This window comes from Streptomyces spirodelae, assembly GCF_017676385.1.
GTDB lineage: Bacteria > Actinomycetota > Actinomycetes > Streptomycetales > Streptomycetaceae > Streptomyces > Streptomyces spirodelae.
In genome coordinates this window covers 56,109-170,325 of sequence record NZ_JAFFZN010000013.1, presented here as the reverse complement: position 1 = coordinate 170,325, position 114,217 = coordinate 56,109, and the positions used below count along the sequence as shown (strand labels likewise).

The following is a 114,217-nucleotide window of genomic DNA, read 5'->3' as shown; positions in this document are numbered from 1 at the left end:
GTCGAGTCCGCCGAGGGCCAAGGCGCGGTGCGGGTCACCTTTGACGGCGGCCAGACCGCGACCGGCGAGGTGATCGGCAGTGACAGCGGCTACGACCTGGCCGTGATCAAGGTCTCGCACGTCTCGGGCCTGACCCCGCTGCCGCTGGGCAACTCCGACTCCGTCCGCGTCGGCGACCCGGTCATCGCGTTCGGTGCTCCCTTCGACCTGGACGGCACGGTCACCACCGGCATCGTCAGCGCCAGGGAACGGCCCATCACGGCGGGCGGCGAGGAGCCGGGCAGCGAGCTGAGCTATGTGGACGCGCTCCAGACGGACGCTCCGATAAACCCGGGCAACTCCGGCGGTCCGCTGGTGGACAGCCGGGGCCGGGTCATCGGGGTGAACAGCGCGATCAAGGGCGGGGGCAGCGATTCGGTACTGCCCGACGGCGAGGGCGGTGGCGGCGGCAGCGTCGGTCTGGGCTTCGCCATCCCCGTCAACCAGGCCCGCCGGGTGGCCGAGGAGCTGATCAACGAGGGCCGGGCCACCCACCCGGTGATCGGGATCTCGCTCGACATGGAGTACGAGGGCGAGGGTGCGCGGATCGGCGGTGCCGGCGGCAACGGCGGCAACGGCGAGGCGGTCGTACGGGGCGGACCGGCCGACAAGGCGGGGCTGAAGGAGGGCGACGTGATCACCAAGGTCGGGGACAAGCTGGTGTCCGGCGGCGAGGAGCTGATCGTCCGTATCCGCAGCCACCGTCCCGGCGACAAGCTGAAGCTGACCGTACGCCGGGGCGGCTCCGGGGGCGCGGAGCGGACCGTGCGGGTGACGCTCGGCTCGGCCACCGGCTGACGGCGGGGGAGGGCAGCCGGTGACGGGGCGGGCTCCCGCTCGCGGGCCGCGGGCGGGTACCGTGACATCTGGCTGCAAGAGCCGTGGACGGAGTGAGGGAGCTGCACGGTGTTCTTCGATATAGGACCACTGGAGCTGGTCGCGCTCATCGTGCTCGCAGTGCTGGTGTTCGGCCCCGACAAGCTCCCCAAGGTGATCCAGGACGTCGCCGCGTTCATCCGCAAGGTGCGGCAGTTCTCCGACAGTGCGAAAGAGGACATCAGGAGTGAGCTGGGGCCGGAGTTCAAGGACTTCGAGTTCGAGGACCTGAATCCGAAGACGTTCGCGCGCAAGCATCTGCTCGACAACGACGACCTGGGCATCAAGGAGATCACCAACAGCTTCGACCTGCGCAAGGATCTGGCCGAAGTCACCGACGCGGTCAACGGGACCGACCGCGGGAGCAACGGCACCGGGCACGGGGGCGGCTCCGAAGGGAACGGCGCCGCGGCAGGCAAGAGCATCCAGCCGGCCGGGAAGCAGGGCCCTGACCTGACCAAGCACACCGCCGACGGGGTGAACGGCCGTCCGGTCCAAGGGGATGTGCTGCGCAAGAGTGACCCGCCGCCGTTCGACGCGGACGCCACCTGAGTCCTGGCTGACGGCTCATCAGGCAACGATCGCGTCACCTCGGGCTTCGCCCCACTGGGACATCTACGGCTTTTGCCGTCCATCTCGCCACCCGCACCGCGTCCTGATCCACCGGGCATGACCGACACGGCGGACCGGTGTGGCTATCCTCCCAGTGTCGGGGGTCGCCGTCCGAGGAGCTCGGCTGCCCAGGCAACAGGGCAATGAGGAGGCGTCGCACAGATGGAGACGACGAGTCGGCCAGCCGGTGAAACCGAGCCCGCCGCACAGGGAGTACCCGGCGCGCGGCGGGCGGTGGACGACTATCTGATGGCAGCCTTTCCGTGGTACGGCCTGGACGCGGCCTTCACCGGGCCACGCTGGCTGATGCAGGTGGGCACGGCGGCCGACGGCACGGTCGAGCACGGTTCGACCGGTCACGGCGAGGAGCCCTCCCTCCGTGCCGAGACCTCCTCCGACAACCAGAGTTTCGCCGTCGTCGTCACACTCGCCAGCCGCCCGGTGCGGCGCAGCGCGGACGGCACCGGCACGCTGGAGGCCACCTCCGTCTCCACCGCCGCCTGGCTGGCGGGCTCGGGGCTGCTCTCGTGCAGCTTCCCGATGGAGATGGACCGCAGCCTGCGCCAGGACTGGCTCGACCAGCAGACCAGCGTCGCCTGGGAGCTCGCCGACGACCTGGAAGGCTCCGGCTGGAGCACCCTCTCGCTGCCGGTGGACGGCATCCCCACCGACTTCCACTACCGGGAGTCCGAGTACGGCTGGGTGCTCGCGGGATCGGCCCAGGAGGGCGTCCACCTGGGCGCCTACGGGCGCGGGATGAGCGCCTACGGCCTCGGCTTCGCCGTGGTCAAGGACATCACCGAGTACGAGCAGGGCTGAGCGCCCCGCTGGACGCACACGCGGCCCGCCGCACACGCACGGACCCCCGTACGGAGACGTTCCGTACGGGGGTCCGTGCGCTGTGCTGGGTGCGGCTCAGAACTTGTTGCTCGGGGTGAGCCCCAGCGACATGCCCGAGAGGCCGCGCTGGCGCGAGGAGAGCTTGTCGGCGACTGTGCGCAGCGCCTTGCCCGCGGGGGAGTCCGGGTCGCTGAGGACGACCGGCTTGCCTTCGTCGCCGCCCTCGCGCAGCCGGATGTCGATCGGGATACCGCCCAGCACCGGTACCTCGGCGCCGGTGGTGCGGGTGAGGCCCTCGGCGACCTGCTTGCCGCCGCCGGTGCCGAAGACGTCGACCATCTCGTCGCAGTGCGGGCAGGGCATGCCGGACATGTTCTCGATCACGCCGACGATCTTCTGGTGGGTCTGCACCGCGATGGAGCCCGCACGCTCGGCGACCTCGGCTGCCGCCTGCTGCGGGGTCGTCACGACCAGGATCTCCGCGTTGGGGACCAGCTGGGCGACCGAGATGGCGATGTCACCGGTGCCGGGCGGCAGGTCCAGCAGCAGCACGTCCAGGTCGCCCCAGTAGACGTCGGCGAGGAACTGCTGGAGCGCCCGGTGCAGCATGGGGCCGCGCCAGACGACCGGGGCGTTGCCCGGGGTGAACATCCCGATCGAGATGACCTTCACGCCGTGTGCGGACGGCGGCATGATCATGTCCTCGACCTGGGTCGGGCGCCCGTCCGTGCCCAGCATGCGCGGCACGGAGTGGCCGTAGATGTCGGCGTCCACCACGCCGACCTTCATTCCATCGGCGGCCAGCGCCGCTGCCAGGTTCACGGTCACCGACGACTTGCCGACGCCGCCCTTGCCGGACGCCACGCAGTAGACGCGGGTGAGCGAGCCGGGCTGGGCGAAGGGGATCTCGCGCTCGGCCTTGCCGCCGCGCAGGGACGCGGCCAGCTCACGGCGCTGCTCGTCGCTCATCACGTCCAGCTCGACGCTGACGGAGGTGACCCCGGGCACACGCTGTACGGCCTCGGTCACGTTCGCGGTGATGGTCTCGCGCAGCGGACAGCCGGAGACCGTCAGATAGACCCCGACGTCGACCGCGCCGCCGGGCGCGATGCCGATGGATTTGACCATCCCCAGGTCGGTGATCGGCCGGTGGATCTCCGGGTCGTTCACCGTGGCGAGCGCCGCACGCACCGCGTCTTCGGTGGGGGTGGTTTCCTGGGTCTCGGTAGCCATGAATGCATGGTACGGCCGAGTAGGTGGGCTCTCCTAAGCGGCCGGTCAGCGGTTTTGGTCACTCTCCCGGGACTGGCCCGGCTCCCGGGCCCCCGCGGCCTCGCGGTCGTTCTGCTCCAGCTCTCTGACCAGCTCGGCCAGCTCCGAGCGGATCCAGTCGCGGGTGGCGACCTCGCCCAGGCCCATTCGCAACGCCGCGATCTCCCGGGTGAGGAACTCGGTGTCGGCGATGCTGCGATCGTTGCGCTTGCGGTCCTGTTCCAGATTGACCCGGTCCCGGTCGTCCTGGCGGTTCTGCGCGAGCAGGATGAGCGGCGCCGCGTAGGACGCCTGGAGGGAGAGGGCCAGGGTCAGAAAGATGAACGGGTACTCGTCGAACTTCCAGCCCACCGGCGCGACGATGTTCCAGGCGATCCACACGATGATCACGACCGTCATCCACAGCAGGAAGCGGCCGGTGCCGATGAAGCGGGCGATCCGCTCCGAGAACTGCCCGAACACCTCCGGGTCGTAGGTCGGCAGCAGCGTACGCCGGGGCGTACGCGGTACATCCAGCCGCGGTCCCTCCCGCTCAGCCATCGCCGCTCCCTTGCGCCCTGTGCTCCCCGGGCTCCTCGCCCGCTCCCGGCGGGAAGCCGGGCAGCCCGCTGACGGCCGCCGCCTCGCGCCAGTCCTCCGGCAGCAGGTCGTCCAGTACGTCGTCGACCGTCACGGCGCCCAGCAGATGGCCGCCCTCGTCCACCACGGGCGCCGAGACGATGTTGTAGGCCGCCAGATAGCTCGTCAGCGCCGGCACCGAGGCCGTGGGCGGCAGCGGGCGCAGATCGGTGTCCACGAGGGCGCCCACGAGCGCGAACGGCGGCTCCCGCAGCAGCCGTTGGAAGTGCACGATGCCCAGGTACTTTCCGGTCGGTGTCTCGTCCGGCGGGCGGCACACGTAGACCTGCGCGGCCAGCGGCGCGGACAGATCCTCGTTGCGCACCCGGGCCAGCGCCTCGGCGACGCTCGCGTCCGGACGCAGCACGATCGGTTCGGTCGTCATCAGGCTGCCGGCCGTGCCCTCCTCGTAGCTGAGCAGCCGCCGCACCGGTGCCGCCTCCTGGGGCTGCATCAGATCCAGCAGGCGCTCCTTGTCGGCCTCGGGGAGCTCGCCGAGGAGGTCGGCCGCGTCGTCGGGGTCCATGGCCTCCAGGACGAGCGCGGCGCGCTCGTCGGCGAGCTTGTTGATGATCTCCACCTGGTCGTCGTCCGGCAGCTCCTCCAGTACATCGGCGAGCCGGTCGTCGTGGAGCGCCGCGGCCACCTCGGCCCGGCGCTTCTCCGAGAGGTGGTGCAGCACATTGGCCAGGTCGGCGGGGCGCAGTTGTTCGAAGGTGGCCAGCAGGTTGGCGGTGCCCTGCTCGGGCTCCTCCAGCGAGAAGCCGGTCACCGCCTCCCAGTCGACGGTGAGCGTCTCACCGCGTCTGCCGCGCAGGCCGCCGCCCTTGCGCCCCTTGCGGACGAACAGCCGGTCGATCTCCCAGTCGCGGCGTGCGGGCAGCCGCTGCAGGCCCACGTCGAGCACGGTCACCTCTTCGCCGGTCTCCTTGAGGGTGACCTGGCGGTCCAGCAGTTCGCCGAGGACCAGGCGCTCGTTGGGGCGCTGCTCGAAGCGCCGGATGTTGAGCACCCCGGTGGTGATGACCTGGCCGGACTCCACCCCCGTCACCCGCGTCATCGGAAGGAAGACCCGGCGTCTGCTGACGACCTCCACCACCAGCCCGAGGACGCTGGGCACCCGCCGTCGGCCGCCCAGCAGGGCGACCACGTCGCGGACCCTGCCGAGCTGGTCACCGTTGGGGTCGAAGACGGCGACACCGGCCAGGTGGGAGACGAAGACCCGGGGAGCGCTCGCTGCCATGAGCTGCCTGCCCTCCTCGGCCGTACCGACCGTTCGCCACCACGTCGAGACCCTTTGCGGCCTTACATCACTCTTGCACGTATATGCCGTTTTCAGGCTAGCGTGACCGGCGCCACAGCTGTCGCAGCCGGGTGCTCCGGACGGCTGCCTTCCGGAGGCCCTTCCCGGTCCGGGTAGGGTGCCCTCTGCCGCCGCCGAGCACAGGAGGAACGCCCGTGACTGGACGCGTCCGCGCACCCCGGAGTGCAGCGCTGCTGACTCTCTTCTGCGTCGGAGCGAGCACGGCACTGAGCGGGTGCGGAGGCGGGGGCGGCGACGATCCCGACGCGGGCACCAACGGGGTGGGCAAACTGTCGGCTGCCAAGATCGAGCGGAAGGCGAAGACGGCGGCAGGGCGGGCCAAGGCCGTACGGGTCTCCGGCAACGTCGTCAGCAAGGGCCAGACCTACCGCCTCAAGATGCGGCTGAAGGACAGCGGCGGCATCGGCGAGGTCTCGGCCGAGGGCGGCTCCACCTTCCAGCTCCTGCGCACCGGCCGCGACCTCTACCTCAAGGCCGGCACCGACTTCTGGGCCCGGCAGGAGGGCGGCAAGAAGCCCGGCAAGAGCGACATCGCCGCGGCGGCCAAGCTCAAGGGCAAGTACGTCAAGGTCCCCGAACAGGACCCGGCCTACAAGCAGTTGAGCGTCTTCACCGACATGGACACCCTCCTGGACGGACTGCTGGCCATGCAGGGCAAGCGCGAGACGGGGGAGCGCACCACGGTGGCCGGCACCCGGACGATCCGCATCACGGCGGGCAAGGGCCGCGGCGGCACCATGGACGTCTCCCTGGAGGACACCCCCTTCCCGATCCGGATGCGCCGCGCGGGCGGCGCGGGGACGGTGCGGCTCAGCGACTGGAACGACAGCTTCACCCTGCACGCCCCGAAGAAGGAGGAGACCGTCGACTACGGCAAAAAGATCTCCCCCGACCAACAGAGCGGCTGACCGACACGCGCCCCGCCGGGGGCGCGGGGGCTGTGCCGATATGCGGCTCCGCCGCGTGGGCGCGTTAAGCCACAACAAACCCGCAGCCTGCAAACAATAGCCAGGGGCAGCCCCTGCCCAGCAGCAACGCCCTCAACCGCGACGGCGCCGCCGAAACAGCAGCCGCGGCAACCCCGCGGGCTGGGCCCGCCTCGTCGTGGCGGAAGTCACCACCGGCGGCGCGGCCTGCGAGCCGTGCGGCATCGCGCCGGGCCGCTCCACGGACGCCCCCACCGGCTCCAGCCGCAGCACCCGGCTCTCGCGGGCCCAGCGCTCGGTCATGGTGTCGGCGTCCGGCGCGTTGAGCCGCTTGCCCTTCAGCTCGCCGACGGCCGCCTCCCACTGCGCACCGTGCGGCGGCAGCTCCCGTACCCGCGCCGGCCAGACGACGAGCCGGGCGCCCTTGTCCTTGCCGCGCACGGTGACGGTGGCGCTGCCGCCGTCCGTCAGGTCCAGCCCGGCGAGCGGCTGTTCGAGCGAGCCGTCGCCGACCAGGCACACCGCGCCCTCGTGCCATACGTGCCACAGGGCGCGCGCCGGTCCCTGCGGGCCGCGCACCCACACGAGTCCGGACTTCTTGGCCGTCTCCTCGATCAGCGCGCGGTCCAGATGGCTGTCGGGTGCCGAACGGTTGTCGGGCTGCTGCGGCGTCACGCTCATGGCCGCAGGCTACAGCCAGCCGTTCCGCTTGAAGCCCCGGTGGATGCCGTAGCAGATGGCGACGATCAGCAGCAGTACCGCCGGGTAGCCGTACTTCCAGTCCGTCTCGGGCATGTAGTCGAAGTTCATGCCGTAGATCCCGGCGATCATCGTCGGCACCGCGAAGATGGCGGCCCAGGCAGTGATCTTCCGCATGTCCTCGTTCTGCGCGACCGTCGCCTGGGCGAGGTTCGCCTGCAGGATCGAGTTGAGCAGATCGTCGAAGCCCAGCACCTGCTCGTTGACGCGGGTGAGGTGGTCGGCCACGTCGCGGAAGTACTTCTGGATGTCCGGGTCGATCAGCCGCACCGGCCGCTCGCTGAGCGTCTGCATCGGCCGCATCAGCGGCGAGACGGCACGCTTGAACTCCAGCACCTCGCGCTTGAGCTGGTAGATCCGGCCCGCGTCACCGCCGCGCTTGCCGCTGCCCGAACGGTCGGAGAAGACGTCGATCTCGACCTCGTCGATGTCGTCCTGCACGGCGTCGGCCACCGCCAGATAGCCGTCCACGGTCTGGTCGGCGATGGCGTGCAGCACGGCGGAGGGCCCCTTGCTCAGCAGCTCGGGGTCGTCCTCCAGCCGGTGCCGCAGCGCGCGCAGCGAGCCCTGGCCGCCGTGCCGGACGGTGATGATGTAGTCCCGGCCGGTGAAGCACATCACCTCGCCGGTCTCCACCACCTCGCTGCTGGCGGTCAGTTCGGCGTGCTCCACGTAGTGCACCGTCTTGAAGACGGTGAACAGGCTCTCGTCGTACCGCTCCAGCTTGGGGCGCTGGTGGGCGTGGACCGCGTCCTCGACGGCCAGCGGGTGCAGGCCGTACTCCTGTGCGATCCCGGAGAACTCCTCCTCGGTGGGCTCGTGCAGACCGATCCACACGAACCCGTTCCTGCTCTGCCCTTCGGGCGAGCGCACCTTACGCAGCGCCTCGGCCGGGGTGAGCTGGACGGGGTCCCGGCGGCCGTCCAGGTAGGCGCCGCAGTCCACGACCGCACTGCTGGTACCGGCCGCGCTGACGCGCTCGTAACCGCCGCCGTATCCCGGGCGGTTGTCCCTGCGCAGTGCCGGGCGCACAGCGGCGCGCAGCTCTCGGATCATCGACATGGGGCCCTCCACGGTGCCGTGCCATGCCGCCGCGACAGACCGGGGCGTCGTGCTGCCCGGAACGGGGGCCTACGGGCCACCACCCGGAGGTCCGCAAAGCGGGCACCACACGCAAGCCGTGACGACGGCGAATGCTGACAGACGGAACAATGCGAAACTGCGAAACGCGGACGCTCTTCCGCTGTGCGCACCCCGGGAGAACCGGTGCTCGGTCCTCGGAACAAGTGCGCCCCATGGCCGCGAGGAGATCAGGTCCGAAAGAAGCTCAGGGCTTCAGTGGCGTGGTCGCTGCCGGCAGGAAGAGCGGCTGGTACTGCACGGTCGACTCGGATCCATGTCAGTCCCACCTCCTCCGGCCGGGCCCCTGTGGGGGACGATGTGTACACGCCTTGACCGGCAGCCAACGGTAGCACTGCAACAACGGTCCCCGTGCCCATCGCGCCCGTTCGCGACGGGCCTTTGCCGCCTTCTTACATACCGGTGCCCCGCCGGGACGTGCTCGTACCGCGCTCTATGCTCGCCGGATGAACGACGTCCTGACTCTGGTCGACTCCCGACTGCGCAGGGCGTTCGGCGAACCCGACGCCCGTGCCTCGGTCACCTTTCTGGGTACCGAGCGCATCGAGGTGCTGCGGTTCCTGGACGCCGATGCGGGCACTGTGCGTTACGCCACCCTGGGTATGTCGGCCGCACCGATGACCGATCCGGCGCAGGCGCTCGCCGACCCCGAGGTGGGACCGCGCGCCGAGCTGCTGCTGACCGTACGCGCCGGGACGGCCGACACGGACAAGGTCCTGCGGCCGCTGGCCGTGCTGGCGGCCTCGCCACAGGTGGAGGGCGTCGTGGTCGCCCCGGGCGCCTCTTTGGACACCGGGGAGCCGCTGTGGCCCGGAGCGCCCTTCACCTCCGTGCTGGTGGCCGAACCCGGCGGTCTGGTCGAGGACTTGCCCCTGGAGGCGCCCCGTGACCCGGTCCGCTTCCTGCCGCTGCTGCCCATGACGCCGACGGAGGCCGCGTGGAAGCGCGTCCATGGCGCGGAAGCGCTCCGCCAGCGGTGGCTCAGCCACGAGACGGACCTCCGCGATCCACTGCGCGGGGCGGTTCCGCTGGGGGAATGAGCCATTGGCCGCCCCGTCGGCCGCAGCGCGTGAGCGGGTCAGACCTTCGCGGGCTGCGGTTCCACGGGTGAGGGCAGCAATTCCTCGGCCTGCATCGTCAGGGCTCCGCGCCGCGCTGCGACGACACCGGCGCCCACCAGCGCGGCGAGCGCTGCGACCAGGAACGGCACATGGACGTCCGTCCACTCCTCGATCTTCGGTGCCAGGAACGGCGCGGCGGCGGCCGCGAACCAGCGGACGAAGTTGTAGCCCGCGCTGGCGACCGGGCGGGGCGCGTCCGAGACGCCGAGCGCGAGCTCGGTGTAGACGGTGTTGTTGAGCCCGATGAACGCACCGGAGGCGACGGTGCAGGCGATGGCCGCTGTGTGGTTGCCGTATCCCAGCACCACCAGGTCGACGGCCATCAGGACCAGCGAGGCGCCCAGTACCCGGAGCGACCCGAAGCGCTCCTGGAGCCGCGGCGCGATCAGTACCGAGAAGACCGCCAGCAGTACGCCCCAGGCGAAGAACACCGCACCGGAGCGGTACGGCGACATGTCGAGTACGAACGGGGTGAACGCCAGCACCGTGAAGAAGGCGTAGTTGTAGAAGAACGCCGAGATGGCAGCCGAGGCCAGTCCGCCGTGGCCGAGCGCCTTGACGGGGTCGAGCAGTGAGGTCTTCCGCGCGGGCCTGGGCTGTTCCTTGAGGAACGCCGTGATGGCGAGGAATCCGAGGGCCATCAGCACGGCCGTGCCGAAGAACGGGAAGCGCCAGCTGGCGTCGCCCAGGACGGCTCCCAGCAGTGGCCCGCAGGCCATGCCAAGGCCCAGCGCCGACTCGTACAGCAGGATCGCCGCGGCGCTGCCCCCTGCTGCCGCGCCGACGATCACCGCGAGCGCGGTGGAGACGAACAGGGCGTTGCCCAGGCCCCAGCCGGCACGGAAGCCGACCAGTTCGCCGACGGAGTGCGAAGAGCCGGAGAGCCCGGCGAAGACCACCACCAGCGCAAGTCCCAGCAGCAGCGTCTTGCGGCCGCCGATCCGGCTGGAGACGAAGCCGGTGACCAGCATCGCCACGGCGGTGATCAGGAAGTAGGAGGTGAACAGAAGGGAGACCTGGCTCGGGGTCGCAGCCAGGCCCTTCGCGATGGAGGGGAGGATCGGGTCGACCAGGCCGATGCCCATGAAGGCGACGACGGACGCGCCCGCCGTCGCCCATACGGCCTTCGGCTGGCGAAGGATACTGCCGCCGCCCTCGTCGAACGGATCACCACTCATGCCTGCCGCTCCTTACCGGTTCTCGTCGGGGAGAAATGGTTGGTGTGTGCACACGATAAGTTAGACAGGCTAATTAATGCAAATGACACCTATAGGATCAGCAGGTCATCGCCTCTTTTTCCGAGGCCCTCACGCACTGTGCGGCTCAGGCCCCAGGTCCAGGTGGGTGATCGTCCTTGACGGGAAGGCGACCCGGTAGGACCGTTAGGCCCCATGAGGGGCGAACCCAGTTGCCCGAAGTGCGGTGGCCGGGTCAGGGCGCCCGGACTCTTCGCCGACACCTGGCAGTGCGGCGTGCATGGCGCCGTGCACCCGCTCCAGCCGGTCCTCCCGCCCAGCGTCGAAGCGCTCGCCGTCGTGGTGGGCCGGACGCAGGTGCCTGTATGGATGCCGTGGCCGCTCCCCGTCGGGTGGCTGTTCACCGGCGTCGCCTGCGCGGGGGACGACAGAAGCGGCGGCCGGGCGACCGCTGTGGCCTGCTCGGGGCCCGCACCGCTCGGCGGCCCCGGTGAGCTGCTGCTGATCGCCGAGGAACTGGGGGTCGGACTCGGTGCCCGGTACGCCGGAATCGAGGGCCCTGACCCCGGCCCCGCCATCTGCGCGGGCAAACCACCGCAGGCCAAGCTCCACGCCGCCGGGCACCCCACCCCGCTCTGGCACGTCAGCGGAGCACCCGAGGACCGCGCCGTCTTCGCGGGCGAGGCGTACGGGCTGTGGCTGTGGGCCGTCGTCTGGCCCCAGGAGTCGGGACTGCTGCTCTACGACGAGCTGGTGCTGACCGATCTGCGGGACGCGGGCGCCGAAGTGGAGCTGGTGCCCTGCGGCGCGCTCTCGCCCCGGCTGATCTCCCCCTGACCCGGAAGGGGCGCGGGAAGGGACGCCGGAAGAGGCGCGGGAACACCGGAAGGGATGCCGGACGGTACGGCTATCCTGGTGAGCGCTCGCCATGAGCCCGTCATGTCCCGCCGTCCACCTTTCGGAGTCCGACGAAGTGCGCATCGACCTGCACACCCACTCCACCGCCTCGGACGGCACCGACACCCCCGCCGAGCTGGTGCGCAACGCGGCGGCCGCCGGACTGGACGTGGTGGCGCTCACCGACCACGACACCGTGGCCGGGCACGCCGAGGCCGCCGCCGCGCTGCCCGCCGGACTCACCCTGGTGACCGGCGCCGAGCTCTCCTGCCGGCTGGGAGACATCAGTCTCCATATGCTCGCCTACCTCTTCGACCCGGCCGAGCCCGAGCTGGCGCGCGAACGCGAGCTGGTGCGCGACGACCGGATACCGCGCGCCCGCGCCATGGTCGGCAAGCTGCGCGAGCTGGGGGTGCCCGTCACCTGGGAGCAGGTCCAGCGCATCGCGGGCGACGGCTCGGTCGGCCGTCCGCACATCGCGGCGGCCATGGTCGAGGAAGGCGTCGTCGAGACCGTCTCCGACGCCTTCACGCCGGAGTGGATCGCAGGTGACGGACGGGCCTACGTCAGCAAGCACGAACTGGACCCGTTCGAGGCCGTGCGGCTGATCAAGGGTGCCGGCGGGGTCGCCGTCTTCGCCCATCCGCTGGCCGTCAAGCGCGGCCGGTGTGTCCCGGAGAGCGCCATAGCGGAACTCGCCGCGGCCGGACTCGACGGCATCGAGGCCGACCACGCCGACCACACGCCCGAGACCCGCGAGCGGCTGCACGGGCTCGCCGCCGACCTCGGTCTGCTGGCCACCGGCTCCAGCGACTACCACGGCAGCCGCAAAACCCTCGCACTCGGCGAGTTCACCACCGCGCCCGACGTATACGCCGAGATCGCGGCGCGCGGCTCAGGCGCGACGCCCGTCACCGGCTGAACGGCCGCCCTCCGGCACCCTTCCCGGTGCGCGCCCCCTCGCTGAGGCCGCGCGCCGCTTTCGCGGGCACCGCGCGCGCAGTTGCGCGAGCGCTGTGCGCAGCGCCGAGTCCGCGCCGCCGTGCGCCCGCGCGCCTCAGCCCACTCCTCTTCGGGGGCCGTCCCGGCCCCGCCCTCCGGGGCCGTCCTGGCCCTCCCGTTCCGTTCCGTTCCGTCTCAGCAAGGCACAGGCAACACCGTGTTCGATTTCGCCCTGTTCGGGTCCGTCTTCCTCACCCTCTTCGTCATCATGGACCCGCCCGGTATCACGCCGATCTTCCTCGGGCTCACCTCCGGGCGGCCGGTCAAGGTCCGGCGCAGGATGGCGTGGCAGGCGGCAGCCGTCGCCTTCGGGGTGATCACCCTGTTCGGGATCTGCGGCAAGCAGATCCTCGACTATGTGCACGTCTCCATCCCGGCGCTGATGGTGGCGGGCGGGCTGCTGCTCCTGCTCGTCGCGCTCGACCTGCTGACCGGCAAGTCCGACGAGCCCACCCAGACCAAGGACGTCAACGTGGCGCTCGTACCGCTGGGGATGCCGCTGCTGGCGGGGCCCGGCGCGATCGTCTCCGTCATCCTGGCCGTGCAGCGCGCGGACGGCTGGGGCGGTCAGCTCTCGGTCTGGACGGCGATCGTGGCCATGCACCTGGTGCTTTGGCTGGTGATGCGGTACTCACTGCTGATCATCCGCGTCATCAAGGACGGTGGCGTGGTGCTTGTCACGCGGCTGTCGGGCATGCTGCTGTCGGCCATCGCCGTCCAGCAGATCGCCGGCGGCATCACCCAGTTCATCCAGGGCAAGGGCTGAACGTCAGCCCGGGGAGAGGCCGAGCCAGAAATCCGTGAGGGCGCGCGCGGTCTCCGCCGGCCGCTCGGCGTTGGGGGAGTGGCCCGTGCCGGTGACGACCGTACGGCGGGCGCCGAGTCGCTCGGCCATCCCGTCCAGCAGCGGCACCGGCCAGGCGTCGTCCTCCGCACCGGAGACGACGTGGCACGGCAGCCCCCGTGCGGCCAGTTCGGCCACCCGGTCCCGCTCGGCGAGCAGCTGCTGTCCCGTTGCGGCGAGCTGTTCGGGCACGTTGGCGAGCCATCGGCGGCGCAGGAAGTCCTCCACCGCAGCGGACGCCTCCTCGACCTCACGTCGCGAGTAGGGAGCCTCGCCCGCCGAGCCCACCGACTGGTCGAGCTGCTGCATGACCTCCCAGATCGCCGCCATGCTCATGGTCCGCATCGCGTCCAGCAGCATTCTGACGCGTTGCTGCTGGGAGGGTGAGACTGCGGCAGGTCCGCTGCTCATCAGGGTCAGCGAGGCGAACGGCGCGGCGTCCGTGAGCACAGCGGCACGCGCGACCAGGCCGCCCAGCGAGTGGCCCAGCAGATGCACCGTGCCGGGCCGCTCGGGCTCCAGTACGGTCGCGATCGCGTGCACGTCCCGCGCCAGTTCCCGCTGCGTGTAGGCGGACTCCTCCGGCGGCCCGCCCGTCTCGAACTGCCCCCGTCCGTCCACGGCCACGGCTCGGAACCCGGCCCGCGCCAGCGGCACCAGCAGCCCGATGAAGTCCTCCTTGCTGCCGGTGAACCCGGGCAACAGCAGGGCCGTACGACCGGCCCGGCCGCTGCCGCCCGTGTCGTGCACGGCGAACTCCCCACGCGCGGTGGCCATCCGGTACGCGCGCACACCCGGGGGCAGCGCGAGAAAGGGGGGCTTGCTCATGCCAGGACGCTACCCGCCGCGCGCTCCCGACCACCAACGACCCACAAGCGCCCGACGACACCCTGCCCGCACCGGCTGCCAGCCCCTGCGGACCGCAGCCCAGACCACCGGACACTCGGCGGCTGACGGCTGACGGCTGACGGCTGACGGCTGACGGCCCGTGGGGCCTGCGGGGCACGCGGTGGTCGGGCTCGGACAGCGCGTGGCCCGGCGCCCTACGTGGGGTGCCGGGCCACGCGCTGTCGCGTATGGGGTCAGCCCTCCGAGGGCCGCTGTGCTGTGCCGGTGGAACGGCTGCTCGCGGCGCCTGAGCGGGTCCTGCGGCGGCGGGGCTTGCGCGGTGCCTCGTCGGTGGCGACGGCCGCCTGACCCCGCTCGCCGCCCTCCTGGGAGGTGGGGGCCTGCGCCCCGGCCTCGGCCGACGCGGCGCCCGCGCGGGTGCGCCGACGGCGGCGCGGCTTGCGCGCGGTGCCGCCTTCGCCGGCCTCGGCGCCCGGGGCGCCCTCGGCCGTGGCAGCGGCCTGCTCCGCGGCGCTGCCGGCCGGAGCGGCGGACGTGGGATCGGCCCCGGCGGTCTCACCGGCGCGCAGCGCCCCCCGCGTGCGCCGCCGCTGGCGCGGCTTGCGCGCCGGGCGCGTGCGCTCGGCGGACGATGCGGCGGGCTTGCCGTGCGAACGGCCACCGGGCTCGCCGAGGTCCTCGATCTCCTCGGCCGCGAGCCCGGCGCGGGTGCGCTCGGTACGCGGCAGGATGCCCTTGGCCTCCTTGGGGATGCCAAGCACCTCGTACAGGTGCGGCGAGGTGGAGTAGGTCTCCTCCGGGTCGTTGAAGTCCAGCTCCAGCGCCTTGTTGATCAGCTGCCAGCGCGGGATGTCGTCCCAGTCGACCAGCGTGACCGCGATACCCGAGTTGCCCGCGCGGCCGGTGCGGCCGATGCGGTGCAGATAGGTCTTCTCGTCCTCGGGCGTCTGGTAGTTGATCACGTGTGTGACGTTGTCGACATCGATACCGCGCGCGGCGACGTCCGTGCACACCAGCACGTCGACCTTGCCGTTGCGGAACGCGCGCAGCGCCTGCTCGCGGGCGCCCTGGCCCAGGTCGCCGTGGACCGCGCCGGCCGCGAAGCCGCGCCGCGAGAGCTGCTCGGCGACATCGGCCGCCGTGCGCTTCGTACGGCAGAAGACCATCGCCAGGCCCCTGCCCTCGGCCTGGAGGATGCGGGAGACCATCTCCGGCTTGTCCATCGAGTGGGCGCGGAAGACGTGCTGCGTCGTGTTCGCCACAGTCTGGCCCTCGTCGTCCGGTGCCGTGGCGCGGATGTGCGTGGGCTGACTCATGTAGCGACGGGCGAGCGAGATGACCTGGCCGGGCATCGTCGCGGAGAAGAGCATCGTCTGGCGCCGCGTGGGCAGCATCTCGATGATCTTCTCGACGTCGGGCAGGAAGCCCAGGTCGAGCATTTCGTCGGCCTCGTCCAGGACCAGCGTCCTGATCTGCGAGAGCCGCAGCTTCTTCTGGCCGGCCAGGTCCAGCAGCCGCCCGGGCGTGCCGACGACCACGTCGACGCCCTTCTTCAGCGCCTCGACCTGCGGCTCGTAGGCGCGGCCGCCGTAGATCGACAGAACCCGGACATTGCGCACCTTGCCCGCGGTGAGCAGGTCGTTGGTCACCTGCTGGCACAGCTCACGGGTGGGAACGACGACGAGCGCCTGCGGCGCCTCGGTCAGCTCCTCGGGCTTGGCGCGGCCCAGCTCGACGTCTGCGGGGACGGTGACCGACTCCAGCAGCGGCAGCCCGAACCCCAGCGTCTTGCCGGTGCCGGTCTTCGCCTGGCCGATGACGTCGGTGCCGGCGAGGGCGACCGGGAGCGTCATCTCCTGGATCGGAAAGGGGGACGTGATGCCGACGGCTTCGAGTGCCTCGGCGGTCTCGGGGAGAATCCCGAGATCTCTGAACGTAGTGGACAGGATGCTTGCCTCTTCTGTGTGACGCGCGAATGCGGCTACGGCGTCCGGCCGACCCAGCTTCTGGGTGGGCCGACGGAGCGAGGAGAGGATCTACCGCGACCAGGCGGCCGTCGTTGCGGCCCGCCTAGCGGTGCGGGACCACTGTCTCCCGCTCAAGCGCCTCACTCGCGCGAGCGGTCCCTCTCAGCGCGGTCCGCGCGGGGAGCACGGTCCGGCGGAAGGCTGTCGGGTCGGAGCCGATCGGGCCACCGACCGGGCATCCGCATTTCATGCATGCAGCGAGTCCACGCCATCCGGTGGACTCAATATCACTGTACCCCGGATCCGCGCATCTGTACCGGGGCAATTGTTGTGTACGAGCTCACCTGCGGCCTGGTGGGACGACTGAGGCCGGGAGGGGTCCTGTCCGACCTGCGGTTGCGGGCTATCGTGCGAGGTATGGAGACGCCTGACAAGACCGCCGCCGAAGCCCAGTCTTCCGACGACAGCGGGGCCGCCGAGTCCGCCCCTGCCACCTCGATCGCCACCCAGAGCTGGGAGCGCGCTTCGGCGGACCCGACCTACCGTGCCGCGGTCGTCGACCTGCTGGGCGCGCTGGCCTACGGAGAGCTGGCGGCCTTCGAGAGGCTGGCCGAGGACGCCAAGCTGGCGCCCTCCCTCGCGGACAAGGCCGAGCTGGCCTCGATGGCGTCCGCCGAGTTCCACCACTTCGAGAAGCTGCGCGAGCGGCTGGCGCGTATCGACGAGGACCCCACGGCGGCCATGGAGCCGTTCGCCGAGGCGCTGGACGAGTTCCACCGTCTCACCGCGCCGTCCGACTGGCTGGAGGGGCTGATCAAGGCGTACGTAGGTGACTCCATCGCCTCCGACTTCTACCGCGAGGTGGCCGCCAGGCTCGACGCCGACACGCGTGCACTGGTGCTGAGCGTGCTGGACGACACCGGGCACTCCAGTTTCGCGGTGGAGAAGGTGCGCGCCGCCATCGAGGCCGACCCGCGGGTGGGCGGGCGGCTCGCGCTGTGGGCGCGGCGGCTGATGGGAGAGGCGCTCTCCCAGGCCCAGCGGGTGGTGGCCGACCGCGACGCGCTCTCCACGATGCTGGTCGGCGGGGTCGCCGACGGCTTCGACCTCGCGGAGGTCGGCAAGATGTTCTCCAGGATCACCGAGGCCCATACGAAGCGGATGGCCGCCCTCGGTCTCGCTGCCTGAAGGCGACGCCGGCGCCCGCCGGGCCCTGCGCGGCGGGCAGGGCATCCTGGCGCCACTGCCGGCGCCCCGGTGACTCGTCCCGCAGCAGCAGCGAGAGCAGGGCCGTGCTGAAGCCCAGCGCCACGCACCAGGTCGCCACCAGGTGGCCGGGACCGAGCACGGTGTGACAGATCAGTCCGCCGACGAGAGCGGCGACGGGGCCCGTCGCGAGCACCAGCCGCCGGTCGGGAAGCCGCTCGGTCAGGCGCCGGGTCGCGGCGAGCGCGAGGGCGAATCCGAGGGCTGCGGAGCCGAGAGCCTCCCAGATCATGAGGACCTCCTCGGTTGGGGCCGGATGCGGGACCGCGCTCCGGCGGTCCGGGGTCGTCCCCGTCCTCCCCTCGGGTGCGGAAGCTGAAACGGCGGCCGCGGGAGGAATCCCCGCAGCCGCCGTCAGTCGCGTGCACCGGTGCCGCTACCCGCGTACACCTGTGCGTTTCTCGTACGTGTGTGCGTCGTGTTCTCTCGTGCGTGCGCCCGGGTGGCGCCGCCCGGTCAGATCGCGCCGAAGCCCACCCTGCGGCCCGATGCCTCACCGATCTCCACGTAGGCGATGCGGTCCGAGGGGACCAGGATCTTCCGGCCGTGCTCGTCCATGAGGCTGAGCAGCCCGGAGCCCTTCTCCAGTGCCGCCGCGACCGTGCTCTCGACCTCGTCAGGAGTCTGCTTGCTCTCCATGACGATCTCGCGAGGCGCGTGCTGCACGCCGATCTTGACCTCCACGGCTATGTCCCTCCGACGGTCCTGGTATCCCATGGCGGTGCCCGGGATGCGATGCGCGGCCAGCCGCGCCGTACGGAGCAACCCTAGCTCTCAGCAGGGACGCCGAGGGTGCGCGGTCGCACGCCAGCAGCGAACAACCGCGCCCTGCGGGCTGCCGCACCGGTTCGTCACTGCGTCTTCGTCACTGCATCGGGAACCCGGCGATACCGCGCCAGGAGAGCGAGGAGATCAGCTTCGCCGCGGCGTCCCGCGGAATCTGCTGTCCCGCGCCCAGCCAGTAGCGCGCGGTGATCTGGGCCATTCCGCACAGCCCCACGGCCAGCAGCATCGACTGCTCCGACGGCAGCTTTGTGTCCTCCGAGATGACCTCGCTGACGGCCTCTGCGCAGTCCAGGCTCACCTTGTCCACGCGCTCGCGCACTGCGGGCTCGTTGGTCAGGTCGGACTCGAAGACCAGCCGAAAGGCGCCGCCCTCGTTCTCCACGAAGGCGAAATACGCGTCCATGGTCGCCGCCACCCGCTGCTTGTTGTCCGTGGTGGACTCCAAGGCCGTGCGCACGGCCTGCAGCAGCGCCTCGCAGTGCTGGTCCAAAAGCGCGAGGTACAGCTCAAGCTTTCCCGGAAAGTGCTGGTAGAGCACCGGCTTGCTGACTCCGGCGCGGTCGGCGATGTCGTCCATCGCCGCCGCGTGGTAGCCCTGCGCGACGAAGACCTCCTGAGCTGCGCCCAGCAGTTGGTTACGTCGCGCCCGGCGGGGCAGACGCGTGCCACGCGGGCGCGCCTCGGTCTGCTCGATGGCTGTCACGCCGCCTCCCTGAATGATCCTGAGCGCGAGCTGCGCTGCGCCGCCATCGTACTTTTCGGTAACGGAGGTGGTAGCTTCCCGGCCCACCAAATTTCGCTCCGGTGTCCGGTTCCGCTCTCCGTGGAGCCCCGGTCCGATGGCGTTTTGGCGGCACTCGTCCTGATTCCGTACGCGTTATCAGTGCGCTGTCAGCGCGCTCCGCCAACCAGTACTCGATCGGCTCGCTCTAGCGGTAGTCGTCCTCGTTCAGCTCCACCACGCGCGCCTGCTCCGCCGCGTCGGCCGGGTCCACCTCGTAGCTGCGCCCGGTCAGCGGGTCGTCACGCTGCACCAGCAGGTCGGCCTGCTGCTCCGCCGCGTCCGCCTCGGGGGCCTCGGGAGCCCCGTTTCCTTCCGGTTCCTCCTCGTAGGCGTCATAGGCGTCGTAGGCGTCATAGGGGTCGAAGGTCTCCGGATCGGTCGGATTGACAGACATGCCGACTCCCCTTTCCAGGCGGGGCCCGAGAGCAGGGCCCTACTTACGAGACTAGGAGCGGGTGACCCGGGGCGCACGCCCTGATGCCTCCCGCTCCGCACTGCATACTCCACCGCGTACTTCCCGGGGCATCCCGCGGGGTCGCACGGGCACAAGGCCGTGACGACCCCGGCCGCGAGCCCGCGCTCTCCCTGTACACCAGTGTGCTTCTTCTTGTGACGGTGAACACGTGAGGGCGCGCGTGATCGTCTCGTAACATTGCTCCATGTCCTCAACCGAGCAGCCGGGAGCCCCCGCCTCCGCGGCCCGTACCGCTGCCCCGTCCGCCTCTCTCACGCGGTCCCGCGTCGGGCGGCGGGAGACGTTGCGGACGGTCTCTTTGCCGGGACTGACACTCGCCTTGCGAGGCAGGCGCGAGGACTCCGTGGACCCCGCGCAGGACACCCGTCCGCGCGCGCTGTATGTGCACGGGCTGGGCGGCTCCTCCCTCAACTGGTCGGCGCTGATGCACCAGCTGGCCCCTGACGTGCGTGGCGAGGCGATCGACCTGCCCGGCTTCGGTGACTCCCCGCCGCCCGACAGCGGCGACTACTCGGTCTCGGCGCACGCCCGCGCCGTCATCCGCTATCTGGACTCCTGCGGCCACGCACCCGTGCACCTGCTGGGCAACTCCCTGGGCGGCGCCGTGGCCACCCGGGTGGCCGCCGTACGGCCCGACCTCGTACGGACGCTGACGCTCGTCTCGCCCGCGCTGCCCGAGATACCCCCGCAGCGCACCGCCTGGCCGACCGCGATGCTGGCGGTCCCCGGGATCGCCGCGCTGTTCTGCAGGCTGACCAAGGACTGGCCGCCCGAGCGGCGCACGGGCGGCGTGCTCGGGCTCTGCTACGGCGACCCCGCGCGGGTGACGCCCGAGGACTTCGCGGTGGCCGTCGAGGAGTACGCACGCAGGGAGAAGCTGCCGTACTTCTGGGACGCCATGGTCCGCTCGACACGGGGCATCGTCGACGCCTACACACTGGGCGGGCAGCACGCGCTGTGGCGGCAGGCGGAACGGGTGCTGGCGCCCACCCTTCTGGTCTACGGTGGGCGCGACCAGCTGGTCGCCTTCCGTATGGCGCGGCGAGCCTCGGCCGCCTTCCGCGACTCCCGGCTGCTGGCGCTGCCGGACGCGGGCCACGTCGCCATGATGGAGTACCCCGAGATCGTCGCGGGCGCGGTCCGTGAGCTGATCGACGACGCGGAACCGGCGACACGGCGGCTGAACGACTCCTCGGCCGGAGACCGCACGCACGCGGGCCCCGGCAACCCCGAAAGGTGACAAGTGGGACGCCATAGCCGCAAGGGCAAGGCCGGACTCGGGCGCAGAGAGGAACGCGCCCGGATATCGGAGGACCCCGGTCCCGCCACCGCTGCCCGCACCCGCCCCAGGAACGCTCCGCAGGAGCGGGGCGGTACCGGCGTACAGGGATACGGTGTGCCCGCGCAGAGCGGTCCCGGCGGCTCCGCCGGGCCGTCGCCCGCCGCGCCCCCCGGGTACGGCCGTCGTCCGGCGGACCCCGGGCCCCAGCCCACCCCGGCGCACGGCGTTCCCGCGTTCACCGGTGAGCAGCCGACGCGCGGTGACCACCCCCAGCAGCCGGACGCCGTCCCCCGTCCCCGCCAGGCCGGACTCCGCGGCCCCGCAGCAGGTCCCGCGGGCGGTCCCGCGGCCGGACCCGTCGTCGGCCGGCAGCGCCCCGGTGGTCCGCGCCAGGAGTATCTGGACGCTTTCGAAGACGACGTCTTCGCCGCGGGTGCCCCCGGCGCCGTACCGCCCGGCGCCGTACCGCCCGGCAGCGCCCCGGACGGCGCCGCGCGAGCGGCCGGCACCCAACCCCCCGCCGGTGCCCGGCAGGAGCCTGGAGAAGCCCTGGACGGCGGCGCCGTCGGCGGCCCTCCGGACAGTGCCGCGCCCGCCTCCGAGCAGCCTGACCCGGACTCACGCGGGAAGCAGGGCAGCCGGGCCCGCACCGCCACCGGGATCGCCGCCGCCGCCATCACGACCGTGCTGGCGATCGTCGCCGCAGCGCAGGTCGCCGGCGGCGAGCACAGCTCCGGGGACGCGGGCCGGGGGCTGAAGACCGGGAAGCGGACACCGGGTGACGCGGACGACGCCTCCGGCCCCGAGCGCGCCGACCGCGGCAGCCGCCCCGCCCCTGGCGGTGAACACGCGTCCTACGAGACGAAGATGGCCAGCCAGTACCCGCTGGCCGACGACCTGAAGGGCTCGGGCAAGTTCACCCCCGTGCCGGGCCACGAGAAGGGCCCGGGCAAGGGCGAGGTGGTGCGCTACCGGGTGGACATCGAGAGTGGACTGCCGCTGGACGGCGAACTGTTCGCGCAGGCTGTCCACAAGACGCTCAACGACGAGCGCAGTTGGGCGCACGGCGGCAAGCGCAGCTTCGAGCGCGTCTCCTCCGGCAAGGTCAAGTTCGTCATCACCCTGGCCACCCCGGGCACCACCGATGTGTGGTGCGCCAAGTCCGGCCTGGACACCAGTGAGCAGAAGGTGTCCTGCGACTCGGCAGCGACCGAGAGGGTCATGATCAACGCCTGGCGGTGGGCGCGCGGCGCCTCGACCTACGGGCCGGACGAGATGCTCGCCTACCGGCAGATGCTCGTCAACCACGAGGTCGGTCACCGACTCGGGCGCGGGCATGTGGGCTGCCCGGCCGACGGCAAGCCGGCGCCGGTGATGATGCAGCAGACCAAGTACCTGACCACGAACGGCAAGACGTGCCGTATCAACCCCTGGCCGTACCCGCGCGACTAGGGCACGCGTCCCCGGCCGCCGCCCGGCCGGAGGGCAACAACGCGCGACTCGCGCGAAAGTCACGGGTCTTCACCCCTTCCGGTGGCGTGACGGACAACCGTCCAGCACGCGGTGGGGGCGCACACATAGCGTCTGGTGCGTCTTCAACGTTCCGCCGCTGCGCCACGCGATGAGCCGCGTCAGGCGCCCGGCACGCCACGAGAGTGATCGGGGGTGCGCACGTGCGCATCGCACTGCTTACGGAGGGTGGTTACCCCTATGTGAGGGGTGAGTCCGCGCTGTGGTGCGACCGTCTGCTGCGCGGCCTGGACGGCCACGAGTTCGCGGTGTTCGCCCTCAGCCGCAGCGCCCGCCAGGAGGAGACCGGCTGGTGCGAACTGCCCCCCGGCGTGACTCTGGTGCGCACCGCGCCACTGTGGGGGCCCGGGCCCGGAACGCAGGGCGCGCGCGGCCTCGCGGGCGGCGCCTACGGACGACGCGAGAAGCGTCGTTTCCGCGAGCACTTCGCGGCGCTCGCCGAAGCCGTCTGCGCCAACCACGCCGACGCCGACCCCCGCACGGGCCCCCTGGAGCGCACAGGCAGCCCGGGAACTCCCGGCCCCGACGCCGGTGACAGGTCCGACAGGCCCCGCAGGTCCGACCGGACCGACAGGCCCGCCGGTGGTCTCTCGGCACCGGCGGTGGGCGGGGCCCAAGGGGCCCACGGGCCACTCGGGGCGCATGGCGAGGGCCGCGCGCCCGCCGACGGGCAGGCGGACCGTTTCGCCGCGGGCCTGTACGGACTCGCAGAACTGGCCGCCGAGCGCGGCGGACTGGCCACCGCGCTGCGCTCCGAGAGCGCTGTACGCATCCTGGAGTCCGCCTGCCGTGCGCCGGGCGCACTCCCCGCGGCGCACGCCGCGCAGGTACCCGATCTGCTCGCCGTCACCGAGCGCCTGGAACGCGCCCTGCGCCCCCTCTCGCTGGACTGGTACGGGCAGCGCGGCGAGGAGCCGGGGCTGTCGGCGGCCGACCTGTGTCACGCGGTCGGGGCCGGTCCCGCCGCGCTGCCCGGGCTGCTGGCCAAGCGGGCCTTCGGGGTGCCGCTGCTGATCACCGAGTACGGCGTACGGCTGCGCGAGCACTACCTGACGAGCGCCGTCGGCGCCGTCGCGCGCGGAGTCGCGGGCGCCCCCGTACGCGCACTGCTCGCCTCCTTCCAGCGGCGGCTCGCCCGTGAGGCGTACGAACAGGCGGAGCTGATCACCCCGGGGAACTCCCACGCGCGGCGCTGGCAGGTCAGGTGCGGCGCGGACAGCGCACGGCTGCGCACCGTCTACCCGGGCATGGACGCCGCTCCCTTCGACGCCGTGGGCGAGCAGGTCACCGACCTGCCCCCGGCCGACGGCGCACGGCCTGCCGGAGCACCCACGCTGGTATGGGTGGGGACCAGCAGCCCGGCCAAGGATCTGGGCACACTGCTGCATGCCTTCGCCCGGGTGCGCGAAGCGGTGCCCACCGCGCGGCTGCGGATCGTCGAGACAGCGGGCCCCGGCGGGCCGGACGGTACCTACCTGGCGCACTGCCGGGCACTGGCCGAGCGGCTCTTCCCGCCGGGGGCCCGGAAGGCGGAGCGCCCCGTCACCTTCGAGGAGGTCGGCACCCCGGCCGTGCCCACGCCGGCCGACGCCTACGCGCTGGGCGGGGTCGTGGTGCTCTCCAGTGTGGTCGAGGGGTTCCCGGTGTCGCTGGTGGAGGCGATGTTCTGCGGCCGGGCCACGGTCTCCACCGACGTCGGTGCCGCACTCGAAGTCGTCGGAGGCACCGGCCTCCTCGTCCCGCCGCGCGACCCCCGTGCGCTGGCGGAAGCCTGTGCGGACCTGCTGCGTGACCCGGCGCGCGCGGCACGTCTGGGCGCCGCCGCGCGGGCGCGGGCGCTGGAGCTGTTCACGGTGCGGCAGAACGTCGAGTCCTTCCGCGGCATCTACCTGGAACTGATCTCCCGCCACCGGGTCGGCCGGGAGGACACCGTGTGCGAGGACCCCGCAGGAGAGGACGCGGGGCGCCCTTTCGCCCGCCCCGCTGAGGCTCATCTGCCGGGCCGCTGGGCGAGCGGCACGGGGAACGGCTCGACGGGCAGTACCACGAGCAGCGCGGCGAGCAGTGTTGTGTGCGGCGTGACGGCCCATGCGGTGAGCGGTGCGGAGGGCCTTCGTACCGGCAGCCGTTCCGGTGGCCGACCGGGCGGGACGAAGGTGGCGGGAGGCAGCCTGGCGCACGTCCCGAGCTGGGCCAGTGCGGAGCGCGCGGCGCCGGAGGAGACGGCCGCTCGGCGGCTCCCCGCTGAACGGCCCGTCGGGCAGCGGGCGGCCACGGACGAGCGGCCGGTCGCGGAGTGGGCGGCCGTCGGGGCCGAGCCCGGGGAGGCGACGGCGCCGTGACGACACGTCCCGCAGCAGGCGATCCGGTACGCGTACTGCTGCGCAGCCACCGCGCGCTGTGCGAGCGCGCCGTCGACCCGCTGGAGATCGCCGCCGGACTGGAGGCCAGCGGAGTCACGGACCGGACCGCCGCCCGGTGCCGTCACCGGGATGTCTTCTCCCTTGCCGAAGAGATGTACGCGCGCGCCCCGCACCCGGAGGCGCACGCCGGGCCGTTCACGGAAACGTACGCCGGGCCGGTCCCGCACGCGCCCGCCGGACCGCCCGCCGGACCGCCCGCCGGATCGCCTGCCGGTCCGCGCGCCCCGGGGGACACCCGCCGGTCGACGGGTGCCATGGGGGCGGAATGGTCGTCCTACCGGGGCGCGCCGCTCGTCCTCCCTCTGCTGCCCGCCCTCTTGTGCGCGGGAACGCTTGCCTGGCTCGTCCTGTTCGGCGGCAGCCACGCGGCGGTCTGGGCCACCCTGTGCGCGGTGGGTGCGGCGGTCGTGCTGGGCAGCGTCATTGTGGCCGTCCGGCTCGTACCCCGCGTTCCACCCGCTGTCGGCACCGCCGGGTTTCCCACGGGGCTCTTCCTGTGCGCCTGCTGGCTGACCGGATACGCCCTGTACGGGGACCGGCTGCTGGAGGGGCAACTGGGCGGCGGACCCGAGTCCCTCGGCGGCCCCGGCTTTCCGTCGCCCGGTATCCCCTCACCCGGTGTCGCGTTCGGGCTCTCGCTCGCTGTCGCGCCCGCCGTCTGGTGCGCGCGCGGGTTCGCCCTGGCGGCGCGGCGCAGGCTGGCGGGCAGCCGGAGCCTGGAGGAGTTCGCCTCCGGAGTGCGGCCGCTGCTGGCGCTCGCCGTGTGCGCCGTCGCGGTGAGTCTTCCGGCGCTCCAGTGGGCTGCCCACGCCCTCGTCGGCGGTCCGCTCGGCCTGTTCGGCGCCGACGGCGCTCCCGCGGGCGGGGCGGACCCGCTGGCCGGCTGGCAGTCCGCCGCCGCGGGTGCGGCCGCCTGCGGCATGCTGCTGTTCGCCGCGCTCCTGCTGACCGCGCACGGCTTCCGGCACGCCGCCTTCGCCGGGCTCGCCTCCGCCTGCGCGCTGGAGGCCCTGGCGCTGCTCTCGGTACCGGCTGCACGCCTGCCCGGACTCGCGGTGCTGGGCCGCCCCGTCGAGCTCCTGGTCGCACACCACTCAGCCACGGCCCTGCCCGTCGCCGCCTGCGGCTGCGCGGCGCTCGTTCTGCTGGCGTACGCGGCCACTGTGCTGGCCGGCGCCTCGGCACACCACCGGGAGGCGGTGCCCGCATGAGCGCAGCACCGCTCCCGACCCCACGTTCCGGCACGGGCTTACGTACCCGCCCGTGCGACACCGACAAGGAGCAAGCCCTCATGATCCACGCGCTGTTGGCACACCGTGGCACCACCGTGCGACGACCGCACGCCGGCGTGCGAGACCGCCGTATCCCCCTCTCCTGCGGGGAGGCCGCTCGATGAGAGTGCTGCTGCTGGGAGCCAGCGGATACCTGGGCCGTTTTGTCGCCGACCGGCTGCTGGCCGACCCCGCCGTACAGCTCACCGCGCTGGGCCGGAGCGACGAGGCGGACGTCCGTTTCGACCTGTCGACCGGGAGCCCGGGCGCCCTGACCCGTTTTCTGGACGCGGTGCACCCCGGTGTGGTCGTCAACTGCGCCGGGACCACCCGGGGCAACGGGCGCGAGCTGATCCGGCACAACGTGGTCGCCACCGCGGCCGTCTGCGAGTCGCTGCGCCGCAGCGGCTGTGGTGCCCGACTGGTGCACGTGGGGTGCGCCGCCGAGTACGGCCCTTCCCAGGCCGGCTCCTCCACCGGCGAGGACGCGATTCCGCGTCCCGGAGGGCCGTACGGCGTGAGCAAGCTGGCGGGCACCGAGCTGGTTCTCGCCTCCGGGCTGGACGCCGTCGTGCTGCGGGTGTTCTCGCCCATCGGCCCCGGTACCCCGGCGGGCACCCCGCTGGGGCGGGTCGCGGAGGCGATGCGGCGCGCGATGCAGCAGGGCGACAGCGAGCTGAAGCTGGGCGGACTGGGCGTGCAGCGCGACTTCGTGGATGTCCGTGACGTCGCGCGGGCCGTGCACGCCGCATCGCTGTCGGCGGCGCAGGGCATCGTCAACATCGGCACCGGGAGGGCGGTACGGCTGCGCGACGCGGCCTCACTGCTGGCCCGCGTCGCCGGGTACGCGGGGGCGGTCCACGAGCAGGGCGGCGGCCCCGGCGGGCAGGGAACGGCGGACAGCCACCCGGCCGGTCTCATGGGCGGTCCGGGCGGCCCGGGCGGTCCGTCCGGGCCGGGAGGGCATGCCGCTTCCGGTGGCCCTGGCGGTCACGGCGGACTGGCGGGCGGGCTGGGGGCCCATGGCCCTGTGATCCCCGCGCAGACGCACGGCTCGCAGCACGTCGCGGCCCACCACTCCCCGCAGCCGCCGCAGCCTGCCTCGTATCCGTACCCCGACGGCTGCGGGGCCTGGCAGCAGGCGGACGTCCGCACGGCACGCGACCGGCTCGGCTGGCGTCCCAGGATCGGCCTGGAGGAGTCGCTGGCCGACATCTGGATGGAGGCGGCATGCCGTATCTGACGACACCTCCGGGGCGCGCCCGTCCGGCCGGCGACAGCAGCGGGACGGTCAGGCAGCGGCTGGGGATCGGTGTGCCGGGCTGTGCGCACCCGATACTGGCCCCCATGGAGTGGGCGGAGCTCTCCCGCCCCGGCCTCGGTGCCCGTCGTCCCGGAATCGACGGCCGTCCCGACGGCCGCCCCCGGTCCGGTGGCCGCCCGGGGGCCGGTGGTCCGCAACGGTCCAGTGGCCGGCCCGGGGCGGTTCCCGACGCCGGTCCGCTCCATTGGGTCGTACTGGACATCGCGGACGGGCCGGGCGCGCGACCCGACCCGTTCTGCGCTCCTGCGGCGGCCGCGCTGCGGGCCGGGGGCGTTGCCGTACTCGGCCGTCTCGACATGCGAGACGGTGTGCGGACCTTCGGCGAGCTGGTCTCCGAGGCACACCGGTTCCTGGACTGGTACCGGGTCGACGGCTTCTATCTGGCGCACTGCCCCGGCGACCCCTCCCGGCTGCGGCACACCCAGCGCCTCACCGCGACCCTGCGCGCCCTGTGCGGCGGTGCCGACGGCGGGACGAGTGGCCATCTGGTGCTGGCGCACGGCTGCCACCCGCACCCCGACTACGTGCTGTGTGCCGACCAGCTAGTCACCTATGCCGGGAGCTGGGCGGATTACCGCTGGTCGCAGGCCGAGGAGTGGACTGCGGCACATCCGGCCGAGCGCTTCTGCCACCTGGTGCACTCGCTGCCCCGTACGCATCTGGAGGAGGCGCTGCGCATCGCCCGCTGGCAGGGCGCGGGCACCGTCTGCTTCACCGACCGCACGCGGGAGAGGGGGCAGGATCCGTGGGCGGCGTTGCCCGGCTACTGGGACGAGATCGTCTCGTGCCTTGGACCAGGTGTCTCGGAATGAGATAGCGCGTGGCAGTGTTACGGGAGGAACAACCCGCCCCCGGGCGGGTGACTTCCCGCACGTCCCACCGACCATCGGAGTCTCCGTGTCACTGCCACCCCTGGTCGAGCCAGCCGACGAGCTCACCGTCGACGAGGTCCGCAGGTACTCACGTCACCTGATCATCCCGGATGTCGGGATGGAAGGTCAGAAGCGGCTCAAGAACGCGAAGGTCCTCTGTGTGGGCGCGGGCGGCCTCGGTTCGCCCGCCCTGATGTATCTCGCGGCCGCCGGTGTCGGGACGCTCGGCATCATCGAGTTCGACGAGGTCGACGAGTCCAACCTGCAGCGGCAGATCATCCACAGCCAGGCGGACATCGGCAGGTCGAAGGCCGAGTCGGCCAGGGACACGGTGCTGGGGATCAACCCCTACACCCAGGTCAATCTGCACCAGGAGCGGCTCGACTCCTCCAATGTGATGGAGCTGTTCGCGCAGTACGACCTGATCGTGGACGGTACGGACAACTTCGCCACCCGCTACCTGGTCAACGACGCCTGCGTGCTGCTGAACAAGCCGTACGTGTGGGGTTCCATCTACCGCTTCGACGGCCAGGCCAGCGTCTTCTGGAGCGAGCACGGTCCCTGCTACCGCTGCCTGTACCCCGAGCCCCCGCCGCCCGGCATGGTGCCGAGCTGCGCCGAGGGCGGTGTGCTGGGCGTGCTGTGCGCCTCCGTCGGCTCGATCCAGGTGAACGAGGCGATCAAGCTGCTGGCGGGCATCGGTGACCCGCTGGTCGGCCGTCTGATGATCTACGACGCGCTGGAGATGAGCTACCGCCAGGTCAAGGTCCGCAAGGACCCCGACTGCGCGGTCTGCGGCCCGAACGCCACCGTCACCGAGCTCATCGACTACGAGGCGTTCTGCGGTGTCGTCTCCGACGAGGCGCAGGCGGCGGCCGCCGACTCCACCATCACTCCCAAGCAGCTCAAGGAGTGGCTGGACGACGGCGAGAGCGTCGACATCATCGACGTGCGGGAGCCCAACGAGTACGAGATCGTCTCGATCCCCGGCGCCCGGCTGATCCCCAAGAACGAGTTCCTGATGGGCAACGCCCTCCAGGACCTGCCGCAGGACAAGAAGATCGTCTTGCACTGCAAGACGGGTGTCCGCTCCGCGGAAGTTCTGGCCGTGCTGAAGAACGCCGGCTTCTCCGACGCCGTGCACGTCGGCGGCGGCGTCATCGGCTGGGTCAACCAGATCGAACCGGACAAGCCGGTCTACTGACCGGGACACCGTAGGTGGCACGGCCGGCGCAGGGCCGTGCCACCCCGGTCATCTTTCAGCGGCAGCTCTTCCCGTCGCGCGGGACCAGGCCGCGCAGCAGATAGCCGTCGACCACCTTGCGGACGCAGACGTTGCTGCTGTCGTAGGCGCCGTGCCCTTCGCCCTGGTAGGTCACCTCGACCCCCACGCCCTTGCCCAGCTCCTCCTTCATCGCCCGGGTCCCGCCGTACGGGGTGGCCGGGTCCCCGGTGGTGCCGACCAGCAGGATCGGCTCTGAGCCCGTGGCGCGTACCGGAGGCGAGGTCCACCGGCCCCTGGCAGGCCAGTCGTGGCACGACGTCAGCCCCCAGGCGGACGTCGGCCCGAAGACCGGGGACGCCTCGGTGAAGTCGGGCAGCTTGTTCTTGACCTCGCGGGCGCTGTAGCGCTCCTTGTTGTCGGCGCAGCTGATGGCGGCCAGGGACGACTGGAGCGTGCTGTAGGTGCCGTCCTGGCTGCGCCCGTTGAGCGCGTCGGCGAGCAGCAGCAGCGTCGAGCCGTCGCTGTCCACCAGCGCCTCTTCGAGCCCCTGGGTGAGCAGGTCCCAGGTCTCCTTCGAGTAAAGCGCCTGGGCGATCCCTCCCTCGGCCAGCGCCTCGGTCAGTTTGCGCCCGCTGTCGGTCGGCATCGGCTCGGCGTCCAGATCGGCCAGCAGACCGGTGATGCGCTCCTTGCCCTCCTTGGGGTCCTCGCCCAGCGGGCACTGCTCGCCGCTTTCCGCGCAGTGCTCCAGGTAGTTGTCGAGTGCGAGCTGGAAGCCGCGGGTCTGGCTGAGCGAGCCGCGGGCCGGGGTCGAACCGGGGTCGACCACCGCGTCGAAGACGGCACGTCCCACGTGCCGTGGGTACAGATGCGCGTAGACGCCGCCCAGTTCGGTGCCGTAGGAGATGCCGAAGTAGTGCAGTTTCCGGTCGCCGAGCACCTGCCGCATCAGATCCATGTCGCGCGCCGTGTTCTCCGTCGTCAGATGCGGCAGCAGCTTCCCGGCCCGTTTCTGGCAGCCCTTGGCGAAGGATGCCTGACGGCGGAAGAGACGGCGCTCCTCCGCGTCGGTGTCCGGTGTCCAGTCCGCGGCGAAGTAGGCGTCCAGCCGCTCGTCACTCAGACATCTGACTCCCTCGCTGCGGCCCACCCCGCGCGGGTCGAAGCTGACCAGGTCGTAGCGTCCGCGCAGCTTCTCGTACTCCCGGGCGAAGGAGGGGAGGGTGGCCACCCCGGAGCCGCCCGGGCCGCCGAAGTTGAACACCAGGGAGCCGATGCGCTTGCCGCCGCCCTTGCGCTCGGCCGCCCGGATCATCTCGATGCCGATGGTGCGGCCCTCGGGCTTGCTGTAGTCCAGCGGCACCTTCAGCTTCGCGCACTCCCAGCGCGCCCCTCGGGGCAGCGGGCTGGGGGAGCCCGCGTCGGTGCCCTGTGCCGCGTTGGGCACCGGGCAGCGCGACCATTGCGGCTTCTGGCGGGTGAGGGCATCCGGGAGAGCGGGGGAGCTGTCCTGGGACGCGCTGTCGGAGGAGGAACTGGTGGACGGTGACGAGCGGGCGTGGGAGCCGCTGTCCGAGGCGGACGGACTGGTCTCGCTCGTCGGCCGGGTCTCGCTCTTTCCGGTGCTGTCCGAGTCGCCGCTGCCGCAACCGCTCGTCACGGCAGCGGTCACTATCAGCACAGCGGCGAACGCGGCGCCCGGCCGCGGGGAGCGGGAATGGCGCATGGGACGTCCTCCCGACAGACGGTGTGACGTTCATCGTGCGGACGCCGACCGCCCGGGGCGCGCTGTGTGGTGCGTCCGGGTGGTTTCCCGGCGGCGGGGCTCCGCTACAGCGCGCCCTTGCGGGTGAGGTGGGTGAACGACAGCCAGCCGGGGAGCACCGGCATCCACAGCGTCAGCAGCCGGAAGAGCAGCACCGCCGGGGTCGCCACCTCCTTCGGCACCCCGAAGGCGATCAGCGCGGCGATCAGCGCCGCCTCGACTGCGCCGAGCCCGCCCGGGGTCGGCGCGGCGGAGCCGAGCGCGTTCGCCGTCAGGAAGACCACGGCGAGGTTCGCGTAGCTCGTCTCATGGCCGAAGGCCCGTACGCACGCGTCCAGGCACATCACGAACGCCAGCGTCAGCAGCAGCATCCCCAGCAGACCGGTGAGCAGTTTCTGCGGGCGCTGCACCACATCCAGCATCCGCGGCACCACACCCGCGAACAGCGAGCGCACCCGGTTGGAGACGAACCGCCGCAGCGCGGGCACCGCTGTGACGATCAGCACCAGCACGGCCGCGGTCAGCAGTCCGGCGATGACCGCGCGGGAGGGCGAGAGGGTGGGCGTGTGCTCGGTTCCGGTGATGTAGCCGAACAGCATCAGCAGGGTGATGTGGCTGCCGAGTCCGAACAGCTGGGAGGCGCCGACGCTGGCCACCGCGTGCCCGGGGCGCACCCCCGCGCGCTGGAGGAACCGGGCGTTCAGCGCCACACCGCCGACCGCCGCAGGGGCGACGAGTTTCACGAAGGAGCCGGCCACCTGCGCCTGCACCGTCCGCCACCAGGAGACCTTCTCCGGTACGAAGCCCAGCAGCGCCATCGCCGCGAACACATATGTCAGAGCGGAGAAGAGCACCGCGCCGCCGACCCAGGCCCAGTTCGCGCCGAGCACCTTGTCGAGCGGCACCTGGGAGAGCTGGGTGAGCAGGAAGTAGGCGGCCAGAGTGCCCGCGATGAAGCTGACCAGGGTGCGCGGCTTGATGCGCTCCAGCCGTGCGGGCTCTATGGGCGCCTGCGGCCTTATACGCAGCACCTGTTGCCGGATCTGGGCCAGCAGGTCCTCCTCGCGGGCCTCCTCCAGCGCCTCGTCCATCGCCTTCTTCTCGGCGTTCTTCTCCGCGCGCAGCGACTTGCGGTGCGCCCGCCCGCCGGCCGCCGCCTGCTGGGCGGCCTCCTCCTCGCGGGTACGGGTCACCCTGCTCGCACGGGACGCCTCGATGACCGCCTCGCGCTCGCGCTGGGTGCGCTCCTTGGCGAGCCGCCGCAGGGTCGTACGGGTGCTGCGGCTGAGCGCGATGGGCTGGAGCAGTGGCAGGCTGTCCGCGATGGCGTCGGGGCCCAGCACGTCCACGGCCGTCGCCACGGCGCGCTCGGCGCCCACCCGCAGCCCCAGCGTCGTCAGCAGCTGCGCGACGTCCATCCGCAGGATCAGGTCGCCGGCCGCGATCTCGCCGCCCCGCAGATCCGTCAGGTAGACGGCGCCGGAACGGTCCGCCACCAGCGCGTCCCCCACCAGTCTGCGGTGTGCGATACGGCGCGACTGCAGCGCCTTGACCTGCCGCCAGGCCGTGCGCATCAGTTCGTCGGTGATCTCCTCGTCCGGCAGCGCGTCCAGGCTGCGGCCTCCGATGTGCTCGTAGACGAGCATCACGGCGTCCGGGCCGAGCTCCGAGGTGGCGATCAGCCGGGGCGCGTTGGCGCCTGCGGAGATGGCCGCGTAGGCGAGCAGCGCCTCCTGCTCCAGCGCCTGCCGGAGCGACTGGAGGCTGCGGCGCTGGGTGATGCCGCGCAGTGCCAGCCTGCGCCAGACCCGGTAGAAGAAGCCCTGCGCCTGCTGTTCGCGATCGACGACGGTCACATCGAGCGGCGGACCGTCCTCCAGGGTGACGTGGTAGCGGCGCCCCCGGTCGTTGTGGTCCCGCTTGTCGGCCTCGCCGGGGTCCTCCACGCGCAGCGCGCTGACGGGCCTGAAGCCGACCCTGCGCAGCCCCGCCAGCAACGTCTGGCCGGTCGGCCTGACGTTGGGGGTGCCGACCGCGTACAGGGTGCCGTAGGCGACGGTCCAGCCGATCAGGATGGTGACGACGATGGAGAACGCCGTGGTGTACCCCGGCACCAGCACGGCCGTCGCGTTCAGCAGCAGTACGCCCCACAGCACTACGCGCCAGCGCGGGCGGCGTGCCATGCCGACGGCTGTCATATAGGCGATGACCGGCGCCAGATAGCTGTGGACCGGAGTGGTGGCGTCCTGCGGGGTGATGGCCTTGGTCAGCGCGTCCCGGATCGAGTCGGGCGCCGCCTGGGCGACCCACAGGTCGACGGCGAGGGAGGCGCCGTGTGCCAGGACGGCGGCCAGCACGCCGTCGGCGATCCGCAGTCCGTCCCGTTTGATCAGGCGTTCGATCGCGAAGGCGACGGGGACGAGCAGTACGGCGATGCTGGAGGCCAGCCCGGTCAGGCTGATCAGCAGATCGGGGGCTTCCGCCGTCCCCTTGTCGATGTCCTGTTCGAGTCCGGCGGTGGTGCCGTGCGCGAAGTTGGCGATGGTGAGCACCAGCGCGATGCCCAGCAGCCCGAGCGCCAGCCGCAACAGGTCGGAGGGGCGGTGCACACGTGCAGAGAGCAGCGGTTCGTCGCTCTCGATCTCGATTCGTTCCCCCTCGGCGACGGCCTCCGGCTGCTCGTCGGAGGCTTCCTCGTCCGGGCGCCCGGCGGAGGGTTCCTCCCCGCCCGGGTTCCCCCGATCAGGGTTCCCCTCACCGGGTTCTCCCTCACCCCTGTCCCCGTCGGAGGAGCGGGCAGCACCGCCGGCGGCGGGTGCGCCCCCCTGGTGGGGCTCGTCACCGTGCCGCTGTCCCGCCGCTGCTGTCTCGTCCTGGTCCCGTATCACTCGTCACCGCCCGGAAGATGGTGGCACGAGGGGAGGGCGGCCCGGAGCACGAGGGTGCATTCCGGGGGGCGTGGGGACGAATCGGCAGCCGATCGGTACCGCATGCGGACGGCCGTTCGATGCCGTCCGGGGGCCGTGTGGCACCGCTGTCGGTGGCGTACGGCAGCATGGCCCGCATGCCTGGAAACGTGCCGACTCCCCCAGCCATCGGCCGGGGGGACCCCCTGCCCGAATACGCCGAGCGCGTGCTGGAGGTCGCGGAGCTGATTCCGGCCGGCCGGGTGATGACCTACGGGGACATCGCCGAATGGCTGGAGGAGGGCGGCCCCCGCCAGGTGGGCAGGGTCATGGCGCTGTACGGGGGCGCTGTCCCCTGGTGGCGCGTGGTGCGGGCCGACGGCGTACCGCTGCCGGGGCAGGAGCGCGAGGCCCTGGCGCACTACCACGCCGAGGGCACCCCGTTGCGCGAGCCCACCGCTGCCTCCCGCCACCAGGGGCACACTCCGCGTATCGACATACGCCGGGCCCGCTGGGACGGGAAGGACGGGTGATCCCGCGCTGCGGCTCGTCACAGTTCCCAGCTTCCGCCATGCCCACAGGCCCCATGCGCTGGAGAGTCCGTACGGAGTACAGCAGCCGTACGGGGTACAGGAGCGATGCGCTGCGACACATGTGTCCGCTGGCGTAGCGTCTGTACAGCTCCGCACAGACCTCCCCCTAGGCGATCCACGTGAGTCCCTCCCTTACTGCCGACGCGCATCAGCGGTCCCGTCTGCCCGGTACGTACCGGCTGGTGCGCACCGTGGCGGAGCCGGTCGATCTCCCTGCCTCTGACGCGGAGCAGCGCGCTGTGGTTGACCACCGCGGCGGCCCGCTTCTCGTCCTGGCGGGTCCGGGCGCGGGGAAGACGACCACCCTGGTCGAGGCCGCCGCGGCCAGGGTGCGGGAGGGCGTGGACCCCGAGCGCATCCTGGTGCTGACCTTCAGCCGAAAGGCGGCCGTCGACCTGCGCGACCGGATGACGGACCGGCTCGCCCAGGAGGTGCCCTCCGCCCGGCTGCCCCGGCAGGCGGCCCGCTCGGGCGCCGTCGGCGCTCCACGCGCCCCGCAGGCGACGACGTTCCACTCCTACTGCTATGCACTGGTGCGCGCGCACCAGGACGCCGACCTGTTCGCCGAACCGCTGCGCCTGCTGACCGGCCCCGAACAGGACCTGCACATCCGCGAACTGCTCGAAGGACAGCTCGCCCTGGAGCGCCGGGGGCGCGCGACGGTGCGCTGGCCCGACGAACTGCGCGCCTGCCTGACGACGCGGGGCTTCGCCGACGAGGTCAGGGCCGTGCTCGCGCGCAGCCGGGAGCTGGGTCTGGGGCCCGCCGCGCTCGACGCCTTCGCCCGCCGTGCCGGCCGCCCCGACTGGAGCGCCGCCGCCGGGTTCTTCGCCGAGTACCTGGACGTCCTGGACATGCAGGGCGTCCTCGACTACGCCGAGCTGGTGCACCGTGCCGTCCTGCTCACCGAGCGCGAGGAGGTCGCAGCCCGGCTGCACGGGGCCTACGACGCGGTCTACGTCGACGAGTTCCAGGACACCGACCCTTCCCAGGTGCGGCTGCTGCGCGCGCTGGCGGGCGGAGGGGCACGCACCCTGGTGGCGTTCGGCGATCCCGACCAGTCGATCTACGCGTTCCGGGGCGCCGACCTGAACGGCATCCTCGACTTCCCCCACACCTTCCGGCAGCGCTCCGGCGATCCTGCCTCCGTCCGGGTGCTGCGCACCGCCCGGAGGTCCGGCCCCGGGCTGCTGGCCGCCACCCGCGAACTGGCGGCCCGGATGCCGCTCACCCGGCTCCCCGCCGAGGCCGTCCGCGCCCACCGCGCACCCCGCCCCGCCGGTCCGGTATCGGCACCCGCACCCGCACCGGCGCCGGACCGGCAGGGCGGCAGCGGCCCGGAAGGCGGCCGCGTCGAGGTGTTCACCTACCCGACAGCCGGTGCCGAACTGGACAACATCGCCGACCTGCTGCGCCGGGCCCACCTCGAAGACGGCCTGCCCTGGGGCGAGATGGCAGTGCTGGTGCGGGCGGGCGGCCGCTCCCTGCCCGTCGTACGCCGCGCCCTCATCTCGGCAGGCGTGCCCGTCGACGTGGACGGCGACGACGTGCCGCTGCGCCAGGAGGCCGCGGTCGCCCCGCTGCTGACGGCGCTGCGGGTGGCGGCGACGGGTGCGCTGGAGGAGCAGGAGCACGTGGTGCTCGGCACCGAGACCGCGCTGACGCTGCTGACCTCGCCGCTCGGCGGAATGGACGCTGCCGATCTGCGCCGCCTGGGCCGTGCGCTGCGCGAGGAGGAGCGGGCCGCGGGGGCCAAGGTGCCGCGCCCTTCCGACGTACTGCTGGCCGAAGCCCTCGCCGAGCCCGAGCGGCTGGTCGCGCACACACCGCACTCGGACGCCACCGCCGCACCGCCCGCGGGGCGGGCGGTCGAGGGCGCCCACAGCCTCGGACTGCTGTTGCGCAAGACCCGCGAGCTGCTCGCCGGGGGCGGAACCGCCGAAGAGGCCCTGTGGGAGCTGTGGAGCGGCACCAGCTGGCCCGACCGGCTGGAACGGGCCGCGCGCCGGGGCGGCCCCGGCGGCCGCAACGCCGACCGCGACCTGGACGCCGTATGCACCCTGTTCGCCGTCGCGGCGCGTGCGGAGGAGCGCGGCGGCGGCCGGGGAGCGCTCAACTTCCTGGAAGAGCTGGAAGCCCAGGACATCGCAGCCGACACCCTCGTCCAACGCGCGGTGCGCCCGGACGCCGTACGGCTGATGACAGCGCACCGCGCCAAGGGGCGGGAGTGGCGGCTGGTCGTGGTCGCGGGAGTGCAGGAGGGCCTGTGGCCCGATCTGCGGCGGCGCGGCTCGCTCCTGGAGGCGGACCGCATCGGCCGGGACGGCATCGCCGAGCCGCTGCCGCCGGGGGCGCTGCTGGCCGAGGAACGCAGGCTGTTCTACGTCGCGGTGACCCGCGCCAAGGAGCGCCTGGTGGTGACGGCGGTGCGCGCCCAGGCCGAGGACGGCGACCAACCCTCGCGGTTCCTGGCCGAGCTCGGCGTCGAGCCGCAGCCGGTCGGCAGCCGCCCCCGCCGCCCCCTGTCGGTGCCCGCGCTGGTCGCCGAACTGCGGGCCACCACCGTCGACCCCGCGGCCTCTCCGTCGCTGCGGGACGCGGCCGCGCGGCGGCTGGCCAGGCTCGCGGCCGAGCGCGACGAGGAGGGCCATCCCCTCGTTCCCGCCGCGCACCCGCAGCGCTGGTGGGGGCTGGCCGAACAGACCCGCTCCAGCGTGCCGCTGCGCGAACGGGAGGCACCCGTCGCGCTGTCCGGCAGCGCGCTGGAGCAGTTGGCGCGCACCTGCTCCCTGCAGTGGTTCCTGGCCCGCGAGGTCAAGGCCGACGAGCCCGCCACGGCGGCGCAGGGCTTCGGCAACGCGCTGCACGTACTGGCCGACGAGGTGGCCTCCGGCAGCAGTCCGGGGGACCTCTCGGTGCTCATGGAGCGGCTGGACGCGGTCTGGGACGGGCTCGCCTTCGACGCGCCGTGGAAGTCCCGGCAGGAGAAGGAGAGCGCGCGTGCCGCGCTGGAGCGCTTCTTGCGCTGGCACGTCATGGAGCGCGGGGAGGGCCGCGAGCTGGCCGGCAGCGAGCACGGTTTCGACGTCACGCTGCGGGCCGGTGAGCACGCCGTCCGCATCCGGGGCAGCATGGACCGGGTCGAGCGTGATGCCCACGGGCGCGCCTACGTGGTCGACTTCAAGACAGGCCGCACCCGCCCCACGGGACCCGAGGTCGAGCGCCACCCCCAGCTCGCCGTCTACCAGCTCGCCGTACGGGAGGGCGCGGCCGACGCGCTGTTCGACGGGGCCCGCCCGGAGCCGGGCGGGGCCGAACTGGTGCACCTGCGGCTCGGCGCCGCGAAACGGGACGGCGGAGACACGCTGCCAGTCGTCCAGCGGCAGGAGGCGGCAGCGGAGTCCGTGGACGTCACAGGCGTCACAGGCGTCACGGACGGCTCGGGCAGCGACTGGGTGGGCGAACTGCTGGCCACAGCGGCGGCACGGGTCCTGGACGAACGCTTCACCCCGTCGCCGGGCCAGCACTGCACGCACTGTGCTTTCCGCGCGGCCTGCTCGGCGCGCCCGGAGGGCCGGCAGATCGTCGAGTGAGCCCCGGAGGGCCACCCGGAGGGGAAGCGCGGGGCCGGCCGGCCAGGTGGCCGCTATCCCCGGCCGCGCGGTGATCTGTCAGCCGCGAACGCTAGCGTCTTACGAGTGCCCGCACCGCTCACCCACCCCGGACAGCTCGCCGAGCTGCTGGGTATCCCGTTCACCCCGGAGCAGACGGCCTGCATCACAGCGCCGCCCGCTCCCCAGGTGATCGTGGCCGGGGCGGGCTCGGGGAAGACCACCGTCATGGCTGCCCGCGTGGTGTGGCTGGTGGGCACCGGACAGGTCGCACCCGACCGCGTCCTGGGGCTGACGTTCACCAACAAGGCGGCCGGCGAGCTGTCCGAAAGGGTGCGCAAGGCGCTGCACAGCGCCGGGGTGACCGACCCGGACCCGATGGTGCCCGAGAGCGTGCCCGGCCTCCCCGGTGTCCCCGACGGGGGTGAGCCGGGAGAGCCGCAGATCTCCACATACCATGCCTTCGCCGGGCGGCTGCTGACCGAGCACGGGCTGCGCCTCGGCATCGAGCCGACCGTACGGCTGCTGGCGGACGCCACCCGCTTCCAGCTCGCCGCCGGGGTGCTGCGCGCGGCCCAGGGCCCGTACCAGGCACTCACCAAGTCGGTGCCGGCGCTCGTGGAGGACCTGCTGGCGCTCGACGCCGAGCTGTCCGAACACCTCGTCGCCCCCGAACAGCTCCGCGAGTACAACGCCGAACTCCTCGCGAGTCTGGAGGGCGCCCGGCTGACCAACGACAAGCTCCGCAAAGTACCCCAGACCACCCTGGCTCGGGCGGAACTACTCGGCCTGGTCGAGGAGTACCGGGCCCGCAAACAGGCGCAGGAGCGGATCGATTTCGGCGACCAGATCGCACTGGCCGCGCGGCTCGCCGAGATGCCGGAGGTGGGCCGGGCGCTGCGGGAGCAGTTCTCCGTCGTCCTGCTGGACGAGTACCAGGACACCTCCGTGGCACAGCGCGTGCTGCTGGCCGGACTGTTCGGACAGGGCACCGGCCACCCCGTCACCGCGGTCGGCGATCCCTGCCAGGCCATCTACGGCTGGCGCGGCGCCTCCGTCGCCAACCTCGACGACTTTCCGCACCACTTCCCGAACGCCGACGGCACCCCGGCCCGCCGCCAGTCACTGAGCGAGAACCGGCGCAGCGGCGGCCGCCTGCTGCACCTCGCCAACGGCCTGGCCGCACCACTGCGGGAGCGCCACGAGGGCGTCGAGGCGCTGCGTGCCGCACCCGGCGCCGAACGGGAGGGACGGGTGCGGGCAGCGCTCCTGGAGACCCAGTCCCAGGAAATCGCCTGGCTGGCCGGCTCCCTCGCACACCTGGTGCGCACCGGCACCCCGCCCGGCGAGATCGCCGTACTGTGCCGCAGTGCCACCGACTTCGCCGAGATCCAGGGCGCACTGGTGGAGCGCGACCTGCCCGTCGAGGTCGTCGGCCTGTCGGGACTGCTGCACCTGCCGGAGATCGCCGACCTGGTCGCCGTCTGCGAAGTGCTCCAGGACCCCACAGCCAACGCCGCACTCGTCCGGCTGCTGACCGGGCCGCGCTGGCGGATCGGGCCGCGCGACCTGGCGCTGCTGGGACGTCGCGCCGCGCTGCTGGTCGCACACCAGCGGGGCCGTGCGGAAGACGATCCGGACGAGCGGCTGGCCGCGGCTGTCGAGGGCGCGGACCCGACCGAAGTGCGCTCCCTCGCCGACGCACTGGACACCTTCCTCGAGGCCGACGGCTACGACGACGACCTGCCCTTCTCCGCCGAGGCCCGGGTGCGCTTCGCACGGCTCGCCGCCGAACTGCGCGACCTGCGGCGCTCGCTGGCCGATCCGCTGATGGACGTGCTGCACCGGGTGCTGACCGCCACCGGGCTGGAGGTGGAGCTCGCAGCCTCCCCGCACGCGGTGGCCGCCCGGCGGCGCGAGACGCTCGGCCAGTTCCTCGACATCGCCGCGGGTTTCGCCTCGCTGGACGGTGAGGCCACCCTGCTGGCCTTCCTGGCGTTCTTGCGCACCGCCATGCAGTACGAGAAGGGGCTGGACAGCTCGCTGCCGGGCGGCGAGAACACCATCAAGGTGCTCACCGCGCACAAGTCCAAGGGCCTGGAGTGGGACGTGGTGGCGGTGCCCGGCCTGGTCGCCAGACAGTTCCCCAGCGAGCAGGCACGCGAGACCTGGCTCACCCAGCCCAAGGTGCTGCCGTACGCGCTGCGCGGCGACGCCGAGACGCTTCCGCCCCGCCCCGAGTGGAACGCGAAGGGCCTCAAGGAGCACGAGAACGCGCTCCGTGCGCATCAGGCGACGGAGGAGCTGAGACTCGGCTACGTCACCTTCACCCGGCCCCGCAGCCTGCTGCTGGGCTCTGGCCACTGGTGGGGCCCTTCGCAGAAGCGCCCGCGTGGCCCTTCCGCCTTCCTTGAAGCCCTGCGCGACCACTGCGAGGCCGACCCGGCACACGGCGAGATCGAGCACTGGGCGGAGCCGCCGGAGGAGGGCGCGGCCAACCCCGCCCTCGAGGAGCCCGCCGAGGAGCGAGTCTGGCCGCTGCCCCTGGACGAGGACGCGCTGGCGCGCCGCCGTGCGGCGGCGCGGCGGGTGCTCTCGTACCTGGAGGCGGCCGGGGACGGTACGGCGGCAGCGGATGTGGAAACGGATGCGGAAACGGACTCGGGTACGGAAACGTACGCGGACGCGGAAACGCACCCGGCCCCGGAAACGCACTCGGACGCGGTGGCCGAAGAACTCACTCCGGAGGAGGCCCGGCTGGTAGCCGCCTGGGACCGCGACCTCGAGGCGCTCACCGGCGAACTGCGCCGCTCCCGTGCCGCCGTACGGGACGTGCCGCTGCCACGCACGCTGAGCGCCTCCCAGGTGCTGCGTCTGGCCGCCGACCCGGAGGGCTTCGCCCGCGAGCTGGCCCGTCCCATGCCGCGCCCCCCGCAGCCCGCGGCAGCGCGCAGGGGCACCCGGTTCCACGCCTGGGTCGAGTCCCGTTTCGAGGAGCTGCCCCTGCCCCTGCTCGGCCCCGACGAGCTGCCCGGCGCGGACGGCGAGGGGCCCTACGGCAGCGAGCCGCCGCACATCGCCGACGAGAGGGATCTGGCGGCCCTCAAGGAGGCATTCGAGCGCACCCCGTACGCACAGCGCACGCCCTACCGCGTCGAGGCGCCCTTCCAGCTCGTCCTCGCAGGACGAGTCGTACGCGGCCGGATCGACGCCGTCTACCGCGACCGTGCGGCGGACGGGAGTGTGACGTTCGACATCCTCGACTGGAAGACCGGCCGTGGCCGGAACGCCGACCCGCTGCAACTCGCCGTCTACCGGCTCGCCTGGGCCGAGCAGGAGGGCGTTCCGCTGTCCTCGGTCGGCGCCGCGTTCCTGTATGTACGCAGTGGCGAGCTGGTGCGGCCCGAGGAACTGCCGGACCGCGCCGGACTGGAGCGACTGCTGCGGGGAGAGCCACCGCAGGACGATCCCGGCCCGTGGGATCGAGGAAGCCCTCCGGCCGAGGGGTGAGCCCCCGTGGCCCGTTAGGCTCGATGGCATGAGCACCACCCCCGCTCCCCCGGACAGCGCTGTCCGGACCTTCATCCAGGACCAGCGTTCCGCCTTCCTCGCCGAGCTGACCGCCTGGCTGCGCATCCCCTCCGTCTCGGTCGATCCCGGGCGCGCGGACGATGTCCGGCGCAGCGCCGACTGGCTCGCGGCAGCCCTGCGCCGTACGGGCTTCCCCGTCGTGGAGGTCTGGGAGACGGAGGGCGCACCCGCCGTCTTCGCCGAGTGGCCCTCCGACGACCCCTCGGCACCGACCGTCCTGGTCTACGGCCACCACGACGTCCAGCCCGCCGTGCGCGCCGACGGCTGGCACAGCGAGCCCTTCGAGCCCGAGGAACGGAACGGCCGTCTCTACGCCCGTGGCGCCGCCGACGACAAGGGACAGGTGCTCTTCCACACCCTGGGGCTGCGCGCGCATCTGGCGGCCACCGGGCGTACCGCACCGGCTGTCGGCGTCAAACTGCTGATCGAGGGCGAGGAGGAGGCCGGCTCCCCGAACTTCCCCGCGCTGCTGCGCACCCACGCCCGGCGCCTCGCCTGCGACGCTGTCGTCGTCTCCGACACCGGCATGTGGGATGAGAACACCCCGACCGTCTGCACCGGTATGCGGGGGCTCACCGACTGCCAGATCGACCTGTACGGGCCCGGTCAGGACATCCACTCCGGCTCCTTCGGCGGCGGCGTGCCCAATCCGGCCACCGAGGCCGCCCGGCTCGCGGCGGCACTGCACGACGAGGACCGCCGGGTGGCCCTGCCCGGCTTCTACGACGGGGTCGTGGAGCTCACGGAGGAGGAACGCACCCTCTTCGCCGAACTTCCGTTCGATGAGGAGTCCTGGCTGCGCACGGCCCACTCGCGGGCCACCCTCGGCGAGCGCGGCTACACCACGCTGGAGCGCGTATGGGCCCGCCCCACAGCCGAGGTGAACGGCATCAGCGGTGGCTACCAGGGCCCCGGCGGCAAGACCATCGTGCCCTCGCACGCCGAGCTCAAGCTCTCCTTCCGCACCGTCGCCGGACAGGACGAGGGGAAGATCCAGCAGTCCCTCCGCGAGTGGGTGGCGGCCAGGCTCCCCGCGGGCATCCAGCACGAGATCACCTTCTGGGGCGCCACCCGCCCCTGCCTCACCCCGCTCGACCACCCCGCACTGCGCTCCCTCACCCGCGCCATGGGGCGGGCCTTCGGCAGGCCCGTCCGCTTCACCCGGGAGGGCGGCTCGGGTCCCGCCGCCGACCTGCGGGACGCCCTCGAAGTGCCCGTGCTCTTCCTCGGAATCTCGGTCCCTTCCGACGGCTGGCACGCGCCCGACGAGAAGATCGAACTCCATCTGCTGTTCAAGGGCGCCGAGACGGCCGCGTACCTGTGGGACGACCTCGCGGCACACTGGAGCGGCTGACCCGTGCGGCGCACCGGTCCGCCGTCCGCCCGCTCCGAGTCGGCCGTCCGCCCTTCCACCGATCCCGGAACGTCCACCGATTCACGAACGCTCGCCAACCGCCCTCCGACCCGGCCACCGGGCGGGGAGCCCCGACACAGGGGGAGTAGGAAGCAGAAGTGACCATCCCGACCTCGACCGACCGATCCACCGGAGAGCCCGCAGGGGACAGCGGCGCACCCGAGGCCGCGACCGGCGGCGCGTACACCGGCGCCACCGCGGCGTCCGCGGCCGACGCGCAGCCCATCACCCTCACCTCGACCGGGGGCATCGACCGCGCATCGCACCACCGGCTGGACGAGGCGTGGCTGGCGGCCGCCTGGAGCCACCCGTCCACACGCGTCTTTGTCGTCTCCGGAGGACAGGCCCTGATCGAGGACAAGGAGGACGGCACGACCGAGCTCGTGACGATGCCCTCCTTCGACGCGCCCTTCACCGAGGCGCACCGCTACTTCCTGGGCATCGACGGGGATGGCGTGCGCTACTTCGCGCTCCAGAAGGACTCGCTGCCCGGCAGGATGGACGACGCCGCCCGCCCCGCCGGACTGCGCGAGGCGGGACCCCTGCTCGGCGACCGGGACAGTGAACTGATGGTGCATGCCATCGGCCTGGAGAACTGGCAGCGCACCCACCGCTTCTGCTCCCGCTGCGGCGAGCGGACCGTCATCGCGGCGGCCGGGCACATCCGCCGCTGCCCGGCCTGCGGCGCCGAGCACTACCCGCGTACCGATCCCGCGGTCATCATGCTCGTCACCGACGACCAGGACCGCGCGCTGCTCGGCCGCCAGGTGCACTGGCCCCGGGGCAGGTTCTCCACACTCGCCGGCTTCGTCGAGCCCGGCGAGTCCATCGAGGCCGCCGTGCGCCGCGAGGTCGCCGAGGAGGCGGGGGTGGCCGTGGGCCCCGTCAGCTACGTCGCGAGCCAGCCCTGGCCCTTCCCCTCCAGCCTGATGCTGGGTTTCATGGCCCGGGCGACCTCTCCCGAGATCAAGGTCGACGGGGACGAGATCGAGGAGGCCCGCTGGTTCTCCCGCGACGACCTGCGGGCCGCGATCGAATCCGGCGAGGTGCTGGCACCCGCCGGAATCTCGATCGCGGCCCGCTTGGTCGAACGCTGGTACGGAAAGCCGCTGCCCCAGCCGCGCCGCCACGACTGACGCGGCCGGACCGGCGAGGGGCCGGCCGCGGGGCCGGAGGCGTCAGGCGCCGACCTTCTCCTTGACCTGTGCCAGGGAGGGGTTGGTCAGCGTCGAGCGGGGAACAGGACGGTGTGCACTGTCTGTAGACTTCCCTCTTACCTTGTGGCGGCCGGGGAGGGCCGCCCATGTCTTGGGGAAGGGCAGGGTGAACGACAAGCCCAGGGCTCTTGGTGTGGTCCGTCTGTCTGTAGGCAACGAGAACCAGACCGGCGAGGAAACGCAGCGGACCCGCATCAGCAAGCGGGCCGACGCCGAGGAAATGGAGCTGGTCGACTTTGCCGTCGACATCGACGTGTCGGCGTCCATCTCGCCGTGGGTGCGCCCGTCCCTGGGGGACTGGCTCAACAACAAGATGGACCAGTTTGACCACATCATCATCCTGAAGATCGACCGCATCGCGCGGTCGGTCCGTCACCTCTCGGACATCATCGAGTGGTGCGAGGCGAACGGTAAGGGCCTCATCTCCTGCGAGGAGGGATTCGACCTCTCGAAGCCGTGGGGCAAGACCATCGCCAAGATCCTGGCCGTGGTCGCAGAGGCGGAATTGGACGCCATCAAGGCCCGTAGCAAGGCTTCCCGAGAGGCCATGCGGAAGACCGGCCGCTGGCCGGGGGGCCTTGTCCCGTTCGGACGCAGAGCGGTGAAGGGCGACGCAGGCTTCACCCTGGAACTCGACCCCGAGTACGGCCCGACGCTGATCGAGATGATCCGGCGCTTCATCGAGACGCCGAGCTTCTCGGCCGTCGCCGCCTGGCTGAACGAGCACGGCGTGCCCACGGCTCAGGACATCGCTCGCACCCGCGCGGCGGCAGGCGAGAGCACGACTCGGTTGGCGGACCCGAAGCCTCGGGGCGCCAGTTGGACGCCGACCACAGTGCAAGCCGTACTGGCCAGCCGCTCCCTGCTCGGGGAGTACGTACGCGCCAATGGCGCCGCGGTCCGCAACGACGACGGCACACCTGTCATGCGGTCTGATCCGGTACTGAACGAAGAGGAGTGGGCGAAGCTGTCGGACGCCGTAGCCTCGGTCAAGTACAAGAAGCAGAAGGGCTCTACGTCGCCGACGGTGGGCGTGACGTTCTGCATGCTGTGCGGCAGCTCCCTCTACTTCGTGAAGGGCGACCCCGCCAAGGGCAAGCGAGAGCGGTACCGCTGTCATGGCAACAAGAGCAAGGGCATCCCGGCGTGCCCGAAGCAGAGGTTCTGGGCAGAGGACTTGTACCCCTGGATGGAGTCGGCCCTGTTGGGGGAGATTGGCCACCTGGAACGGATGGAGTCGAAGACGACCATCGACGACAGTCGTGCGGCGAAGCTCGCCGTCATCGACGGCAAGATGAACCAGCTCCTGAAGGAACTCCAACAGGACGAAATCAGTGCCGTTGCATACGCCTCACAAGTCGCCAGCCTCGCCCAGGACCGAGAGAAGGTCACCAACCAGGACGGACCGAAGCCGGTGACCGTGTGGACGGGCACGGGAGAGAGCTACGCGGAGTGGTGGGAGCGGTCGAGTGTCGACGAGCGCCGGGAGTTCCTGAAGAAAAACCAGGTGAGGGTGCACTTCCGGCCCGATGTCCTTGCCATCGATCCGGGCGACCTCATCGAGAACATTCGGCAGCAGGGTGTCTCATGGTGGGAGACCCCCTCCAAGGCTTCTCAGGTGCTCGCACCGACCACACCGGTCTCGCTGTCCGGAAAACGGTACGAGAAGCCCGTGACGCTTACGGGCGCTGAGTGGGAGATCGTCAGCCGCTGGGAGGACTACGAAGCGGAACGTGCGGCCAGCCGAGTTCCGGCGCCCCCCGCCCGGGGCGAGATCGTGATGTCGAGGAACTTCTATCGATGCTTCGGGAGCCCACGGCGGCGACAGCCTGACGATCACTCTCCGCTGAGCCGGCCGTCCACCGACCGTCGTCGGCCCACCGTTCACGACCCCGTCAGCCCGTCGAGGCTGGTGGGGTCTTCATCTCAGGGGAGCAGGCGGCGCCCCCTCCAACGCGGCCTCGAAGTGTTCATCCCTGAGCGCGTCCTCACCGTGCTCGGCGGTGAACGCGCGCACTCGGTCGAGGGGTGAGACAGGCGGGGGCGGGCTCCTGGCTGATCCTGAAGCCGAGGATCTGCGCACAGAACGCTCCGCCGACGTGTTGCGGGTTGCCCATCGATCGCCCTGAACAACGAACGTTCCCCGCTCCGTGCGGTACACGTTAGGGCAGTCGTCTTCACTGCACTCGCCGTTCCCGTTGCCGTTAAGCCGAGTCAGCTCTTCGCGTGCCATGCGAACCCCCCCTGCCCGTGGCCCCCGTTGGGGCCGTCAGACACGACCGTACGAGCGTCATGCTCGGCCGTTCATGCACGCTTGTGGGTATGCACGTTGTTGCATGAAGTGCTCCGGCGAGAGCGCGTTGTAAGGTTGTGCGGCGGCCGGTGTTGACGGCGCGTGACCGGCGTGCGACGGCTCGCCGCCGGCTTCCCCTACATACAGAGCGGCCCCCTCCGGTGACCATGACCAGAGGGGGCCGCAGCGCTGGGGAGAGTCAGGCCGCGAGAGCCTGCTTCACCTGGGCGAGGCTCGGGTTCGTCATCACGACCTCGTCACCACCCATGGAGGGAACTACCCGAACAGTGGGCACCGTCTGGTTGCCGCCGTTGGCCTTCTCGACGAAGGCTGCCGACTCGGGGTCCTGCTCGATGTTGATCTCGGTGTACATGATGCCCTCGCGGTCCATCTGGCCCTTGAGCCGACGGCAGTAGCCGCACCAGGTGGTGCTGTACATCGTCACAGTGCCCGCCATCTTCTTCACTGCTCCTTCGTCTCGTTCGGTGCCTCAAGTGAACGCGCGGGACCCCGGAGGCATTCCCCCTGGGGGTAGGGGGCGCGGCAGGGAGAGTTGTACGACCAATGGGGCCGGGCTGTGGACAGCCGTGCCGCGGCTCCCGGCGGGGCTGGCAGCATGGCGGGGTGACAGCAGCAACGGACTCCACTCTCTTCCCGCAGGTTCCCGGCTCTCCCGACGTGGTGCTCGAAGGGCTCGACCCGGAGCAGCGCGAGGTGGCAACGGCCCTGCACGGTCCGGTGTGCGTGCTTGCCGGAGCGGGCACCGGCAAGACGAGAGCCATCACCCACCGCATCGCCTACGGCGTCCGTGCCGGCATCCTGCCGCCCGCAGCGGTGCTGGCCGTCACCTTCACCCAGCGCGCCGCCGGGGAGATGCGTGGCAGGCTGCGCCAGCTCGGCGCCCAGGGCGTCCAGGCCCGCACCTTCCACTCCGCCGCGCTGCGCCAGCTCCAGTTCTTCTGGCCCCGCGCCATCGGGGGTGAGGTGCCGCCCCTGGTCGAGCGCAAGGCCGCGCTCGTGGGCGAGGCTGCCGCCCGCTGCCGGATCCGGCTCGACCGCACCGAGCTGCGGGACGTCACCAGCGAGATCGAGTGGTCCAAGGTCACCCAGACCGCGGCCGAGGACTATCCGGCCGCCGCCGCGAAGGCAGGCCGCGCAGCGCCCCGCGATCCGGCCGAGCTCGGCCGGATCTATGACCTCTACGAACAGCTCAAAAGCGAGCGCTCCCTGATCGACTTCGAGGATGTGCTGCTGCTGACCGTCGGCATCCTCCAGGACCGCCCGGACATCGCCGAGACGGTACGCGGCCGGTACCAGCACTTCGTGGTCGACGAGTACCAGGACGTCAGCCCTCTCCAGCAGCGGCTGCTCGAACTGTGGGTGGGGGAGCGGGAGAACCTGTGCGTCGTAGGGGACGCCAGCCAGACCATCTACTCCTTCACCGGCGCCACCGCCGACCACCTCCTCGACTTCCGCACCCGCCACCCGGGCGCCACGGTCGTGAAGCTGGTCCGCGACTACCGCTCCACCCCCCAGGTGGTCCACTTCGCCAACGCGCTGCTCGCCCACGCCCGTGGCCGCGCCGCCGAACACCGCTTGGAACTCGTCTCCCAGCGCGAGCCCGGCCCCGAGCCGGTCTGTGCCGAGTTCGCCGACGAACCGGGCGAGGCCGAGGGAGTGGCCCGGCGGGTGCGGGACCTGATCGCCTCCGGCGTGCCCGCAGACGAGATCGCCGTTCTCTACCGGATCAACGCCCAGTCCGAGGTCTATGAACAAGCCCTCGCAGATCTGGGAATCCCCTGCCAGCTCCGCGGGGCCGAGCGGTTCTTCGAACGGCCAGAGGTGCGCGAGGCGTTCGTGGTGCTGCGCGGAGCGGCGCGCGCGGGCGGCAACGACGCTCTGCTGGACGACGCGGCGGACCTGCCGTCCCAGGTGCGCGCCGTCCTCGGCACCAAGGGCTGGACCCCGCAGGCCCCCGCCGGATCGGGAGCCGTGCGAGACCGCTGGGAGTCACTGGCGGCACTGGTGCGGCTGTCCGTGGACTTCGCCGCCGCCCACCCCGAAGCGACCCTCTCCGATCTGGTCGCCGAGCTCGACGAACGGGCCAGAGCCCAGCACGCCCCCAGCGTCGAAGGGGTCACCCTCGCCTCGCTGCACTCGGCCAAGGGTCTGGAGTGGGACGCGGTCTTCGTGGTGGGCCTCACCGACGGCATGCTGCCGATCGCCTACGCCAAGACCGATGAGCAGATAGAAGAGGAGCGCCGGCTGCTGTACGTGGGCATCACCCGCGCCCGTCGCATCCTGACCCTCTCCTGGTCCCTCGCCCGCTCCCCGGGCGGCCGCCCCAGCAGACAGCCCAGCCGTTTCCTCAAGGGCCTGCGCCCCGGAACGGGCGGCGGCGTTCCCCGCTATGGCCCCGCGGTGGCCGGCGGCAGCGTCATCCAGGGCGATGTCGAGCGCGGTCGGTCCGCGGGGCGCGGGCGCGTACGCAGGGCCCTGGCGCGCTGCCGGGTGTGCGGCCGCTCGCTGACCGACCCCGGCGAGGTGAAGCTGTTGCGCTGCGAGGACTGCCCCTCCGAGCTCGATGAGGTGCTGTACGAGCGGCTGCACCAGTGGCGCGCGCGGCAGGCCGCCCTGCTGGGACAGCCTGACTACTGCGTCTTCACCGACAAGACCCTCCTCGCCATCGCCGAGGCCGTCCCCGGCGACGAGGCTGCGCTCTCCCGGATCTCCGGAGTGCGCAGCCGGAAGCTCCAGCAGTTCGGAGCCGATGTGCTCGCCCTGTGCGCGGGGGAGGAGCTCCACGCCGACCCCGAGCAGGACGCCCGGGAGGAGGGAACCGGGCGCTGAGACCCCAACCGCCGGGCGGGGCTGTGACCTGGGGCCGAGGCGGCCTCGTCCTCTGTCACAGAAGCTGTGACAGAAAGCCGCGAAAAATAGTTTGCGCGCGCCGTACAGAGCCTCATAGCCTTCCGGACATGGAGAGGGCGGGCCTTTTCGCTCCCCCTCTTCCATGCTGTACTTAGTCCTGAAGATTTCCGGACCGGCCTGACGGCGGGTCCCCGAGACGCCGAGAGGAGGCGAGACCAGTGGCCACGATCATTACGCAGCTGAAAATGACCGATCACTCGGTCATTCGCGCCTGCCTGCTCGGCTCCCGTCTCCACGGCACCGGTCTGTCCGGTGTCGCCCGGGGCGGCAATGAGCGACCGACCAAGGCACCCGAGGTAGCAGCACAGGCACAGGCAGTGGCCTTTGCCAGCAGCTCCGCGGCCAACGGTGCCGGCGAAGGACGCCAGAAGACGCAGCGCTACACCATGTGGGCCTTCCGTGGCCTCCGACCCTGGAGAGATCCAGCCTGATCGGCGAATCAGGTCGGCACCTTCCAGGGCCGCGGAACCCACATCGGGATCCGCGGCCCTTCTGTTTGCCCCGACCGGCCACCAGCCGGCCCGACATGACAACAGACACACAACAGACAGGAAGAACCGAAGTGCACACCGAGACGCACCCCGACACGTTGCGCCCCGCGCCTTCTCTGCCGCCTGATCTCACCACGGAGGACTCCTTGACTGCCCCGCAGATCACCCTCACCGAGCTCGACGACGCCATCGAGCGGCTCGGCGTCGATGTTCCCTGCCGCTCCTACGACCCGGAGGTCTTCTTCGCCGAGTCCCCCGCGGACGTCGAGTACGCGAAGTCCCTCTGCCAGACCTGCCCGCTGCGTGAGGCATGCCTCGCCGGTGCCAAGGACCGCCGCGAGCCCTGGGGCGTCTGGGGCGGCGAGCTGTTCGTGCAGGGCGTCGTCGTTCCGCGGAAGCGTCCGCGTGGCCGTCCGCGCAAGAACCCGGTGACGGCATGAGCTCCCGTCGCCATGGATCGCCCGCCCGCCGCAAGGCGGTTGCCGGAACGATCGACAGCCCGTCGGCGCGCGACCCGCGCACGCGCCACCTCACGAAGCAGGACCCGACGATGACACCCGTCCACGAGACCACCGCACGCACCCACTCCGACGCGACAGTCGTCCGTCAGAACAGGACCCGAGACATGCAACTCATGCCAGAAAGTCTGGCTCGAGCACAGATACAGGACAGGCTGCAAGAGGCCGAGTCGGAACGGAGGGCGCTGCGGCTGATGACCGCGCGCCGGCTCCAGCGGCGGGCCGAACGCGCCACCCTCCGCGCGCGTCGTGCCCTCGCGATGGCCGTGATGCAGTGACTGTGCAGTGACCTGAAGGCGACAGAGCCGGGGCAACCGCCCCGGCTCTGCTGCGTTCCGACGCCTACCCCGCCGAGAGGCGCTGCCATTGCTCTGCCGAGAGCCAGGGCTGCTGAACCACCGCGTGCGGATGTGCGGACGGTGCGGCTTGTGCGCGCGTCACAGCGCGAGCTCTGTCGGCTCGTCCTGTTCCGGTTCCTGCTTGGCAGCGGCAGCGGCGAATCCGGGAACCCAGGTCTCCATGTCCTCGCGCATCCGCACCGTCGCCCCGAGCTGGCACAGCACGCCGATGGTGCTCAGCGTCACCCGGTGGATCAGCAGATACGACGGAGGCAGATTGAGCTGCCGCCCCAACTGGTGCCCGGGGGAGCGGGGGTCGGCCACCCGCGCTGCCTGCCCGCGCATCCACTCCCTGCTGAAGGTGAACTTCTCGACACAGGCGGGCTCCACGATCGGCAGCAGGTACTCCCGCACCGCCTCGGGCTCCAGCTCTATGCGGTCCTTGACGAAGCCCTCGTCGCGCAGCAGCTCGTAGGCGGTCTCCGCGTCCCCGTCCAACGTCAGCCGCAGCACCTCGCCGATGACCGGTGGCAGCCCCCCGGGAAGCCGGTCCACCGTGCCGAAGTCCAGCACGCCCAGGCGCCACTCGGCCGGATCGGTGCTCTCCCCGGTCACCAGCCGGAAGTTGCCGGGGTGCGGGTCCGCGTGCAGCAGCCCGGTGCGCACCGTTCCGGAGAACAGGAAGCGGCTGAGCAGCTGTCCCGCACGGTCCCGCTCCTCCTGGCTGCCGTCGGCTATCACCTGCGAGAGGGGTATGCCCTCCAGCCACTCGGTCACCAGGACCCGGTCCGTCTGGTGCACCACATGGGGCACCACCACGTCCCCGTCTTCCGTGAACTCCTCCGCGTAGGTCTGCTGGGCTTCCGCCTCCAGGCTGTAGTCCAGCTCCTCGGTGATCCGGTCGTGCAGTTCGGTGATGAGCGGTTTGATGTCCATCCCCGGTATCAGCGGCCCCAGCAGCCGGGCGAATCTGCCCAGTTGAGTGAGGTCGGAGACCAGGGCCTCGCCCGCTCCGGGGTACTGCACCTTCACCGCGACCTCCCGCCCGTCGTGCCAGACGGCGCGGTGGACCTGGCCTATGGAGGCCGCAGCGGCGGGCTTGTCGTCGAAGTGGGAGAAGCACTCCTGCCACTCCTCGCCCAGCTCCTCTTCCAGCACCCCGTGGACGGTGCCGGCGGGCATCGGGGGAGCGGCTTCCTGAAGCCGGGTCAGAGTGGCGCGGTAGGGGCCGGCCAGCTCGTCGGGAAGGGCGGACTCGAAGACCGAGAGCGCCTGCCCGAACTTCATCGCACCCCCCTTCAACTCGCCCAGCACCTTGAACAGCTGCTCGGCGGTGCGCTGTTGCAGCTCCTGGCCGACAAGATCCGCGGAGATGCCCCCGATGCGCTTGCCCAGCCCCCAGGCGGAGCGGCCCGCGAAGCCCAGCGGCAGGGCGGCCAGTTTGGCCGTGCGCGTCACCGCCTTGCGGGGAAGATCAGACATGCGTCCCTCCAACTCCCTGACAGCTCAACCGAGACAGCACCGAGGACGTCGGCCACCTGGTCATTGTCGCCTGCTTTCGGTCGCGTGTGAGTCCGCGGGTGCACCGGTCACCGAAGCGGCACCGCACGGACACTCCGGGTGTGTGGCGAACTGTTCGGTGTCGGGCAGCAGGTGGGGCAGCGCGAACCGCAGCCGGTAACCCACCGCGCAGGCGCCGTCCCCGTCCAGGTAGCTCAGCGCGTAGGAGGCCACGGCGCCCGCCACCACCGTGGCCAGCGCGGTGTCACAGGCGGGAACCCCCGTACGCCGCCTGCTCGCCGTGCGCCACTGCCCCACCAGCATCGGCCAGCTCGGCTCCCGTGCGGCCCGGGTGCGCGCCAGGCACTGGGCGCACGGTGAGGTGCCGGGCAGCACCAGCGGCCCCACCACCCCGGTGGCCTCCACCACGCCGCCGTACAGATGCGGGGTGCCGACGCTCATGAACCGTTCGGCGGCCTCCGGGTCCGGCGCGTAGGCGTCCAGCCCGTCGCGCGGCGTGACGACCACCAGGGCGACCTCGGACCGTGCGCGGCTCCGCCAGGGGCGGGACCTGCGCACCACGCCGCGCGCCGCCACATCGCGGCGGGTGCCCACCTGCTCGGGCGGCACCCCGCCCGGCGCGGTGTCCCACTCCTCGACCACGCCGCCGTCCACCACGTCCACCTGACCCACCCCGGCGGCGGTCAGCGTCGCTGCCACGGTGGTGCCCACCCGGCCGAGCCCGCGGACCTGGACCCGCGCGGCCCGCCGGGCCGCCAGTCTGCGCACTCCGCCGCCCGGTTCCCGGTGCACCACCGACAGCGACGCCAGATCGGGCCGCAGCCGGTCCGTGACGGCGGCTGCGGCTTCGCGGTCGGCCGTCGCGTCGTCCAGCACCCCGGCCGCGGTGAGCCGCTCGGTCAGCTCGGCCGGGGTCCGGGGCGCCAGCCCCAGCCGGTCGGCCTCCTGTTGCAGCCGCTCCATGCTGCGGGTGCCGTCCATCAGCTCGATGAAGGCCGCTGTGGCGTCGCTCACGGGCCCGAGCAGCACCGCGTGTGCGGGCGCCATGCCGCACTGCACCGTCTGCCTGTCCCGCCAGCCCCTGCGCAGCGCGGGCTTGATCATCGGGTGCATGTCCCCCCTGACATGCCGGGGTCGGCCCGGCTCGGCTCGGCTGTCGATCACTGCCGACAGCATGCCGTCATCGGCCGATTTCGCGGAGTGAGTTATCCACAGGCACCGGCATTAGTCATACAAGCGAGAGGCGCTCGTCTCGGGTGTGCCACGGCTGTTGTCGCGTTTCCCCCTCGAACAACTCTGGAGGCGGGACTTCCGCCGTCGGCAGCGGGTAACGTCTTGGCGTGTCCGCCGAGCCGCTGAAGAGTGCCAGTCAGAGCGCGGTCGAGGTGCGCCGCAGTACGCGCCGACGCCGCACGGTCTCCGCCTACCGGGAGGGTGACCGCACCGTCGTATTGCTTCCGGCGCGGATGTCGGCGGACGAGGAGGCCCGCTGGGTCGGTGTGATGCTCGACAAGCTCGCCGCCCAGGAGAGTCGGCGCATGCTCGACGACAGCGATCTGGCCCAGCGTGCGGCGCGGCTGTCCGAGCAGTATCTCGACGGGCACGCGCGGCCCGCCTCGGTCCGCTGGGTGACCAACCAGAACACCCGCTGGGGCTCCTGCACCCCCGCCGAGGGCAGCATCCGGCTCTCCCACCGGCTGCAGGGGATGCCCGAGTACGTCATCGACTACGTACTGCTGCACGAGCTGTCGCATCTGCTCGTACCCGGCCACGGGCCGCGGTTCTGGCGGCTGCTGCAGGCGTATCCGCGCACGGAACGGGCCCGGGGCTATCTGGAAGGCGTCGCGGCAGCCGAGCGGCTGCCGCACCAGCCCGTCAGGGGAGAGGGTCGGGACGAGAGCTGACAGCGACGGCCGCGGCCGCCAGCCGGGCCAGCCGCACCACGGACTCGTCCGCCACCCCGGCCACCTCCTCGAAGCCGAACCAGCGCAGATCCAGCGACTCATCGCTGATCGTCTCGACGGCTCCCTCAGGAGCGAGAGCCGCGTACTGGACGTCCAGATGCCAGGCGCAGGGCGTGCGGTGCCTGTCGAGTCGCAGGGGGCCGCCGGGCAGCAGCGTCAGCCCACAGATCCCCGACTCCTCCGTTGCCTCCCGCAGCGCCGCACCGGCCAGAGTGATGTCCTCCGGCTCGCAGTGGCCGCCCATCTGGAGCCACATGCCCAGCTTGCGGTGGAGCGTCAGCAGCACGCGGTCCCCGCGCGGGTCGACCACCAGCGCACTGGCAGTGATGTGCCCCGCGGCGCACGCCTTCCACATCCCGTCCGGCTGCTCGGCGACATGCCGCAGATACTCCTGCCGCAGCCGCTCCTGTGCCGGGTCGCCGTCCTGGCTGCGCCACTGCTCCAGTACGGCCTCCGCGTCGGCGCGGAGGCCGCCCGGTGCAGCGCTCACCGCTCGCCTTCGCCGTTGCCGCCGTCGGCGTCGTCCTTGCCGCCCTCGGCCTTCTCCTCGCTGCTGTCGGACCGCCCTTCGGCGCGTCCCTCGTCGGAGGGCTCGCCCTCGGAACGGTCACCCTTGGCGCGGTCACCGGCCGAACCCGCCGCCGCGTCGCCCAGCATCCGGTCGAGCTCGGAGAAGTCCGGGTGCTCGTGGTGGACGAAGGCGTCCGGGTCGTCCAGGTCGGCCGCGGTGGGCAGCATGTCGGGGTGCTCCCACAGGGCGTCCCTGCCCTCGGCGCCGCGAGCGTCGGCCAGCGACGCCCACAGCCGGGACGCGTCGCGCAGCCGCCGGGGGCGCAGCTCGAGGCCGATCAGTGTGGAGAAGGTCTGCTCGGCGGGGCCGCCGGAGGCCCGCCGCCTGCGCAGCGTCTCGCGCAGCGCGGAGGCGGACGGCAGGTGCGGCTCGGCCGCGGCGTGCACCACCGCGTCGACCCAGCCCTCGACCAGTGCCAGCGCGGTCTCCAGCCGGGCCAGTGCCGCCTTCTGCTCCGGGGTGTCCTCCGGCTGGAACATGCCCTGCTGAAGGGCTTCCTGCAGCTCCTCGGGACGCTGCGGGTCGATCTGGCCGACCACGTCCTCGAGTTTCGCGGTGTCCACCTTGATGCCCCGCGCATACCCCTCGACGGCGCCGAAGAGGTGCGAGCGCAGCCACGGGACGTGTGCGAACAGCCGCTGGTGCGCGGCCTCCCGCAGCGCCAGGTAGAGGCGGACCTCCTCCTGGGGAATGCCCAGACCGTTGCCCAGTGCCTCGATGTTGACCGGCAGCAGCGCCGCCTTGTTGGCCGGTCCCAGCGGGAGCCCGATGTCCGTCGAGCCGACGACCTCGCCGGCCAGGACACCGAGGGCCTGCCCGATCTGGGTGCCGAACATGGCGCCACCCATGGAGCGCATCATGCCGAGCAGCGGGCCGGCCATGGCCTGCATCTCCTCGGGCAGCACATCGCCCATGGCCGCGCCGACCCGCTCGGCGACCGGGTCGACCAGGTCCTTCCACACCGGCAGTGTGGCCTCGACCCACTCGGCGCGGCTCCAGGCCACGGCCGAGCCGGAGCCGGAGGGCAGTGACGTCACGCCGTCCAGCCACAGGTCGGCCAGGCGTACGGCCTCCTCGACGGCCGCGCGGTCGTGCGGTCCCACGGACGTGTCCTTGGAGCCGTCCTGGGCGCCGGCTGCCACGGTCTGCCGTGCGATGTCCTTGGCCATGTCCCAGTTCACCGGGCCGCCCTCGTAGGAGAGCATCTGGCCGAGCTTCTGGAAGGCGGCGCCCAGGTCACTGGGGTCGAGCTGGCCCTGCCCGCCGCCCAGCGAGCCGAACATCGCGGCCAGCGGGTTGTCGGCGCCGCCGGAGCCCGGGCCGCCGCCGAAACCGAAGGGGTTCGGCTGGCCGCCGCCCGGCTTCTTCTTGCCGTCGTCCCCGTCCTCGGGCTCCTCAGGAGGTACGCCGAATCCGAATGGGGTGTCACTCACGGGTTTCCTCGGCTCTGTCTCGTCGGACGGTCTGGTGGTTTCCCGGACGGTCTGCGTGTCCTGGGTGCGGTCTGGGTCTGCGTCGGTATGTCCTGGGTGGGATCTGCGAGCTCTGCCCCCAGCCTAGACACCAGTCAGGCAGGATGGAGCCTGCGCATCTCGTACCAGAAACAACCACTGGAGACGCCCGGTGAGTTCCTCCGAGTCCCACGTTCGCGCAGCGCGAACCCCGACCGTCGCTGTCACCGGCGCCGCCACGGGGGTCGGCGCGCTGCTCACCGAGCGGCTCGCGGCCTCCGAGGAGATCAAGCAGGTCATCGCCCTGGACGAGCGCCGCGGTGAGGTGTCCGAGGCCCAGTGGCACACCCTGGACGTGCGCGACCCGGCCATCGCCGACCGGCTGCGCGGCGACGGCGACCCGGTCGACGTGGTGGTCCACCTCGCGCTCGACCTCGATCTGGAGACGGAGGCGGCGGCCCGCACCGCCTACAACGTGCGCGGCACCCAGACCGTGCTGACGGCTGCCGCCGCGGCCGGTGTGCGCAGGGTGGTGCTGTGCACCTCGGCGATGGTCTACGGAGCGCTCCAGGACAACGACGTACCGCTGTCGGAGGACGCCGAGCTGCGCGCCACAGCGGACGCGACCGGCGTTGGCGACCTGCTGGAGATCGAGCGCCTGGCCCGCCGCGCTCCCCGCGCACACCCCGGTCTCAACGTCACCGTCGTGCGCCCCACCGTGCTGGTCGGCGCGGGTACGGACACGACGCTCACCCGGCACTTCGAGTCGCCACGGCTCCTGGTGGTCGCCGGATCGCGCCCCTGCTGGCAGTTCTGCCACGTCGAGGACCTGGTGACCGCGCTGGAGTACGCCGCGCTGGAGCGGGTCGAGGGCGAGATGGTGGTCGGCTGCGACGGCTGGCTCGAGCAGGAGGAGGTCGAGCAGCTCACCGGCATGCGGCGGATGGAGCTGCCCTCCAGCGTCGCGCTGGGTGCGGCCTCGCGGCTGCACCGCCTGGGGCTGACCCCGTCCCCCGCCGCCGACCTCGCCTACACCATGTACCCCTGGGTCGTCAGCGGCAGCAGGCTGCACGACGCGGGGTGGCGGCCCCGCTGGACGAACGAGGAGGTCCTCGCCGCGCTCCTGGAGGAGGTCTCCGGCCGGCATACGGTCGCCGGGCGGCGACTGGGCCGCACCGAGGCGGCGACAGCAGCCGGAGCCGCGGGCGCCACCGTCGCCCTGCTGGGCACCGCCGCACTGGTGCGCAGGGCACGCAAGCGGCGCGGACTGTGAGCGCCGTCCCCGGCGCACCCCGCGAGCCGCGCCGGACGCCCCTGGGCCCGCGCCCGGGGACCGTCCCCGGCGCAGCGGACAGGTGTTCCGGATTCGGGGCAGGTAGGGCAGCATGACCGGCATGGCACAGACGTACGACGCTGCCGATGGCGCGGGCCGCCAGGGCAACCACTCCGACCACCCGGGCGAGCAGGGGGCCGAGGACCCCGTCCGCCTGCTGGAGATCCGTGAGGCGCCGCTGTCCGTGGACGAGGTCTTCGCCGCGGTCGGCGACCGGGCGGCGGGTGGTACGGCCCTGTTCGTCGGCACTGTCCGCAACCACGACGGCGGCACCGATGTCGCCCGTCTGGGCTATTCCTCGCACCCCAGTGCCGAGGCCGAGCTGCGCCGCGTAGCCGAGAAAGTCGTCGCAGAACACCCGGTGCGCGCCCTGGCCGCCGTACACCGGATCGGCGATCTGGAGGTGGGGGACCTGGCCGTGGTGGTCGCCGTCTCCTGTCCGCACCGCGCCGAGGCGTTCGACGCCTGCCGCAAGCTCATCGACGACCTCAAGCACGAGGTCCCGATCTGGAAGCACCAGACGTTCTCGGACGGCACCGAGGAGTGGGTGGGCGTCTAGCCCGCACCGGCCCTTCGGACCCCAGCGGAACCCTCGACCACCCGGAGCCGTTCGACTGACGGCGGCCGCGCAGCCGGGTGCGGCTCGCTCCGGTTGCGTAACCGGTGCGCGGACCGGACCGTTGAGACACCGACGGTTAATCTGCTCATCGGCCGGTCTGCCGGTCGCCGGGCCGTGTGCCCGGGAGGCACCTACGAGGGGTCGGGAGGTTCCAGATGGCGGCTCTCGCCTGGTTGCTGATTCCGTTGGTCGCCGCTGTTGCCGCGAGCCTGTGGGGGAGCTGGGTCGGACGGCGCCGTGCCAAGACACCCGACGCCGTGGGCGTCGCCGGATACGAGCGGTTCCGTGCCGCCATGGAACGCTCCAGCGCCGAGGACGACGGCGCGGACGGGGCCCGAGCCCGCCGGGGCGCCCGGTGGCGCAGCGGCCGGCGGCGGGAAGCCGAGCTCGCCTCCGTAGGCGCTTCGGCCCCCGCCTCCCCGGACGGACCGGCCCGGGAAGCAGGCTGACAGACCCTTCCCGTACTGTCGTGCCATGCCTCGCCGCACCGCGACCCTGCTTACCTCTGCGCTGCTGCTCATAACGATGTTCTGCGTCGGAGCACTGCTCAATGTGCCCTACGCCGAGATGTCGCCGGGCCCGACGGTGAACACCCTGGGTTCGCACGACGGCGATCCCGTGCTCAGCGTCGAACAGAAACCTGGTCGCAAGGGCCGGCCGAAGGAGTACGACACCTCCGGGCATCTGAACATGACGACCGTCCGCGTCACCGGCTCCGAGTACCGGATGACGCTCTTCGGGGCGCTGTCCGGCTGGGTGCGGCACGACAGCCTGGTCGTCCCGCACGAGACGCTCTACCCGGACGACAAGTCGGCCAAGGAGGTCGACCAGGAGAACGCCGAGGAGTTCTCCGCCTCACAGGAGAGCGCCAAGGCCGCCGCGCTCCGGGAGCTCCACATCCCCTTCTCCACCCATGTCATCGTCGGCTCCGTCGAGAAGGGCGCGCCCGCCCACCACCGGCTGCACGCCGGAGACGTCATCACGGCGGTCGACGGCATCCCGGTCAGCAAGGCGGAGGGCGTCGGCAAGGTGGTGACGCAGCACAAGCCGGGCGAGAAGGTCACCTTCACGGTGATCCCGGCGGCCAAGGCGAAGGCCGCCCAGAAGCAGGGCAAGAAGCCGCCCGCCGACGACGCGAAGAAGGTCACCGTCGGCACCAGGAAGGCCCCCGACGACGGTCGCGCGGTCGTGGGCATCCAGCCGGCGGTCGGGCACACCTTCCCGTTCGACATCGACATCAAGCTCGCCGACATCGGCGGTCCCAGCGCCGGGCTGATGTTCGCGCTGGGCATCGTCGACAAGCTCACTCGCACCGACCTGACCGGCGGGAAGTTCGTCGCCGGCACCGGCACCATCGACGACCAGGGAAGGGTCGGCGAGATCGGCGGCATCCAGATGAAGACCGTGGGAGCGCGCAACAAGGGTGCCCGGTACTTCCTCACCCCCGCGGGCAACTGTGCCGCGGCCGCCGCGGACAAGCCCGACGGTCTGACCCTGGTGAAGACCTCCTCCATCAAGGACGCGCTCGGCTCCCTGAAGAAGATCCGCACCGGCAGGACGGACGAGCTCACCCAGTGCAAGGCGCACTGAGCGGCTCTCCCCGCCCGCCAGGGGCGACGTATCTACTCCTCGAACGTGGCGGCCAGTGCCTCCGCCAGGCCGGGCACCAGGTCGGCGCCGGTGAGCACCTCGGTGGGGGAGTCCTTCTCCCGCAGCCGTAGCGCCGACTCCCGCTCACCGTCCCGCAGGACGGCCACCGTCATCCGTACCTCGCTGCGCTCCGGGTGCTCGGCGACCCAGCGGGCCAGCTGCTCCTCGTCCAGGTCGTCCGGCACGGTGGCCTCGGCCGACGGCGGCAGCATCAGCCGCTCCACGGTGACCGCGCAGCCGTCGACGGCCTCGGGCCAGGCGATGGTGCCCAGGAATTCGTCCAGCGGCGTGCTTGAGGGGATCTCGTCCTGCTCGACGGGGGTGAAGGAGGTTCCCCCCTCCCCGGGCGCCTGCTGGTCGAGGCCGAGCTGACCCGCCAGGCCCGGCTCCTGCGTCCGCAGCCGTTCGGTGTTCACCAGGGCGAAGAGCCGCGCGGGCTGGTCCCAGCCGAGCCCGGAGGCGTACTCGTCGATCTCCAGTACCGCGCGGGTCAGCGGGCCGGAGGCGAGGGGTGTGCCCTCGGAAGAGAGGTTGTCCATGCCCATATCGTGCCGTCTCCGCTCCGGAAATCCTGACTCGGACCCCGGAAACGGGAACTGGGTAAAGCTTGAGTAAGTTGCCTAGATGGGCCTTACGATGCGGGCCCAGCTTCATCGCTTCATAAACTGCGAATCTTTGAGGTGCGCACCTTGGCTTTCCAGATGCCGGACCGGGGCTCAGGGGGCCCCTCCGGGCCACGGATCAGAGTGGGCCGGCCCTCCCGGCGTGCCCGGACGCTGTTGATGACAGCGGGCGTGCTGGTCGTTCTGGCGATGCTCTTCGTCATGTTCTCCGGGTTCTGGACGGACTGGCTGTGGTATCGCTCCGTCGACTACAGCTCGGTCTTCACCAAGACTCTCTGGACGAAGACCGGCTTGTTCGCGGTCTTCGGTCTGCTGATGGCTGTGGCCGTCGGCTTCAACATCTGGCTGGCCCACCGGCTGCGTCCGCCGCTGAGCGCCATGTCACTGGAGCAGCAGAGCCTCGACCGCTACCGCATGGCGCTGGCCCCCTACAAGAAGTGGGTGCTGCTGGGGATCACCGCCCTGGTCGGGCTGATCTCCGGTGCCTCCGCCGCGGGCCAGTGGCGCACCTGGCTGATGTGGGTGAACGGTGTCCCGTTCGGCTCCAAGGATCCGCAGTTCCACAAGGACATCTCGTTCTACGCCTTCGACCTGCCCTTCTACCGCTTCCTGCTGAGCTTCGGCTTCGCGGCGGCGATCCTCTCGCTGCTGGCCGCCGCGCTGGTGCACTACCTCTACGGCGGGCTGCGGGTGACGACCCCGGGCGCACGGGCGACGGCGCAGGCGACCGGCCACCTGTCGGTGCTGCTGGGCCTCTTCGTGGCGCTGAAGGCGGTGGCCTACTGGCTGGACAGGTACGGGCTGGCGGTCAAGTCGGGTGACTTCAAGTCGACCGACAGCTGGACGGGCCTCAAGTACGTCGACGCCAATGCCTACCTGCCGGCGAAGACGATCCTGTTCATCATCGCCATCATCTGTGCGCTGCTGTTCTTCGCCACCATCTGGCGGCGCACCTGGCAGCTCCCGGTGATCGGCTTCGGTCTGATGGTGCTCTCGGCCATCCTCATCGGCGGGCTCTACCCGGCGCTGGTGCAGAAGTTCCAGGTCGCGCCGAACGAGCAGGCCAAGGAGACGCCGTACATCAAGAAGAACATCGAGGCGACGCGCAAGGCGTACGACATCGACGACTCCGAGGTGCGCGACTACTCGGGCACCAGCAAGGCGGACAACGAAAAGCTCAGGGACGCGGCCGACACCACCGCGAGCATGCGCCTGCTGGACCCGAACGTCGTCTCCCCGACCTTCCAGCAGAAGCAGCAGGTGCGCGGGTACTACCAGTTCCCGGCGACGCTGGATGTGGACCGCTACAAGCAGGACGGCAAGGAGCAGGACACCGTCGTCGGCCTCCGGGAGATCAACACCAGCGGTATCCCGGAGAAGAACTGGATCAACGAGCACTTCAAGTACACGCACGGCTTCGGGATGGTCGCCGCCAAGGGCACCTCCGTGGACAAGGACGGCTCCCCGGCCTTCACCGAGAAGGACCTGCCGCCCGAGGGCAACCTGGGCAAGTACCAGGGCCGGATCTACTACGGCGAGAAGACGACGCAGTACTCCATCGTCGGCGGGCCGCAGAAGGAGCTCGACTACGCCGACGACAACGGGGAGAAGACCTACACCTACAAGGCCGACAGCGGCGTCAACCTCTCCAACCCGGTCAACCGGGCCGCCTACGCGGTCAACTTCAACGAGCCGCAGATCCTCTACTCGGGGGCGATCGGCGAGGGTTCGCGGATTCTGTACAACCGCACCCCCAAGGAGCGTGTCGAGGCGGTCGCACCCTGGCTGACCATCGACGGTGACCCGTACCCTGCGGTCGTCGACGGCCGCATCAAGTGGATCGTCGACGCCTACACCACCTCCAACGGCTACCCCTACTCGTCGCGTACGACCCTGGGTGACACCACGCAGGACTCGCTGACGGACGGGCAGCGTTCGGTGGTCGCGCAGCAGAACCGCGTCAACTACATCCGCAACTCGGTCAAGGCGACGGTGGACGCCTACACCGGCAAGGTCGACATGTACCAGTGGGACAAGAAGGACCCGGTGCTGAAGACGTGGATGAAGGCGTTCCCCGACACGGTGAAGCCCAAGAGCGCCATCAGCGGCGATCTGATGGATCACCTGCGCTACCCGCAGGACCTGTTCAAGGTGCAGCGGGATCTGCTCCAGACCTACCACGTGACCTCGCCGTCGCAGTTCTACAGCGGCAGTGAGCGCTGGCAGGTACCGGACGACCCGACGCACAAGGGCAACGCGGTGCCGCCGTACTACCTGAGCATGAAGATGCCGGACCAGAAGTCCCAGCAGTTCCAGCTCACGACGACGTTCAACCCGAACAAGCGCGAGACGCTGGGTGCCTTCATGGCCGTGGACGCGGAAGCGCGCAGTGGCGACTACGGGAAGATCAGAATCCTGAGACTGCCGCCCAACACGACGGTGGCCGGCCCCTCGCAGGTGCAGAGCAAGTTCAACTCCGATCCGGTGATCGCGGACAAGATCAACATCCTCAAAAGGGGTGACTCCGAGGTCGAGTACGGCAATCTGCTGACCGTGCCACTGGAGGGCGGACTGCTCTACGTGGAACCGGTCTACGTCCGCGGTGCCGGTACCAACTACCCACGGATGCGCAAGGTGCTCGTCGCCTACAACGAGCGCATCGCCTTCGAGGACAGTCTCGACCAGGCGCTCAACAAGGTCTTCGACACCGAGGGCCGGGACGAGGGCGGTGAGCGGACCGGGCCGGGGGACCAGGATCAGGACAAGGAGAAGACGCCGTCCGACTCCTCGGTCAAGGAGGCCCTGCAGGACGCCCAGTCCGCGTGGGACAAGAGCGAGAAGGCCCGCGAGAAGGGCGACTGGGAGGAGTACGGCAAGCAGCAGGACGCGCTGGAGGAGGCGCTGCGCAAGGCTGCCGAGGCCGAGCAGAAGGCCGGAGCGGGCAGCGGGTCGGGCGGCAAGAACGGCTCCTCGGACAAGAACGAGTCCGGCGGCGACGGGTAGCGGGTCAGACCACCCCGCGACGTGGTGTAGAGTTGTACACACAACGGCGCGGGGTGGAGCAGCTCGGTAGCTCGCTGGGCTCATAACCCAGAGGTCGCAGGTTCAAATCCTGTCCCCGCTACTAAAGGGAAGAGGCTCGGAGTCAACAGACTCCGGGCCTCTTCGCTTGTGCGGGGGACAACCGGGCCCAGGGGTTTGGAGTATCTCTACGTCGGGAAGTCGACAAACCTCTGAAGTGACCTCACTGGCTGCGGTATACGAGGTGTACGCGGGTTGCAGGTGGTGCGACGATGGAGCCTATGGGGGAGAAAGCAAGGCTGACGGACCCGGTACGTCCCGGTCCGGGCCTGAGTACGGAGGAGCACACCGAGCAGAGCGCAGCGCAGCTCACAGCGCAGACCGCAGCAGCCACGAAGACCGCAGCAGTCGAAAGGATGCCGGCAGTCGGACGGACAACGGCGGACATGAGCACGAAGGCGACGGCGGACAAGGCCGCTGCCGACAGCGTGCTGGGCGCCCAACTGCTGCGCCGGGGGGATCTGGACGGTGCCGAGCCGCATCTGCGTGCCGCCACCGCCGCGGGGGACCGGGCGGCCGCCAACAACCTCGGGGTGCTGCTGCATCAGCGGGGATACCCGGAAGAGGCCGCAGGATGGTGGCGTACCGCCGCCGTCGCCGGCTCGGCGGCCGCTGCCCACGCGTTGGGCCGCTACCACCGGGAGCGCGGCGACGAACCGGCCGCCCACTACTGGCTGCGCCAGTCCGCCGAGTCCGGCCACGCGCTGGGCGCCTACGCGCTCGCCGACCTGCTGGAGCACCACGGCGAGGACGGAGCCGAGGAGTGGTTCCGGGCCGCGGCCGAGCGCGGACACCGAGAAGCCGCGTACCGCGTCGCGCAGTTGGTGAGCGCGCGCGGCCAGGAGCCGGACGGCAAAGGGGAGTCCGGCACCGCCGCCCGACGCGAGGCCGAGGAGGAGGCCGAGCGTTGGTACCGCCAGGCGGCAGCCCGCGGTCACCGCAGGGCGGCGCTGCGCCTCGGCGCCATCCTGGAGCGCCGCGGCGAACTCAAGGAGGCCGGACGGTGGTACCTGACCTCCGCCAAGGACGGTGAGGCGCGGGCCGCCTGCGCGCTGGGCTTCCTGCTGCGGGACGCGGGCGACGAGGAGAGCGCCGCCGTGTGGTGGCGCCGCGCCGCCGAGAACGGTGACGGCAACGCGGCCAACGCGCTGGGGGCGCTGCACGCCGACCGCGGCGAGCGGCAGGCCGCCGAGCGGTGGTACCGCGTCGCGCTGGAGGCGGGCTGCGACAACGGTGCCTTCAACCTGGGGCTGCTGTGCGCCGCTCAGGGCCGCACGGCCCAGGCCGAGCAGTGGTACCGCCGTGCCGCCTACGCGGGGCACCGGGAGGCCGCCAACGCGCTTGCCGTGCTGCTGCTGCAGCGCGGGGACACCCAGGGCGCCGAGCCGTGGTTCTCCAAGGCTGCCGAGGCGGGCAGCGTGGACGCCGCCTTCAACCTCGGCATCCTGCACGCGGGGCGAGGCAACGAGCGCACGGCGCGCGCGTGGTACGAGCGCGCGGCAGCGTCCGGCCACGCGGAGGCCGCGCTGCAGGTCGGCATCGCGCTGCTGCGTGAGGGCGAACTGCACACCGCGGAGCGGCACCTGCGCTGCGCCGCGGGCGGCGGCAGCGTCGAGGGCGCTTTCCGGCTGGGCGCGCTCCTGGAGCGGGTCACCCGGCGCGGCACCGGCGAGCTGGGCTCGGAGCACGGGCTCGGCCGCCCGGACGGCGCCAGACCCGAGTACGAGGAGTGGTACGAGCGCGCGGCAGAGCACGGCCACCGCCGCGCACAGGTGCGGCTGGGGATGTGCGCGGCGGCGCGTGGAGAGGTCGTCGACGCCGCACGCTGGTACCGCGCCGCAGCCGAGGCGGGCAGCCCGAACGGTGCGTTCAACCTGGGGCTGCTGCTGGCCCGCGAGGGCAGCGAGCCGGAGGCGGCCCTGTGGTGGACCCGTGCCGCCGAGGCGGGGCACGGCAGGGCGGCGCTTCGGCTGGCCCTGATCAGCGCCCGCCGCGGCGAACTGGACGAGGGACAGTTCTGGTGCGCCCGCGCCGTGGAGCTGGGGCCGGTCGAGGTGGCCGAGCGTGCCGCCAAGCTCCGCGACGCGCTCCGCTCGGAACTGACGGCGTAGGTCTCGACCGCTGCCCCACCCGCCCCTGCGACCTCGATTTGCGCTGGTCGTCGACGCGCGTTAAAGTTGTGCACACAACGGCGCGGGGTGGAGCAGCTCGGTAGCTCGCTGGGCTCATAACCCAGAGGTCGCAGGTTCAAATCCTGTCCCCGCTACTGAATGACGAAGGCTCGGATTTTCGAATCCGGGCCTTCGTCGTGTCTCGGCAGGAGAGTTGCCGATCGGCAGGACCGCAGCCGAGCGGCAGCGAAAGAGTCCGCAGCACGGCGAAAGGGCCGACAGCGCTGCGAAGGTAGTACGGCGAAAGGCCCACACCCGGTGCAGGGGGTGCGGGCCTTTCCGGTTCCGCCGGAGGCCGGCGGCGGCTCAGGAGCCGCTGCAGTTCGGGCAGACGCCCCGGTAGGTGACGGTGGCCTCGGCGATGGCGAAGCCGTAGCGCTCGTTCTCCGGCAGGGCCGCCAGCGGGTCGCCCGTCGGGTGGACGTCCCGGATCGTCCCGCAGCGGGAGCAGACCAGATGCTGGTGGGTGTGGCGCGCGTTCGGGTCGTAGCGCTTGGCGCGGCCGTCGGTGCTGACTTCCAGCACTTCGCCGAGGGCGACCAGCTCGCTCAGCGTGTTGTAGACCGTCGCACGGGCGATCTCCGGCAGGCGGTCCGCCGCGCGGGCGTGGACCTCGTCGGCCGTGTAGTGCACATGGTCACCGTCGAGTACCTCGGCGACGACTCGCCGCTGTGCGGTGAGCCGCCAACCGCGATCGCGGAGCCGTTCCAGCAGGTCACTCATGGGTCCAGCTTAGCAGTGGTGTGTCCATGCACAGAACCCGTACGAGTACGGAACCCGTATGGGTTTCGGCCTCTTCTTGACTTAGACAAAGTCCAATGTAGTGTTGCGGGTGGTTGGCGTACAGGACAGATGTGATGCACAGGAGGCGCACGTGACCGTGCAGGACGAGACGACCGGACCCATGACAACGGAAGCCGGCGCTCCGGTCGCGGACAACCAGAACAGCCAGACCGCCGGCGCGGGTGGCCCCGTGCTCGTTCAGGACCAGCACCTGCTGGAGAAGCTGGCCCACTTCAACCGCGAGCGCATCCCGGAGCGCATCGTGCACGCCCGGGGCGCGGGCGCGTACGGAAAGTTCACCGTCACCGCGGATGTGACCGGTTGCACCCGGGCGAAGTTCCTCTCCGAGATCGGCAAGGAGACCGAGGTCTTCCTGCGCTTCTCCACGGTGGCCGGCAACCTCGGGGCCGCCGACGCGGTGCGCGATCCCCGCGGCTTCGCGCTGAAGTTCTACACCGAAGAGGGCAACTACGACCTCGTCGGCAACAACACCCCGGTGTTCTTCATCAAGGACGCCCTCAAGTTCCCCGACTTCATCCACACCCAGAAGCGCGACCCGTACACCGGCTCCCAGGAGCCGGACAACGTCTGGGACTTCTGGGGCCTGTCACCCGAGTCGACCCACCAGGTGACCTGGCTCTTCGGAGACCGGGGCATCCCCGCCTCCTACCGTCACATGGACGGCTTCGGCTCCCACACCTTCCAGTGGACCAACGAGGCCGGCGAGGTCTTCTGGGTCAAGTACCACTTCAAGACCGACCAGGGCATCAAGAACCTCACGGCCGCCGAGGCCGGGGAGCTGGCCGGCAAGGAACCCGACAGCCACCAGCGTGACCTGCGCGAGGCCATCGAGCGGGGCGAGTACCCGACCTGGACCGTGGGCGTGCAGATCATGCCCGCTGCCGAGGCGGCGAACTACCGGTTCAACCCGTTCGACCTGACCAAGGTGTGGCCGCACGCCGACTACCCGGTCCAGTGGTTCGGCAAGCTGGAGCTCAACCGCAACCCGCGGAACATCTTCGCCGAGGTCGAGCAGTCGATCTTCTCCCCGCACCACTTCGTGCCGGGCATCGGGCCCTCGCCCGACAAGATGCTCCAGGGCCGCCTCTTCGCCTACGGTGACGCGCACCGCTACCGCGTCGGCATCAACGCCGACCTGCTGCCGGTGAACGAGCCGAAGGCAACGCAGGCTCGCAGCTACGGCCGGGACGGCGTGATGTACGACGGCCGGCACGGCGGGGCGAAGAACTACGAGCCGAACAGCTTCGGCGCGCCGGCCCAGACCGGCCGTCCGCTGTGGCAGCCGCTGCCGGTCAGCGGCACCACCGAGGACCACCCGGCACCCTCGCACGCCGAGGACGACGACTTCGTCCAGGCCGGGAACCTCTACCGGCTGATGACGGAGGACGAGAAGGCGCGGCTGATCGACAACCTGGCGAACGCCATGGCGGGTGTCTCCCGGGACGACATCCTTCAGCGCGCGATCGCGAACTTCCGCAAGGCGGACCCCGACTACGGCAAGCGGCTGGAGGCCGCGGTCCAGGCCCTGCGCGGCTGACCGACCGCTCGCCGTACGAGACCGGAGGGACCGGACGCCATGGGGCTCCGGTCCCTCCGGTGCGCGTGTGCGGCTTCGCCGCGCCCCTTCGGGGCCCGGGTTTCGGCGTCTCAGAGGGTGGCCGGGACCTGGGCGTTGGACCAGTTGCGGACGATGTCGCGTACGGACAGGACGCCCACCGGCTCCGGTCCGTCGAGCACGATCAGATGGCGGAAGCCGCCGCGCGTCATGGCCTGGGCCGCCGCGTCCAGCGTCCAGTCCGGCGTGGCGAAGACGACGTCGGTGGTGGTGTGGTCGTGTGCCCGCTCCCGATCCGGGTCCTGGCCCGCGCCGAGGGAGTCGAGGATGTCGCGCTCGGTCAGGATGCCGAGCCCGCTGGTGTCGGGGTCGAGGACGACTGCGGCGCCGACCCGGCGGGCCGACATCAGTTGTGCTGCCTGACGGAGGGTGTGCGCTGGGCCGATGGTGAGGACCACGGTGCTCATGGCGTGGTGGACGTGTTCGGGCATGAGGGTGCTACCTCCTTGGCGGAACGGCTTCCCGGGCGCGGAACGCAGCTCGAGAAGTGGTTCACAAGGACACAAGCGAGCGGATTCTCATGTTCACATGTGTCGGAGGTCACAACAAGGACCGTTGTACGGAGCACCTGGACGAGTGGCCGCAGCCGATCGGATCAGGCCGTCAAATAGCTCAGCAGCGTCTCGTGCAACAGCCCGTTCGAGGCCGCCGCGTTGCCGCTGTGCGGCCCGGGATTCCCGTCGAGCCCGGTGAAGGTACCGCCCGCCTCCTCGACGATGACCGCGCTGGCGGCCATGTCCCACAGCGACAGCTCCGGCTCCGCGCACATGTCCACCGAGCCCTCGGCGACCATCATGTAAGGCCAGAAATCGCCGTAGCCGCGGGTCCGCCAGCAGTCCCGGGTCAGATCCATGAAGCCACCCAGCATGCCGCGCTCCTCCCAGCCGTGCAGCGAGGAGTAGGCGAACGAGGCATCCCGCACCTCGGCCACCTTGGACACCTCCAGCCGGGTGGCCTTCGACAGGCTGCGGCCGCTGTAGGCACCCGAGCCCTTCGCCGCCCACCAGCGGCGGTTGAGCGCGGGCGCCGAGACGACACCGACCACCGGCCGGTCACCGCCCTCGCCCATCTCCATCAGGGCGATGAGCGTCGCCCACACGGGGACTCCGCGCACATAGTTCTTCGTACCGTCGATCGGATCGATCACCCAGCGGCGCGGCCCGTGACCCTCGGTGCCGAACTCCTCGCCCAGCACCGCGTCACGCGGACGGGTGCGCTGGAGCGAGGTGCGGATCAGCTCCTCGGCCGCCTTGTCGGCCTCGCTCACCGGCGTCATGTCCGGCTTGGTCTCGACCTTCAGATCGAGAGCCTTGAACCGCTCCATGGTCGCGGCGTCGGCGGCGTCGGCCAGTACATGGGCGAGACGCAGATCATCGTGATAGTCCAGCATGGCCGAACAGTATCGAGCGACGAAACCCCCGGCCACACGGCCATGCGCGTGCGCCGTGTATTGACACCTCTTGGCGGTGCGTCAATTCTGTGCCGCACACCGGGCTGCCGGTCTGGGGAGGCGACGATGCCTACTGCACGCGAGACCCTGCTGGACGCCGCCCATGTGGCGGTGCGGTCACAGCCCTGGACGGTCGTACGGATGGTCGATGTCGCGGCGGCCGCCGGGGTGTCGCGCCAGACGCTCTACAACGAGTTCGGCAGCAAGGAAGGGCTGGGCGCCGCGCTCGTCGAGCGGGTACTGGAGGACTTCCTGGACGGCGCGGGGCGCACCGCGGCGGAGGCCCGCCGCAGTGGGAGCGATGCCGCCGGGTGCTGTGCGGCCGCCGCTCGGTGGGTCCTGCGGACTGCCCGGGCGGAACCCATTGTGCGGGCGGCGCTCACCGGGTGCTTCGGAGCGCTGGTGCCCTCGCCCCCGGGAGAGCCCGGGAGGCTCGCCGCCGCGCTGCGGAGCCGGGTGGTGGACGGGTTGGACCGCGCCCACCGGGTGCCTGTGGGCGGGCCGCCGAGCGCCTTTGAACGGCGGGATGTGGAGAGGGCGTACGAGGTGGGGTTACGGGTCGCTCTCTCGTACGTCGTCGCCCCCGCGCAGGGTTCCGACGACCAGGAGCCCTGCGGCCGCGTGGACGAGGTCGTCCGCGCGTTGCTCTCTCGTTAGGCGCACCCGGCACGGGGGCTGCGGACGTGCCCCGTCAGTGCGCGCTGCCCGACAGTTGGAGGCCCATCACTCCGACGATCACCAGGGTGATGGAGATCAGCTTCAGCGCGGAGACCACGTCGCCCATGAAGACCATGCCGTAGATCGCCGTACCCGCGGCACCGATGCCCGTCCACACCGCGTACGCGGGACCGACGTCCAGCCGCTTCAGCGAGAGTGTCAGCAGGCCGAAGCTGCCCAGTGCGAAGGCGCAGAACGCGATCGTGGGCCAGAGTCTGGTGAAGCCGTGGGAGAGCTTCAGACACACGGCGAAGCCGGTCTCCAGCAACCCGGCGACTATCACCAGCAGCCACGCCATGTGCTCTTCCTCTCGTCGCTCCCGTCGGGGCCCTCTGGGACAAGGTCAAGCGCAGGCGAACCAGTATGCAGCGGTGGCCGGGCGGAAGCGATCAGTCCCCTTCCCGCCTCTCCCGCGTCGCCAGCAGGCGGCGCAGCGAGTGCAGTCGGGCAGGGTCGGCGTGCCCGTCGGCGACCCACTGGTCCAGCGCGCAGTCCGGCTCGTTGTGGCTGCACGCGCGCGGGCAGTGCTCCGCGCCCGCCTCCAGGTCGGGGAACGCGTGGATGACGCGCGAGAGCTGAATGTGGTTGAGGCCGAAGGAGCGCACCCCGGGGGTGTCGATGACCCAGCCGTCCTCCCCGACGGTGGAGGGCGGCAGGGGGAGCGCCAGCGCCGAGGTCGTGGTGTGCCGGCCGCGCCCGGTGACCGCGTTCACCACACCTGTGGCCCGCCGACGCTCCGGCACCAGCGCGTTGACCAGCGTCGTCTTGCCGACGCCGCTGTGCCCCACGCATACGGTGAGCTGACCGCGCATCAGCTCGCGGACCGCCTCGACGCCCTCGCCGTCGGCGAAGTCGTCCCGGCTGGTGACGACATAGCGCACCCCCAGCGGCGCGTAGGTCTCCAGCAGCGGTTCGGCCGAGGCCAGGTCCGACTTGGTGAGCACCAGCAGCGGCTCGAGGCCCGCGTCGAACGCGGCGACCAGGCAGCGGTCGATCAGCCGTGGGCGGGGCTCTGGGTCGGCCAGCGCCGTGACGACGGCGAGCTGGTCGGCGTTGGCCACGATGACGCGCTCGTAGGGGTCGTTGTCGTCCGCCGTCCTGCGCAGCACCGAAGTGCGCTCCTCCACCCGCACGATGCGCGCGAGGGTGTCCTTGGCACCCGACAGGTCGCCGACGACAGCCACCCGGTCACCCACCACCACGGCCTTGCGGCCGAGTTCGCGCGCCTTCATCGCGGTGACCGTGCGGCCCTCGACCAGACACGTCAGCCGGCCACGGTCGACGGTCAGTACGAAGCCCTCTGCCGCGTCCTCGTGCTTGGGGCGGGTGTGCGTACGCGGGCGGGTGCCCCGGCGGGAGGGACGGACCCGGATGTCGTCCTCGTCGGTGTGCTTGCCGTAGCGGCGCATCCCGGGCGCCCTCTCAGGCTCTCTCTCCGGCCCCGGCACCGGTCCCGGAACCGGCCCCGGCTCCTGCCGGGACGCCGAGCATGTCGCCCCACATCCGGGTGAAGTCGGGCAGCGTCTTGTACGTCGTCGCGACGTTCTCCACCTCGACGCCCTCGACAGCCAGGCCGAGCACCGCGCCCGCGGTGGCCAGCCGGTGGTCGTCGTAGGTGTGGAAGACACCGCCGTGCAGCCTACGGGGCCGGATGCGCAGACCGTCCTCGGTCTCGGTGACGTCGCCGCCCAGGCCGTTGATCTCCTTCACCAGCGCGGCCAGCCGGTCCGTCTCGTGCAGCCGCAGATGGGCGACGCCGCGCAGCACGCTCTCGCCCTCCGCGAGCGCGGCCACAGCGGCGATGCCCGGCGTCAGTTCGCCGACCTCGCCCAGGTCGATGTCGATGCCGTGGATACGGCCGCTGCCGGTGAAGGTGAGGCCCCGCTCGTCCAGCACGCAGGAGCCGCCCATGGCCGTGAAGATCTCCCGCAGCGCGTCACCGGGCTGCGTGGTGTGCTCGGGCCAGTCCGGGACGGTGACCCGGCCGCCGGTCACCAGCGCGGCGGCGAGGAAGGGCTGCGCGTTGGACAGGTCCGGCTCGATCGTCAGATCGCGGCCGAGCAGCGCGCCCGGCGTCACCCGCCACACGTTCGCCGCTCCGCCGTCCTCGGGCGCGTCCACCTGGGCGCCCGCGGCACGCAGCATGTCCACCGTCATCCGGATGTGCGGCATGGACGGCAGGGTGCGGCCGGTGTGGCGGACCTCGACACCCTGGTTGAAGCCAGGACCCGACAGCAGCAGCGCGCTGACGAACTGGCTGGAGGAGGAGGCGTCGATCTCCACCGTGCCGCCCGCCAGCGAGCCGTTGCCGTGCACGGTCATCGGCAGCGCTCCGCGGCCCTCGTCCTCCACGCGCGCGCCCAGGGCGCGCAGCGCGTCGATGACGCCGTGCAGCGGGCGCTCGTAGGAGCGCGGATCGCCGTCGAACCGGATCGGGCCCTGGGCCAGCGCCGCCAGCGGGGGCAGGAAGCGCATCACCGTGCCCGCGTTGCCGACGTCCACTGTGGCCGGGCCGCGCAGCGCGGTCGGGATCACCCGCCACGCCTCGCCGCCGGGCCGCCCACCGGCGGGGCGCTCGCCCTCGGCCGGGATGGCAGCGGAGGCGGAGGAGACCGTCTCCTCGATCTGTACGCCCATGGTGCGCAGCGCGCCGGCCATCAGCAGGGTGTCGCGGGAGCGCAGCGGGCGGCGCAGCCAGCCGGGCTCGGAGGAGAGCGCGGCCAGCACCAGCGCCCGGTTGGTGACCGACTTGGACCCGGGCACGGTGACGGTCGCCTCGATGCGGCCCGGCGCCGTGGGAGCGGGCCAGAGTGCGGAGTCTGCGGTGCTGGTGTGCTGGTCGGTCATGGGGCCACTGTAATGGCTGGGGCTCGGCCGCCCGGCGGCCTCAGGCACCGTTCCGTGCCGCGAGCGCCCTGCTCACAGTCCGAGCAGCCAGCGTCCGCCACCGAGGAGGGAGCACAGCGCCACCGCGTGGAAGAGGAACAGCCACGCGGCGGCGGGGAGGTGGGTGAGCCGGGCGAGCTGGTCGGCGTCCGAGTCCGGCATGCCGGGCCGCATCGCGCCACCGGACCGGAACGCTCCACCGCGTACGCCCTGGCGCCGCCGCTTGCCCTGGAGTTCGAAGACCGGCCGCACCCCGCCCAGCAGCAGGAACCACACCACCACATAGGCGAACGCCGCCTGCACCTCGGGGTCCGTCAGCCACGAGACGAGCAGGAACGCACCGCCGGCCAGGACGACGGTCAGCACCCCGTAGGCGTTGCGGATCATCACCAGCATGGCGACCAGCAGCGCCGTGGCGCCCCACAGCAGCGCGGTGATGTGGTTGGCCGCCAGCAGCCACGCGCCGCCCAGGCCCAGCAGCGGGGGAGCGGTGTACCCCGCGGCGGCGGTCAGCACCATGCCCAGCCCGTGCGGCTTGCCGCGCGAGACCGTCAGGCCCGAGGTGTCCGAGTGCAGCCGGATGCCGTCCAGCCGCCGCCCGGTGACCAGGGCTATGAGCCCGTGCCCGCCCTCGTGCGCGATGGTGACCGCGTTCCGCGATATCCGCCACACCCCGTGCGGGGCCACCGCGAGCAGTGCGACGAGACCGGTGACCAGCACCAGCCACTGCTCGGGGTCCGGCTGACTGCCCACGACCCGGTCCCAGACGTCCGTGATGCTCGCGTTGTCCATGTTCGGGGTGTTCTCCTCAGGTGCTCCGGGGCCGCGTTCCCTCCGTGTCCCGTCAACGCACGGCGACGGCCCGGCGTGCCGTGGCAGTCTTGCAGGCATGTGCGGACGGTATGCAGCGAGCCGGGGGGCCGAGGATCTGGTCCGGCTGTTCGAGGTGGAGGCGTGGGAGCCAGCGGAGGCGCTGGCGCCGGACTGGAACGTCGCACCCACCAAACAGGTGCACGCGGTGCTCGACCGCCCTCTCAAGGGCAGCGACGACCCGCGGCCCGTACGGCAGCTGCGGACGCTCAAATGGGGTCTGGTGCCGGGGTGGGCCAAGTCACCCGACATGGGCGTCAAGATGATCAACGCCCGGGCAGAGACGGTGCACGAGAAGCCCGCCTACCGCCGGCCCTTCGTCGTGCGGCGCTGTCTGCTGCCCGCCGACGGCTACTACGAGTGGGTCACCGCACAAGGTGAGCTGAAGCTCGAACAGGAGGGCAAGCGCAAGCGGCCCCGTAAGCAGCCGTACTTCATCGCGCCGACAGCGCCGGGCGGCTCCGACGGGGAACAGCCGGTGATGGCGATGGCCGGGCTGTACGAGTTCTGGCGGGACAAGACACTGCCCGACGACCACCCCCAGGCGTGGTGGGCCACCTGCACGGTGATCACCACGGAGGCGGAGACGACGCCGCTGGCCAACGCCGACCAGCTCGCCGAGGGCGGCCCCCGCTCGCTGGCCGACATCCACCCCCGGATGCCGCTGATGCTCACCCCCGACCGCTGGGACGCCTGGCTGGACCCCTCACGGACGGACACGGAGTCGCTCCGCGAGCTGCTCACGCCACCGCCTACCGGCCTCATGCGGGCCCACCCCGTCTCCACGGACGTCAGCAACGTCCGCAACAACGGCCCCCACCTGCTGAAGGAGCTGTCGGCTCCGGAAGAAGAAACCCTCTTCTGAACACACGCGCCCGGAGGGGCGCGGGGAACTGCGCGAGCGGCCACGACGAGCCCGCAGTCCGCGTCGGGCAGACAGGGGCAGCCCCTCCCGGCACGGCAGGACAAGGTGCGGCGAAAGCGCGCGCAGCGCCTGGCACCATGCGGCCATGACTGCGCGCAAGAGCAAACAGGAAGTACAGGCCGAGCGGGTCGCCACCCCCGTGGGTGAGGCCCGCATCACCTGGCACCGTGCGCCGAAGGCGCACACCGTGCTGGCCCTCGGCCACGGCGCGGGCGGCGGGATCGAGGCCCGGGACCTGCGGGCGCTGGCCGCCGCGCTGCCCGCCGAGGGCGTCAGCGTGGCGCTGGTCGAGCAGCCCTGGCGGGTGGCAGGGAAGAAGGTCGCCCCGGCCCCGCGGACGCTGGACACCGCATGGCGCGCCCTGTGGCCGGCGCTCACCCGCGCCGGGCTGCCGGTGATCGCGGGGGGCCGCAGTGCGGGCGCCCGCGTCGCATGCCGTACGGCGGGAGAGCTGGGCGCGCGGGCGGTGCTCGCGCTGTCGTTCCCGCTGCACCCGCCGGGCAAGCCGGAGAAGTCGCGCGCCGAGGAGCTGACCGGCGCGCGGCCGCCGGTGCTGGTGGTGCAGGGCGAACGTGACCCGTTCGGGCGACCCGAGGAGTTCCCGGACGGAACGGAGCTGGTGGAGGTGGCGTACGCCGATCACGGCTTCGCGCTGCCGAAGTCGGCCGAGCTGACCGAGGAGGAGGCCATGGGGGTGGTCACCGGCGCCGTCATCCGCTGGATCGCCGCCGGGGCCGGTGGCTGAGGGGCCAGGACCGAGTGCTGCGGGACAGCGGACCGCGGGGCGCAGAAAACGACCTGCCGGGCCGGGAATGATCGGCGGGCGCCGGTGGTTGCACGGGGTATCCGGCTGCGGAAGCGGAGACGATCCCCCACGGGTGATCCGCTACCGGAGCCGGACGTGAGAAAACAGCCACACCTCTCCATGCGAAGGAAAGGGAGCCGCCCAGATGGGTTCTGTCGCTTGCCCCCAGCGTCCGCGGGCCGCTGACCTGGACTGGGCCACGATGGCGCTGGCCTCAGGCGCGAAGATTCAAGCGGCGGGCGGCGGCGATCGTCGTCTATTCTCCGATTCGAGCGGGTCTTCGTTCGGGCTCGCCGCGACGTTGGAGGAGGTGGGTCCGGTCACCGGGACCGAAGGCGGCTCAAGCGCACCGCAGGAGTCACAGGCGTCGGAAACCGTGGAACAGCGCAGTGCGCGCTTCGAGCGGGACGCGCTGGCGTTCCTCGACCAGATGTATTCCGCCGCGCTGCGCATGACGCGGAACCCGGCCGACGCGGAGGACCTGGTGCAGGAGACCTACGCGAAGGCGTACGCGTCCTTCCACCAGTTCCGGGAGGGCACCAACCTCAAGGCGTGGCTGTACCGCATCCTGACGAACACCTTCATCAACTCCTACCGCAAGAAGCAGCGTGAGCCCCAGCGCAGCGCCGCGGAGGAGATCGAGGACTGGCAGCTCGCGCGCGCCGAGTCGCACATGTCGACCGGGCTGCGCTCGGCCGAGGCGCAGGCGCTCGACCACCTGCCGGACTCCGATGTGAAGGAAGCGCTCCAGGCCATCCCCGAGGAGTTCCGCATCGCGGTCTACCTCGCCGATGTGGAGGGTTTTGCGTACAAGGAGATCGCCGACATCATGGGGACACCCATCGGTACGGTGATGTCCCGTCTGCACCGTGGGCGGCGCCAGCTTCGGGAGATGCTGGAAGGCTACGCGCAAGAGCGCGGCCTGGTCCCGGCCGGTGCCCCGGCGGACGGGTCGCAAGACCGGAAAGGCTCGGGCTCATGAGTTGCGGAGAGCCGCACGAGACGGACTGCTCCGAGGTCCTCGACCACCTCTACGAGTACCTCGACCAGGAGATGCCCGACGGCGACTGCGCCAAGTTCAAGGAGCACTTCGACGAGTGCTCGCCCTGCTTCGAGAAGTACGGGCTCGAGCGCGAGGTGAAGAAGCTCGTCAAGCGCTGCTGCGGGCACGACGACGTCCCGTCCGACCTGAGGGCCAAGGTCATGGGCCGGATCGAGGTGATCCGCCAGGGCCAGGGCCAGGGCCCCGGGGAAGGGGACACCGCCCAGGGCGAGGAGCTCCGTTCTGCCTCCGGGGAGGACACCCGTCCCGCCGCCGGGAAGGAGACCGTCGACGCCGTCGGCTCCGAGGACGACAAGAACCCCGCCTGACCCACCTGTTCACACCTGCACGGCAGCGCCAGCGGTTCCGCTCTTTCTCCCTCCTTCGGGTGAGCACCTGCCGTCCCGAACGGGGGAACGCGCCCCAAGGCCGCCGACCGGCAGCCGTCCCGCTCCTAGTCTCCCCGCCATGTGAGAGGTGGGGAGGAGACTCGCGATGCGGCTCACGAGGCGCACAGCGGAACCGGGCGATCCCGCGGGCCCGGTCACCGCACGGACAGCAGGACCGGTGGGACAGCCGGAGGACAGCCGGGTCGCGTTCGCCCTGGCGTGCGTACTGACGGTGCCGGTGGCGGTGGTCCTGTGGCGCAGCGCGTACGGGCCGCTCGCCGCGCTGCCCGCGCTCGGGCCCCTGTGGCTCGGCTGGTGGGGCCTGCGGCAGTACCGCCCCGAACACGCGGCCCGGCAGGCGGCCGTACAGGCGCTGTCCCAGGCCGTGCAGCTCAAGGACCGCTACACCCGCGGCCACGGCGAGAGGGTCGGCTACGCGGCGGCGCTGATCGCCCGCGAGCTGGGCCTGGACGAGGAGCGGACCGAGACGCTGCGCTGCGCGGGCGTCCTGCACGACATCGGCAAACTCGGCGTCCCCGCACGGCTGTTGCGCAAGGCGGGGCCCCTCACGCCGGCCGAGCGCCGCGTGATGGAACGGCACCCCGAGCACGGGGCCGAGATCGTGCGCGGGCTCGACTTCCTCGGCGAGGCCCGCGCGGCCGTCCTCCACCACCATGAGCGGGTGGACGGCACCGGCTACCCCCGGGGGCTGGCCGGCGAGCAGATCCCGGAGGCGGCACGGATCGTGGCCGTCGCCGACGCGTTCGACGCCATGACCTCCACCCGCTGCTACCGCCCCGGCAGGCCCGTCGCCGCGGCGCTGGAGGAGCTGGAGAGGTGCTCGGGCACGCAGTTCGACCCCCGGATGGTCGCGGCCCTCACCCGTGCGCTGCGCCGCCACGGCTGGCCGTTCGCCGACGTCCCCGACCCGGCCGGGCACCGGCAGCCCGGGGTCCCGGTGGTGCCTCACACGGCCCACGCGGCGGCTGAGGGGGCCGGGGCGCGGACCGGCAGCGGCGTCGCGGTATGAGGCGGCGGACGGCCACCCGGCTCGTCGCCGCCGCCTACGGTGCGGCCGCGCTGGTGTCGGGCGGCGCCCTGTGTATCACCCTGTGGCAGGGAGTGACCCAGCCCGGCATCGCGCTGGCCTTCGGACTCGTCGTCGCCGTAGGGGAGTTGGCCCGGGTGCGGCTGCCCGAGGCGCGCGTGGGCGGCCCGCGCACCACCGGGCTGCTGTCCGGCGCCGGCGCGCTCGGTTACGCGCTGTGCGGCCAGGTGGGCGACACCCCGACCGTGCACGGACCGGCACAGGCCGTCACGGTGGCGCTCGTCGGCTCCCTCGTCGGACTGACCCCGCATGTGGCACTGGGCCAGGCGCCACCGCCCCAGGCCCCGGCGCGGCTGGCGCTCGGCGTCGGCTTCGCCGCCCTGTGCGGTCAACCGCTGTACGGGGACGGCTGGTTGGGCTGCGCCGTCGAACCGGGCGCGCTGTTCACCTGCTGTCTGCTGGCTCTGGCGCTGCTCGTCGGCTGCCTCGACGCGCTGCTCGCCGCCGCCACCGACGCACACGGGCGGGCGCTGCGGGCCGAGTTGACGGCCCGGCTCGTCACCGTACCCGCGCTGGCCGCCACCGCCGTGCTCCTCGCGCTGGCGGTCGCCGTAGCCGGGCTGTGGGCGCTGCTGCTGTGCTGTGCGCCGCTGCTCGTCATCCAGTTCGCGCTCCGCCGCCGCGCCTCCGTACGGGCGACCCACCGGCCCACCCTCGACTCCCTCGCACGGGCCCCCGAAGTGGCCGGCTGTACCCCGTACGGGCATGCGCGCCGAGTAGCCGAGCTCAGCCGCGCGGTGGGGCGCGAGCTGGGCCTGACAGGAGGGGAACTCACCGCGCTGGAGTACGCGGCGCTCACCCATGACGTGGGGCAGCTCTCGCTGGCCGACCCGGTACCCGGCGGTGCCACCACCGCGCTGGAGCCCGGCAGACAGCGCCGTATCGCCCTGCTCGGCGGCGCGGTCCTCCGGCAGGCGGGCGTCCGCTGGCGGGTGGCGTCCGCCGTGGAAGCACAGGCCGATCCGTACCGCGAACAGTCGGTGACCGCGCGTGTGGTCCGTACCGTAGGCGCGTACGACGACCTCCTCGCGGGCAGTCACAGCACGGGCAGCGCGGCGCGCCAGGAGGCCCTGCACACGCTGCGCACAACGACCGCGCGTGACCACGAACCACGTGTGGTGGAGGCCCTGTCACGGGTAGTGGCACGGGCTGCGGACGTCTGACGCACGGGTAATGAGCGGGCACCCGAGCGGGCATGGTTGGATGCGAAGGGGGGAACCGCGACAGGCGAGGACCGGCGCGTGGCGGCCGGTCCGCAAAACCCCATCGGCAGACAGCAGGCCGGGCGGCGAGCCGGGCCTCAGGACAGGCGGAACGGCGGGATCGGCGGGAGCAAAGTGAGGATCTTCGGCAAGGTGCGGCACCGTCCCTCCGCCTCGTGGCGGCAGGCGACGGACCGTGCGTTCACGCTCATCGGCGACGGGCGCTACGAGGACGCGGGCGCTCTGCTCACCCGTGCCGCCGATCTGGAGCCGTGGCTCTCGGAGTCCTGGTTCAACCTCGCGCTGCTGCACAAGTTCCGGCACGACTGGGAGCAGGCGCGTACAGCGGGCCTGCGCGCCGTGGCGCTGCTGGACCGCGAGACCGGGGCGCCCGACTGGTGGAACGTCGGCATCGCGGCCACCGCGCTCCAGGACTGGCCGCTGGCGCGCCGGGCCTGGCAGGCATACGGGCTGCACGTGCCCGGTCACTCGCACGGCGCGGCGGCGGCCGAGGAACCCTCCGGCATGCAGCTGGGCAGCGCCGCCGTACGGCTCTCCCCGGAGGGCGAGGCCGAGGTCGTCTGGGGCCGCCGCATCGACCCGGCCCGGATGGAGATCCAGAGCATCCCGCTGCCGTCCTCGGGGCGCCGCTGGGGCGAGGTCGTCCTGCACGACGGCGTACCGCACGGTGAGCGCACCACGGCGGCCGGGCCCTCCTACCCCGTCTTCGACGAGATCGAGCTGTGGGCGCCCTCGCCCGTGCCCACCTGGGTGGTGCTGCTGGAAGCCGCCACCGAGAGCGACCGGGACGCGCTGGAGCGGCTCGCGGCCGACGCCGGGTTCGCCGCCGAGGACTGGTCCTCCTCCGTGCGGCTGCTGTGCCGTGCCTGCTCCGAGAGCGCCATGCCCGCCGACGAGGGCGACGGGACGGTGCATCTGGACCCGCACGACCACAGTTCACCCGGCCACCCCGGGCCGCTGGGCCATATGACACAGGGCGGCCCCGGCGAGCTGTGGGTGCCCGAGCGGGAGTGCGGCCTGGCGGCGCCCGCCGCACTGGTGCGCGGGCTGCTGGACGGCTGGGTCGCCGACAGCCCCGACACCCGTGAGTGGCGGGATCTGGAGGAGGTCTGCTGAGCGGCGCCCGGCGTGCCCGTACCCTGTAGGGCGAGTCCTTACGGTACGCGGCCGTACGGTGCTCGGCCGGTTCACCGGCGGATCTTTGCTCTCACGGTCTTATGGGTCGCAGGAAGGCGTACGACGGCATGGCGCAGCAGCAGGAAACGACGGCCGAGTCGGCCGCTACGGCCGAGGGCGGGTTCGTCGACGACGTGACGGACGCGGCAGCCCGCGAGGAGGCCCACACCGCGCGGGGCACGGCACGGCCCGTCACCGTCGTCGGCAACCCGGTGCTGCACCGGGAGTGCAAGGACGTGACCGAGTTCGACGACGAGCTGGCCAAGCTGATCGACGACATGTTCGCCAGCCAGCGCGCCGCCGAGGGTGTCGGCATCGCAGCCAACCAGATCGGCGTCGACCTGAAGGTCTTCGTCTACGACTGCTACGACGACGAGGGCGTACGGCACGTGGGTGTCGTGTGCAACCCGGTGCTCGAACAGCTCCCCGCCGAACAGCGCGTGCTGGACGACGGCAGCGAGGGCTGCCTGTCCGTGCCCGGCGCCTACCACCAGCTGGCGCGGCCCGACTACGCGGTGGTGCGCGGTCAGGACGCGCAGGGCAAGCCGATCGCGGTGCGGGGCACGGGCTACTTCGCCCGGTGCCTCCAGCACGAGACCGACCACCTGCACGGGTACCTGTACATCGACCGGCTCTCCAAGCGCGAGCGCAAGGACGTGCTCCGGCAGATGGCCGAGAGCACGCCCCGCTACGAAACGGTGCCGAACGAGTAGTCCGGGTCAGAAGTCGTCGTCGAGGGAGACCGAGCCCTCCACGGCGACCTGGTACGCCGAGGCGCGCCGTTCGAAGAAGTTGGTGAGCTCCTGGACGTTCTGGAGCTCCATGAACGAGAAGGGGTTGCTGGAGCCGTACCGCTCCGGGAAGCCCAGGCGGCGGAGCCGCTCGTCGGCGACGGCCTGGAGGTACTCGCGCATGGACTCGGTGTTCATGCCGGGCAGCCCCTCCCCGCACAAGTCGCGCGCGAACTGGAGCTCCGCCTCGACGGCCTCCTCCAGCATCGCCGTGACCTGCTCGGCCAACTCCGTGTCGAAGAGTTCCGGCTCCTCCTCCCGCACGGTGTCGACCACGTCGAAGGCGAACGACATGTGCATCGACTCGTCGCGGAAGACCCAGTTGGTGCCGGTGGCCAGCCCGTGCAGCAGGCCGCGTGAGCGGAACCAGTAGACGTAGGCGAACGCGCCGTAGAAGAACAGGCCCTCGATGCAGGCCGCGAAGCAGATCAGATTGAGCAGGAAACGGCGCCGCTCGGCCCTGGAGTCCAGCTTGTCGACGGTCTCGACAGCGTCCATCCAGCGGAAGCAGAACTGGGCCTTCTCCCGGATGGAGGGAATGTTCTCCACGGCCGCGAACGCGGCGGCCCGCTCCTCGTGGTCGGGCAGATAGGTGTCCAGCAGGGTCAGATAGAACTGGACGTGCACGGCCTCCTCGAACAGCTGCCGGGAGAGATACAGCCGCGCCTCGGGCGAGTTGATGTGCTTGTAGAGCGTCAGCACCAGGTTGTTGGCGACGATCGAGTCGCCGGTGGCGAAGAAGGCCACCAGCCGGCTGATCATGTGCTGCTCGCCCGCGGTGAGCTTGGCCAGATCCGCGACGTCGGAGTGGAGGTCGACCTCCTCCACGGTCCAGGTGTTCTTGATGGCGTCCCGGTAGCGCTCGTAGAAGTGCGGGTAGCGCATCGGGCGCAGGGTCAGCTCGAAGCCGGGGTCGAGCAGGTTCTTCGGGCGAGAGGTACCGGCGCGAAGCGCCGACGGTGAGGGGTGGTGGTCGGGGGTCACTGACAGACCTCGCAGGACTCGGGGTTTTCCAGGGAGCAGGCGATCGCCTCGTCGGGCTTCGGCTGCTGGGGGACGGAGTTGGCCGCCTGGGCGATGCGGGTCGCGGGGCGCGACCGCAGGTAGTACGTGGTCTTGATGCCGCGCTTCCAGGCGTACGCGTACATCGAGCTGAGCTTCCCGATGGTGGGGGAGGACTGGAACAGGTTCAGCGACTGGCTCTGGTCCAGGTACGGGGTGCGGGCCGCGGCCATGTCGATCAGGGCGCGCTGCGGGAGCTCCCACGCGGTGCGGTACAGCTCCCGTACGTGCGCGGGCACCCACTCCAGCTCCTGTACGGAGCCGTTGGCCCGGCGCAGCGCCTCGCGGGCCCGCGCGTCCCACAGTCCCAGCCGCTTCAGCTCCGCGACCAGGTAGTGGTTCACCTGGAGGAACTCGCCGCTGAGCGTCTCGCGTTTGAAGAGGTTGGAGACCTGCGGCTCGATGCACTCGTACACGCCCGCGATGGCGGCGATGGTCGCCGTGGGGGCGATCGCCAGCAGCAGGGAGTTCCGCATCCCGGTGCGTGCGATACGGGCGCGCAGCGCCTCCCAGCGGTCCGCCCAGTACGGCTCGGCGTTCGGGTAGTGGTCGGGGTGGAGTACACCGCGTGCGGTGCGGGTGGACTCCCAGGCGGGCAGCGGGCTGTGCCTCTCGGCCAGCTCCGCTGAGGTCTCGTAAGCGGCGAGCATGATCCGCTCGGCGATCCGGGTGGACAGCTCGCGTGCCTCTTCGGAGCCGAACGGCAGCCCGAGCCGGAAGAAGACGTCCTGGAGTCCCATCACGCCCAGACCCACCGGGCGCCAGCGGGAGTTGGAGGCGGCCGCCTGCTCGGTCGGGTAGAAGTTGATGTCCACCACCCGGTCCAGGAAGGTCACCGCCGTACGCACCGTGGCGTCCAGCCGCTCCCAGTCAGGCTGTCCGTCGGCGCCCAGGTGTGCGGCCAGGTTGACCGAGCCGAGGTTGCAGACGGCGGTCTCGCCGTCGTCGGTGACCTCCAGGATCTCGGTGCACAGGTTCGAGGAGTGCACGATGCGACCGGGCTGTGCGGTCTGGTTGGCGGTCCGGTTCGAGGTGTCCTTGAACGCCATCCAGCCGTTGCCGGTCTGTGCGAGAGTACGCATCATCGCGCCGTACAGCTGCCGGGCCGGCAGCTGTTTGACGGCGCGGCCCTCGGCCTCGGCGCGGCGGTAGGCGGTGTCGAACTCCTCGCCCCACAGATCGACCAGCTCCGGCACCTCGGACGGGGAGAAGAGCGACCACTGCCCGTCCGCCTCGACGCGGCGCATGAACTCGTCCGGTACCCAGTGCGCGAGGTTGAGGTTGTGGGTACGGCGCGCGTCCTCGCCCGTGTTGTCGCGCAGTTCGAGGAACTCCTCGATGTCCGCGTGCCAGGTCTCCAGGTAGACGCAGGCCGCTCCCTTGCGCCGGCCGCCCTGGTTGACGGCCGCGACCGAGGCGTCCAGCGTCCGCAGGAACGGGACGATCCCGTTCGAGTGGCCGTTGGTGCCCCGGATCAGCGCGCCGCGGGAGCGGACGCGGGAGTAGGACAGACCGATGCCCCCGGCGTGCTTGGAGAGCCGGGCGATCTGCTGGTAGCGCTCGTAGATCGAGTCCAGCTCGTCCTCGGGCGAGTCCAGCAGATAGCAGGACGACATCTGCGGGTGGCGCGTACCGGAGTTGAACAGGGTGGGCGAGGAGGGCAGGTAGGCGAGGGAGCTGGTGAGCCGGTAGAACGCGGCCACCTCCGCCAGCGCTTCCGGTGACTCGTCCGCCGCCAGGCCGCAGGCGACTCGGAGCAGGAAGTGCTGCGGTGTCTCGATCGGGCGGCGGGTGGCCGGGTGCCGCAGCAGGTAGCGGGAGTGGACGGTACGCAGCCCGAAGTACTCGAACCGGTCGTCCGCGCCGCCGTCCACGGCCTCTGCCACCAGCGCGTCGAGCCGTTGTGCGTGCTTCTGCACGAGGGCGTGGGTGCGGTCCGCGATCAGCCCCTGCGCGTGGCCCAGTGCCACCGAGGCGGAGAACGAGGTCACGCCCTCAGCCGCCGCCTCTTCGCGGATCACATGGGTGAGCAGCCGCGCCGCCAGCCGGGAGTAGGAGGGCTCCTCGCTGACGAGACCCGCCGCCGATTCGATGGCGAGGGCACGCAGGTCGGCCTCGGTGGCGCCGGGTTGCCGTCCGCGCAGGGCCGCTGCCAGCACCGGTGCCGGGTCCACGTCGGGGAGATCGGCGGTGAGCGCTGCGAGGGCCCGGCGGAGCGCTTCGGCCGGCGGGTCCTCGCGGGCACCGGGCTCTCGGGCGCCGGGTTCCTGGGCGCCGGGTTCCTGGGCGCCGGGCTCTTGGGAGCCGGGGTCGCCGGATGCGGGAGGTTTCCCGGGGGCGGCGGGTCCGGCGCCGCTCGGTGCGGGAACAGTGGGGGCGGTGGTGAGGGTCACGCGGTGCTCTCCCTGGCTGCTGAGGGCCCGTGGCAGGGCAGCACGGCAGGAGAGAGCACACGCCGGACCCGTTGCGGGCATGGCGCGCTCCGCCCCGACGGCCCAACCCACGAGACCCGGACGTTCGGTACTGCCGCCGCCTGCAGGCATTCGGACTCGCGGGCACGCTCGCGCGTGCCGCTCACCGTTGCGGGACAGTTCCGGACTCGCACCGGATTCCCCTGCGTCGGGGGCGACGGCCGTGAGACACCATACATGTTGTGGCACCTCTGTGAGAGGGGCCCATATGTTGTGTCGTCGACTACAGGGTGAGCGTGTAGGCCAGCAGGGTGGCGCCCTCGATCGGCTCCCAGTCGCGCTCGGGGGCGCGCAGGAAACCCAGCCGGGCATAGAGGCGGTGTGCCGCGTGCATCGTCGGCAGAGTGGACAGGACGAGCCCGCTCAGCCCGAGGTCGCGGGCCCTCCCGATACAGGCCCGCACCAGTGCTTCACCGACCCCCCGGCCCCGCGCCGACTGCCGTACGCCGAGCATCCGGAACTCGCCCTCACCGGCCCGGGCGCGCTCCGCGTAGCGCCCTCCCTCGCCGACGAAGGTGACGGTGCCCAGCAGCGCGCCCTGCGGGTCCTCGGCGACCAGCAGGTCGGCGTGGGCAGCGCGGCCGGCCGCGTCGCGGAGCGAGTTCAGATAGGGGTCGGAATCCCCATAGGTCAGCAGTCCGCCGTCGAGGAAGGCGCGCGCCACCAGCTCCCCGGCCTGTGCGTACTCCTCGGGCCGTGCGGTTCTTACAGTGATGTCCATGGCCGCCATCATCCAGCACGGCACCGACAACGCCGGGGCGTCAGCCGTGCCGGGCGGACGTCGGCCGGGCCGGTGGGCCTCAGCAGCAGCGGAACCCCGCGCGCGGATCGCCCTCCCGGGCGTCCGTGCGGCGGCGTTCGAACTCCTTCCGTGAGGGGAGCGGGGCGTGGGGCCCCTGGTGCTGCCGCACGTGTGCCACGTACCGTTCGTACGCGCTCTCGTCCGTGAGCTCGCGCACGTACCAGCGCAGCCAGCGCCCGGCCCGCAGCAGGGGATTGACCGCCGCCTGCTTCGCTCCGTTCACCTGCTTCGTGCCATTCACCGGGAGTCCTCTCCAGCCCCGCCGCCGGGTGTTCCGGCCGCGGCCAGCGCTGCCTCGTGCTCGGCCTTCTCCGCCTTCTCCTCCTTGGTGGCGATCAGCCCTGCGGGTTCGACCAGCTTGGACTTCTCGTAGGGTGCCTCGTGCATCCGGGTGCTCTCCGGGTGGCGCACCGCGCGTACACAGGTGCGCGCCGCGTCGGCGAGGACCACGATGACCAGGATCGCGAAGAGGGCGGACAGGACGCCGTCCACCGTGGAGTTGGTGACGACGGTGTGCATGTCGTCCATGTTCTTGGCGGGTGCGATGACCTTGCCCTGGTCGATGGCCTCCTGGTAGTTGGCGCGCTGCTGGAAGAAGCCGACCTTCGGGTCGGTGGAGAAGACTTTCTGCCAGCTCGCCGTGAGAGTGACGACGGCGTCCCACACCAGGGGAACGGCCGTGACCCAGGCCCACTTCAGCCGCCCGGACTTGACCAGCAGCGTCGTACAGACCGCCAGCGCTACCGCGGCCAGCAGCTGGTTGGCGATGCCGAACAGCGGGAAGAGCTGGTTGATCCCGCCCAGCGGCTCGTGGACGCCGACCCACAGGAAGTAGCCCCACAGCGCGACGATGGCGGCGCTGGAGAAGAGCAGCCCCGGCCACCAGCTCACCCGGCGGAAGGGCTTGTAGACGTTGCCGAGCATGTCCTGCAGCATGAAGCGGCCCACGCGGGTGCCGGCGTCCAGAGCCGTCAGGATGAACAGCGCCTCGAACATGATGGCGAAGTGGTACCAGAACGCCTTCATTCCGGCGCCGCCGACGATCTCCGAGAAGATGTTGGAGACGCCGATGGCCAGGGTGGGCGCGCCGCCCGTACGGGAGAGCAGCGACTGTTCCTCGACGGCCTTGGCCGCGGCCGCCAGTTGGTCCGGGGTGATGGTGTACCCCAGGTGCCGTACCGCCTCCGAGGCCGCCTGCACGTTGTCCCCGATGACGCCTGCGGGCGCGTTCATCGCGAAGTAGAGCCCGGGGTCGATGATGCTGGCGGCGACCATCGCCATGATGGCGACGAACGACTCCATCAGCATGGAGCCGTAGCCGACCATCCGGATCTGGGTCTCCTTCTGGATCATCTTCGGCGTGGTGCCGGAGGAGATCAGCGCGTGGAAACCGGACAGGGCGCCGCAGGCGATGGTGATGAAGACGAACGGGAAGAGAGAGCCGGCGAAGACCGGCCCGTCACCCACGCCTGCGAAGTCGGTGATGCCCTCCATCTTCAGCGTCGGCATCGTCACCACGACGCCGACGGCCAGCAGCCCGATGGTGCCGATCTTCATGAACGTCGACAGGTAGTCGCGCGGCGCGAGCAGCATCCACACCGGGAGGATGGAGGCGACGAAGCTGTAGACCAGAATCCAGATGACCAGCGTGCCGGGTTCGAGCGTGAAGGTGTCCGCCCAGGACGACTCGGCGACCCACCGCCCGGAGACCAGCGCGAGCAGCAGCAGCGCGATGCCGATGAGGGAGACCTCGGTGACCCGCCCGGGGCGCAGCACCCGCAGGTAGAAGCCCATGAACAGGGCGATCGGGATGGTCATGCCGATGGAGAAGGTGCCCCAGGGCGACTCGGCCAGTGCGTTGACGACGACGAGCGCCAGCACGGCGAGCAGAATGATCATGATCGCGAGGACGGCGAGCAGCGCTGCGGCGCCGCCGATCGGCCCGATCTCCTCGCGCGCCATCTGGCCCAGCGACTTGCCGTCCCGGCGCAGGGAGAAGAAGAGCGTGACCATGTCCTGCACGGCGCCGGCCAGGATCACGCCGACGACGATCCAGATGGTGCCCGGCAGATATCCCATCTGGGCCGCCAGCACCGGGCCGACCAGCGGTCCGGCGCCCGCGATGGCGGCGAAGTGGTGGCCGAGCAGCACCCGCCGGTCGGTGGGGTGGAAGTCGATGCCGTTGTCGAGCCGTTCGGCGGGCGTGGCCCGGGTCTTGTCGACGCGGAGTACCCGGGTGGCGATGAAACGCGCGTAGAAGCGGTAGCCGATGGCGTACGAGCCCAGCGCGGCGGCCACCATCCAGGCGGCGGAGATCTCCTCGCCGCGGGCGAGCGCCAGCATGCTCCACCCCGCCGCGCCGATCAGTGCGACGGTGGTCCAGATGGCTATGGACCGCGGACTGAGCTTGCTCGCTGGCTGTGAGGTGCTGCGCACGCGTTCCTCCTCGACCTCACCCGCGCCCCATGCGAGGTGGCGGGCACACCACGACGGCAGGCCGACCGTAGAACAACCGCCTGATCAGCGCCATACCCCCGAACGGGTCAACCACGATCCGGGAGCGCGGCGGGTTCCGTCCCGGGCAGAGGCGCGTGCCGGCCGGCGGGGCCGTCAGGACGTGGGGCGCTGGAGGGTGGCCACGAACTTGTAGCGGTCACCGCGGTAGACCGAGCGGACCCACTCCACGGGTTCTCCCGCGGTGTCGCGGGAGTGCCGGGAGAGCATCAGCATCGGCAGCCCGACGTCGGTGCCCAGCAGCCCGGCCTCGCGCGGGGTGGCCAGCGAGGTCTCGATCGTCTCCTCGGCCTCGGCCAGGTGGATGTCGTACACCTCGGCGAGCGCGGTGTAGAGGGAGGCGTACTTGACCAGGCTGCGCCGAAGCGCGGGGAACCGCTTCTGGGACAGGTGTGTGGTCTCGATCGCCATGGGCTCGCCGCTGGCCAGCCGCAGCCGCTCGATGCGCAGGACGCGTCCGCCCGCGGGGATGTCCAGCAGCGAGGCGAGCCGGTCGTCGGCGGTGACGTAGCCGATGTCCAGCAGTTGGGATGTGGGTTCGAGGCCCTGGGCCCGCATGTCCTCCGTGTAGGAGGTCAGTTGCAGCGCCTGCGAGACCTTGGGCTTGGCGACGAAGGTGCCCTTGCCCTGAATGCGCTCCAGACGCCCCTCCACGACGAGTTCCTGGAGCGCCTGCCGGACCGTGGTGCGCGAGGTGTCGAACTCGCTGGCGAGCGTCCGCTCGGGCGGTACGGGGGTGCCGGGCGGCAGGGTCTCGGTCATCTCCAGCAAGTGCCGCTTCAGCCGGTAGTACTTGGGCACGCGCGCGGTGCGGGCCGCCGATCCGTTGCCGCCGGCGGTCTCGCTGTCCGCCGCGGCCGGCGCGACCGCGCCGCCCCCGTCCGTGCTCATGGCCCGCCTTCCCGACTCATGTCGTGCTGCCGTCACCGGCTTCCTCCGTGTACGTAGCGGCTCACATCGTGGCACGGCCCCGGTGTGGGCGGGCGCCCCAGCTCAGATGTCGTTCCGATAACGGAACCGACAGCGAGCTTTATACACCGTTGACACCCCTAAAGGTCTAGGCCAAGCTCTGCATGGATCTCATTGGTCTAAACCAACTCCGGGAAACTACGGGGGAACCTACTCCGGGTTTGCTGTGCGGAGCGTTCCAGTGTGCAGGGGAGAATGCTGTGGTACGCAGACAACGCCGACAAAATCGCCAAAAGGGGCTCATAGCCGCGGCCGGTGTCGCGATGCTGGTGGTGAACGTCGCGGCCTGCGGGTCCGACGACGACAAGAAGGACGGGCCCGAGAGCTTCAAGGGCCAGACCCTCACCCTCTGGGCGATGGACGGCTCCACGCCCGAGCAGTGGACCAAGGACGTCAAGGCCGCCTTCGAGAAGAAGACCGGGGCCAAGCTCAAGCTCGAGGTCCAGCAGTGGAACGGCATCCAGCAGAAGATCACCACCGCGCTCTCCGAGTCCGATCCGCCGGACGTGATCGAGGTCGGCAACACCCAGACCCCCGCATACGCCGCCACCGGCGGACTGGCCGACCTCAGTGACCTGAAGAAGGGGCTCGGCAAGGACTGGACGCCCTCCCTCAACAAGTCCGCGGTCTACGACGGAAAGCAGTACGCGGCTCCCTGGTTCGCCGTCAACCGCACGGTGATCTACAACAAGAAGATCTGGGCCGAGGCGGGCATCAAGGGCATCCCCAAGACGCGCCAGGAATTCTTCGACGCGCTGGAGAAGATCGAGAAGAAGACCGACGCCGAGCCGATCTACATGCCGGGCCAGAACTGGTACTTCCTGGACGGCCTGATCATCGGCCAGGACGCCGACCTGGTGAAGAAGAAGGGCGGCAAGTGGGTCTCCAACCTCGCCGACCCCAAGGTCGGCAAGGCCATGGAGATCTACAAGAAGTACGCCTCCTACTCCAAGGCCCCCAAGAACAAGGACGAGGCCACCCCGCAGCAGGCCGAGGTCTTCGCCAAGGGCAGGACGGGAGCCTTCATCGGGCTGAGCTGGGAGGCGGCCACCGCGATCGAGGCCAACAAGAAGCTCGAGAAGGACATCGGCTACTTCACCATTCCGGGTGAGACCGCGGACAAGCCCGAGGGCGTCTTCCTCGGCGGCTCCAACCTCGCTGTCGCCGCGGGCAGCGAAAAGCAGGAACTCGCCAAGGAATTCCTGAAGATCGCCCTGTCCGACAAGTTCGAGGGCGCCATGGCGAAGGAGAGCGGGGTCATCCCCAACAAGACCGCGCTCCAGAGCAATCTCAAGGGCAACCCCGCGGCGGAAGCCGCCGCGCCGGCCGTCGAGAACGGGGGACTGACACCCCTGATCCCCGAGTGGGGCGCGGTGGAGAACCCGCCCAACCCGATCAAGACTTATATGACGTCGGTGCTGAACGGGAAATCGCACGACACCGCGGCCAAGGCTGTCGAGGACGAGATGAACAAGAGGCTCGCTCAGAAGCAGTGAGAGCGCCGTCTGCTGGTGCGGGGTTCGGGGATCGGGCAGGTGCGGCTGCGGCTGTGCCCCCCTCCCCCGGACTCCGCCCGGGGGTGCCCCCACGCCCGTCGGGCGGAACGAGCGCCCCACGACCTTGGAGCATTGATGTCTGTGCAAACCCGCGAGGCGCCGCCTCGGAAGAGAAGGCCCGCTGCGGCACCAAGGGCCGCGGGGCCGCAGCCGGGGGAGGGGCGCCGTGCCGATAAGGCCACGCTGCCGTACCTCCTGCTGCTGCCCGCCCTCGCGCTGACTGCCGTCTTCCTCGGGTACCCGCTGGTCACCAACGGCATGTTGTCGTTCCAGAACCTCAACATGACGCAGCTGATCCAGCACGTCACCGAATGGAACGGATTCGCCAACTACACCGACACGCTCAGCAACGAGGAGTTCTGGCGGGTCACGCTGCGGTCGGTGATCTTCACGGCGGTCAACGTCGTCGTGATCATTGTCGTCGGCACCCTCATCGGGCTGCTGCTGGCCCGCCTCGGGCCCAGGATGCGGCTGCTGCTCTCGGTTGCGCTGGTGCTCGCCTGGGCGATGCCGATCATCGCCGCCACCACTGTCTACCAGTGGCTGTTCGCGCAGCGGTTCGGCGTCGTCAACTGGGTGCTGGCCGAACTCGGCTTCGAGTCGATGGCGGACTACAACTGGACGGGGACCCAGCTGTCCACGTTCTTCGTCATCTCGCTGCTGCTCGTGTGGACCTCCGTCCCCTTCGTGGCGATCAACCTCTACGCGGCGACGACGACCATCGCCAAGGAACTGTACGAGGCCGCGGCGCTGGACGGCGCGGGTGCGTGGCAGAGCTTCAAGTGCGTCACCCTCCCGTTCCTCAAGCCGTTCTTGCTGGTGGCGACGTTCCTCGAAATCATCTGGATCTTCAAGGCGTTCCCGCACGTCTTCGCCATCAACGAGGGCGGCCCGAACCGGCTGACCGAGACACTGCCCGTCTACGCGTTCGTGGAAGGCGTCGGCGGCCAGCACTACGGCACAGGCGCGGCGATCTCCGTCCTCACCATCCTCATACTGCTGGCCCTGATGGCGTACTACCTGCGCATCGTGCTGCGGCAGGAAGACGCCGACGAGACCGAGAACGACGGGGAGATGGCCTGATGCGACGGTCACTGCTGGGCCGGATATGGCCGAACGCCACCGCGCTGGTGCTGTTCGTGGGGTTCGCCTTTCCCGTCTACTGGATGTTCAACACGGCGTTCAAGCCCAACGGGCAGATCATCAGCGAGACACCCGTCTGGTTCCCCACCTCGCCGACCCTCGACCACTTCGAAACGGCCGTCGAGGCCGAGAACTTCTGGACGCTGGTACGCAACTCCGTCACCGTCACGGTGCTCGCCGTCGGCTTCTCGCTGGTCGTGGCGCTCTTCGCCGCCTTCGCACTGGCCCGGATGCGGTTCAGGGGGCGGAAGGGCATCGTCCTGACCTTCATGGTCGCGCAGATGGCGCCCTGGGAGGTGATGGTCATCGCGATCTACATGATCGTCCGTGACGCCGACATGCTCAACAGCCTGGTGCCGCTGACGCTCTTCTACACCGTCATGGTGCTGCCGCTGACCATCATCACCCTGCGCGGCTATGTCGCCGCCGTGCCCAAGGACCTGGAGGAGTCGGCCATGGTGGACGGCTGCACCCGGCTCCAGGCATTCCGCCGGGTCATCTTCCCCCTGCTGGCGCCAGGTCTGATGGCCACCTCGCTGTTCGGCTTCATCACGGCGTGGAACGAGTTCCCCCTGGTCCTCATCCTCAACAAGGACGACCAGGCACAGACGCTGCCGCTGTGGCTGTCGAAGTTCCAGACCGCCTTCGGCGACGACTGGGGTGCCACGATGGCGGCAGCGTCACTCTTCGCCATCCCGATCCTGCTGCTCTTCCTCTACCTCCAGCGCAAGGCAGTGGCCGGCCTCACCTCCGGCGCGGTGAAGGGATGACCGGCGGTGACGGCACGCCGCGCGACACCGTTGCCGCAACCCCAGGGCACACCAGTGAAGTGAAGGGACACCGCGCCGCATGACCACCTCAGTACGAGCGTCCGACACCCTCACCCGCGACGCCCTCGCCGTCCTCCAGCCCGGCTTCGCCGGGACCTCGGCACCCAGCTGGCTGCTGCGGCAGCTGGACGAAGGGCTCGCCTCGGTCGGTCTGTTCGGACGCAACATCGACTCACCCGAACAACTCGCCCTGCTCACCGAGCAGCTGCGCGACGTACGCGCGGATCTGCTGATCGCCATCGACGAGGAGGGCGGCGATGTGACCCGGCTGGAGGCCAGGGGCGGCTCCTCCTACCCCGGCAACCTCGCCCTCGGCCACATCGACGACCCCGACCTCACCCGTGCCGTCGCCCACGAACTGGGCAGCAGGCTCGCCGCCGCCGGGGTCAACCTCAACTGGGCACCGTCGGCCGACGTCAACTCCAACCCGGACAACCCCGTCATCGGCGTACGGTCCTTCGGCGGCGACCCCGCCCTCGTCGCCCGGCACACCGTCGCCTACATCGAGGGTCTCCAGGCGGCCGGCGTCGCGGCCTGCGTCAAGCACTTCCCCGGGCACGGCGACACCGCCGTCGACTCGCACCACGCCATGCCCCGTATCGACGCCGACCTGGAGACCCTCAGAGCCCGCGAGCTGGTGCCCTTCGCGGCGGCGATCGAGGCGGGCAGCAAGTGCGTGATGAGCGCCCACATCCTGCTGCCGGCCCTCGACGAGGCCCGCCCCGGCACCCTCAGCCCCGCCGCGCTGACCGGACTGCTGCGGGCGCCGCGCAGCGAGGGCGGACTCGGCCATCAGGGGCTCATCGTCACCGACGGCATGGAGATGCGGGCCATCTCCGCCACCTACGGCCTCGAACGCGGCAGCGTGCTCGCGCTCGCCGCCGGGGCCGACGCGATCTGCGTGGGTGGCGGGCTGGCCGGTGAGGACACCGTGCTGCGGCTTCGCGACGCGCTGGTGAGCGCCGTACGCGACGGCGAGCTGACGGAGGAACGGCTCGCCGACGCCGCAGCACGGGTACGCGGCCTCGCCGCGTGGGCGCGGGGGGTGCGGCGGTCGGACACGGGGGGTCTGGCCGACCCCGCCCTTCGCGCCGGAACGTCCGCCGCCGGCGGCATCGGACTGGAGGCGGCGCGGCGCGCGCTGGTCGTGACCGGGCTGGAGAGCTATCGGCACCCCTCCGGACCGCTGTATGTCGCGGCGCTCACCACGGTCGCCAACATCGCGGTCGGGGACGAGACCCCCTGGGGGCCGGCAGCCGAGCTGGAACGGATGGTTCCGGGCACCCGGACGGGCACCTACGGCAGCGCCGACGGGGACGTGGGGGCCGCGGTGCTCGCGGACGCGGGGGACCGGCCCGTGGTCGTGGTCGTCCGCGACCTGCACCGGCACCCGTGGATGTCCGAAGCGGTGGCGCGGCTGGTGGCCGCACGCCAGGACACGGTGGTGGTCGAGATGGGTCTTCCCCAGGCCGCACCGCAGGGCGCACTGCACATCGCGACCCATGGCGCGGCCAGGGTCTGCGGTCGCGCGGCGGCCGAAGTCATCGCCCGGGGGTGAGAACCCGCCCCGCCCACCCTCCGCTTTCCCGCCGGGGTCGCCACCAGGGGGTGGGCGGGGGCAAATCCGGCCGTATCCGCCAGGCCGTAGGATCGAACCGCGACCCACACACGCACGCATCCCCGGAGGGACCCGCATGTCCTCGAACGCCCCGTCCACACCGGGCACCATCATGTCCGGCGAGATGGCCGAGCAGCCCGCCGTGCTGCGCCGCATCCTGGACGAGGGCGCCCCGGCCATCCGCGAGGTGGCCGAGCGGATCGCCGCGAAGAACCCCCGGTTCGTCCTGCTGACGGCGCGCGGTACCTCCGACAACGCCGCGCTGTACGCGAAATACCTGCTGGAGATCCAGTTGGGCAAGCCGTGCGGGTTGACCTCCATGTCGACGACCACCGCCTACGGCGCGCAGCCGGATCTGACCGACTGCCTGGTCATCACCATCAGCCAGTCCGGCGGCAGCCCGGACCTGGTGGCCTCCACCGAGGCGGCCCGCGAGGCGGGTGCGATCACGCTCGCGGTCACCAACAACGCCGACTCGCCGCTCGCGCAGGTCAGCGAGTTCCACATCGACGTACTGGCCGGCCCGGAGAAGGCGCTGCCCGCCACCAAGACCTACACCGCCGAGCTGCTGGCGCTCTACCTGTTGGTGGACGGCCTGCGCGGCGGCAACGGCAACGGCGTCGAGGCCGCCAAGGAGCTGCCCGAGCTGGCCGAGGCCGTGCTGGCCCGCAAGGACGAGGTCAAGGCACTCGCGGCGCGCTACCGGTTCGCCGAGCGGATGGTGCTCACCTCGCGCGGCTACGGCTACCCGACGGCGAAGGAAGCCGCGCTGAAGCTGATGGAGACCAGCTACATCCCGGCGCTTTCCTACTCCGGGGCCGACCTGCTGCACGGGCCGCTGGCCATGGTGGACAACATCTCCCCGGTGATCGCCGTGGTCGCGGACGGCAAGGGCGGCGAGGCGCTGCAGCCGGTCCTGGAGCGGCTCCGGGACCGCGGGGCCGACCTGGTGGTCATCGGCCGCCAGGCGGAGGTGGAGCGGGCCTCCGCCGGGTTCGCGCTGCCCACCGAGGGGCTGCTGGAGGAGCTCCAGCCCATCGTGCAGATCCTGCCGCTCCAGATGCTCGCTTACGAGGTCACCATGGCGCGCGGCCAGGACCCGGACGCGCCTCGCTCGCTGGCCAAGGTCACCGAGACCCGCTGAGAGGGGCGGTCGGATGGGACAGGTGAGCATGGCGCGGGCGACCACCCTCGAAGGGCTGGTGGAGCAGCTCATCGACGTCGGCTCCACCGCTGTGCGGCGCGGATTCGTACTGGCCAGCGGCGGCAACCTGTCGGCCCGGCTGCCAGGCCGTGAGGAGTTCGTCGTCACGGGCAAGGGCACCTGGCTGGACAGGCTGGCACCCGAGGATTTCACGGTCATGAACCTGGCCGGCGAGATCGTCGGCGGCAACCCCGAGCCCTCCAGCGAGTGGAAGCTGCACCAGCGCACCTACCGGGTGCGCGGCGACGCCAACGCGATCGTCCATATGCACCCGCAGCACGCGGTGCTGGTCGACGCGCTGGGCCACGAGATCAGGCTGCTGACGCTCGACCACGCAGTGTACGTACGCTCCGTCGGACGTACCGACTTCTACCCGAACGGGTCCGACGAGCTGGCCGACAGCGCCGCCGAGCAGGCCAAGGAGCACAACTGCGTGCTGCTGGCCCACCACGGCTGCTCGGCGCTGGGGGAGGACGTCGGAATGGCCTTCCGGCGGGCGATGAACCTGGAGGAGGCGGCAACCGCCACCTATCGCGCCCTGCTGCTGGGGGACCGCACGACCCGCTTCCCGGTGCACGCGGACGAGGCGATCCAGCACGCCTGAGACACCCGGGCCCGCCAGGGCCCCGGGAACCGCCTCCCCGGCCCGCCAAGGCCCCGGAAAACACTTCGGGCCGCGGCGCCGGAGCGGGACCCTCAACCCGCCCGGCACCGCAGCCCGGAGCTACAAGGCCCGGGCGCTGTCAGGGCAGAGAGCGTCGCGGGCCTCGATCTGCCCTCCTGTGCGGGGAGGGCAGAAGTTCTTCCGGGAGGATTCTGGACTAGACCACGGCCGTCTGTCTACGGATCGCGCGGTTCTGCTCCTCGATTCTCCACCAGGCCGCGACCGGCGTACGCCCGGCCCCCGGCCTGTCGTACCCTCGGCCCCGTGCCCTCCATGAACGACCTCGTACGCCAGCACACCGCCCTGACCGACGTGGAGCTGGAGTGGCTGCACCTGCTGGTCTCCGAGTGGCAGCTGCTGGCCGATCTCTCCTTCGCCGATCTCGTGCTGTGGGTGCCGACCCTGGACGGCACCCGGTATGTCTCGGTTGCCCAGATGCGGCCGAACACCGGCCCGACCTCGCACCAGGACGACATGGTCGGCCACCTGGTGCCCCGGGGCCGCCGCCCGTTGCTGGATGCCGCGCTGGACGAGGGCCGGATCGTGCGGGAGGGCGACCCCGAGTGGCGCGAGGAGGTGCCGGTGCGCGTCGAGTCCATCCCCGTCCGGCGCGAGGGCCGGGTGCTGGGCGTCATCGCTCGCAACACCAACCTGCTGACCGTCCGCACCCCCAGCAGGCTGGAGCTGACCTATCTGCAGAGCGCCTCCGACCTCGCCCAGATGATCGCGGCAGGGAGTTTCCCGTTCCACGGGCACCAGGTGGACATGGACCATGTGCCGCGGGTCGGCGACGGGCTGATCCGGCTGGACGCCGAGGGGCATGTGCAGTACGCCAGCCCCAACGCGCTGTCCGCTTACCACCGGCTGGGCCTGGCCACCGACCTGGTCGGTCTGCACCTGGGCGAGGCCACCGCCGAACTGGCGCCGTCCCGGGGCCCGGTGCACGAGGCGATGGTCAAGCTCGCCAGCGGCTGGGCGCCGCGCGGCGCGGAGGTCGAGGCCAACGACTGCATCGTGCAGTTGCGCGCCATCCCGCTCAAACCCAAGGGCACCCGCATCGGTTCGCTCATCCTGCTGCGCGACATCACAGAAGTGCGCCGCCGTGAGCGCGAGTTGATCACCAAGGACGCCACCATCCGGGAGATCCACCACCGGGTGAAGAACAACCTTCAGACGGTGGCGGCGCTGCTGCGGCTCCAAGCCCGCAGGATGGACTCCGACCGGGGCAGGGAGGCGCTGGAGGAGGCGGTGCGGCGGGTCGGCTCCATCGCCATCGTTCACGAGACGCTGTCCCAGAACCTGGACGAGCGCGTGGACTTCGACGAGATCGCCGACCGTGTGCTGGCGATGGTGGCCGAGATCTCTCCAGGCCGCGTCACGGGACGCCGTACGGGCCGCTTCGGCATCCTCGGCGCCGAGGTAGCCACCCCGCTGTCCATGGTGCTCACCGAAGTCCTGCAGAACGCCATCGAGCACGGGTTCGGCCCCGGCCGGCAGGGGTCCATCGAGGTCCACGCCGTGCGCGGGGTGGCCGCCGGGCAGGACGAGGCGCGGCTGCTGGTCACGGTGCAGGACAACGGCCGTGGCCTGCCGGAGGACTTCGACGCCAAGAGCGGTGGCAACCTGGGGCTGCAGATCGTCCGCACCCTGGTGGAGGGCGAGTTGGGCGGCACCTTCGACATGCTCCCCGGTGCTGAGAAGGGCACCCGGGTGCTGTTCGACCTGCCGGTGACGGCGGAGAAACCGGCGCGCGCCGACAACCGCTGACGCGAACCGCTGACGCGGGACCGCCTCGCCGTACGAGTCGATCCGTACGAGTCGATCCGTGCGGGTCCGGCATGCGAAGAGCGCCGAGCACCCGGTCCTTGGACGAAGGACGGGTGTTCGGCGCTCGATGTTCTGCGGTTACGCGCTCCGAGGGCGCTGCGCGCTGCGTCTCGGGGGTGCAGCTGGTGCAGGGCTGGGCGTCAGGCGGTCGCGGCGTTGTTCCGCGCCCGGTTGCGGGCGGCACGGCGCTTCATCGCGCGGCGCTCGTCCTCGCTGAGACCACCCCAGACACCGGAGTCCTGACCCGACTCCAGAGCCCACTGCAGGCACTGCTCCATGACGGGGCAGCGGCGGCAGACGGCCTTGGCTTCCTCGATCTGCAGCAGCGCAGGACCGGTGTTGCCGATGGGGAAGAACAGCTCGGGGTCTTCCTCGCGGCAAACGGCGTGGTGACGCCAGTCCATGGCTGCTACCTCTCCTCGTGTGTGGCTTCGTTGCTTGTGAATGTGAACGCTTTCACGAATCCCTCGACGGGGGAAGTGGGGCCTCACAAATGTGATGCGGGTCCCACAGGAGTCAAAGGAAGGGATTCCGGCTCTCAAGGGGGCCCGATGGCGGGGCCGTCCCGATCGCCATGAAGAGACTCGCAAACCTCGGCGGCGGATACAACCCCTTCCGGAAACTTTTTTTTGAATCCTTGGTGTCGACTAGCTCACAGCCGTCATTCGAGGGGGTGGACCCTGGCCTAAACGTTCGAGTGGAAGGACTTTCGCCCCTTCCACTTACACAATCACACGCAGTGCACGCCGTACGCCTGTGAAGCTCACGCTCGTACGCAGTCCCAGGTGGTCACCGTCCATCTGAAACGGCAGCGGCGCCTGCGAATGCAAGGTGAAGCGAGTGAGGTCGTGGAGGGTGACCGCGTGCTTGCCGCGGGGCCCGCGCTCCGGGCTGGAGGTCAGCAGTTGGGTGCCGTAGCGGCTCACCGCCGCCGGCGTCAGTCTGCGCAGTCCCAGGACGTCGAGGCCGGTGTCGAAGGAGGCGGCCGGTGCCGCGTAGAGCGGCTTGTTCCCCAGATAGGACCACGGAGCCGTGTTGCACACGATCGACAGCGCCAGCTCGTCGACCGGCTCGGCGTCCTCGCGCTCCAGCGTGATCGTCCCCTTGCGGCGGTGCGGCTCGTTGAGGAACTGCCGCACCACCTGGCGCACATAGAGCGGGTGCGTGGACCGCTTGCCTCGCTCCCGCTGCTGTTCGACCCGCCCGATCACCCCGGCGTCGAACCCCAGCCCCGCCGTGAAGGTGAACCAGCGGTCGGGGATCTCGGCGTCGTCGGTTCCCGGCACGCCGCCCGCGATGCCCAGCCCGATGGTTCTCTCCGAGCCCGCCTCCAGCGCGTCCAGCAGGTGGCCTGTCGCCTCCACCACGTCGTTGGGCATGCCCAGCGCACGCGCGAACACATTGGTCGAGCCACCGGGCACCACCGCCAGCCGCGGCAGCCGCCCGGGGTCGGGGCCGTCGTGCAGCAGCCCGTTGACCACCTCGTTGACCGTGCCGTCCCCACCCAGCGCGATCACCAGCTCGGCGGCGCCGCCCAGCGCGGCCTGGCGGGCGAGATCCCTGGCGTGGCCCCGGTACTGGGTGGTGGCCACCTCCAGCTTGAGATCGCTGGCGAGCGCGTGCGCCAGCACGTCACGGGTCCGAGCGCTGGTGGTGGTGGCTGCCGGGTTGACCACGAGTAGTGCGCGCATGGAGTGAGCGTACCTACCGCGGGGTACACGGCCCAGCCCGGCCGGTGGCCGGACAGCTAGGCTGCGAGGGTGAGCCGGAGCGGGACCGAGACGGAGACGGAAGAGGCGATGGAGACGCAGACGAGGGCGCCAGGGCCGCGCCGGATCGTGGCCGCCGCCGTGCTGACCGGCGTCGAAGGGCTGATCGTCGCCGCGTTCGGGATCGTCTCCCTCGTGATGCTGATCACCGGGCGGCCGGACGGCATGACGCAGGCGGCCACGCTCGCGGTGACCGTACTCGCGCTGTCCGCGCTGCCGCTGGCCGCAGCGCGCGGGCTGTGGCTGAGGCGCCGCTGGAGCCGGGGCCCCGCGATGATCGTCCAGCTCATCGCGCTGCCCGTGGCGTGGCAGCTGGCGCAGAACGGGGGCGGGCTGCTGGCCGCCGCCGGCGCGCTGGCGCTGGCAGCGCTCACCGTGCTGGCGGCCCTGGTGAACCCGAAGACGGCCGAGGCCCTGGGAATCGGCCAGAGATGAGCGCCCCTGCCCCCGAGGGGCAGGGGCGGGTCACTCCTCGACCAGCAGGCGGTCCCGCAGCTGGGCCAGGGTCCTGGCGAGCAGCCTGGAGACGTGCATCTGGGAGATGCCCACTTCCTGGGCGATCTGCGACTGGGTCATGTTGCCGAAGAACCGCAGCAGCAGGATCTTCTTCTCCCGCGGCGGCAGCTCCTCCAGCAGGGGCTTGAGGGATTCCCGGTACTCGACGCCCTCCAGTGCGTCGTCCTCGGCGCCGAGGGTGTCGGCGACGGCGGGGGACTCGTCGTCGGTGTCGGGCACGTCCAGCGACAGGGTGCTGTAGGCGTTCGCCGATTCCAGGCCCTCCAGGACCTCTTCCTCGGAGATCGACAGCCGCTGGGCCAGCTCGTGCACGGTCGGAGCACGGCCGTGCTGCTGGGAGAGCTCGGCGGTCGCGGAGGTGAGGGAGAGCCTCAGCTCCTGGAGGCGGCGGGGCACGCGCACGGCCCAGCCCTTGTCGCGGAAGTGGCGCTTGATCTCGCCGACGACCGTGGGTGTCGCGTACGTCGAGAACTCGACGCCGCGCTCGGGATCGAAGCGGTCCACCGATTTGATGAGACCGATCGTCGCGACCTGCGTCAGGTCGTCCAGCGGCTCGCCGCGGTTGCGGAAGCGGCGGGCGAGGTGCTCGACGAGCGGCAGATGCATACGCACCAGGTGGTTGCGCAGCTCGGCGCGCTCGGGACCATCGGGCAGCTTGCGCAGTTCGATGAAGAGCGCGCGCGCACTGCCGCGCTCGGCCGGATCGAATCCGCGGGATTCGCCCGGGCCGCCGGGGCCTGCGGCCCGCTCCCGCCGCTCGTGCTGCTGCTGGTCCATAGCGTCCGCCCGCTCTGCCTGCTTGGGTCGCTGCATGCTGGGGTCGGCCGGGTGCGGCCGGGGCTGTTGTTCGGGAATGCCCCGGGCGACCGCCCCCGGGCGGCCTGACCACATCTGACTTGCCTCGTGCTCGGTCACGATGCTCCGGGCCCCGCACCGCGCTTTTTGTGCAGGCTGATGCTGACCGTACGGTCATCCGACACTGCTGAACCCACCTCACCGGCCAGGGCCGAGAGCACCGTCCACGCGAAGGTGTCGCGCTCGGGAGCACGGCCATCGGTCGTCGGCGCCGAGACGGTGACGTGCAGCGAGTCGCCGACGAGCTGGAAGACACAACTGAGTACGGAGCCGGGGACGGCCTGCTGGAGCAGGATCGCGCACGCCTCGTCCACAGCGATCCGCAGATCCTCGATCTCGTCGAGGGTGAAGTCCAAGCGGGCCGCGAGCCCGGCGGTGGCCGTCCGCAGCACCGACAGATAGGCACCCGCAGCCGGCAGCCGGACCTCGACGAAGTCCTGCGACGCGGGCTCGCCTGCGATCTGGGACACCCTCACCTCCAAGGTGGCACGAGCCGGTTGGGCCTCGCGGGCCGAAGCGGCTGTTGGATCGTTTTCGTCAGTGACGCTACCGCGATCCGTGTCACGATGCCGCACGCATCGATCACTGCCGCCTCATCCGCGAGCGTCACCCATAGTAAACATATGGGTACTGTCTGTGGCTAGGGGTTGGAGGTCTCAAATCCTCCACGATTACGCTGCGTTGGCCTTATGGGGCCGCTGCGGGTCGTTCCCCCGGGTTGTTCCCCGGACTCCGGCGGCCACCCTCCGTGCCCGGGGGTCGGGCGCCAGGGTGTCGCTGGAAGGGCCTGTCATGTCAGTACCCGTCACCTGATGCGTTCATAGCCCCTTACGGCACACCCTCCGACAAGGGCCGAAACCAGCCCCTGTGAGTGACTCCGGGACGGGCCCGAGTGGCCTGAGGGGTGCGATAGGCGACTACTCAGCGTCATGCCAGCGGGGAGTGCGGTGAGTTGATAAGCGCGGAGAGTGACGATCATTCTCACTCTGCGTTACAGGTCTCCGGGCTGGCGCCGCCCCGTCACGACGGCCGTCACCGTGCTGCCCCGGGGGAAGACACCCTCGGCCGCGAGCCGGGTGAGGGCGAACAGCAGCTTGGCGACATAGATCTCATCCAGTGCGGGCAGCTCGTGGCGCTCGGCGAAGTCCGCCGCGAAGTCGGACAGCTCGGCGCTCACCTTCGCGTAGCCGCCACCGTGGAAACGTTCCTCCAGCCACCAGTCGCCCCGCGGCCCGCCGAAGGTCTCCCGCTGTAGCCGCGCGACCTCCCCGGGGAGGAACCCGCCCTTCAGTACAGCCACTCCCAAACCGTGCTGACCTGCGGAGAGACCCGCCGCCATCCCGGCGAGGGTGCCGCCGGTGCCACAGGCGACGGCCGCCACATCGGTGCGGCCGCGCAGCTCCTCGCCCAGCAGGGCGCATCCTCGTACGGCGGCGGCGTTGCTGCCGCCCTCCGGTACGACGGCGCACGCGCCGAAGCGGGCACGCAGCTCTTCGTGGAAGGCCGGATCGGCGCGGCGGCGGTAGTCGGCACGCGTGACGAAGTGCAGCAGCATCCCGTCCTGGGCGCAGCGGGCCAGCGAGTGGTTGAGCGGCCGCTCCGCCAGCTCGTCCCCGCGCACCACTCCGATGGTGCGCAGCCCGAGCAGCCGTCCGGCCGCGGCGGTGGCGCGCAGATGGTTGGAGTAGGCCCCGCCGAAGGTCAGCAGCCGACGCTGACTGGTCTCGGCCACCGACCGCAGGTTAGGGGCGAGTTTCCGCCACTTGTTACCGGGGAGTGCGGGATGTATGAGGTCGTCGCGCTTGAGGAGGAGCCGCAGCCCCCGGCGGGCGAACCGCTCGTCGTGGACCTCCTGGAGCGGCGAGGGCAGCCGGGGGCTCAGCGGGGCGAGGGGGTCCTGGGGGTCGGACTGAGGCGGCACCGTTCCATTGTGGTCCAGGAGTGCCGAGTGCCGCCCGGGCTCTCACCTGAGGCGCTCGGCGATCCGCTCCCGCATGGCGTCCATGGTGAACCCGCGCGGGTCGTTCTTCTGGTCCGTCCACTCCAGGTGGCCGATGACCGACCGGGCGCCCCAGCCGTGGTGCCGGCACAGCGCTGCCGCGGCCCGCTCGATCGCGTCCAGCTGCTCGTCGGGCCAGGGGTCCTTGCCGTCCCCGAGGTTCTCGCACTCGAAGCCGTAGAAGTACCGGTTGCCGTCGGTGTTCTGCTGGTTCGGCTCGGGCAGGTCGCGCTCGGCGATGACGGCGCGCAGCACGTCGTCATCGCCGGAGCCCGCGTGGTTGGCCCGGCCGTGGCCGGTCAGATGGACGGTGCCGTCCTTGGTGACGCAGCCGTGGGAGAGGGGTCCCGGCAGCTCGGGACGGCCGTCGTAGATCAGGTCGACCGTCTCGGCCGAGCCGCTGGTGACCGTGTGGTGGATCACGATGCCGTGCACCGGGCCCCACGGCCCCTGCTGGTTGCGGTTGTGGTTGCGCCAGTCGCGCACCTCCTCCACCTTTACGCCCTCCTTCTTGAGGGCCTGGAGGAAGGCGGTCGCGGTGATGGGTGTGGCCATGCTCGCCCCCGTCTGCCGGGTGTCCGGTCTCCGGTGCCGCTGCCGGAGTGTGTCCAGGCTCATACCCGCTGCCGGGCTGTTTCTAGCCGCCCGGCTCCCCACCCGCCGGGGGACTCACCGCCACGAGGAGGGAGCGCACCCGGCTCTCGCGCGCGTACGGGCGCAGCAGTCCCGGTATCCGGGAGCGTGCCGCCACCACCCGGCCCGAGCGCACATGCGCCGACACCTCGAGGAAGTCGCGCCAGGTGGCGCACGCCTCCTCCAGCCGCCCGCGGGAGAGCAGCAGTTCGGCCAGCTCGGCCTGACACAGGGCGCGGGTGCGGCGCTCCTGCGCCGGGCGGGAGTGGAGGGAGGCGCGCAGATCGCGGATGGCGCCCTCGCGGTCCCCGAGCGCTGCCCGCACCTGGCTGGACTGGTACAGCAGTGCCGCGCCCTGGTACGTGCCCACAGGCTCGCCGCTCGGACTCTCAGGGCCCGTCGTCAGATCCACCGGCGCACGGGCCAGTTGGCGCTCGGCGCGGCCCAGCGCGTCCAGCGCCCGGTCCCGCGCGCCGCACGCCGCGTCGGCCACGGCCAGCCCCGCGTACAGGAACGCGCGGGCCGAGGGGTCGGTGTCGGCCGGTGCCGCCGCCAGGGCCGCCTCGGCGAGCGCGAGACTGGCGCGTGGATGACCCAGCTGGTGCGCCTGCGAGCTGAGGGCGCGACGGGCCAGCGCCACACCCTCCGGATCGGCGGCCTCCCCGGCGAGTTCGGCCGCCGTCAGAAAGGCCCGCTGGGCGAGCCCGTGCCGGTGTTCGTCGGCGTAGACCCGGGCCAGCAGATAGCTGAGCCGCGCGGCACCCGCCTGCATCCCCCGGTGGTGCGCACCCTCCTCGCCGCGCCGCAGGGTGCGGACGAGACCAGAGAGGTAGGCGGCGAGGGATGTACGGATGTGACCGCCGCCGTGCCGGTCGGCCTGGAGCGCGAAGAACCGCGCGTGCTCATGGACCGAGGCCACCTCGCCGGGCCCCGGGCTGCTCACCGGGCGCGAGCCGCGCGCTGTGCAGCTGTTGCGCGCGCCGGGGAGCGGGGCGGCCGCGGGGGCGCCCGCCGCGCGCCGGCCTCCGGGGACACGCTCACCTTCGGGAGGGCGCTCGCCTTCGGCGGGTTGCCCGCCCCTGGAGGGACGGACCGTCTCGGCCAGCAGCCGCAGGGTGTACGGGGCCGGGGGAGGGGCGTCCGCGCGGGGCGGCGGGACCACCGGCGCGGTGAGCGCGGTGAGCTGGTCGGCCGGGTGGGCGGAGGTGCCGAACTCGAAGAGCCCGGTGTCCGCCGGGTGTTCCCGGGCCGGTTCGTCCGCCGCCGCTGTCGCCGTGGCCGCCCCCGTGGCCGTCGCTCCCCTCTCCGCTTCCGTCGACTCATCCGTCACCGTGCCGGCTGCGGCGCTGCGGTGCGGCAGGATGTCGCGGGCGTGGCCGGAACGGGAGCTGTCCGTCGAGAGCGCGCGGTCCGGGCCCGGTTGCCGTCGGCGTGTGTCGCTATCGGAGGCGTCGTCGTCACCCGGCTCGGACTCGGTTCTGGGGGAGCCCCAGCCGCCGCGCGCGCGTGCCGCTGTGCCGGTGCGCCCGCCGCGCGTACCGTTCATGCCCAGATCCGCCACCGTGATCCGGCGGCCGAGGCGACGGGAGAGGGCCTCCGCCATGAGGTACCGGACGCGGGGGTCCGGGCGGCTGCCGCGCAGCCAGTGCGCGACTGAAGTTCTGTCGTACCGAAGGTGTATGCCGACCTCGGCGCCCAGACGAGCCAACGCCCTCGCGAACGCCGCCTGCGTCCACTCGCTCTCCTCCAGCAGCGCGCGCAGCTCACGGTTGGGGGTGCGGTTGCGGGACCCGGAGCTCGGGTACGCCGTGGCACGGGCGGGGTCAGCGGGACTCATGGTCGTTCCCGGGGTGGAACCTGATGGGATCGTTCACCGTTCTGCCTCATTTCCGGAATCGAGTGATGTCTTTCCGTAGCTCTCCGTGTGCTGGATGTGCTGTCATGCACGCGGACGATTTCAGGAAAGCGCATCGCTCGCGGCTTCGGGAGCATGTGCCGGGCGCACGACTGCGTGGTGCTTTCACACCCCGTGTGAAAGCAGGTCCGTTACTCTGCGAAACAACACGTTGGACCCGACGGAGGGCGGCATGGAGCCCAACAGCCAACTGGACGCGCTCCTTGACCAGGCAGGGATGTCCCGTGCCGGTCTTGCGGCGAGAATCAATCGATTAGGCAACCAAGCAGGAATAACCCTGCGTTACGATCACACGGCCGTGGCGCGCTGGCTCAAGGGACAGCGGCCACGCGGCAGCGTCCCCGAGTTGATCTGCGAGATCCTCGGCCGCCAACTCGGCAGGACGCTCACCCTCAGTGACATCGGTATGGATGTCACGTCAGCCCGGCCCTCGGCGGCCCCGCTCGGCACCGAAGAGGCCGCACTGCGCCGGTTCGTGGAGCGCGCCGCCTCCCTGTGGCGCTCCGACCAGGTGCACAGCGACTGGCCCGGCCCCACCCTGCTGACCGGCGCCGCAGCCGTCGCACCCGTATGGGAATGGGAGAACCCGCCCGAGGACCGGGACGTCTCGCACGCGGGCGGCCCCGAGGTCACCGCGGCCGATGTGAGCGTGCTGCACGCGGCACGCGGCCACTACGAGCACCTGTACCGCAACGCCGGCGGGGTCGCCACCCGGGCCCGCGTCGTCGGCTTCCTCAACGGCGAGGTCGCCCCCCTGCTGCGCGGCAGCTACAACGACACCACGGGCCGCCAACTGTGCCGCGCCGCGGGCTCGCTGGCCGCCATCAGCGGCATCTGCGCCTACGACGCCGACGCGCAGGGGCTGGCCCAGCGCTACTTCCACCAGGCGCTGCGCCTGGGCAAGGCGTCCGGAGACCTGCTCTTCGGCGGCTATGTGGTGGCCCTCCTCGTCAACCAGGCGCTCTTCCTCGGCGACACCCGGCACGCGCTCGCCTGCGCGCAGGCCGTGCTGCGCACCACGGGAGGCCATCTCAGCCCCGCGCTCGCCACGGATGTGTACGCGATGCAGGCCAGCGCGTACGCACGGCTGGGCGACCGGCGCAACGCGCACGACTGCATGCGCCGGGCCGAGGCGTACTCCGAGCGCATCCGCGCCGAGGAGGAACCCGAGGAGACCAGCTACGTCCAACCGGGCTTGGTGGAGGTGCGGTTGGCCGAGGCGCTGATCCTCCTGGGAGAGCTGTCGGCGGCCGCCCGGTACGCCCAGGAGGCGGCACGTGCGCCCGCGCACGTCCGCGGTCGCGTCAACCGGCTCGCCACCCTCACCGACGTGGCACTGCACGCGGGCGAGCCGGAGCGTGCCGCAGTCACCGCGGCGGAGATGGTGGACACCGCGCAGGGCATCGAGTCGCAGCGGCTGCGCGGGCGCATGCGCAGGGTCAGAAAGCGGCTGGAGCAGCACCCCGGGACTTCAGCGGTCGAGGCCGCGAAGCTCATCGAGGAATCGCTGAGCGTGCCGTTCTGAGCCGGGGCGCGCGGAGTGCCTCTGTCAGTGGGAGCGCACGACATGCTGGGATGTGCCCAACCTCCGTCGGGAAGGGGGCACATACGTGCGATGGAAGAACCTGGGTGAACACACTGTGTACGAGAACCAGTGGCTTCGGGTGAATCTCGCCGACGTGGAACTGCCCAACGGGCAGCACCTCGATCACTACTTGATCCGGCTGCGGCCCGTCGCCGCGGCGACCGCCGTCAACGAACGCAACGAGGTGCTGCTGCTGTGGCGGCACCGCTTCATCACGGACAGCTGGGGGTGGGAACTGGCGGCCGGAGTCGTCGAGGAGGGCGAGGACCTCGTCACGGCGGCGGCGCGGGAGATGGTGGAGGAGACGGGCTGGCGGCCCGGCCCGCTCCGCCACCTGATGACGGTCGAGCCCTCCAACGGACTGACCGACGCCCGGCACCACATCTACTGGTCACCGAGCGCCGAGTACGTGGGGCCGCCCGAGGACGACTTCGAGTCCGAGAAACGGGAGTGGGTACCGCTCAAGGAGGTGCCCGACCTCATCGCCGCAGGCGAGGTCCCCGCGGCGAACATGGCGGCGGCACTGCTGATGCTGCACCGCGTCCGCTTCGGGTAGGCGGCGGCTCAGCTCTTGAGGAAGCCGTCGCCGTTCTGCGCCACGTGCTCCTGGACGGCCGCCAGGGCGCGCTGGACCTCCTGGGCCGAGCCCGTGCCGTTCTGCTCCGCGTAGTAGGCGGCGCCCAGCCGGCGCAGCAGGTCGTTGCCCGCACGCTGGGCCTGGACCTCTTCCATCTTCTCCTTGCCCTGGGCGATGCCCCGCTGAGCCTGCTCCTTGGCGCGGTCGAGAAAGCCTGCCATGGTCCTGCCTCCGTCGTGTGCGGCTGTACCGGCCGGGTCGGCTCCGGTACACCGCTCAACGTATGCCGTGATCAGCGGGTTCCCCGTGCCGCACGGCGGAGAACGAGCCGCAGGTCAGACCATTTTCACACGATCGCCCGAGGGCAGCCGGCGTGGCATTCGTAACCGCCGTCGGCGGCTCCGCGGTCCCAGGCGGCGCGGACGACGGTGTCGGTGGGCACCGTTACGGTTGTCCGGTGAGCGCACAGCCGAAGGCAGAGGCCGGGACCGTCAGCTGGGACGAGGGCGGTCGGCGGTGCACTGCCGTATGGCGGTCCGAGAGCGGGGCGCGGCCGCCGCGCCGGACAGCGGTGGCCGACGACAGGATGGCCGCCGACATCGCCTACAAGCTCGTCTGCGAGGGCACCGCGCTGCTGTGGCGCGGCGATTACCACGGCGCCCGGCAACTGCTGGCCGCGCTCGGCCGGCGCGTCGACCGCAAGCCGCCCAAGCACGGCGCCACGCCCCGCGAGAGCTTCCACCTCTACCGGCAGGCACGCTCCCGCCGGGCCCGGGTGCTGGGCATGCTGCTGGTCCCGCTGGAGGCCGCGCCCGGCGGCTCCTACGCGGTGCCGCTGCGGCGCGCGCCCGATGTGGGCCCGGCCTGCGTCGCCGCGTACGGTCCCTCGGGCGCCGCCGGCGAGCTGGAGCTGGTGTCACTGCGCGAGCTGCAGGGCGTGCTGGGCGCGTACGAGTGGTGGCGCAAGGGCGTGACCGTCGACGCGCTGGGCGGCGAGCGCATCCACCCGTACCACGGGGTCTTCTCGCCGGTGCGCGGCGAGTACGTCGACCTGGTGGCGCAGGCCCCGCTGCCCGCGCAGGAGGCCGCGCGGCTGGTCGCCTTCGACATCGGGACCGGCACGGGCGTCCTCGCCGCTGTGCTCGCCCGGCGCGGGGTGGGCCGGGTCGTCGCCACAGATGTGGGGGAGCGGGCGCTGGCCTGCGCGCGGGAGAACGTGACGCGGCTCGGGGTGGCCGGCGCCGTGGAGGTCGTCCACGCCGATCTGTTCCCGTCCGAGGAGGCCGGGCAGGCGGACCTCGCCGTGTGCAACCCGCCCTGGCTGCCCGCCAAGCCGACCTCCGTGCTGGAACAGGCCGTCTACGACCCCGACAGCCGTATGCTGCGCGGCTTCCTCACCGGGCTCGCCGGACGGCTCGCACCCGGCGGGGAGGGCTGGCTGATCCTCTCCGATCTGGCCGAACACCTGGGGCTGCGCCCCCGGGAGCAGCTTCTGGAGTGGATCGCGGGCGCGGGCCTGCGGGTCGTCGGCCACCTGGATGCGCGCCCCCGGCACGGCAGAGCGGGCGATCCGGAAGCGCCCCTGCACACTGCGCGAGCCGCGGAGACGACCCGGCTGTGGCGGCTGGGCCGGGCCGGGGACTGAGCGGGAGAGCTCGGCCCCGGCCGTTCCGCCCCCCTCAGCCGTTCTGCCCCCTCCCTCAGCCGTTCCTGCTCCCCGCAGCCTCCGCCTCAGCCGTCCTGTCCCCGCGACCAGGTCGTCGCGGTGGTGCCTGGGCCAAGGATTTCGGGGGAGGGGGAGGGGAGGCGGCGGTGGGGCAGGGCCAGGGCCGCGGGTGGCCGTGGTTCCGCTCAGCCGCGCAGCGTTCGGCTGGGCGGCACGCCGTACCGCTCGCGGTACTGGCTCGCGAACCGCCCCGCCTTGGCGAACCCCCAGCGCGCTGCCACCGCGGAGACCGTTACGCCCGATGTCGGGTCCGCCGCCTGCAGATCGCGGTGCGCGCCCTCCAGCCGGACCCGGCGCAGATACCCGGTCGGTGTGGTCTCACAGTGCCGTGCGAAGGCGTGCTGGAGGGCGCGCGTGCTGGTGCGGGCCGCTGCCGCGATCTCGTGCAGGGGGAGGGGCCGGCCCGCGTTGGCGTCGATGTACGCCATCGCCCGGCGCAGCGCGGCGGGGGCCAGCCAGCCGGGCGAGGGGAGCCGGGACCGCTCGGCGTGGTCGTGGGGGAAGGTCGCCAGCACGGCGGTGGCCAGCAGTCGCGCCGTCTCGTCCAGGATCAGCGGACTGCCTGCGGCCTGCGGGTTGCCCAGCACGTCGTGGCTGATGTGCCGGACGACGGCCTGCCAGTAGCGCGCCCGCTCCGGTGAGACGGGGCGGGCGAAGGAGAGCCGGGCCGTCGCCGTGTCGCCCTCCGCCAGGTCCGCCGCGACCCGCTCCACCTCGCGCAGTCCGATGCGTACGACACCCAGCCGTAGGTTGTCCCACTTGGCCAGCGTCGGCGCGTACGGGTCGCACACGTGCAGGTCTCCTGGGCCCGAGCGCAGCTCGTTGCGGCCCGCGCTGACCTCCAGTGTGCCGCCGAGCACCTGCACCACGTACACACAGTGGGACGGCTCGGCCTCGGCACGCACCCGCATCGAGTGCGCCAGGCGTTCCACGCCGATCGCGCCCGCCTGGGTGAGCGCGGCGTCGAATCTGAACCGCTCGGTGTCGCCGAAGAGTTGCGCGGTGTGCTCGGTGTAGGTCCGCCGCAGGAACTCCTCCGTCTCCTGCGGGTCGGACGTCCTCATCCGGATACGGCGCACAGGGTCGTCCATAGCCCCTCCTCGCTCGGGCCGGGCCCGGCCTTTCCCTTCCCAGTGGGCGATGCTAGGCCCGCGCGGCGACGGGACGCAGCCCACATGGCGAAGCGGGTGCCCCGAAAGCGACATGGCCGCAGGGCACCGCTTGCGCCGCGGTGGAGACGCGCGCTGTTCTGGCCCGTGCCGCGCCGCGCGTCCCTCTCGTCCCGAACCGTACGAGAGGGCCCCGACTTGACGGATTCCGCGGCAGCGACGGAGCAGAACAGGACCGGAGTGAACATGTCTGTGCCCAGCTCCCGCGCGGCGGCCGCACTCCAGCGCTTCCCCGGTCGCCGGGACGGACACCACACCGACGCGGACGGCTGCGAAGCGGGCGGATACGACGCGGGCGAGTGCGAGACGGGCGAGTGCGAGACGGGCGCGTGCGGTGCGAGCGAGCGCGAACGGCTGCTGGCCGACGCGCTGCTGGAGCTCGCGGGCAGCGGCGGCACCGGAGCGGCGGACGGCAGCCATCCGAAGCCGGCAGCGCTGGCGGCGCACGCCCGGCGGCGGCTCGCCGAGGAGGGCCGGCGGTGCGAGACCGCCGTACACCTCGGCGCCGGGCCGGGGGGCGGACCCGCGCCCTACGGCCTCAGCGGCGAACGCGCCGCGCGGCTGCGCCTGACGGAGCGTGAGCTGCGCGAGGGACCCGCGACCGAGACCCTGCGCACCGGCGTCGCCCTCTCGTCCCTGCCGCTGACCGAGGCCGCGCCCGGCTGGCCCCGGTATACGCCGATGGCACTGGAGGCCGGAGTACGCGCCGTGCACACCGTTCTGCTGCCGGGCGCCCAGGACGCGGGCGACGCGGGGACCCAGAACGTGCGGGATGCGGAGTGCGCGCCGGGCGCGGGCGTGCTCGTCGTCCACCTCCTGGACGCCGAACCGCTCGGCCCGGCCGCCGTCACCGCGCTGAGCGCACTGGCCAGGGCGTGTGCGTTGGGCCTGGCGCACGAGTCCGCGGTGCGCCGCTGCGGGGAACTGGAACTGGCGCTCGGCAGCAGGGTGGTGATCGAGCAGGCCAAGGGAGTGCTCGCCGAGCGCGGACACGGCTCCGTCGACGACGCCTTCCGCACCCTGCGTGCCTTCGCGCGCTCCCACCGGCGGCCGCTGCACCAGGTGGCGCGGGACGTGGTCGAGGCGCGGCTGCTGGACCCGCCCTTCCAGCGCCGCGCGGGAGCACCGCCGTACCGCAGGCGCCGGTGAGGGAGGGGGGACGGCACGGCCCGGGGCGCGAGGGGGTCAAGGGCGTCCCGGGCCGCTCGGGCCCGCCGCCGATAGGCGCGGTGGCGGGCCCACACCGTCGGGGGATCGCCGTCCAAGCCCCCGCGGCGTGCCCCGGCGGAGGGGGCCGCCGGGGCATCCATCATCCTCTTTCCGGACCACGCTCCGGGCGACTTCCGCCAAATGGGCGACGCCGACCGCCCCTCAGCGCTCCAGCAGTGTGCCCAACGGCCCGAGGTCGAGGTTCAGCTCGTCCCTGGTGAGCCCGTGCTGTGCGCACAGTTCGTCCATGCGTTCGTCCAGCAGTATCAGCGTCGTGCCGATCTTCTCCATCTGTTCGTCGGTCACATCGCCCTGGTCGCAGCGGTGCAGAGCCTGGCGCTCCATCAGCTGGCGCAGCAGCTCGACCACCGTCAGGACCAGGCAGACCAGGTCCCGGCCGACCCGGTCGGGGTCCAGCTCCAGCCTGCCGCTCCCGGCCCGGACCGGCTCGCCTGCCGCCCGCGTCACAGCGGGCCCCCGTCGCCCCAGGGAGCGGCGACACGTTCGTTCACCGAGGACAGCAGCGCGTTCAAGGAGAGCCGCACCAGTGGCACCTCCGCGATCGCCAGCACCAGGTCGCCGCTGACCACCACGCCCGTGGCCAGTACCCGGTCCAGCAGATCCACCAGGGGCACCCCGATCGGCGCGCCGCTCTCCGGCCCCTCCCAGGGCACGACCTCGCCCACATGTGCGCCGACGGGCACCTCACTCACCCCCGTCGACGAACGAGTACGGCACCCACGGCCCGGTGACCTCCACCTCGACGCCCTGGCACGCCGGGTCGGCCCGGACTTCCGCCACAGCCGCCGCCACCTCGCGCTCGTGGCCATCGGCCACCAGATAGGCGGCGTTGAGCAGTTGGACGCCGCGTTCGCCGGTGAGCGTCGTGTCGTGCGTACGGAGCCGACGGCTCGCCACCGCGACGCCGCGCAGCGCACGGTCCACCGTCTCCGCCGCCACGAGTCCGGCCTGCTGCCGCCGCTCCCGCTCCTGGCGTGCCCCGCGTACCCGCTCCAGATACGCACGCCCGGAGTGTGCGCCGGAGTCCACGGCGCCCGCGCCCGCAGCGGCGGACCCGGCCGTGGTGCGCACCGGGGTCCGGGCCGCGGTCCGGGTCGCGGTCCGGGTCGCGGTCCGCGTCAGGGTCCGGGTCGGTGCGACCGTCGCTGAGCGGTCCGGACCCTCGGGCGCCTCCCGCCGCGCGTACACCTTCACGCCCCACTCGACCCGGCCCGCGATCCTCTGCAGCACGGCGAGGAAGCGGCGCTCGTCCTCGCGCAGCGCAGCGCGGGCCCGTTCGTCGCCCAGATACAGGGTCGCCAGCGGCAACGGCAGCGTCGGCGCGCTCCCGGCCACGGCGGCGATCACCGCATGGTGTGCGCGGGCGCAGCGCTCCAGTTCCGCGCGATCGGTCAGCCGCTCGCGCAGGGTCTCCTCGCCGAACTCGGCCGCGGAGACGTCCTGGACCACCGCCTCCAGCGAGCCGAACGGCAGCAGGCGGACCGGGTTTCCCGCCGCCTGGCCCGGCAACCCGGTGAGCGTCGCCGGGTCGCCGCCACGGCAGACGGCGAAGACGTAGGTCGCCGTGCACGCGGCCCCGGTACGTGACCCCGTGCGGGGGCCGGGTTCGC

99 protein-coding genes, 2 tRNA genes, 1 pseudogene and 1 riboswitch (2 of these 103 only partly in view) are annotated in these 114,217 nt (G+C 71.6%); of the genes and pseudogenes, 57 read left to right on the top strand and 45 right to left on the bottom strand.

From position 1 onward, the window contains the following. The 3 genes from JW592_RS16250 to JW592_RS16240 form a co-directional block, all read left to right on the top strand. Positions 1–837 carry the final stretch of a trypsin-like peptidase domain-containing protein gene (locus JW592_RS16250; RefSeq protein ID WP_209265791.1) on the top strand. The gene continues 960 nt to the left of window position 1, outside the view, so the window shows 837 of its 1,797 coding nt (coding positions 961–1,797); the start codon falls outside the window, past its left edge; its stop codon occupies positions 835–837. Between the two features lie 108 nt (positions 838–945). After that, on the top strand, positions 946–1,467 hold the full coding sequence (locus JW592_RS16245) for a sec-independent translocase (RefSeq protein WP_209265790.1): 522 nt from the start codon (positions 946–948) through the stop codon (positions 1,465–1,467). Positions 1,468–1,689: 222 nt separating this feature from the next. Then, complete coding sequence (locus tag JW592_RS16240; RefSeq protein WP_209265789.1) at positions 1,690–2,346, top strand: hypothetical protein; 657 nt, start codon at positions 1,690–1,692, stop codon at positions 2,344–2,346. Positions 2,347–2,442: 96 nt separating this feature from the next. Here the strand turns inward: JW592_RS16240 and JW592_RS16235 are convergent, their stop codons facing one another. From JW592_RS16235 to JW592_RS16225, 3 genes are read right to left on the bottom strand one after another with little or no spacing between them, the layout of a single operon-like run. Next, positions 2,443–3,600 carry an Mrp/NBP35 family ATP-binding protein gene (locus JW592_RS16235; protein ID WP_209265788.1) on the bottom strand — a complete coding sequence of 386 codons (1,158 nt, stop codon included), beginning with the start codon at positions 3,598–3,600 and terminating at the stop codon, positions 2,443–2,445. Between the two features lie 45 nt (positions 3,601–3,645). Then, on the bottom strand, positions 3,646–4,179 hold the full coding sequence (locus JW592_RS16230; RefSeq protein ID WP_209265787.1) for a DUF1003 domain-containing protein: 534 nt from the start codon (positions 4,177–4,179) through the stop codon (positions 3,646–3,648). After that, on the bottom strand, positions 4,172–5,500 hold the full coding sequence (locus tag JW592_RS16225; protein WP_209265786.1) for a magnesium transporter MgtE N-terminal domain-containing protein: 1,329 nt from the start codon (positions 5,498–5,500) through the stop codon (positions 4,172–4,174). Before JW592_RS16225 ends, JW592_RS16230 begins: the two co-directional genes overlap by 8 nt. A 215-nt stretch (positions 5,501–5,715) precedes the next feature. Here JW592_RS16225 and JW592_RS16220 point away from each other — a divergent pair, with 215 nt between their 5' ends. Further along, entirely contained in the window at positions 5,716–6,489 is a 774-nt protein-coding gene (locus tag JW592_RS16220; RefSeq protein WP_209265785.1) for a hypothetical protein, read from the top strand. 132 nt (positions 6,490–6,621) lie between these two features. Here the strand turns inward: JW592_RS16220 and JW592_RS16215 are convergent, their stop codons facing one another. Further along, positions 6,622–7,188, bottom strand: coding sequence for a hypothetical protein (locus tag JW592_RS16215; RefSeq protein ID WP_209265784.1), 567 nt, complete (start codon positions 7,186–7,188; stop codon positions 6,622–6,624). A 9-nt stretch (positions 7,189–7,197) separates the two neighbouring features. Continuing rightward, positions 7,198–8,328, bottom strand: a complete 1,131-nt coding sequence (locus tag JW592_RS16210) for a magnesium and cobalt transport protein CorA (RefSeq protein WP_209265783.1) — start codon at positions 8,326–8,328, stop codon at positions 7,198–7,200. Positions 8,329–8,852: 524 nt separating this feature from the next. On the opposite strand from JW592_RS16210, the gene JW592_RS16205 reads away from it, so the two are divergent. Then, positions 8,853–9,446 (top strand): suppressor of fused domain protein, encoded by a 594-nt coding sequence (locus JW592_RS16205; protein ID WP_209265782.1) that lies wholly within the window; start codon positions 8,853–8,855, stop codon positions 9,444–9,446. A 38-nt stretch (positions 9,447–9,484) separates the two neighbouring features. Here JW592_RS16205 and JW592_RS16200 read toward each other — a convergent pair whose 3' ends face one another. Continuing rightward, positions 9,485–10,705: an MFS transporter gene (locus JW592_RS16200; protein WP_209265781.1), complete on the bottom strand. Its 1,221-nt coding sequence runs from the start codon at positions 10,703–10,705 to the stop codon at positions 9,485–9,487. A 213-nt stretch (positions 10,706–10,918) separates the two neighbouring features. Here JW592_RS16200 and JW592_RS16195 point away from each other — a divergent pair, with 213 nt between their 5' ends. From JW592_RS16195 to JW592_RS16185, 3 genes are all read left to right on the top strand, one after another. Beyond that, complete coding sequence (locus JW592_RS16195; RefSeq protein WP_209265780.1) at positions 10,919–11,560, top strand: DUF6758 family protein; 642 nt, start codon at positions 10,919–10,921, stop codon at positions 11,558–11,560. Between the two features lie 136 nt (positions 11,561–11,696). Continuing rightward, the gene (locus tag JW592_RS16190; protein ID WP_209265831.1) at positions 11,697–12,542 is read left to right on the top strand and encodes a PHP domain-containing protein; all 846 of its coding nucleotides are present in this window, start codon (positions 11,697–11,699) and stop codon (positions 12,540–12,542) included. Between the two features lie 237 nt (positions 12,543–12,779). After that, the gene (locus JW592_RS16185; protein ID WP_209265779.1) at positions 12,780–13,388 is read left to right on the top strand and encodes a MarC family protein; all 609 of its coding nucleotides are present in this window, start codon (positions 12,780–12,782) and stop codon (positions 13,386–13,388) included. 3 nt (positions 13,389–13,391) lie between these two features. Here the strand turns inward: JW592_RS16185 and JW592_RS16180 are convergent, their stop codons facing one another. Continuing rightward, positions 13,392–14,294, bottom strand: a complete 903-nt coding sequence (locus JW592_RS16180) for an alpha/beta fold hydrolase (RefSeq protein WP_209265778.1) — start codon at positions 14,292–14,294, stop codon at positions 13,392–13,394. Positions 14,295–14,548: 254 nt separating this feature from the next. Further along, positions 14,549–16,168 (bottom strand): DEAD/DEAH box helicase, encoded by a 1,620-nt coding sequence (locus JW592_RS16175; RefSeq protein ID WP_229376138.1) that lies wholly within the window; start codon positions 16,166–16,168, stop codon positions 14,549–14,551. Between the two features lie 531 nt (positions 16,169–16,699). Here JW592_RS16175 and JW592_RS16170 point away from each other — a divergent pair. Next, positions 16,700–17,470 (top strand): ferritin-like fold-containing protein, encoded by a 771-nt coding sequence (locus tag JW592_RS16170; protein WP_209265777.1) that lies wholly within the window; start codon positions 16,700–16,702, stop codon positions 17,468–17,470. On the opposite strand, the gene JW592_RS16165 is transcribed toward JW592_RS16170, so the two are convergent. From JW592_RS16165 to JW592_RS16150, 4 genes are all read right to left on the bottom strand, one after another. Further along, a complete protein-coding gene (locus JW592_RS16165) occupies positions 17,421–17,780 on the bottom strand; it encodes a hypothetical protein (RefSeq protein WP_209265776.1) in 360 nt (119 codons plus the stop codon). The two genes, JW592_RS16170 and JW592_RS16165, sit on opposite strands and share 50 nt — an antisense overlap. 224 nt (positions 17,781–18,004) lie before the next feature. Further along, positions 18,005–18,232, bottom strand: a complete 228-nt coding sequence (locus JW592_RS16160; protein ID WP_209265775.1) for a DUF3107 domain-containing protein — start codon at positions 18,230–18,232, stop codon at positions 18,005–18,007. A 181-nt stretch (positions 18,233–18,413) separates the two neighbouring features. Beyond that, complete coding sequence (locus JW592_RS16155) at positions 18,414–19,037, bottom strand: TetR/AcrR family transcriptional regulator (RefSeq protein WP_209265774.1); 624 nt, start codon at positions 19,035–19,037, stop codon at positions 18,414–18,416. A 226-nt stretch (positions 19,038–19,263) separates the two neighbouring features. Beyond that, positions 19,264–19,512: a hypothetical protein gene (locus JW592_RS16150; protein ID WP_209265773.1), complete on the bottom strand. Its 249-nt coding sequence runs from the start codon at positions 19,510–19,512 to the stop codon at positions 19,264–19,266. 265 nt (positions 19,513–19,777) lie between these two features. Between JW592_RS16150 and JW592_RS16145 the strand changes: the two genes are divergently transcribed. The 7 genes from JW592_RS16145 to moeZ all read left to right on the top strand — a co-directional run bounded on the left by JW592_RS16145 (position 19,778) and on the right by moeZ (position 29,499). Next, complete coding sequence (locus JW592_RS16145) at positions 19,778–20,833, top strand: alpha/beta fold hydrolase (RefSeq protein ID WP_209265772.1); 1,056 nt, start codon at positions 19,778–19,780, stop codon at positions 20,831–20,833. Between the two features lie 3 nt (positions 20,834–20,836). Then, positions 20,837–22,327: a DUF3152 domain-containing protein gene (locus JW592_RS16140; RefSeq protein ID WP_209265771.1), complete on the top strand. Its 1,491-nt coding sequence runs from the start codon at positions 20,837–20,839 to the stop codon at positions 22,325–22,327. A gap of 221 nt (positions 22,328–22,548) precedes the next feature. Then, positions 22,549–24,747, top strand: coding sequence for a DUF3492 domain-containing protein (locus tag JW592_RS16135; RefSeq protein WP_209265770.1), 2,199 nt, complete (start codon positions 22,549–22,551; stop codon positions 24,745–24,747). Further along, complete coding sequence (locus JW592_RS16130; RefSeq protein ID WP_209265769.1) at positions 24,744–26,039, top strand: hypothetical protein; 1,296 nt, start codon at positions 24,744–24,746, stop codon at positions 26,037–26,039. Before JW592_RS16135 ends, JW592_RS16130 begins: the two co-directional genes overlap by 4 nt. Before the next feature lie 181 nt (positions 26,040–26,220). Then, on the top strand, positions 26,221–27,342 hold the full coding sequence (locus tag JW592_RS16125; protein WP_209265768.1) for an SDR family oxidoreductase: 1,122 nt from the start codon (positions 26,221–26,223) through the stop codon (positions 27,340–27,342). Next, a complete protein-coding gene (locus JW592_RS16120) occupies positions 27,330–28,235 on the top strand; it encodes a spherulation-specific family 4 protein (protein WP_229376137.1) in 906 nt (301 codons plus the stop codon). Before JW592_RS16125 ends, JW592_RS16120 begins: the two co-directional genes overlap by 13 nt. Before the next feature lie 85 nt (positions 28,236–28,320). Further along, positions 28,321–29,499, top strand: a complete 1,179-nt coding sequence (gene moeZ / locus JW592_RS16115; RefSeq protein WP_209265767.1) for an adenylyltransferase/sulfurtransferase MoeZ — start codon at positions 28,321–28,323, stop codon at positions 29,497–29,499. Positions 29,500–29,554: 55 nt separating this feature from the next. On the opposite strand, the gene JW592_RS16110 is transcribed toward moeZ, so the two are convergent. Then, positions 29,555–31,246, bottom strand: a complete 1,692-nt coding sequence (locus JW592_RS16110) for an alpha/beta hydrolase (RefSeq protein ID WP_209265766.1) — start codon at positions 31,244–31,246, stop codon at positions 29,555–29,557. A 104-nt stretch (positions 31,247–31,350) separates the two neighbouring features. Continuing rightward, on the bottom strand, positions 31,351–34,173 hold the full coding sequence (locus JW592_RS16105) for a lysylphosphatidylglycerol synthase transmembrane domain-containing protein (protein WP_209265765.1): 2,823 nt from the start codon (positions 34,171–34,173) through the stop codon (positions 31,351–31,353). 167 nt (positions 34,174–34,340) lie between these two features. Between JW592_RS16105 and JW592_RS16100 the strand changes: the two genes are divergently transcribed. The 6 genes from JW592_RS16100 (at position 34,341) to JW592_RS16075 (ending at position 46,649) form a co-directional block, all read left to right on the top strand. Beyond that, positions 34,341–34,724 carry an MGMT family protein gene (locus JW592_RS16100; protein ID WP_229376180.1) on the top strand — a complete coding sequence of 128 codons (384 nt, stop codon included), beginning with the start codon at positions 34,341–34,343 and terminating at the stop codon, positions 34,722–34,724. 179 nt (positions 34,725–34,903) lie between these two features. Then, positions 34,904–38,377 carry an ATP-dependent helicase gene (locus JW592_RS16095; protein ID WP_209265763.1) on the top strand — a complete coding sequence of 1,158 codons (3,474 nt, stop codon included), beginning with the start codon at positions 34,904–34,906 and terminating at the stop codon, positions 38,375–38,377. Positions 38,378–38,482: 105 nt separating this feature from the next. Further along, on the top strand, positions 38,483–41,905 hold the full coding sequence (locus tag JW592_RS16090) for an ATP-dependent helicase (RefSeq protein ID WP_209265762.1): 3,423 nt from the start codon (positions 38,483–38,485) through the stop codon (positions 41,903–41,905). A gap of 28 nt (positions 41,906–41,933) precedes the next feature. Then, the gene (locus JW592_RS16085) at positions 41,934–43,340 is read left to right on the top strand and encodes a dipeptidase (protein WP_209265761.1); all 1,407 of its coding nucleotides are present in this window, start codon (positions 41,934–41,936) and stop codon (positions 43,338–43,340) included. Positions 43,341–43,624: 284 nt separating this feature from the next. Next, positions 43,625–44,536 (top strand): NAD(+) diphosphatase, encoded by a 912-nt coding sequence (gene nudC / locus JW592_RS16080; protein ID WP_209265828.1) that lies wholly within the window; start codon positions 43,625–43,627, stop codon positions 44,534–44,536. A 187-nt stretch (positions 44,537–44,723) separates the two neighbouring features. Continuing rightward, on the top strand, positions 44,724–46,649 hold the full coding sequence (locus JW592_RS16075; protein ID WP_209265760.1) for a recombinase family protein: 1,926 nt from the start codon (positions 44,724–44,726) through the stop codon (positions 46,647–46,649). Between the two features lie 460 nt (positions 46,650–47,109). On the opposite strand, the gene JW592_RS16070 is transcribed toward JW592_RS16075, so the two are convergent. Next, positions 47,110–47,367: a mycoredoxin gene (locus tag JW592_RS16070; RefSeq protein WP_209265759.1), complete on the bottom strand. Its 258-nt coding sequence runs from the start codon at positions 47,365–47,367 to the stop codon at positions 47,110–47,112. A gap of 107 nt (positions 47,368–47,474) precedes the next feature. Between JW592_RS16070 and JW592_RS16065 the strand changes: the two genes are divergently transcribed. From JW592_RS16065 to JW592_RS16050, 4 genes are all read left to right on the top strand, one after another. Beyond that, entirely contained in the window at positions 47,475–49,760 is a 2,286-nt protein-coding gene (locus JW592_RS16065) for an ATP-dependent DNA helicase UvrD2 (protein WP_209265758.1), read from the top strand. A 239-nt stretch (positions 49,761–49,999) separates the two neighbouring features. Continuing rightward, the gene (locus tag JW592_RS16060) at positions 50,000–50,272 is read left to right on the top strand and encodes a hypothetical protein (RefSeq protein WP_209265757.1); all 273 of its coding nucleotides are present in this window, start codon (positions 50,000–50,002) and stop codon (positions 50,270–50,272) included. 158 nt (positions 50,273–50,430) lie between these two features. Further along, the gene (locus JW592_RS16055) at positions 50,431–50,772 is read left to right on the top strand and encodes a WhiB family transcriptional regulator (protein WP_037705804.1); all 342 of its coding nucleotides are present in this window, start codon (positions 50,431–50,433) and stop codon (positions 50,770–50,772) included. After that, complete coding sequence (locus JW592_RS16050) at positions 50,769–51,128, top strand: putative WhiB-interacting protein (RefSeq protein ID WP_209265755.1); 360 nt, start codon at positions 50,769–50,771, stop codon at positions 51,126–51,128. Before JW592_RS16055 ends, JW592_RS16050 begins: the two co-directional genes overlap by 4 nt. Before the next feature lie 159 nt (positions 51,129–51,287). On the opposite strand, the gene JW592_RS16045 is transcribed toward JW592_RS16050, so the two are convergent. After that, complete coding sequence (locus JW592_RS16045) at positions 51,288–52,670, bottom strand: ABC1 kinase family protein (RefSeq protein ID WP_209265754.1); 1,383 nt, start codon at positions 52,668–52,670, stop codon at positions 51,288–51,290. A gap of 60 nt (positions 52,671–52,730) precedes the next feature. Beyond that, positions 52,731–53,873 carry a ThiF family adenylyltransferase gene (locus JW592_RS16040; RefSeq protein ID WP_372446515.1) on the bottom strand — a complete coding sequence of 381 codons (1,143 nt, stop codon included), beginning with the start codon at positions 53,871–53,873 and terminating at the stop codon, positions 52,731–52,733. Between the two features lie 176 nt (positions 53,874–54,049). Between JW592_RS16040 and JW592_RS16035 the strand changes: the two genes are divergently transcribed. Beyond that, the gene (locus JW592_RS16035) at positions 54,050–54,613 is read left to right on the top strand and encodes a M48 metallopeptidase family protein (protein WP_209265753.1); all 564 of its coding nucleotides are present in this window, start codon (positions 54,050–54,052) and stop codon (positions 54,611–54,613) included. Here the strand turns inward: JW592_RS16035 and JW592_RS16030 are convergent. Continuing rightward, entirely contained in the window at positions 54,585–55,163 is a 579-nt protein-coding gene (locus JW592_RS16030; RefSeq protein ID WP_209265752.1) for an NUDIX hydrolase, read from the bottom strand. The genes JW592_RS16035 and JW592_RS16030 overlap by 29 nt on opposite strands. Then, a complete protein-coding gene (locus JW592_RS16025; RefSeq protein ID WP_209265751.1) occupies positions 55,160–56,677 on the bottom strand; it encodes a zinc-dependent metalloprotease in 1,518 nt (505 codons plus the stop codon). Before JW592_RS16025 ends, JW592_RS16030 begins: the two co-directional genes overlap by 4 nt. Positions 56,678–56,867: 190 nt before the next feature. Here JW592_RS16025 and JW592_RS16020 point away from each other — a divergent pair, with 190 nt between their 5' ends. The 4 genes from JW592_RS16020 (at position 56,868) to JW592_RS16005 (ending at position 60,237) form a co-directional block, all read left to right on the top strand. After that, positions 56,868–57,968, top strand: coding sequence for an SDR family oxidoreductase (locus JW592_RS16020; RefSeq protein ID WP_209265750.1), 1,101 nt, complete (start codon positions 56,868–56,870; stop codon positions 57,966–57,968). 121 nt (positions 57,969–58,089) lie between these two features. Further along, on the top strand, positions 58,090–58,587 hold the full coding sequence (locus JW592_RS16015; RefSeq protein ID WP_229376135.1) for a molybdenum cofactor biosynthesis protein MoaE: 498 nt from the start codon (positions 58,090–58,092) through the stop codon (positions 58,585–58,587). A 215-nt stretch (positions 58,588–58,802) separates the two neighbouring features. Further along, positions 58,803–59,096: a hypothetical protein gene (locus JW592_RS16010; protein ID WP_209265748.1), complete on the top strand. Its 294-nt coding sequence runs from the start codon at positions 58,803–58,805 to the stop codon at positions 59,094–59,096. Positions 59,097–59,121: 25 nt separating this feature from the next. Then, positions 59,122–60,237 (top strand): YlbL family protein, encoded by a 1,116-nt coding sequence (locus JW592_RS16005; protein ID WP_209265747.1) that lies wholly within the window; start codon positions 59,122–59,124, stop codon positions 60,235–60,237. Between the two features lie 32 nt (positions 60,238–60,269). Here the strand turns inward: JW592_RS16005 and JW592_RS16000 are convergent, their stop codons facing one another. After that, positions 60,270–60,836 carry a PPA1309 family protein gene (locus JW592_RS16000; RefSeq protein WP_209265746.1) on the bottom strand — a complete coding sequence of 189 codons (567 nt, stop codon included), beginning with the start codon at positions 60,834–60,836 and terminating at the stop codon, positions 60,270–60,272. Between the two features lie 162 nt (positions 60,837–60,998). Here JW592_RS16000 and JW592_RS15995 point away from each other — a divergent pair, with 162 nt between their 5' ends. From JW592_RS15995 to JW592_RS15980, 4 genes are all read left to right on the top strand, one after another. Beyond that, positions 60,999–63,923 (top strand): UPF0182 family membrane protein, encoded by a 2,925-nt coding sequence (locus JW592_RS15995; protein WP_229376168.1) that lies wholly within the window; start codon positions 60,999–61,001, stop codon positions 63,921–63,923. Between the two features lie 47 nt (positions 63,924–63,970). Then, positions 63,971–64,044 (top strand) — tRNA-Met (locus tag JW592_RS15990). A 178-nt stretch (positions 64,045–64,222) separates the two neighbouring features. Next, positions 64,223–66,112, top strand: coding sequence for a tetratricopeptide repeat protein (locus tag JW592_RS15985; RefSeq protein WP_372446514.1), 1,890 nt, complete (start codon positions 64,223–64,225; stop codon positions 66,110–66,112). An 81-nt stretch (positions 66,113–66,193) separates the two neighbouring features. Beyond that, a tRNA-Met gene (locus JW592_RS15980) sits at positions 66,194–66,267 on the top strand. Positions 66,268–66,478: 211 nt separating this feature from the next. On the opposite strand, the gene JW592_RS15975 is transcribed toward JW592_RS15980, so the two are convergent. Then, on the bottom strand, positions 66,479–66,895 hold the full coding sequence (locus tag JW592_RS15975; RefSeq protein ID WP_209265743.1) for a Fur family transcriptional regulator: 417 nt from the start codon (positions 66,893–66,895) through the stop codon (positions 66,479–66,481). A 181-nt stretch (positions 66,896–67,076) separates the two neighbouring features. Here JW592_RS15975 and JW592_RS15970 point away from each other — a divergent pair, with 181 nt between their 5' ends. Then, on the top strand, positions 67,077–68,513 hold the full coding sequence (locus tag JW592_RS15970; protein WP_209265826.1) for a catalase: 1,437 nt from the start codon (positions 67,077–67,079) through the stop codon (positions 68,511–68,513). Positions 68,514–68,623: 110 nt separating this feature from the next. Here JW592_RS15970 and JW592_RS15965 read toward each other — a convergent pair whose 3' ends face one another. Together JW592_RS15965 and hisN are read right to left on the bottom strand one after the other, a co-directional pair. Further along, positions 68,624–69,022: a CBS domain-containing protein gene (locus JW592_RS15965; protein WP_209265742.1), complete on the bottom strand. Its 399-nt coding sequence runs from the start codon at positions 69,020–69,022 to the stop codon at positions 68,624–68,626. A 164-nt stretch (positions 69,023–69,186) separates the two neighbouring features. Continuing rightward, positions 69,187–69,981, bottom strand: coding sequence for a histidinol-phosphatase (hisN, locus tag JW592_RS15960; RefSeq protein ID WP_209265741.1), 795 nt, complete (start codon positions 69,979–69,981; stop codon positions 69,187–69,189). Positions 69,982–70,107: 126 nt separating this feature from the next. Here hisN and JW592_RS15955 point away from each other — a divergent pair, with 126 nt between their 5' ends. Further along, positions 70,108–70,698 carry a TetR/AcrR family transcriptional regulator gene (locus JW592_RS15955; RefSeq protein ID WP_209265740.1) on the top strand — a complete coding sequence of 197 codons (591 nt, stop codon included), beginning with the start codon at positions 70,108–70,110 and terminating at the stop codon, positions 70,696–70,698. A 34-nt stretch (positions 70,699–70,732) separates the two neighbouring features. On the opposite strand, the gene JW592_RS15950 is transcribed toward JW592_RS15955, so the two are convergent. From JW592_RS15950 to JW592_RS15935, 4 genes are all read right to left on the bottom strand, one after another. Beyond that, positions 70,733–71,056 (bottom strand): DMT family transporter, encoded by a 324-nt coding sequence (locus JW592_RS15950; RefSeq protein WP_209265739.1) that lies wholly within the window; start codon positions 71,054–71,056, stop codon positions 70,733–70,735. 91 nt (positions 71,057–71,147) lie between these two features. Continuing rightward, positions 71,148–72,167, bottom strand: coding sequence for a ribosome small subunit-dependent GTPase A (rsgA, locus tag JW592_RS15945; RefSeq protein ID WP_209265738.1), 1,020 nt, complete (start codon positions 72,165–72,167; stop codon positions 71,148–71,150). Positions 72,168–72,180: 13 nt separating this feature from the next. After that, entirely contained in the window at positions 72,181–73,605 is a 1,425-nt protein-coding gene (gene aroA, locus JW592_RS15940; protein ID WP_209265737.1) for a 3-phosphoshikimate 1-carboxyvinyltransferase, read from the bottom strand. A 72-nt stretch (positions 73,606–73,677) separates the two neighbouring features. Continuing rightward, positions 73,678–74,436 (bottom strand): M50 family metallopeptidase, encoded by a 759-nt coding sequence (locus tag JW592_RS15935; protein ID WP_209265736.1) that lies wholly within the window; start codon positions 74,434–74,436, stop codon positions 73,678–73,680. Between the two features lie 97 nt (positions 74,437–74,533). Between JW592_RS15935 and JW592_RS15930 the strand changes: the two genes are divergently transcribed. The 8 genes and pseudogenes from JW592_RS15930 (at position 74,534) to def (ending at position 81,895) form a co-directional block, all read left to right on the top strand. Beyond that, complete coding sequence (locus tag JW592_RS15930; RefSeq protein WP_209265735.1) at positions 74,534–75,379, top strand: SOS response-associated peptidase; 846 nt, start codon at positions 74,534–74,536, stop codon at positions 75,377–75,379. Between the two features lie 145 nt (positions 75,380–75,524). Further along, positions 75,525–76,184 (top strand): alpha/beta hydrolase family protein, encoded by a 660-nt coding sequence (locus tag JW592_RS15925; protein WP_209265734.1) that lies wholly within the window; start codon positions 75,525–75,527, stop codon positions 76,182–76,184. Positions 76,185–76,554: 370 nt separating this feature from the next. After that, positions 76,555–77,226, top strand: coding sequence for a sigma-70 family RNA polymerase sigma factor (locus JW592_RS15920; protein ID WP_209265825.1), 672 nt, complete (start codon positions 76,555–76,557; stop codon positions 77,224–77,226). Beyond that, on the top strand, positions 77,223–77,615 hold the full coding sequence (rsrA, locus tag JW592_RS15915) for a mycothiol system anti-sigma-R factor (protein WP_209265733.1): 393 nt from the start codon (positions 77,223–77,225) through the stop codon (positions 77,613–77,615). Before JW592_RS15920 ends, rsrA begins: the two co-directional genes overlap by 4 nt. Positions 77,616–77,922: 307 nt before the next feature. Beyond that, positions 77,923–78,705, top strand: a pseudogene (locus JW592_RS15910) (HD-GYP domain-containing protein); the annotation flags it as partial. Then, positions 78,702–79,946 carry an HD-GYP domain-containing protein gene (locus tag JW592_RS15905; protein ID WP_209265731.1) on the top strand — a complete coding sequence of 415 codons (1,245 nt, stop codon included), beginning with the start codon at positions 78,702–78,704 and terminating at the stop codon, positions 79,944–79,946. The pseudogene JW592_RS15910 and the gene JW592_RS15905, both read left to right, overlap by 4 nt. Before the next feature lie 174 nt (positions 79,947–80,120). Further along, positions 80,121–81,122 (top strand): tetratricopeptide repeat protein, encoded by a 1,002-nt coding sequence (locus JW592_RS15900; RefSeq protein ID WP_209265730.1) that lies wholly within the window; start codon positions 80,121–80,123, stop codon positions 81,120–81,122. Positions 81,123–81,250: 128 nt separating this feature from the next. Beyond that, the gene (gene def, locus JW592_RS15895; RefSeq protein WP_209265824.1) at positions 81,251–81,895 is read left to right on the top strand and encodes a peptide deformylase; all 645 of its coding nucleotides are present in this window, start codon (positions 81,251–81,253) and stop codon (positions 81,893–81,895) included. Between the two features lie 6 nt (positions 81,896–81,901). On the opposite strand, the gene JW592_RS15890 is transcribed toward def, so the two are convergent. From JW592_RS15890 to JW592_RS15865, 6 genes are all read right to left on the bottom strand, one after another. After that, positions 81,902–82,858, bottom strand: a complete 957-nt coding sequence (locus tag JW592_RS15890) for a ribonucleotide-diphosphate reductase subunit beta (RefSeq protein ID WP_229376166.1) — start codon at positions 82,856–82,858, stop codon at positions 81,902–81,904. Positions 82,859–82,953: 95 nt separating this feature from the next. Continuing rightward, positions 82,954–85,428, bottom strand: coding sequence for a ribonucleoside-diphosphate reductase subunit alpha (locus JW592_RS15885; RefSeq protein WP_209265728.1), 2,475 nt, complete (start codon positions 85,426–85,428; stop codon positions 82,954–82,956). Positions 85,429–85,552: 124 nt separating this feature from the next. Next, positions 85,553–85,701: riboswitch (cobalamin riboswitch) on the bottom strand. A gap of 28 nt (positions 85,702–85,729) precedes the next feature. Then, positions 85,730–86,227, bottom strand: a complete 498-nt coding sequence (locus JW592_RS15880) for a GNAT family N-acetyltransferase (protein WP_209265727.1) — start codon at positions 86,225–86,227, stop codon at positions 85,730–85,732. Positions 86,228–86,306: 79 nt separating this feature from the next. Further along, positions 86,307–86,549, bottom strand: a complete 243-nt coding sequence (locus JW592_RS15875) for a YbdD/YjiX family protein (protein ID WP_307805431.1) — start codon at positions 86,547–86,549, stop codon at positions 86,307–86,309. Further along, entirely contained in the window at positions 86,546–88,744 is a 2,199-nt protein-coding gene (locus JW592_RS15870) for a carbon starvation CstA family protein (RefSeq protein ID WP_209265726.1), read from the bottom strand. Before JW592_RS15870 ends, JW592_RS15875 begins: the two co-directional genes overlap by 4 nt. Before the next feature lie 174 nt (positions 88,745–88,918). Continuing rightward, positions 88,919–89,713, bottom strand: a complete 795-nt coding sequence (locus tag JW592_RS15865; RefSeq protein WP_229376131.1) for a GntR family transcriptional regulator — start codon at positions 89,711–89,713, stop codon at positions 88,919–88,921. A 341-nt stretch (positions 89,714–90,054) separates the two neighbouring features. On the opposite strand from JW592_RS15865, the gene JW592_RS15860 reads away from it, so the two are divergent. From JW592_RS15860 to JW592_RS15830, 7 genes are all read left to right on the top strand, one after another. Next, positions 90,055–91,287, top strand: a complete 1,233-nt coding sequence (locus JW592_RS15860; RefSeq protein ID WP_209265725.1) for an extracellular solute-binding protein — start codon at positions 90,055–90,057, stop codon at positions 91,285–91,287. Positions 91,288–91,422: 135 nt separating this feature from the next. Then, on the top strand, positions 91,423–92,430 hold the full coding sequence (locus JW592_RS15855; protein ID WP_209265724.1) for a carbohydrate ABC transporter permease: 1,008 nt from the start codon (positions 91,423–91,425) through the stop codon (positions 92,428–92,430). Next, positions 92,430–93,260, top strand: coding sequence for a carbohydrate ABC transporter permease (locus JW592_RS15850; RefSeq protein ID WP_209265723.1), 831 nt, complete (start codon positions 92,430–92,432; stop codon positions 93,258–93,260). The genes JW592_RS15855 and JW592_RS15850 overlap by 1 nt, the downstream gene beginning before the upstream one ends. A gap of 79 nt (positions 93,261–93,339) precedes the next feature. Next, a complete protein-coding gene (locus JW592_RS15845; RefSeq protein ID WP_209265722.1) occupies positions 93,340–94,878 on the top strand; it encodes a glycoside hydrolase family 3 protein in 1,539 nt (512 codons plus the stop codon). 136 nt (positions 94,879–95,014) lie between these two features. Continuing rightward, positions 95,015–96,082, top strand: coding sequence for an SIS domain-containing protein (locus tag JW592_RS15840; protein ID WP_209265721.1), 1,068 nt, complete (start codon positions 95,015–95,017; stop codon positions 96,080–96,082). Between the two features lie 13 nt (positions 96,083–96,095). Beyond that, the gene (locus JW592_RS15835) at positions 96,096–96,746 is read left to right on the top strand and encodes a class II aldolase/adducin family protein (RefSeq protein WP_209265720.1); all 651 of its coding nucleotides are present in this window, start codon (positions 96,096–96,098) and stop codon (positions 96,744–96,746) included. Between the two features lie 333 nt (positions 96,747–97,079). Further along, positions 97,080–98,573, top strand: coding sequence for a sensor histidine kinase (locus JW592_RS15830; RefSeq protein ID WP_209265821.1), 1,494 nt, complete (start codon positions 97,080–97,082; stop codon positions 98,571–98,573). 200 nt (positions 98,574–98,773) lie between these two features. Here JW592_RS15830 and JW592_RS15825 read toward each other — a convergent pair whose 3' ends face one another. Next, complete coding sequence (locus tag JW592_RS15825; RefSeq protein WP_016469673.1) at positions 98,774–99,037, bottom strand: WhiB family transcriptional regulator; 264 nt, start codon at positions 99,035–99,037, stop codon at positions 98,774–98,776. 318 nt (positions 99,038–99,355) lie between these two features. Further along, positions 99,356–100,324 carry a diacylglycerol/lipid kinase family protein gene (locus JW592_RS15820; RefSeq protein WP_209265719.1) on the bottom strand — a complete coding sequence of 323 codons (969 nt, stop codon included), beginning with the start codon at positions 100,322–100,324 and terminating at the stop codon, positions 99,356–99,358. A 108-nt stretch (positions 100,325–100,432) separates the two neighbouring features. Between JW592_RS15820 and JW592_RS15815 the strand changes: the two genes are divergently transcribed. Continuing rightward, complete coding sequence (locus tag JW592_RS15815; RefSeq protein WP_209265820.1) at positions 100,433–100,837, top strand: hypothetical protein; 405 nt, start codon at positions 100,433–100,435, stop codon at positions 100,835–100,837. A gap of 30 nt (positions 100,838–100,867) precedes the next feature. Here JW592_RS15815 and JW592_RS15810 read toward each other — a convergent pair whose 3' ends face one another. The 5 genes from JW592_RS15810 to JW592_RS15790 all read right to left on the bottom strand — a co-directional run bounded on the left by JW592_RS15810 (position 100,868) and on the right by JW592_RS15790 (position 106,242). Next, a complete protein-coding gene (locus tag JW592_RS15810; RefSeq protein ID WP_209265819.1) occupies positions 100,868–101,809 on the bottom strand; it encodes an RNA polymerase sigma factor SigF in 942 nt (313 codons plus the stop codon). 20 nt (positions 101,810–101,829) lie between these two features. Then, a complete protein-coding gene (locus JW592_RS15805) occupies positions 101,830–102,243 on the bottom strand; it encodes an ATP-binding protein (RefSeq protein WP_019354516.1) in 414 nt (137 codons plus the stop codon). Between the two features lie 521 nt (positions 102,244–102,764). After that, positions 102,765–103,694: a 1-aminocyclopropane-1-carboxylate deaminase/D-cysteine desulfhydrase gene (locus tag JW592_RS15800; RefSeq protein ID WP_209265718.1), complete on the bottom strand. Its 930-nt coding sequence runs from the start codon at positions 103,692–103,694 to the stop codon at positions 102,765–102,767. Positions 103,695–103,736: 42 nt separating this feature from the next. Next, complete coding sequence (locus tag JW592_RS15795; protein ID WP_209265717.1) at positions 103,737–104,327, bottom strand: N-acetylmuramoyl-L-alanine amidase; 591 nt, start codon at positions 104,325–104,327, stop codon at positions 103,737–103,739. A gap of 82 nt (positions 104,328–104,409) precedes the next feature. Further along, complete coding sequence (locus tag JW592_RS15790) at positions 104,410–106,242, bottom strand: NsdA family TPR-like regulatory protein (protein WP_209265716.1); 1,833 nt, start codon at positions 106,240–106,242, stop codon at positions 104,410–104,412. A gap of 250 nt (positions 106,243–106,492) precedes the next feature. On the opposite strand from JW592_RS15790, the gene JW592_RS15785 reads away from it, so the two are divergent. Further along, positions 106,493–107,845 (top strand): NsdA family TPR-like regulatory protein, encoded by a 1,353-nt coding sequence (locus tag JW592_RS15785; RefSeq protein WP_209265715.1) that lies wholly within the window; start codon positions 106,493–106,495, stop codon positions 107,843–107,845. Between the two features lie 85 nt (positions 107,846–107,930). Further along, positions 107,931–108,461, top strand: coding sequence for an NUDIX hydrolase (locus tag JW592_RS15780; RefSeq protein ID WP_209265714.1), 531 nt, complete (start codon positions 107,931–107,933; stop codon positions 108,459–108,461). A gap of 8 nt (positions 108,462–108,469) precedes the next feature. Here the strand turns inward: JW592_RS15780 and JW592_RS15775 are convergent, their stop codons facing one another. Further along, complete coding sequence (locus tag JW592_RS15775; protein ID WP_209265713.1) at positions 108,470–108,703, bottom strand: hypothetical protein; 234 nt, start codon at positions 108,701–108,703, stop codon at positions 108,470–108,472. A 236-nt stretch (positions 108,704–108,939) separates the two neighbouring features. Between JW592_RS15775 and JW592_RS15770 the strand changes: the two genes are divergently transcribed. After that, positions 108,940–110,127 (top strand): methyltransferase, encoded by a 1,188-nt coding sequence (locus JW592_RS15770; RefSeq protein ID WP_209265712.1) that lies wholly within the window; start codon positions 108,940–108,942, stop codon positions 110,125–110,127. Positions 110,128–110,333: 206 nt separating this feature from the next. On the opposite strand, the gene JW592_RS15765 is transcribed toward JW592_RS15770, so the two are convergent. Next, positions 110,334–111,299: an AraC family transcriptional regulator gene (locus tag JW592_RS15765; protein ID WP_229376130.1), complete on the bottom strand. Its 966-nt coding sequence runs from the start codon at positions 111,297–111,299 to the stop codon at positions 110,334–110,336. A 264-nt stretch (positions 111,300–111,563) separates the two neighbouring features. Between JW592_RS15765 and JW592_RS32795 the strand changes: the two genes are divergently transcribed. Next, on the top strand, positions 111,564–112,526 hold the full coding sequence (locus JW592_RS32795; protein WP_229376129.1) for an ANTAR domain-containing protein: 963 nt from the start codon (positions 111,564–111,566) through the stop codon (positions 112,524–112,526). Between the two features lie 222 nt (positions 112,527–112,748). Here the strand turns inward: JW592_RS32795 and JW592_RS15755 are convergent, their stop codons facing one another. The 3 genes in view from JW592_RS15755 to JW592_RS15745 are tightly spaced (at most 1 nt apart) and all read right to left on the bottom strand, a layout consistent with a single transcriptional unit that may run on beyond the window. Then, positions 112,749–113,054 carry a gas vesicle protein K gene (locus tag JW592_RS15755; protein ID WP_209265711.1) on the bottom strand — a complete coding sequence of 102 codons (306 nt, stop codon included), beginning with the start codon at positions 113,052–113,054 and terminating at the stop codon, positions 112,749–112,751. Then, complete coding sequence (locus tag JW592_RS15750; RefSeq protein WP_243083639.1) at positions 113,051–113,290, bottom strand: gas vesicle protein; 240 nt, start codon at positions 113,288–113,290, stop codon at positions 113,051–113,053. Before JW592_RS15750 ends, JW592_RS15755 begins: the two co-directional genes overlap by 4 nt. 1 nt (position 113,291) lies before the next feature. Continuing rightward, positions 113,292–114,217: the 3' portion of a GvpL/GvpF family gas vesicle protein gene (locus JW592_RS15745; protein ID WP_209265710.1), read on the bottom strand. The gene runs 16 nt beyond the window's last position; the window shows 926 of its 942 coding nt (coding positions 17–942); its start codon lies off the right edge, out of view — the gene reads right to left on this strand; its stop codon occupies positions 113,292–113,294.

What these genes read in the sequence shown, in the direction of transcription:
- JW592_RS16240 (WP_209265789.1), top strand. Translation starts at nt 1,690, where the DNA reads ATGGAGACGACGAGTCGGCCAGCCGGTGAAACCGAGCCCGCCGCACAG.
- JW592_RS15850 (WP_209265723.1), top strand. Translation starts at nt 92,430, where the DNA reads ATGCGACGGTCACTGCTGGGCCGGATATGGCCGAACGCCACCGCGCTG.
- JW592_RS15855 (WP_209265724.1), top strand. Translation starts at nt 91,423, where the DNA reads ATGTCTGTGCAAACCCGCGAGGCGCCGCCTCGGAAGAGAAGGCCCGCT.
- JW592_RS16150 (WP_209265773.1), bottom strand. Translation starts at nt 19,512, where the DNA reads ATGTCTGTCAATCCGACCGATCCGGAGACCTTCGACCCCTATGACGCC.
- JW592_RS15825 (WP_016469673.1), bottom strand. Translation starts at nt 99,037, where the DNA reads ATGGACTGGCGTCACCACGCCGTTTGCCGCGAGGAAGACCCCGAGCTG.
- JW592_RS16050 (WP_209265755.1), top strand. Translation starts at nt 50,769, where the DNA reads ATGAGCTCCCGTCGCCATGGATCGCCCGCCCGCCGCAAGGCGGTTGCC.
- rsrA (WP_209265733.1), top strand. Translation starts at nt 77,223, where the DNA reads ATGAGTTGCGGAGAGCCGCACGAGACGGACTGCTCCGAGGTCCTCGAC.
- JW592_RS16170 (WP_209265777.1), top strand. Translation starts at nt 16,700, where the DNA reads ATGGAGACGCCTGACAAGACCGCCGCCGAAGCCCAGTCTTCCGACGAC.
- JW592_RS15845 (WP_209265722.1), top strand. Translation starts at nt 93,340, where the DNA reads ATGACCACCTCAGTACGAGCGTCCGACACCCTCACCCGCGACGCCCTC.
- JW592_RS16015 (WP_229376135.1), top strand. Translation starts at nt 58,090, where the DNA reads ATGGCACAGACGTACGACGCTGCCGATGGCGCGGGCCGCCAGGGCAAC.
- JW592_RS15935 (WP_209265736.1), bottom strand. Translation starts at nt 74,436, where the DNA reads ATGGACAACGCGAGCATCACGGACGTCTGGGACCGGGTCGTGGGCAGT.
- JW592_RS16125 (WP_209265768.1), top strand. Translation starts at nt 26,221, where the DNA reads ATGAGAGTGCTGCTGCTGGGAGCCAGCGGATACCTGGGCCGTTTTGTC.
- JW592_RS15835 (WP_209265720.1), top strand. Translation starts at nt 96,096, where the DNA reads ATGGGACAGGTGAGCATGGCGCGGGCGACCACCCTCGAAGGGCTGGTG.
- JW592_RS16230 (WP_209265787.1), bottom strand. Translation starts at nt 4,179, where the DNA reads ATGGCTGAGCGGGAGGGACCGCGGCTGGATGTACCGCGTACGCCCCGG.
- JW592_RS15985 (WP_372446514.1), top strand. Translation starts at nt 64,223, where the DNA reads ATGGGGGAGAAAGCAAGGCTGACGGACCCGGTACGTCCCGGTCCGGGC.
- JW592_RS16215 (WP_209265784.1), bottom strand. Translation starts at nt 7,188, where the DNA reads ATGAGCGTGACGCCGCAGCAGCCCGACAACCGTTCGGCACCCGACAGC.
- JW592_RS15795 (WP_209265717.1), bottom strand. Translation starts at nt 104,327, where the DNA reads ATGGCCACACCCATCACCGCGACCGCCTTCCTCCAGGCCCTCAAGAAG.
- JW592_RS16045 (WP_209265754.1), bottom strand. Translation starts at nt 52,670, where the DNA reads ATGTCTGATCTTCCCCGCAAGGCGGTGACGCGCACGGCCAAACTGGCC.
- aroA (WP_209265737.1), bottom strand. Translation starts at nt 73,605, where the DNA reads ATGACCGACCAGCACACCAGCACCGCAGACTCCGCACTCTGGCCCGCT.
- JW592_RS15930 (WP_209265735.1), top strand. Translation starts at nt 74,534, where the DNA reads ATGTGCGGACGGTATGCAGCGAGCCGGGGGGCCGAGGATCTGGTCCGG.
- JW592_RS16070 (WP_209265759.1), bottom strand. Translation starts at nt 47,367, where the DNA reads ATGGCGGGCACTGTGACGATGTACAGCACCACCTGGTGCGGCTACTGC.
- JW592_RS15775 (WP_209265713.1), bottom strand. Translation starts at nt 108,703, where the DNA reads ATGGCAGGCTTTCTCGACCGCGCCAAGGAGCAGGCTCAGCGGGGCATC.
- JW592_RS15995 (WP_229376168.1), top strand. Translation starts at nt 60,999, where the DNA reads ATGCCGGACCGGGGCTCAGGGGGCCCCTCCGGGCCACGGATCAGAGTG.
- def (WP_209265824.1), top strand. Translation starts at nt 81,251, where the DNA reads ATGGCGCAGCAGCAGGAAACGACGGCCGAGTCGGCCGCTACGGCCGAG.
- JW592_RS16085 (WP_209265761.1), top strand. Translation starts at nt 41,934, where the DNA reads ATGAGCACCACCCCCGCTCCCCCGGACAGCGCTGTCCGGACCTTCATC.
- JW592_RS15820 (WP_209265719.1), bottom strand. Translation starts at nt 100,324, where the DNA reads ATGCGCGCACTACTCGTGGTCAACCCGGCAGCCACCACCACCAGCGCT.
- JW592_RS16235 (WP_209265788.1), bottom strand. Translation starts at nt 3,600, where the DNA reads ATGGCTACCGAGACCCAGGAAACCACCCCCACCGAAGACGCGGTGCGT.
- JW592_RS15970 (WP_209265826.1), top strand. Translation starts at nt 67,077, where the DNA reads ATGACAACGGAAGCCGGCGCTCCGGTCGCGGACAACCAGAACAGCCAG.
- JW592_RS15890 (WP_229376166.1), bottom strand. Translation starts at nt 82,858, where the DNA reads ATGCGCTACCCGCACTTCTACGAGCGCTACCGGGACGCCATCAAGAAC.
- JW592_RS16225 (WP_209265786.1), bottom strand. Translation starts at nt 5,500, where the DNA reads ATGGCAGCGAGCGCTCCCCGGGTCTTCGTCTCCCACCTGGCCGGTGTC.
- JW592_RS15955 (WP_209265740.1), top strand. Translation starts at nt 70,108, where the DNA reads ATGCCTACTGCACGCGAGACCCTGCTGGACGCCGCCCATGTGGCGGTG.
- JW592_RS16180 (WP_209265778.1), bottom strand. Translation starts at nt 14,294, where the DNA reads ATGAGCAAGCCCCCCTTTCTCGCGCTGCCCCCGGGTGTGCGCGCGTAC.
- JW592_RS16005 (WP_209265747.1), top strand. Translation starts at nt 59,122, where the DNA reads ATGCCTCGCCGCACCGCGACCCTGCTTACCTCTGCGCTGCTGCTCATA.
- JW592_RS15950 (WP_209265739.1), bottom strand. Translation starts at nt 71,056, where the DNA reads ATGGCGTGGCTGCTGGTGATAGTCGCCGGGTTGCTGGAGACCGGCTTC.
- JW592_RS16145 (WP_209265772.1), top strand. Translation starts at nt 19,778, where the DNA reads ATGTCCTCAACCGAGCAGCCGGGAGCCCCCGCCTCCGCGGCCCGTACC.
- rsgA (WP_209265738.1), bottom strand. Translation starts at nt 72,167, where the DNA reads ATGCGCCGCTACGGCAAGCACACCGACGAGGACGACATCCGGGTCCGT.
- JW592_RS15830 (WP_209265821.1), top strand. Translation starts at nt 97,080, where the DNA reads ATGAACGACCTCGTACGCCAGCACACCGCCCTGACCGACGTGGAGCTG.
- JW592_RS16175 (WP_229376138.1), bottom strand. Translation starts at nt 16,168, where the DNA reads ATGACGCTCCCGGTCGCCCTCGCCGGCACCGACGTCATCGGCCAGGCG.
- JW592_RS16010 (WP_209265748.1), top strand. Translation starts at nt 58,803, where the DNA reads ATGGCGGCTCTCGCCTGGTTGCTGATTCCGTTGGTCGCCGCTGTTGCC.
- JW592_RS32795 (WP_229376129.1), top strand. Translation starts at nt 111,564, where the DNA reads ATGTCTGTGCCCAGCTCCCGCGCGGCGGCCGCACTCCAGCGCTTCCCC.
- JW592_RS16065 (WP_209265758.1), top strand. Translation starts at nt 47,475, where the DNA reads ATGGGGCCGGGCTGTGGACAGCCGTGCCGCGGCTCCCGGCGGGGCTGG.
- JW592_RS15880 (WP_209265727.1), bottom strand. Translation starts at nt 86,227, where the DNA reads ATGGACATCACTGTAAGAACCGCACGGCCCGAGGAGTACGCACAGGCC.
- JW592_RS16200 (WP_209265781.1), bottom strand. Translation starts at nt 10,705, where the DNA reads ATGAGTGGTGATCCGTTCGACGAGGGCGGCGGCAGTATCCTTCGCCAG.
- JW592_RS15860 (WP_209265725.1), top strand. Translation starts at nt 90,055, where the DNA reads ATGCTGGTGGTGAACGTCGCGGCCTGCGGGTCCGACGACGACAAGAAG.
- JW592_RS15810 (WP_209265819.1), bottom strand. Translation starts at nt 101,809, where the DNA reads ATGTGGTCAGGCCGCCCGGGGGCGGTCGCCCGGGGCATTCCCGAACAA.
- JW592_RS15815 (WP_209265820.1), top strand. Translation starts at nt 100,433, where the DNA reads ATGGAGACGCAGACGAGGGCGCCAGGGCCGCGCCGGATCGTGGCCGCC.
- JW592_RS15905 (WP_209265731.1), top strand. Translation starts at nt 78,702, where the DNA reads ATGAGGCGGCGGACGGCCACCCGGCTCGTCGCCGCCGCCTACGGTGCG.
- JW592_RS15865 (WP_229376131.1), bottom strand. Translation starts at nt 89,713, where the DNA reads ATGAGCACGGACGGGGGCGGCGCGGTCGCGCCGGCCGCGGCGGACAGC.
- JW592_RS15965 (WP_209265742.1), bottom strand. Translation starts at nt 69,022, where the DNA reads ATGCCCGAACACGTCCACCACGCCATGAGCACCGTGGTCCTCACCATC.
- JW592_RS15840 (WP_209265721.1), top strand. Translation starts at nt 95,015, where the DNA reads ATGTCCTCGAACGCCCCGTCCACACCGGGCACCATCATGTCCGGCGAG.
- JW592_RS16195 (WP_209265780.1), top strand. Translation starts at nt 10,919, where the DNA reads ATGAGGGGCGAACCCAGTTGCCCGAAGTGCGGTGGCCGGGTCAGGGCG.
- JW592_RS16210 (WP_209265783.1), bottom strand. Translation starts at nt 8,328, where the DNA reads ATGTCGATGATCCGAGAGCTGCGCGCCGCTGTGCGCCCGGCACTGCGC.
- JW592_RS16100 (WP_229376180.1), top strand. Translation starts at nt 34,341, where the DNA reads ATGGCCCGCATGCCTGGAAACGTGCCGACTCCCCCAGCCATCGGCCGG.
- JW592_RS15765 (WP_229376130.1), bottom strand. Translation starts at nt 111,299, where the DNA reads ATGGACGACCCTGTGCGCCGTATCCGGATGAGGACGTCCGACCCGCAG.
- JW592_RS16110 (WP_209265766.1), bottom strand. Translation starts at nt 31,246, where the DNA reads ATGCGCCATTCCCGCTCCCCGCGGCCGGGCGCCGCGTTCGCCGCTGTG.
- JW592_RS16165 (WP_209265776.1), bottom strand. Translation starts at nt 17,780, where the DNA reads ATGATCTGGGAGGCTCTCGGCTCCGCAGCCCTCGGATTCGCCCTCGCG.
- JW592_RS16205 (WP_209265782.1), top strand. Translation starts at nt 8,853, where the DNA reads ATGAACGACGTCCTGACTCTGGTCGACTCCCGACTGCGCAGGGCGTTC.
- JW592_RS15785 (WP_209265715.1), top strand. Translation starts at nt 106,493, where the DNA reads ATGGAGCCCAACAGCCAACTGGACGCGCTCCTTGACCAGGCAGGGATG.
- hisN (WP_209265741.1), bottom strand. Translation starts at nt 69,981, where the DNA reads ATGCTGGACTATCACGATGATCTGCGTCTCGCCCATGTACTGGCCGAC.
- JW592_RS15790 (WP_209265716.1), bottom strand. Translation starts at nt 106,242, where the DNA reads ATGAGTCCCGCTGACCCCGCCCGTGCCACGGCGTACCCGAGCTCCGGG.
- JW592_RS16120 (WP_229376137.1), top strand. Translation starts at nt 27,330, where the DNA reads ATGCCGTATCTGACGACACCTCCGGGGCGCGCCCGTCCGGCCGGCGAC.
- JW592_RS16000 (WP_209265746.1), bottom strand. Translation starts at nt 60,836, where the DNA reads ATGGACAACCTCTCTTCCGAGGGCACACCCCTCGCCTCCGGCCCGCTG.
- JW592_RS15925 (WP_209265734.1), top strand. Translation starts at nt 75,525, where the DNA reads ATGACTGCGCGCAAGAGCAAACAGGAAGTACAGGCCGAGCGGGTCGCC.
- JW592_RS15975 (WP_209265743.1), bottom strand. Translation starts at nt 66,895, where the DNA reads ATGAGTGACCTGCTGGAACGGCTCCGCGATCGCGGTTGGCGGCTCACC.